The following is a 113690-nucleotide window of genomic DNA, read 5'->3' on the forward strand; positions in this document are numbered from 1 at the left end:
TCATGAAAAGTCGATCTTTCTGACATGAGGATGTGGATAAGTGGGAAACGACAGTAAAGTCATAGACATAAATCACCCTTTTTCCATCGTCAAAAAGGATTCAGAAACAGTTTATCTACTGGAGCCGAACAGCAATAAGACCGTTCAGCCGGTTGCGCTGCTGCGACTTAGTGTCTTCACGCCCGTTGCGCCGAAGGAAAAAGGTAAACGTGACTTTTTGATCGACGCTTCTGAAGAACTCTCCAGTCTCGAGGTTGCCCGGCGCGAGGGCTATACGGACATCAAGATCCAGGGCGCAAAACTGAGCATGTCCACTGATTTCAAGACATGGATTGGGATCATAATGGCATTTACAACATACGGTTACAGCAGTGAAACCATCCGTCTGCCATTTACCGAATTCGCCAAAATGTGTGGCATCAAATCCTCTGATCTTAATGCCCGATCCCGTAAACGCCTGCATGACTCCCTCTTCAGCATTTCCAGTGTGACGCTTGCCTTCAGCAGTAAAGACGGCAAAAAATCTATGTTTTCCCACCTGGTGCAGAGTGCAGTGCTCAACATGAATACGGATACCGTTGAGATCACGGCTGATAAGAACCTCTGGGAGTTGTACCGGTACGATCACAAAGTACTGCTGGGATTGAAGGCTCTCTCTGAACTCTCCCGTAAAGAGGCTGCGCAGTCACTCTATATTTACTTTGAAAGTATGCCTGCAGGTACCCTGTTTATCTCAATGAAGCGCCTCAGGGAGCGTCTGGCGATGGGATCTCCCGTTAAGCTGCAGAACTCCATCATACGGCGTGCAATGGCCGATCTTAAAAAGATAGGCTACATAGACTTCACAGAACTCAAGAAGGGACGTGAGATCCAGTTTGTTATCAACAGCCGTTCTCCCAAACTCCAGGCGTTACCCGGTCACTGATCTCTTCAAAGGTATTCACTTTCCTGTCCCCTCCCGAAAAGGTATTCACTTTCATGCAGACCCCGTCCGTGGGTCTCTGCTTTCATGCTTATCGAATCTGAGGTATCTACTTTCATGCAGGCCTGGTGGAAAAGGTATTCACTTTCATGCTGGACTACTTTCCGGAGTATGGCTTCCATGAAAGTAGAGACCTTTAATTTCTCACCGGGAGGGGTATTACATGCAAGTAGATACCTTTTCCTCCAGTGGCTCTTGTCGTGTCATGAAAGTGAATACCCTAAATTGGCTGAGGAACGTATTTGTCTGTCTGTGCATGAAAGTAAATACCCTTACATGAAAGTGAATACCTTTTGCAGGAAGTCTGATGGAGAATTTTGATAATAAGTGAGCACTCACTATCAATTAGGCATCTGTTATCATTGGCATCATAGCCACTTATTTATAACAGACGTCATTAGCGAATGACCCTGCTTCACCAGGGTATTCGGTGTTGGCAATGTTCCAGTTCGCTTCAATCCGGACTCATTTACGCTGCCATAAAATGCCGGAGAGCCCAACCGATGCACATCAGGACAGTCTTCAGTTACCTGCAGAATTCGGGGGCATTGCAGGTTTAAGCCTTCTGCATGAAACTGGATACCTTCTCAGGCGCTTCGCTACAACGTCACTTTTCGGCATAATTCCTGCATTCACAACGACGTATCTGGCAGGAACGCATATGGATGCAACCAGAATTCCCACATCAGTATTCTCTGCTATGGGTAAGCTGCTCGATTACTGTCTCAACAGAAAGCAGCTACAACGACACATAGCTGAGGCAGCCTCGAAGTTAGTCAGTGTGCTGGACAGGTATGTCAGGGACTGTGCTGCTGCATCAGATGACGGTTACTTGCCGGGGGCGAACCCCCAGTACAATGACTACCGTAACCGAAAAGAACAGTGTGCGGAACCGGTTCTGGCTCTCCCGGATATTCCGGGCTGGAATCTTTTACCACTTCGTTACACAGACGGCGTACGGGACATCGAACACAGGCAGAATGATATTTCAGACGTTCTCCAGGAGGCATTTGAGGGGGATTTCGGTGCCCTTGATGAATACTTTGCAGAGAGGCAGCGTGTCTTTGCGGAACTGGGATTTCGTGCGACGCTGCTATCCCGTGATCTGCGAGCAGAATATGGCCTGATGCCTCCTTCCGTGGGGCACAGGGAACGGGAAACGCTTTTAGAAAAAACACTGCAGTACCATGATGGTTTCAGCATCCGACTGCGAAGAAGTGAGAGGCGTATAGCCCGCCAGGCCAGGATGTCAGAGCAAAATGATAATCAGAGGGACGGATAATGGATTTAAAGGATGTGCTCACACCACTCGTTACGCTTGCAGGTGTCTGGCTCGCAGCACGCTTTACATTACGCAATGAGATAAGCAAAAAAGGCACTGGAAATCCGCACCGCCAGGCTGGAGTATTGCTGCCGAATGCAGCGATGTACTGACGGAGCTTCTGAATTACGCGGGAACCGTTGCGCATCAGGTTGAGATACAATTCAGGATGGCAGGCGAAGCGTACGGTATGGAGATGACACCGTCTGACCTTCGCATTCCGGTATCAGCTCTGGATCACTGGATTGACGAAAGTAACCGGACCGTGGATCCTGCAAGGCTGCGTCATTGCAGGCATCTGCTGGCTTTTCACCGACCAGATGAGGTACTCCGCTGGGATCAGGTCGTGCTTCCTCTTATTGGTACACTGAACGACTTCATGATGATATCCATGCCCGGCGAACCCATGCGTGATATGAAAGGAATGACCCGCAACGGAATCGAAGCGCTTGAATTCCGGAAAACCGTCAACGAGCAGATGCTGGACGTCGGGCAGTTCCGGAAAGCGCTGACCGCCCTTCTTTCTGCTGAATTCGTGTCGCTGACGCGCCCGTCACCCTCACTCGCTGGTCAGTTTATTGCGTGGTGCCGTATTCGCTGCAACTTCTGATAACCTCTGTGCCAGGTCCCTGCTTTTCGGAGGATGCTGGCACATCAGGTTGCCCGCAATAGAATTCCCTCAGTCTGGCCTCAAGTGTCTCCGTCATTGCAGGCGGTGGTACGGATGTAAACAGCAGCCACGGCAACCACCAGAAGGTGGTAAGCGCAACAAGCAGCGGTGCGGCAAATTCGAACCCAAAATGGAACGCGAATAACCCGGTCGCGAGGAAGAGCATCATCGTGTTCACGAGGGTGAAGCAGAAAAAAAACCGCCACGCACGACGCCAGGGTTTTCGCTCAAACACTATCTTCCCGTCTTTCTCGTCAAGCCAGCGACGCCACTGTGCCAGGTAACGCGCCCGAAGTTTATAACGGGTGATGAGGTGTACCGCAGGCTCCTGCAGCCGGTGGTAAAAGATACCGGTCAGCTGGTAAAGGCTTCGTTGCCTGAGTTCCAGCTCTGCAAGCGCCCTGGCCTCCTCTGAGAGAAAATCCTGCTTGCGCAGCGTTTCCAGACGCTCTTTCCTTATATTCAGCATCCCGCGCATGGCACGGACCGGATCGGCCTTAATCAGCCAGACGTAAATCACCGAACATATCATCACGATAACGATTGCCAGTATGGCGCGCGATCCGTACTGCAGGATCAGTTTTACGGCATCAGTCATTGCAGGCTGCATTTCTCTTCTTTCCCTGTAGTGTCAGGACTTTATTCAGACCGGCGGCAGCGAACGCAGCACAGCGGCCGCTTCTGCGCCCTCCCCGCTGAACGACACCTGAAGTGTCGCTGCCACGTCCAGCGCAAACACCCGCGTATACACTTCGATTGACCGGGCATCTTTGTGCCCCGCCATCGCCTGAATCACTTTGAGCGGCTGCCGGTGATACAGCAGGTGCATGACCCAGGAATGACGGAACGTGTGCGGCGTCACCGGCACTGAAAAATGCACGCCGTCATCCGCGGCGCGTTTAACCGCCGCCTTCAGCCAGTTACGCATGGTTTCATCCGTCTCTGACCAGAGCGGCTCACGGCGTTTCGGGCGCTCGCTCGCCATCCATACCTCAACCTGTCGCACGTACTGTGCATCGGTGAGCGGGACCAGGCGGACCGCATCCTTTGGCGGACGTCCGCGGCGGCTTCTGACCTTTTCAGACAGGATCCTGACAAACGGCCTGGGGCCGTCCGTCACAAACGATTCCGGCGTGAGGCTGCAGGCCTCCCCTATTCGCGCGCCGGTATTCCACAGCGTGCTGAACAGAAAGTGATGCCGCCGGTCGGGCATGTAGTGCAGCAGTGCGCTCACCTCCGGGGCCAGCAGATAAAAAGGTGTGACGCCATTTGCGGTGGCCATGCGCCGCAGCGCCACGGCAGTCGCAAAATCGGCCCCCGGCGCAAAGGTCAGCGCGCTGACGCGTTCTGGTGAATTCTGCAGGGGAATGATGCTGTTCATGCGGTAATTTTCGCCCAGCGTTGTCTGTGTGATTTTCCGTTTATTTTCCATGAGCTGCGAAAGCGGAGCCAGCGGAATAAATCGCAGAAAAAGGATCCGGGATTTGGTTTTACCCGCAGATTAGCGCCTTATCCAAAGCCGGTAAAGGATCCTTTTTGGCGTGAAAATGCCGCCAGGCCATGTGGCACAAGGCTTCACGGTACGATCCGCGCATTTGGGATAATTGGGGTAATCACAAACCAGAATGTTCCGTCTGACCGGGTACCGCCATTATGAGAGCAGGAAAGCGTCTGGAGCAGAAATTTCATTACAAAGCATCATGAGCCTGATGTAACCTCACTGTTTGTATGTAGTTTAAAGGGCCTTTTTTACAAAACACGTAACGGCCCCTTTTGCTTTCCTGTTCGCAACAGAATGCTTCAGATGATCTGTGTAACAGGTCGAAAATCGGGGATGAGGAAATGTCTGTTATTTAATAAGGCTAAAATACTTTGCTTATTTTACTGTTCTGAACGGCAGTGATGTGCCATAAGCGGACGTTGCACACGAACTCCTATGTTAAATACTGAATGCCGTCACATGTTGAAGGGTATGGTAGATTCAGAAGTTAAAACTGTGTCGAGGATAGTGAATGTTCAACATTTCAGAAGTAGATAAAAGTGATACTGATCTGATGTGCCTGATTAGCGAGCTCGATGCCTTTCAGAGCGAACTTTATCCTGTAGAAAGTAATCACTGCTTGGATTTTTCAACAGTTGCTGACGAGCAACTCCGGTGCGTTATCGTACATGATGAAGCTGGCTCAACTGAGATTAAGCGGGTTTACATTCGCCCAGAACACCGGGGCAGGAGGCTTGGAGAGAAGATAGTCAGTGAATTGCTTCAGAAAAGAATTTGAGCCTATTGCGGCTTGAAACAGGGGTTCACCAGCACCGGCCATAACACTTTATCGTAGGTGCGGTTACGAGATATGCGATGCATTCCCCCCTTATGCAGCAGATCCGTTAAGTGTTTTTATGTGCAAACAACTTCCTTAGGTGCTGGAGAGCGCGGTATAGCCTTTGCCCTTAGATGAAATCGGATTGCAACATAATTCTTCTGTTAAAATTGAGCGCCCCCCACGTCATAAAAAAGAGAAATAAAAGCATGACCGAGACAATGCGAATCGCAGCGATTAATGATGCAGAGGCCGTTACGGCACTAACCAGAATGGCTTACACCAAGTGGGTGCCTGTTATTGGGCGAGAACCTCTTCCGATGAAGGCTGATCATGCTGCATTCATCAAAGAACACAGAGTTGACCTTTTGTTCTGTGGCGAAGAGCTGGCTGCGCTCGTTGAAACAATTCAGCGCAAGGAAGATATCCTCATTGAAAACGTAGCTGTTGACCCGCGTTTTCAGAAACGCGGTTATGGGAGAAAAATGGTGGCTCATGCAGAACAATTGGCTGTTCAAGCCGGTTTAGATATCGTCAGGCTCTATACGAACTCGCTGTTTGAAGTGAATCTTCGCCTTTACGCATCATTAGGCTACGAATTTGAACGCAGTGAAGAACGAAACGGCGGAGTCGCTATACACATGCTCAAGCGTTTGGCCTAGACGGTTTGTGTGCTAGGAAATGACATCACCGGACTATGATGTGCAACAGGGATTAGCATGTTCCCAGTTGATTGAAACACGGCATTGTTAGCAAGATCCAACGTCTGCCGTTCGCTCACAGCTGCCCATGGGCGCAACTACACTGGCAGTTCCGTGCCAGGAGCGGACTAACAACAATCTGTCTTAATTAATAGGGAGCAGATCAGTCGTTGCTTACACTAGAACAGAACGTTACTGCATCAGGCTAATTTAATAAGGAAGAAATCACACACTTGTAAGCGGGTTCGCGAGCAATGCAAGGTCTGATGGAACAGCTGCATTAACGAATTACAGGCCTGTATCATTCTCCCTATCCGCTCACATATTGGTAATTTGAAATTGCTGGTGACAGCTTGCCCTGTGTTTCAGGAGGGACCTGAAAATCAGGAGCAAGTTAAAGCGTATATAAAAAACCTCTATGAAATTGGGCAGAGTGCATATATGGCTACTCCTGCTGATCTCTGGGTAGTACCTGATGGCAAAGCATGCGAACAATCGTCCATTACGATCACTTGATTGCCGAATAATCATTCGAATGAAATGAAAAGTAATTGGATACATCGAAATAGAGGGGAAAGTGATTTAACACTCCGCACCCTTCCGAGCTGATACATGAAAAAGGTTGGCTCGGCAGGGGAGCCAAAATTTATTAATGGCGAATTTGAGAAAGTTCTTCTTCGCTCAGACCTGTCATTTTCATGACGGTGTTCATGTCTAGGCCGTTTTGCAGCATGGTACGGGCTACTTCGAGCTTACCTTCATTACGTCCTTCCTGTCTGCCAAGCTGGATGCCTTTCTCGATGCCCTGCTCAATGCCCTGTTCGATACCTTTCTCAATGCCCTTCTGTTCCAGCTGTTGTGCGATGGTCATCAGTGCGTCTCCGTGTTGCGGCACTCGCTGTGCCAGTTCGCGTACAAAGGCTTCGGCGTCTGACGTTTCGCCTGCCTGTACTATGTAGTGTACCAGTGATACCACCTGGGATGAAGAGAGCCAGCCTGCCAGCAGCAGAGGGGCCAGTCTGTCTACCAGTTCCGCAAGGTCACGCTGGTGAATGTGTTTCTGCAGAAGAGTCAGCGCAGCCATGCTGCGATGACCGGCAATCTCATCATCCGGGATGACGGTAACATCAACCAGTGGGAAACTGCTGCTGTACAGTTTTTCCGCCACCTCTGGGCTTTCAAACTCATCCAGCCAACGAGTGGAGTACGGATATGGGCTTCGCTTTCCTGTATAGAACAGTACTGGGATGACCAGTGGTAGCTTTTTATGACCAGCCTCCAGATGACGCTGCATGGCGGCCACTGCATAACGCAGCAGCCTGAATGCCATATGTTTATCCGGGGAAGACTGATGTTCGATCAGCACATGTACATAACCGTTGTCACCGGTTGTTGTTTTTAGGCTGTAGAGCACGTCGCTGAAGTACTGGCGGAGATCGTCTTCAACGAACGAACCCGACTCCAGCTTCAGGGTGCTGAGGTCACAGATGGCACGCAGCTCCGCCGGAAGATGAATCTCCATGAAATCACGGGCAATTTCCGGTTGTGTCAGAAACTGCCTGAACGTTGCATCATGTGGCGTCGGTGTTGTTTTACTTTTCTTCATCTGTCAGTCCTTGGATGATAACAGATGCATGCTATCACGCACTTGTGCCTCCCTTGTACTACGAGATTTGGACATTCACATGGTACCGAAATGTGGCAGCCCTGCCCTACTCTGTCTTTATGCTGCCGACCAGAACAGTTCGTGTTCTGAAGAAATTTCAATCACACTTAATACCTCTTAAGTATGAAATATTAAGTGTGAAGTATTACTTAATACTGTTTAGATACATATCAAGAGCAATTCGCGTCAGAGCACTGAAGCTTTTTGGCTCAATCCCTGAACGCTTGTTTTTCAGAGCTAAATCCTCACATTCCCTGAGTAATTGTTCAGGTAGAGAGATTGTAGTTCTGGTCAGTTTCTCTGGTTTTTCTGTAACGGTAGTGTTTTCACTACGATGTTCATCACCATAAGGTTTATCCGCGAGCTGCCGGGCGAGAGCTTCTGCCTCATCCTCTGTCGCTATCTTACGTTCCGGCTTTGCCCTGTCACTGGGTTTCTTCAGCATCCGAATGCCTCTCTCAATAATGATTTCACCTCTTCCTGCGCCTTCTGATTTCCAGTTTCAAGAACTGACAATCCCTGAGACATTACGTCACGATAGACTTTGCGATAACAACCGACAGATTTGAGTGGAACCATTGTGTCGAATTCCTTTACATACTCAAGAAATTCAAAGCGCTCATTTCCCTGTAGTACGGGGTTAGTTGTTGCCATTGTCTGGTAGCTGTAAACCTTAAGGTCCGGGTTCAAATAGCGCATGGATTCGACTTGCTGACGGAGCTCTTCCATTGTGTCCAGGTCCAGTTGAGAGCACTGGTGGGGGGCAATTATCTGATGCGCAACAGTTCCACCGGTTATCAGCTCCTTGCTGTTTCTGCCTGCCACATCAACGATGACATGATCATATTTCTCATCAAGGCTGCGTAATGTTGATGAAATATTATCTCTTTTTTCAATCAGCGTGAGGCGTGGTGATATGTCGGCTTCCTCGCGTTCGGCATACCAGCGGGAAGCTGAGCGTTGTGCATCGGCATCAACCAGACATACATCAAACCCTTTTAAAGCGAGTCCAACAGCAAGATTTATTGCTGTAGTTGTTTTCGCTGCGCCACCCTTGTTACATCCTACTATTGTAATCATATCAATGTGTTACCTTAATGATAAGTGTGAGATGATAATTCATACTTCACACATGTTACATTGCAGAGAGGTGTGATGTGAAGTATCAAAGGTGAACTATGATGTAATAAGTAATAAGTAATAAGTAATAAGTATGATTTTTCTCGGTCTGGGGTCTTAAATTTTTCTCTAAAGGCTGTACGACAGTGGCTCCGGTATCAGAACAAGTTCTATAGCCTCCCTCCGTTCTGATTTTCCGGTTATCAAGTGCGGCTATTTAATACCGGCGTTTCTTTGCGGCAGACCACGACTCTTTCAGCGTAGGTGACTTATTGAGCTGTTGTACTAGCGCGGGGGCTGGAAATGACAGGCAATATTCTGCCTTTAATTAGATTAAGTATTAAGTATTAAGTATTAAGTGTGATCAAGGTTGTAGGGTTTTATAGCGCATGTGGTTCGAGCACGACTATGCGAACCATGAAACTCTGGTTTTATAGTGAGGGTGTACAATCTTTTCTTGTACTTCCTAGTTTTGTATCGAATAAAGTATGAGTTATGAGTTATGAGTTATGAGTTATGAGTTATGAGTTATGAGTTATGAGTTATGAGTTGTGAGTTGTGAGTTGGTGCCATATTTTATGTCATTTGTGAATCGCCACGGGTTTAACAGACTGGAGTGACCCCGCATTGGTAGACAGTTTCTGTCCTCACGACGAGACCTTTTCGAAGGCCTCCGGACTGACAATACCCAGACGGTTGTGCCTGCGGATCCGGTTGTAGAACATTTCAATGTAATCGAAGATATCCGTCCGGGCCATGTCCCGGGTTTTGTATATCTGCTTTCTTATACGCTTCTTTTAAGCGAGCTGAAGAGCGATTCTGCCAACGCATTATCCTAGCAGTTGCTACGACAGCTCATACTCGGTGAAAGGTTATGGGCCCGGCAAAAACGCTGCCAGTGATGCCCTTCTAAGAGTCAAGTCGTTATCGGGATGCTGCTGACCTGCCTGTTTTGATTACGCAGTAATGTATAAACTTCGCGTGAGATATATCACTTTCAGACTGCTTCCTGTCGCCCTCACTGCGTTCGGTTGTCCAACGGCGGCCCCGACGCCAGAACAAGTTCTGCCGTCTCCCGCCATTCTTCCCTCATTCAATTCAGTGAAGCACCATCCTGATGATGCTGGCCACGCATATATCGCCACTACCGTGATGTTCCCAGGCATCAAATCAAGCTCTCATCAAAATCATAAATTGAGTAATATTTGAGATTATACTGAGATAAATATGAGAAAAGATATTGATGAGAGACTTCTCGTTTTGCATATTTGTCTCAAATAGTTCTCAATTTGAGGTTAAGGAGAGGGTTGTGAAGATTTTTATCGATGACGGTTCAACCAATATCAAGCTGGCCTGGAAAGAAGGGGAAAAAGTACGTACTTCTCTCAGCCCGAACAGCTTTAAACGTGAGTGGTCTGTATCTTTCGGCGAAAAGGCAGCTTACAACTACGCGATGAATGACGAGCATTACTCATTTGATCCCATTTCACCGGATGCGGTGATCACCACGAATATTGCAGGGCAGTACAGCGATGTGAATGTGGTGGCCGTGCATCATGCTTTGCTGATGGCAGGGATCCCGCCCTGTGAAGTTGATATCACGGTAACATTACCGCTGACCGAGTATTACGACCATAGTAACCAGCCCAATTCGGTAAATATTGAACGAAAGAGGCAAAGTTTGCTCCGGCTGGTTAAAGCAAATCATGGAGAAGTTTTCTCGGTCAGAAGTGTGACGGTTAGACCGGAATCCATTCCTGCCGGTTTTGAGGTACTGAGTAAACTGGACCCTCTGGACCCTCTGGACCCTCTGGACCCTCTGGACCCTCTGGACCCTCTGGACCCTCTGGACCCTCTGGACCCTCTGGACCCTCTGGACCCTCTGGACTCTCTGCTCATTATCGATCTGGGGGGAACTACGCTTGATATTTCACAGGTACGCGGCCGGATGAGCGGTATTTCCCGTATTTACGGAGACGCGACTATCGGAGTATCACTGATGACGGGGGCGGTGGCTGATGCTCTGCGGAACGCCGGAACACGCGGCAGCAGCTATCTGGCCGATGACATTATTATTCACCGCACAGATGCAGATTATCTGCAAAATCGTATTAATGATGTTTCCCGTGTCAGCCTGGTGAAAGATACACTGAATGAATCCTGTAACCGCCTGATTCATCGTGTGATCAGCGCTGTCAGTTCGTTTGAAGGCTTTACGCATGTTATGGTTATCGGCGGTGGCGCAGAAATAATTGCAGATGCAGTGCGTATGCATTGCAATGTGCGGCCGGAGCGCTTTTATAAAACAGAGTCATCCCAGTTCGATTTAGTCCTCGGGATGCTTGCTATCGGATAAAGAGATGGACACCCGCAGGAAAATCCAGTTTTACATCAACCCGAAGTCCAGTCCGGGTGAAGAGTTTGCTGATGCCTTTACAGAAAGCACGCAGCAGGGGGAGCGTGGCCGCCTATGGAAAGCTGCGATGCTGAGCGGATTTGCGCTGCAACGTATAGATCCCCGATTGCCGTTCCTTCTGTCAGAGCTGCTGAGTGAGAAAACGACAGCGGAGGAAGTCCTGCAGGTGATCAGCGCCGTCAGTCCGAAAAATCTTTCGGCTGAACAGGCCTCTGCTTCTGCTCAGACACCGGAGGTCGAATGTCCTCCAGTGCAACCTGATGCGGCGGATGAGACCCGGAACAATGCAAAACAAATGTTTGGTTCGGACTGAGTACCCTGAGCCGTGGAGAGCCAATGAATAAAGCACTGTTTATGATCGCCGGTTTTCTGGGCTTTAAGACCCTGACCGGCAAGGACCGAAAGAGCACGGCAGAGTGGGGATTTCTTCTGAGTGCCCTGTTTATCGTGCCGCTGTTTTTTCTTCATGAAGCCAGCGAACTGGTGAAAATTACCTTACAGGTTTTCTGGGGTGCTTTTGTGGCACGGTCGATGTTCCTGTCTGATAAGATCTGGAAAAAAAATAAACAACGCTGAAAATGGCACGAAGAATGGAGTTCAGTGATGAGCATGCACAAATTTGTAAAAGCTGCGCGTTTAAGAACCGGTGAGATACGTCTTACAGAGATTACGCAGTCTTTGAGCCGATTTGGCCCGCTACCACGCCAGCGCCTAGCCTTCAAAGACTGGATGCGGCGGCTGAAACAGGGAGAGAAACTGCCGCGTGGCAGATTTTTCAGAGGTCAGAAACCGGGACGTCCTCCGTTATTTATAGATGAATTTTGGAATTTAATGAAATAGCGGGTGAGGGGATGTAGTGGGATTTGCATTCACTTTACGACCCATTTCCGTTTTACTTGAATGCCTGTTTTCATTTCAATTGGATATCTCCAACAAAAATGAAGGCAGGTACCTGCTGAGTTGACAGGCAGCTTTGAGCGAGTAGCAGACCTACCTCTGAAGTCTGCTGATAGCGTAAAAATAGAATATTGTTAAAATCGCCAATTAGGCTTTAATTTTCACTTGATATGTCCTTTGAAGAATTGCGCCCAGCACAAGGTAAATTTCAATCATCTCTTCTGTTTTGTCTTCGCTAAAACTTTCTTTTTCTCTGTTGATAATAAGATGAATCAGAGACGATAGTTGATCTATAACGGCTGAGTGAGTTTCCAAAATTTTCCCCGGAAGCTGAAAATAGACCGCCACATGTCTATGGAGGGTGATTAAAAGTCTGTTAAGGGTAGACATAAACGAAGCGAAAGAAAATTAAATGCGTTAAAAAATATTTTAATTCCGCCTTTAGGTTCCGTTAAGCACTTAAATTATAGACTTAATAGGATATAAGTCATTAACATTCAAGTGATTGTTCGTAACCTTATGATTGTGCTTAACTTTAAGTTAAGGAGCCCTGTCAGCATTTTGCAATTTCCATAAAAATTACTCCATCGGAATTATTTTCAAGCTAAGTGCATGTAGGCGTGATAAGGTCGGTGTTCACTGGCTCATAGGATGCATATGAAACGAGTTATCGTTTTCTTTAATTTAGGTCCCGCAGTAGTGATGAGCTTGATGGATGGAGTCACTTCTATCCGCCGGGAATATCCTAACGGACAAGAAATTCAGCTTCAAATAATGTCTGCTGGTTTTCCCTCTCTGACTGGCGACTCAATGATGGTTCACGTTGCCTCTGACCGAACACTTTCAAGCGATGAAATACTTGAAGCCGCAAACAAACTGCTTTGAAACGGGATCCTCAATCACCTCCGGATTGTGGATGTACTTACAGCGGCCTGAGCTTCGAACTCTCTTTACACAGGCTGTGATCTTATAGGAGGATATCACTATTAAAGAAGGCTATTACTGGATAAAACGAGGCAATGAAGAGCCAGAGGTATGGTTTTATTCAGAAAGTCAGCCTGAGGGATGGATACAGCCTCAGCATGATAAACCTGTCAGTCTCAGACAACTCACCCATGATGGTTACCGCATCATCAGTCAGAGGCTAAAAGAGGCTTAGTAAGAAGAGGTGCTTTCACGAGCGCCTTTACTACTGGTCAGCCCAAAGCTCGTTTTTCTATCACCCTGAATTAAATTATGCCACGTAAAAATTTTTACTGGCGCTCATTCAGGATTCAGATTTAACTATCAGGTTACTGCTGCTACCCATTCTGGTTAGTCCAGATTAGAGACGAAAAAAAGCCTGCAATAAATGCAGGCTTTTCCCCACTCGCGCGGTAGTAGGAGTACCGCGCTTGTTCACGTTCTGAATGCTCAATGCATGATTCGCGGCTGATTGCGGCGGTCAGCGGGTGAACATGTGGGTGGTTAAGCGTTTGCCACTCAGGCGAGGGAGTAACTTTGGACCTAAAATGAGCATTAAGACAGGATAATTTTGTAAAGGTCTAATAAATACCCTGCATGGAGTTATCTGAAGAGGGTAAACATGGCATTAACAAACACCATCGTTTTTTTGCCAGGTCAAAATATCGGACCCACATTTCAGACTTTAATGCGACTCAACCGTTCAGAAGCGAATTGCAAGAAAATGTCTAAGTTAATTAAATAGTGACTGACCAAAATACTAAAAGTCTGGCGCGTTTAGAGTCTGTTCGAAAAAATGTTGTTAGGGTTCTTTGTCATCATTATTGTTAGAAATCTGAACCGAAAGCCTTGATAGTGCTACAATTCCTGCACCCACCAATGTAATGATTATGACGCATCCTATCCATCCAGCAATTCCCATTTTGTGAAGCCTTTGTTTGTATCCCTGACACAGGGAGCACCCACCATAACACCTTTAGTGTTGGATAACTGGTTTTCATGCTTACCAGTATCAATCTACATGACGTCATTGACCTGTCCCCCCGTTGCTTCACACAGACAGTTGTTAACTACTTCCGCTTTTGGCACAAAAGAGCCTTAATGAGACTCACACGCACAATACCTGATCTCGCAGAATCATCAGCATCCGGATGGGCCTGAATTGAAGGCGCAGCAGATTTGTTGAAAATTCGTGCAGACTGGTCCCACTCTGTTACACTCAGGGCAGATATGATTTCACAGTTTCAGCCAAGTCAGTGCTGCTCCTGAAAATAAGACAAAGGCTATAACCGCTCAAAAGCAATAATGCTTGTCCGCCGCGGCGGGCTTTTACCGACAGACAACAGGAAGTTTGATATGTTCAGGAGTGAAGAAGATAAGGTCAATATCGTTATTGGCGAAGCCATATTAATGCTGCTTGAGGACGACGATGACGTCAGCGCGCGCACCCTGACCCGACAGCTGAAACAGATGCTTGAGGTGGAGATAGAGGCTGCACGTCGTGAAGCAATTAAAGAAGCAATACGGCAGACCAGCCGACTTCTCACCAAACCCCTCTGTTCCGGTAATTGCGGTGCTGTAAAAAAGCGGTTATCGCGCGAATTTCCTTGCCAGCAAAGTATCGGGCAATGGTAGTTATCCGGCATCTTTACTTCACCGGTTACGTTCTGCCTCCTTCAGTGTACCCGGTTCCTCAGCATCTGAATTGCCCTTATGCTGTTTTCCCGCACACGCCGGTCGGCGGTGCTTTTGCTGAGAAGCTCCAGTGCATTTATCAGGTCATCTTTCCGTGCTTTGTCTTTCTGGCTGAGCAGCCTGCGGGCAATGCTACCAATGAGCTCCAGTGCTTCTTCATTGTCATTCTCGCCCGAATCCATAAATCCTCCGCTGAACGAACCAGCTATAAAATATAGCATTGTTTCAGGTGGGGGAAGGTAACTGTTTCCGTACCGGTGAGCTGATAACTTATTAAGCTCCGAGGGCCAAAGGGAGCAAGTTTCTGTCAGAGGCTCAAGCCTATTATCTGCTCCCAGAGGATTATTACATTCAAATGTAAGCAACGTCCGCTATTGGCACTTAGCGGCCGGTTAGCCCCAGCTCCCAATTGTAGTTGCAACCATCTCTTTACAATTTCAATTTTTAACAAGGGAAATATTCCTAACGTAGTTCGGGAGCACTGAGTTCTGCTTTTTCTCACCATCCCGGATTATCGCATTTATTATGGTTATCAGCTTCCGGATACATGCAGTCATAGCAATTTTGAAAACTTTGCCTCTGGCGGTCAGATTTTCATAATAAGCTTCAATTTCCGGGTTATAGCGCACAGCCGAAAGCACAGCCATATACAACATTGAACGGATATCTGAACGGCCACCCCATATCATCCAGCGCCCACTGAAATTCCCACTATCTCTGGAGTAAGGGCATAGTCCGATAAGAGCACTTTTCTTAAGCCGATCAAGAGTTCCCAGTTCAGGCACCTGGGTAAGTAATGCCGCCATCACAACCAGCCCTATCCCTTTAATCTCTTTGAGCAGTTCCACTTTCTCTGTCAGTACGGGAATCTGCCCGATTCTTTCAGCAAGGACTTCGTCGATTCGCTTTACGCTCGTTCTTTATGGCGCTTCAGGTTCAATGACCCGACTGTTTGATATACCGGGAGTTTGGGCTGAACACTGTCATAATCTCAGGTCAGCTTCTGTAACGGGCGGGCATTTTTTCCCAGACTCTTCACCCCGGTGAGGTGGTTGATCATGTGAGTGCATTCCTGAGTCACTTTTCTTTCAGAACTGATGAAAACAGATAAATCCTCATATTACGCAATGCGCAGAAGGCTTGTGACTCAGGCAACCGAACCGGCAAAGTCGAAACCGTATTATTGACCCTGCCAGCAATGCAGACAGAGACGTAAGGGAAGACTGTTACCCATCATGTTAACGTCATTGAAGCACTTACAGACTACCCCGGCCAGAAAACGACTGGATTTCCCACCATTTGCAGAATTCCAGTCGTCCCATCAATATTTCAGATTTGAATTCACCACCGTCAGGTATTCACCTGCTCAGTCATCTGAGGAGGCAGTCCAGTGATTTCCTCCAGCTGAAACTCTGCTATCAGTAACGAGCGGTCTTCAGACCCGTTTTCAAAAAAGCAATGGCCAGAGCGAACTCAATGAACACCGCGGCCAGAATGCCCGACTGTGCCCGTCCGGTGTAGAAATCCAGAAGTCCATCGATGGCAATAATCAGGCAGGCGATGATGAGCCCCGCAGACAGGGCCCGACGAGTCGGCGAAGGTGGGGCATTTCTGGCCCGCCAGAACATGACACAGAGTCCGGCGTACATGGCGGCCGCCCGTCTGCTGACGAGGCCGGCAGCATCGGTATAGTCCACCCCCCAGCCGGTCAGCGCCTTTTCAGGCATAAACATCCAGACAAGCGTCAGGATGAAAAAAAGTACGGATGTAATAACGGACAGGCGGCGGAATGAAGCGTCGGATTGATGCATGGGACCTCTATTTTATTGACTTGAATTTCGCACTCATTTTGTTGATCTGATAAAATATTCAGACTGAGTGTTTTTTCATCACTTTCACAGATTTACAGGCTTACAGTTAATTCAACAACGACTTTGCCTCTGGCATGCCCCCCCTTGAGGTACGACAGCGCCCTGAGCGTTTCATCGAAGGTAAATACCTTGTCAATGACTGGACTCAGCTGTCCGGCATCCACCAGTGTGGCGATGTCTGCCAGCCGGCCACCATCCGGACGGACAAAGTGAAAGGCGTAGCTGGCGTCGCGCCGGGCGGCAAGTTTTTTGATTTTGCGGCTCATCAGCCAAAAGATGGCCCTCATCATCGGGTTCATATTTCTCTCATGTGCGAATGCGACGTCCAGCGGACCGACAAGCGAGACAATCAGCCCCCCGGGCCGGAGTATTTCAACCGCTTTTTCAACGCCGTCACCCCGCACGGTCCCCAGCACCATGTCATAGTCTTTCAGGATGGTTTCAAAGTGTTGCGTCTTATAGTCAATCACGTGCTGTGCCCCCAGAGACCGGACAAGCTCCGCATTGCCTGCACTGGTAGTGGTGGCAACGCTTGCACCCAGATATCGCGCCAGCTGAATGGCAATGGTGCCAATCCCACCCGACCCCGCCGGGATAAAGACGTTCTGGCCTGCACGAACGCCCGCGCGCTCAAATGCCTGCCAGGCGGTCAGGGCCACCATTGGCAGTGACGCCGCCTCGGTAAAGCTCAGCGTCTCAGGCTTCAGTGCCGCAGCGTTTTCCGGCACGGTAACATATTCCGCCAGCGAGCCTTTATCCATGTCAAACACGCTGGCATACACGGCATCGCCGGTGCGAAAGCGCGTCACCTGACTGCCGGTTTCCACCACGGTTCCCGCCAGGTCGCTGCCCATCACGGCAGGAAGCGTAAAACGCAGGACTGGTTTAAACGTCCCCTCGGGGATCATATAGTCAATCGGATTGAGGCCCACGGCGTGAACCTTCACCAGAATTTCATTTTCTTTAATCGCCGGACGGGGGAGGGTTTCAAAATCCACGTGAGCGTGTTTGCCATAGTTTTTCAGTACAAGTGCTTTCATTTTTTTTATTCCGTAAGTTTGCCGGAGTTTCAGATATAAAAAGCCGGGCAGACAGGGGATGTTTCAGCTTTAAGTGCCTGATGCACAGGGGGTCGTCATAGCCCCAGACTTTTGCGTATGCCTGCATCCAGCAGCGATGCGGGCATGAAGCGGCGCATGAACGCCAGCTTTGCCGCCGTCTTTCCTGCCGTATAGCGAAGCCGCGGGCTGCTGTCCTGCGCGGCATTTACCACCACCTGCGCCACCACCTCAGGCTCGTCGGCGGTTTTCATCGCCTCGCTCACGACCTGTCTGAGTTTTTTGCGCAGCCCCTGATTTTCAGCCAGGGGGGTGTCCGGTGCCACGTTGTTTGCTTCAAACTGCGTGCGGGTATAGGCGGGCTCAATCACGGACGCGTGTATGCCGGCCGTACGTACCTCATGGTCCAGCGCCTCCGTATAGCCTTCCACCGCGTGCTTGCTCGCCGCGTAAAGCGCCACGTAAGGCATCGGCACCAGGCCCAGCACCGAGCCGATGTTGATGATGCGCCCCTTACCCTGCACGCGCATCTGCGGTAGCACGGCGCGGGTCATGCGCACCACACCCATGAAGTTGGTGTCAAACAGGGACTGCGCCTGCGCCATCGAGCTCTCCTCGGCGGCGGCGGGCTCCAGGCCAAAGCCGGCGTTGCTGACCAGCAGGTCGATACGCCCTTCGCGGGCAATAAGCTCGCTGACCGCCGCGTCAGCCGACGCGTCGCTGGTGACGTCAAGCGTCAGCATGCTGAAGCGGAACCGGCCCGCCTCTGCCGGACGGCGGCTGGTGCCGTAGACGCGATATCCGGCGTCGGTCAGCTTTTCTGCGACCGCCAGTCCGATGCCGGACGAGGCGCCGGTCACCAGCGCGACAGGGTTATTAGTTTTCATGTTATCTCCGGAGTGTGCACAAAAATGCCGGCCACAGCCGGCATGGTTTATATGATGTCTCAGACTAGTTCAGGGCGGCCAGGTCTTCAGCGCGGAAGCCGTGCAGCTCGTCTGTGCGGCCCGCGCGGACTTTTTCAACCCAGTGCGGGTCGGAGAGCAGCGCGCGGCCGACAGCAATCAGGTCAAACTCTCCGCGCTCCATCCGGGCGTGAAGGTTATCCAGCTCCGCCGTGCCGGAGCCCTGGCCGCCGAACGCGCCGAAGAAATCACCCGACAGTCCTACTGAACCCACGCTGATGGTGGCCGCACCGGTGAGCTTTTTCGCCCAGCCCGCAAAGTTGAGCCCCTCACTGCCGTCAACGTCCGGGAACTCCGGCTCCCAGAAGCGGCGCTGGGAGCAGTGCAGGATATCCACGCCGGCCTCAACCAGCGGTGCCAGCCATTCGGTCATTTCCTGCGGCGTTGTTGCCAGGCGGGCAGCATAGTTCTGCTGTTTCCACTGGCTGACGCGGAGGATTAGCGGGAAGTCGGGGCCCACTGACGCGCGCACGGCACGCACGACATCAGCTGCAAAGCGGGAGCGCTCCGCAATGGTTTTCCCGCCAAACGCGTCCGTGCGCTGGTTGGTGCCTGGCCAGAAGAACTGGTCAATCAGGTAGCCGTGCGCGCCGTGCAGCTCAACAACGTCAAAGCCCAGACGCTTCGCGTCCGCTGCAGCGCGGGCAAAAGCGGCGACCGTATCGGCAATGTCTTCCTCAGTCATGGCCACGCCCCGCGCATCACCCGGGCCGACCAGGCCGGACGGGCTTTCAACCGGCGCGTCAGGCTCCCACTCGCCGCTGCGCGTTGAGCCGGTGTGCCAGATTTGCGGACCGATGCGGCCGCCGGCCGCATGCACGGCGTCGGCTACCTGCTTCCAGCCCGCCAGGGCCTGCTCACCGTGGAAGAAAGGGATGCCCGGCATGTTACGGGATGCCGGGCGGTTGATGACGGTTCCTTCAGTGAGGATGAGGCCGGCCTCACCCTCCGCGCGACGGCGGTAGTAATCGGCGTTTGGCTGGCCCGGAATGCCTTCGGGCGCCATGCCGCGGGTCATCGGTGCCATCACGATGCGGTTGGGCAGCGTCAGGCCCTTCAGGGTAAATCGGGAAAACAGTGCGTTACCGGACATGGGTCGGTTCCTTTTTAAGGTCAGTTTTATAGTGAGCGTGCTGGGGCGTTAAAGCCCGCAGCGCAAAGATGTCATTCGTCAGCGTTCAGGTAGCGCGGTGCCGGATGTTCCTGCCGGAACTCCGGCAGCATCGCCTGGCGGGCCTGCTCGTGTAGGGTCCACTGCTCTTCTTTGTGCAGTGGCGGAATGGTAACGGGTTCACGGCGGTCATAGCCGACAAGTGCGGCATCCACCATGTCGCCCGCGTCCATCACGCCGCTCAGCGTATTCACGTCAACCCCCGAGCGCTCCCGGATTTCGGTGCGCGTGGCGGCCGGCAGGACGGCCTGGACGTAGACGCCCTGCGGACCCAGCTCAAGACTCAGGCCCTGCGAGAGGTAGAGCACAAAGGCCTTGGTGGCCCCGTATACCGTCATGTCGAACTCCGGCGCCAGCCCGACCACGGACGCCAGGTTAATGATGCTGCCGCGCCCCTCAGCGGCAAAGCGCCCGGCGGCGGCGTGGGCCAGCGTTAGCAGCGCGTGCAGGTTAACGGCCGTCAGCCGGTTGATATCTTTAGCGCTCTGCGTGACAAACGAGCCTCCAAGGCTCATGCCGGCGTTGTTCACCAGCACGCCGATGCTTTCGTCCTGACGCAGGCGCTGTGAGACTGCTTCCACGGCAGACGCGTCCGTCAGGTCCGCAGGTAGCACTTCAGTCCGGACGCCATACTGCGCCTGTAGCCTGTCAGCCAGCGCGTTCAGCCGGCCGGCGTCGCGGGCGACCAGTATCAGGTGATGTCCGCGACGGGCAAAGCGGTCCGCATAAACGGCACCAATGCCCGTTGAGGCGCCGGTTATCAGTACTGTCGTGTTGTCAGCCATCTCTTTTCTTCGGTTTTCTGAATGAAATTTACGCTCAGGAGTTTTTTAAATGATGCATGGCATGTATAATAGATGTCAACTGTCATTTAATGATATGGGGTGACGATATATGCGCTACACCACGTTCGGCAGAAACACCGGCCTGCGCGTCTCAGAGCTTGCGCTGGGTACGGGTAATTTTGGCACCGGCTGGGGCTACGGTTCGGAAAAAGAGGAGGCCCGCGCAGTGTTTGACGGCTACGTCAGCGCGGGCGGAAACTTTATTGATACGGCAGACACCTACCAGGCGGGGCAGTCCGAGGAGCTGGTCGGGGAGTTTATAGCCTCAGCGCGCGACAGCCTCGTGGTTGCCACCAAATACACTCTGAGCGCCCGACCGGATGCAGGCGTGGCGCAGACCGGCAACAGCCGGCGCAACATGATTGCCTCGGTTGAAAACAGCCTTAGAAGGCTGAAAACGGACCGCATAGACCTGCTCTGGACCCACTTTGATGACCAGCTGACACCGCTCGAGGAGGTGGTGCGCGCCTTTGACGACCTCATCCGGTCAGGGAAAGTGCTGTATGCAGGACTGTCAAACTTCCCGGCGTGGAAGGTGTCGCGGGCGGACACCCTGGCCGAGCTGAGGGGCTGGTCCCGCATTGCCGGCATCCAGGTGGAGTACAGTCTGGCCGAGCGCAGCGCGGAGCGGGGGCTGCTGCCGATGGCGGAAGCGCTTGGCCTGGCGGCGACGATATGGTCGCCGCTCGGCGGAGGGCTGCTCACAGGCAAATACCGCAACAGCCAGGAGGGACGCCTGCAGGGGTTCGCAGGCAGGCTGGTTCACACGGAAAAAGACCCGGCACTGCTGGATGAGGTCCTCAGTATCGCCTGCGCGCTGAACGCGCTGCCGCTTCAGGTGGCAATCGCGTGGCTGCGTCATCGCGCTGCACAGGCTGCCACCCCGCTTATTCCGATAATTGGCTCGCGCACCCCGGCACAGCTCGCCGACACGCTCGCGGCTCTGAACGTCAGCCTGACGGACGAGCAGGTTGCGCGGCTTGAGAATGTCAGCGCAATTGATTACGGTACGCCTCACCGTCAGATTGTAGGCACGCTCCCCAGAGCGCAGGGCGCGGAGTCTGATAACTATCTCCCCGTCACACCGCCTCGCGCATAATTGAGCAATTGCGGTTTTTACCCGGGCACGGACCGCCGCGCCCGGCAAGATTCAGTCAGAATGGAGGATTAATGGGGCGCGTATCAAAAGAACAGATGGAGCGTAACCGGGACAGTATCATCAAAGCGTCAGCGGAGCTTTTCCGGGAGCGGGGGCTGGACGGCGTCAGCGTCAGCGACATCATGGCGGCCGTGGGCCTGACGCACGGTGGCTTTTACGGCCATTTCAACTCAAAAGATGAGCTTGAAGCGCTGGCCTGCCAGCGTGCGTTTGATGATACTCGGGCATTTTTCTCGGCAGCCAACATCGCGACCTTTGACGAGTTAGTTGATTATTATCTCTCCACCGGGCACAGAGACAGCGTCGGCAACGGATGTACGGTCACCGCGCTGGCATCAGACGTGCTGCGCAAGTCGGCGGAAAAACCGGTACGCGGGGCTTACACGCGCGGTGTTAAAACGATGGCAGAAAATCTGGCAGCTCTGCAGGGGAATTTACCGGACAGCTCACCATCTGACAGCCATCTGGCGCAACTGGCGATGATGACAGGTGCGCTTATGCTCGCACGGGCAACTGAGGGTGACGAGCTTTCCGACCGCTTTCTTAGTGCGGCAAAACATTATCTGCACGAAACAGGCAGTCATCGTGAAAAGTGAGCATCCGGGGCCAGAGTGTGATGAATAAACCGTACTGAGGATATCTGCGGGCAGCTCATCCCCGAAAAAATCATAAAATACGCAACCGGATGTCTGATCATTGCCATCAACGGATTGCAGAATAAAACCGGACTGAACTGCAGGTGATGCTGATGACCTTCGAAGTAATCAGTGCCTTTCTGACCTACACGTTGATTACAGCTTTTACACCAGGGCCCAACAACATTCTGATACTGAATTCAGTAAACAGAAAGGGCATAAAACGCAGCCTGCCCGCGTTAACAGGAATGGGGGCAGGTTTTCTGATGGTTATGATGCTATGTGGTACCTTCTCACTGACGCTGGTTAACGTGCTGCCCGCGCTGAAAAATGGCTGGCAGTGGCGGGGGCGGTGTACATTCTCTGGCTGGCCTGGCGTATTGCGACAAGCCCCCCAGATAATGCAACCAGGAGCCCGGATATTATGGGATTCTGGAGCAGTTTCTGGCTCCAGTTTGCGAACGTAAAAATCATACTTTACGCCATCACAGCCCTTTCTGCATTTGTGCTGCCTTACACGCATGAATCTTCAGTAATATTTGGGATCAGTCTTATTCTGGCCGTCATTGGCAATTTAGGTCACCTGTCCTGGGCTGTGGCAGGTCATCTTTTTCAGCACATTTTTAATAAACACACCCGGCTAATGAATTCGCTGCTTGCTCTACTCCTCCTCTACAGCGCATTCCGCATGTTGATGTAGCAAGTGAACAGGAACTGTAAATATAAGCAGCCAAAATGAAGTGACCTGCTCCCCGCTGTACAACACAGTTTGTTGTTAGCTACTTCCCCTTTTGGCACACAGCAGCCGTTAAGATGAAAGGTCTTTCACCTTAGAATATGTACGGTCAGATAATGCTTGCGATGGTCATGTAATTTGCAAACGGTCACCAGGTAAAATGCAAAAGGGTAGTCAAGTCAAATGCAAGTACGCAGCTAGAGCACTGATTGTATTATTCAGCCCCTGCACGGATGCCCCTCTTCAGCGCACATGAGCTACCGGGATTTCATTCCAGCGTGTCGTATAGCCGGGGCTCAGCATCTCCCGTTTCATTTTCCATTCTGTATCCATTCCCTGTCCGGCAGACCTTCCCGAGTCCCGATTGATTAATGCCATCCAGCACTTTCATCAATTGCGGGCTTTTCGGCCGCGGCTGATTATCATCAAACAGATTCAGCTGGGTGACGCCAAGAGGCGTAAAGTCATCGAGCATGACACCGGCTTCATGTAGCGGTGGCCATCGACCCAGATGCGATCGAGCGCGCGCAATACCACGGCAGTTATGTCCCGGGTGTCCTGTGTCGGCAGCGTCAGTTTCTCACCGGCGCTGTTCCCGTAAAATATTTCGCCGGTGGCGTGCGGTGAGGTCCGGATAAATACGCTGATATGCCGACAGTACTGGCGCTCCCCCCGCAACTTCTCGGCTGCCCGGGCTGCGTACTGACAGAGCGCCTGTGTCATGGCGAGCTTTGTAGTTACCCGGCTGCCAAAACTGCGGCTGCATACTATCTGCTGTTTTGATGGCGGGAGTTCTTCCAGAGGTATACAGGATTCACCGTTGAGTTCACGCACGGTTCGCTCCAGGACGACGGAAAAGTTTTTCCGGATAAAGGCCGGATGAGTTCGCGCCAGTTCCAGTGCGGTCTGGATACCGAGCAGATTCAGCTTTTTGCCGATACGGCGACCGACTCCCCAGATTTCTTCCACCGGTTGGCGGGAGAGAAGGGTAGCAGTGCGTTTCGGATTATCCGGTGTCAGAGCGAGGACACCGCGGAATTGCTTCCACTCCTTACTTGCCCATTGTGCCGATTTTGCCAGCGTTTTCGTCGGGCCCATACCTACGCCGATAGTCAGTCCGGTCGTGGCCAGCACATTTTCGCGCAACCGACGGCCGAAGTGCTCAAAATCCTCGCAGCCATTGATACCGGTCAGATCGAGGAACATTTCATCGATCGAATACTGCTCTACGCGTGGCGTCATTTCCTCAAGAGCTGTCATCACGCGCTGGCTGAGGCTGTGGTAGAGCGCGCAATTATAACTAAATACATGAAATTTATCAGGAAAATCCAGATTTTTTATCTGGAACCAGGGGGCACCCATAGGAATGCCTATTTTTTTCGCGGATGCGTTGCGTGCGATCACACAGCCGTCGTTATATCTGAATGTCGCTAACAGTTAGTTATATGTAACAATCTAATTTTAATTACTATTTAATTACTATTTAATTGCTATCTTTTTCTGTGTGTTTGGTCTCGGTGTGTAGACCCTGAGCCCACAATCCTGTCCGATTCGTGCCAAAACCGGAAATTGCCATAGTGGTTTGTGTGAGTCAACGCGGAGCAGGTCATAGGAAAAAACGATTCTTGTGCAAGAGAATATATAAATATAAAATTAAATCTTACCATTCCTGACCATCAAGGAAGCATCTCTGTATATATCTGATAAATATGGTTCTTTCTCATTTTGGCGGAGTTTTTCTAATGTAGAGATGGTTGCTTTTCTTGTCACTTCATGACCAGAATTAATAAGTTGGTGTACTGCTTTATGAATAGCGTCAGAAACCAGCATGTGTCTGTCATTATCTTTATGCATAATTGCCCATTAAAGTGAGATAACTCTGACGAACAGATCTTCCGGAAATTAAATTTATCGGATTCCTGTAATTATCGAAAATGACTTTAACCAGTGAAAGTAACAATACTTACTACCCATCCGTTTCCTTTCGCAACATTAACTAGAAATCTATTCATAGAGATAACCATATAAAGTTATCAACAACCCTTTACTTAGGGGGGCAATCTAACATATAAATAAAACCCTCAAAATATTTGTGCTTTCACACATCAGCACGATTTATAATTAATTCGGCATTCTGATGACCGGGGGGAAGCGACATCCAGAAAGTCACATCCATGGATATCTCATACTCCGCATGTGATTCGACAAAAAAGTGAGTGCCCCCTTGGGATTGACCACCATAGAGCCAACCGCCTTGAACTTCACCCGACTTAAATTGAACAACACATTCCTGCTTAAGCCCCGGAATTTGCTCATTAATATCAACCCATTCAAGTATATGACGCATGTTTTCATCCTATTGGATATTTTCTTACTGATAAAAAGAGCTGGCTCATCAACTGATGAAGACTGAGTTAACTGTCTTTTCTATTCAGCTTCCAGTACGAACAGCACTTTACAATGCGGGCAGATCATAGCCTGTCCACGCCGTTGTTTTTCCAGAGATTGCACTGCATTTCTTTTGCAAACGGGGCATTTTATATTCGCCTCAGTCCGCACGAAAAATTTTACAAACGGGTTTGACCATTGCATAAATCACTTCCTGGTGTTGAGATATCATTCTAGCATGAATATTTACTATTCATTAACCTTATCACTCCAAACTGTCCTTTTTTTCTCAATGTACTATTTTTGTTGTATATATATTTTTAGTATAAAAACACGGAAATTAAAGAAAATTAAATCGTGATTCACACTATACTTTAATAAGGCATAGGTTTATTTCCACGTGTCTGGGATCTGGTTTTAATCTTGCCACGTAGTTTTCAAAGCGAGTTATTTATGTTACATATGATGCCATTATGAAAAAAAAGCACACCTCTTAACCTGTTTACATAACACAATCACAACGGGAAATACCTCATGAAAAAGACGCATTTCCTGAGAAAATGTTGCCTTATCAGGACAACCAGCAAGATATTTTTTCTGATGCAGAAATGGAGCGTTATGAAGATCGCATGTTACGGAGTCATAAATTCGGAACAATCAGTCCATGCTTTGCCACGGATGTAAGGCTCTGTTTATCTCCCGGGCTCGGCCTAAAACCGCAGACCAGAGCCCATATCCTATACTTATGTTAAATTCCGGCAGCTGTTAAATCCCTGATGCCTGACGCCCATCCTGAGAGAACGTTTCTGAACTGATTTCGCAACTGCTCATGCGCGCTAACGTTGCATCAGAGCTATGCTATGAAAATGAACCCCAGAGCGTGGTTTAACCACTCCCGTATTCCGATGAATGCCTCCGAAAACGTTACGTTTTCGGCGAACGATCCTGCCGGTGAAAGCACTCCGCGGTCAGAACTCTTTTCGACCGTCCAGATGGAACGCTACGGTCAGAAGCTGGCGCGGACTCATAAAGTATCGCCGGATAAACATCCTTATTATCTTCTGAAACGGCTTGGCGACAATGAGGCCGTTATCACCCAAAACTGCTATGAGCTTAACGCGGGGAAAAAGACCAGTATCATGCCCGCCGGGGAGTGGTTACTGGACAATTATTATCTGATTGAAGAACAAATCCGCACCGTCCGCCAGCACTTGCCGAAAAGCTTTGGTAAAGGTCTCCCGTCGCTGATGTCGCCGCTGAATTGCCCACGAATTTATCATATTGTATCAGAGGCCATTGTTCACGGCGATGGCCGCTGGGATGCCGCCACCCTGACCAGCTATCTCACAGCCTATCAACAGGTGACACCGCTGACACTGGGTGAAGTCTGGGCGTTACCGGGAATGCTGCGCCTGGCGCTGATTGAAAATCTTCGTCGTATCAGCATGGAAGTGATAAAAGCTCAGCAGGACAGAAACCTGGCAGATTCGTGGATAACAAGGATTTTCGAATGTGCAGAGAATGCACCTGGTGATTTAATTATGGTGGTTGCCGATATGGCGCGCTCCCGACCTCCGTTAACCAGTGCGTTTGTCGCAGAGCTGGTGCGGCGCCTGCAGGGGCATGGCAACGCGCTGTCGCTACCTCTGACCTGGGTTGATCAGTGCCTTCGGGAACAGGGGATCACCACCGACGTTCTCATACATAGCTTCAATCAACAGCTTGCCGCCACCCAGCTGTCTGTCAGTAACAGCATCACGGGTCTGCGATTACTGAGTGAAACTGACTGGGCTGATTTCGCCGAAACGATAAGCGTCGTCGAGCAGGCATTACGCAATGATCCTGCCGGTATCTATCCCCGGATGCACTTCAATACCCGGGATCACTACCGGCACGTTGTTGAGGTCCTGGCCAGAGACAGTGGTCTCAGCGAGCCTGAGGTTGCTGACAGGGTGCTGGCGCTTTCAGAGGAAAAAGCTCCCGATACACCGGAACATCACGTTGGTTATTATCTTGCGGGTGAAGGTCGACAGGCGCTGGACATTCATCTCCTGGCAGACACCTCAAGGCTCATACGCTTGCGGCACAGTTTCAACAGAATAACCCTGCTGTCATGGTTTGGAAGCCTGGCGTTGCTGACAACCGCAACGACCGCGGCAATATTGCACGAAACTGCCATGCAGGGCGCAGACTGGCTGTTGATCGCAATGATATTGCCTCTGATTATCGCTTTGACTCAGTTAATGAGCGATTTACTCAGTGACGCAACCACCCGTTTTCGCGTTCCTCGCCCCTTGCCGGGGATGGATTTTTCAACGGGTATTCCCGCTGACAGTGCCACCATGTTAGTCATCCCCTGCATGCTGACCAGCCACGAAAGTTTCAGCCAGCTCCTCACCAGTCTTGAAGTCTGCTGGCAGGGGAATGAAAACGAAAATCTCAGGTTCGCGCTGCTCACTGATTTTGCTGATTCTGAAAATGAACCCTCGCCGGAAAGTCACATGCTGCTCAGACAGGCGATCGCCGATACGCAGGAGCTGAATCGCCGCTACCCCTCCAGCCGCCCACGTTTTTATCTGCTACACCGCCAGCCTGAATGGAATCCCGTGGAAGGAACGTGGATGGGCTATGAACGCAAGCGGGGAAAACTGGCGTTACTGAACAGCTGGTTGCGCCATCCGGGGACCCAATTCGTCAGCATTGCTGACATGCCTGCCCACCTTTTACCTGGTCACATTAAATATGTCATTACTCTGGACAGTGATACGGTGCTGCCGCGCGATACGGCACACAAACTGGTTGCGACGATGGCGCATCCGCTGAATACGCCAGAGTATGATCCGGTACGCCAGAGGGTTGTCAAAGGATTTGGCATTTTACAACCCGGTCTTGCGGAGAAGATACCACGCAACGGTCAGGGGAGTTACGCAGCCCTGCGCAGCAGCATACCGGGCAATAACCCTTATTCGATGATGTCTTCGGATATTTATCAGGATCTCTTTGGGGAAGGATCGTTCGTGGGCAAAGGGATTTACGATGTTGACATTTTTATGCAGGCTACTGCCAATACCTGCCCGGAAAATCTGATTCTCAGCCATGATCTACTCGAAGGATGCTATGCACGTTCGGGTCTGCTGAGTGAGGTACTACTCTACGAGCAGTACCCTAATAATTATCTGTCGGATGTTGCACGCCGTTCACGCTGGATCCGGGGTGACTGGCAACTGCTTAACTGGCTGAAACCACGTGTCAGAAAAGCCGATGGAACCCGGGCCAGGAATCCCCTGAACGCGCTTTCTTACTGGAAATTACTCGATAATCTGCGTCGCAGTCTGGTAGCCCCCTCTTTACTGGTATTGCTGTTCTTCACCCTGCTTTGGGTACCCAATCCGGTTTACTGGCTTGGCGTACTGTCACTGATATGGCTGTTGCCAGCCATCCTCTGCATCACCCATGACCTTCTGCATAAACCGCTGCGTCGCCGCCTGAAGCCGCATCTGTTACTGGTGGGGGCGGGCGGGCTGAAGCGTCTGTCAGGTATCGGCCTTAATTTTGCGATACTGCCGCACGAAGCCGGATATTCGCTGAAAGCGATCGCCGTGACGCTATGGCGACTGGGGATCAGCAGGCGTCACCTCAGCCAGTGGGTCAGCCACAGCCAGGACAGCAATCAGGCCAGCCCCACTGTTGCACGTTTTTATCAGGCGATGTGGCTGAATGTTGCAGGTGGCGTGGCGCTGACAATACTGACCGGAAAATTTGGCCCACAACTGCTGGGGATTGCGTTACCGATCGGTTTGTTATGGTGTGTGGCGCCGCTGCTGCTGAGCTGGCTGAGTCGCCAGCCCATGCGTAAGGTGTTTTCGCCAAATCAGGAACAAAACCAGCTGTTACGCCAGACAAGCCGTGAAATCTGGGCATTTTTTGAAACCTTTGCCACAGAAAAAGAGAACTGGCTTCCGCCTGATAACTATCAGGAAATACCACAACCGACGGTGGCACATCGAACTTCCCCTACCAATATTGGTCTGTCCCTTATGGCTAACCTGACGGCATGGGACTTTGGCTACCTGCCAGGCGGAGAAGTGCTCCGGCGCGTGTCGCTCATGCTCGATACGCTGGACAAAATGGAGCACTACCGGGGCCATCTCTACAACTGGTATGACACCCGCACGCTGGCCCCCCTCAGCCCACGCTATATCTCAAGTGTCGACAGCGGCAACATGGCCGGGCATTTGTTGACACTGCGTGCAGGGCTGTCCGCCATGCGTCATCAGCCTGTTTTAAACAGCCAACAGATACTGGCAGGACTGAACGATACGCTGGATATTCTGGAAAAACAGTGGGGTCAGAACCCACCTGACAGCCTGCTGCAGCTGCGCAAACACTGCCTGAGCGCGGTGTCGCTCTCTCCGCAGGCGTTTTTCCGCGAACTGAAAAACATGCGCACCCAATGCAACCATCTGACCACGCCATGTCATCAGGGATCTCCCCTTCAGATACGCTGGGCAGGGCATCTGGAGCATCAACTGGTTCAGATTTGCCATGAGTGGTCGCTGTTGCTTGGCTGGTTACCTGCATCCTGGAACGAACAGACGCTGCCGACGCTGAGCGAGCTTGCCCGTACGAAAACCGCTACAGGAACACCTCCGGCGTCAGCGACGGAGCAGGCCCGAATGCGACTCAATATTATCACCGAGCTTGAACAGCGGCTGGATGAGCATGCCCGGATGGATTTCGCCTTTCTGTACAGCGAAGCAACCAGTCTGCTCAGCGTCGGTTATAACTGTGACACGAATACGCCTGACAAGAGCCATTATGATCTCCTGCCGTCTGAAATCCGCCTCACCAGTTTTCTTGCCATTGCGACTAATCAGCTGCCTCTTAAAAGCTGGTACGCGCTGGGTCGACTGTTTACCACGATTGATAATGAAACTGCCCTGATGTCATGGAGCGGGTCCATGTTTGAATACCTGATGCCGAATCTGGTGATGCCCACCTTGCCCGGCAGCCTGCTCGATGAAATGAGTAAGTCGGCGGTTATGCGACAGATTCACTGGGGGAAAGAACGCGGGGTACCATGGGGTGTTTCAGAGTCTGGCTATCATGCTTTTGATGTTCAGCATAATTATCAGTATCAGGCATTTGGTGTCCCGGGTCTCGGGCTGCGCAGGGGGCTTGCCGATGACATGGTTGTCGCCCCTTACGCCACACTACTGGCGCTGATGGTCTCCCCACAGAGAGCCTGTGAGAACCTGTTCCGGCTGCAAAAAAATGGTGCACATGGAGAATACGGTTTTTATGAAGCGCTGGACTATACCCCCTCACGCCTCGCAACCGGTCAGCTCTATGCGGTGGTACAGTCCTGGATGGCGCATCACCAGGGCATGGCATTTCAGGCGCTGGCTCATGTGCTGCTTGACGCCCCGATGACTGAAAGATTCATGTCCAGTACGGTCTTCCGGTCAGCGAGCCTTCTGTTACAGGAGCGCGTGCCGGATGCGGTCGATCTGTACAGTCCGCGCCGTCATTTTGAATCTCATGAGGGCAGGATCAAACCCGTCCGCTATGAACCCCGTATTTTCTATAGCGTGGATACACCAGCTCCGGATATTCAGCTCCTGTCCAACGGCCATTATCATCTGATGTTGACCGCGGGTGGCGGTGGTTACAGTCGCTGGAATGAAATTGCACTTACACGCTGGCGCAGTGATACCACCCGCGATAACTGGGGAGCATTCTGCTATATCCGCGATACACAGACGGGAAATGTGTGGAGCAATACCTGGCAACCGACAGGTTACACCAGCGCACACGACGAGGAAGTATTATTCACCGATGCGGGGGCTGAATTCAGACGCACCTTCGGGGAACTCAGCGTCAAAACTCAGGTGGTGATCTCCCCGGAGGATGATGTTGAGTTGCGACGGCTCACACTGATTCATCGTGGTCGCCATCCCCGCTCTCTGGAACTGACAACCTATGCTGAAGTAGTACTGGCACCTGATGCCAGCGATCTGGCACATCCGGCATTCAGCAATCTGTTTATTCAGACTGAGCTGGATCCTGAGCGTGACGCTATTCTTTGCCACCGGCGCCCGCGCTCCCCGGATGAAACCGGTCCTTGCCTGTTTCACATGATGGTGGTGCGTGGCGATAACCGACATGATGTCTCGTTTGAAACGGACAGGGAAAAATTTATTGGGCGTGGCAGAACCCCTGCGGATGCCCTGGCAATAGAGGCTGGAGGGACGCTCAGCAACACGTCGGGGTCAGTGCTGGATCCGATACTGACAATTCGCCACGCCATCATTCTGCAACCGGCGCAGCCGGTCACGATTGATATCATTTATGGTATCAGTGAGACCCGTCAGCAGAGCCTGGCGCTGCTGGAAAAATATCGCGATTACCCTATTGCCGATCGCGTCTTTGAACTGGCCTGGTCTCACAGTCTGGTGGTATTACGCCAAATGAACGCCAGTGAAGATGATGCCACTTTGTTCAATCGTCTCGCCAGTGCTGTGCTTTACCCTGTCCAGGAGCTGCGCGCCGAAGGCCAGGCGATCAGCCGCAACCGGCGTGGCCAGTCCGGTCTGTGGGGCTGGGCAATTTCGGGCGATCTGCCGATAGTGCTGCTTAGTCTAACCAGCGAGGAAAGTATCACCTCAGTGACCACGCTGATTCAGGCACACCGTTACTGGAGACAGAAAGGGCTGGATGTTGATTTGGTTATCCTGAATAACAGCCCCGGCGGCTACCAGCAGGGATTACAAAATCAGATTATGGATTTAATTTATGCCGGGTCTGAAGCCAGTCTGCTGGACAAAACGGGCGGGCTTTTTGTCCGTAATGGCGAGCATCTCTCCGCTGAGGATAAGTTGCTTTTGATGAGCGTGGCCTGTCTTTATCTTGATGACCGCGCAGGGGGTATTAATGAGCAGCTTAACCAGCGTATTCATACCCTGAAATCGCCGGCCAGAGCATTCATTCCGCGTGCTGTGCGCGAGCGTAATCAACATACGGACTGGAGCCCCGATATCAGTCAGTTATGCCATTTCAATGGGTACGGTGGATTTTCTCAGGATGGTCGGGAGTATCAGATTGTCCTGCGGGAAAATGCGCTTACACCGGCTCCCTGGTCAAACGTACTGGCAAATTCCCGTTTTGGCTGTGTGATTTCAGAGTCAGGACAGGCCTACTCCTGGTATGAGAATGCACATGAATACCGGTTGACACCGTGGGAGAACGATCCGGTGAGCGATCGCAGCGGCGAGGCGTTTTATCTGCGCGATGAAGAGAGCGGTGAGTGCTGGTCACCGACGGCTTTGCCTGTTCGCGGACACGGTGATTACCTGACCCGCCATGGTTTTGGTTACAGCGTTTTTGCCCATCGTGAAAGTGGTATAGACAGCGAGCTGACGGTCCTGGTTGCCGAAGAGGAGCCAGTTAAACTGGTGCTCCTGACGCTCAGTAACTCTTCGGGACGGACACGTAAACTCTCCGTCACAGGCTATGTTGAGTGGACGCTCGGAGGATCACGAACTCGCTCAGCCCCTCACATTGTGACACATGCAGCCAGAACGCCTGGTGGCTATGGGGTGCTGGCGAACAACTTTTATGGCGATAACGGTGGCGGCCGAACTGCATTTTTTGCCGTCAGCGGTAATGACTGTTCGCTGACGGGGGACCGCCGGGAGTTTATCGGCCGTAATGGTTCCCTGCACGCCCCGTCGGCCATGAAACTGAGCAGGCTTTCAGGTAAGACGGGCGCCGGTCTGGATCCCTGCGGGGCGGTACAATCTACGGTTACATTAATTGATGGGGATCAGAGGACGTTTATTTTTATCCTCGGCGCAGAGGAGAATGATGTTTGTGCTCAGGAAACGCTGGCCCGTTACATGAACGAGGATACGGTCCGTCAGGAACTGAACCGGGTTCATAACCACTGGCATAATGTGCTCGATAAAATCGTGGTTAACACCCCCGACACGTCCGTAAATTTACTGGTTAATGGCTGGCTGTTGTATCAGACAGTAGCCTGCCGCCTTTTGGCCCGCAGTGGTTACTATCAGTCTGGCGGTGCATTTGGTTTTCGCGATCAGCTACAGGATACACTGGCACTGAGCCATGCTGACCCGGACCGGATGCGTGAACAGATAATACTGTGTGCATCACGCCAGTTTATCGAGGGTGATGTGCAGCACTGGTGGCACCCGCCACTCGGCAACGGTGTGCGCACCCGCTGTTCTGATGACTACCTGTGGCTGCCGCTTGCCGTTTGCCACTATGTTGAAACGACGGGGGATATGGATGTACTGGAAATACGCATTCCTTATCTGGAGGGACGCCCGCTTCAGCCTGGTGAAGAGTCTGTCTATGACACGCCGGCCATCAGCGGCACCGAAGAGACACTCTGGTTACACTGCGTCAAAGCGATTCGCCATGGACAGCGGTTCGGGGTGCATGGTCTGCCTCTGATGGGGGCAGGTGACTGGAATGACGGGATGAACCGCGTGGGTATCGAAGGCAAAGGTGAAAGCGTCTGGCTGGGCTTCTTCCTGTACAACATTTTGCAGCGGTTTGCAGGGCTGGCGGAGCGCAGGCTGGATGAAAGTGTCGCCTCGATGTGCCGTTCACAGGCGCTGCACCTGCAAAGCAATCTCGAAGCCCACGCCTGGGATGGTGAATGGTACCGGCGCGGATATTTTGACGATGGTTCTCCCCTGGGGTCGAAAGCCTCACAGGAGTGCCGGATTGATGCGATTGCGCAGAGCTGGTCTGTATTGTCCGGGGCCGCAAGCCCGGGACGGTGCGCAAAGGCCATGCAGGCGCTGGATAAGCACCTTGTGGATAACGAGGGGGGACTGATCAAACTGTTAACGCCCCCTTTCGATGGACACGGTCCAAATCCGGGTTACATACAGGGGTACCTGCCCGGTGTGCGGGAAAACGGAGGGCAGTATACACATGGCGCCATCTGGGCAGTGATGGCATTTGCCCGAATGGGGAATGCCGAACGTGCCTGGCAACTCTGGTCAATGCTCAACCCTATAAATCATACTCTGAATGCGGGCTCGGTCGGGATTTATAAAGCTGAGCCTTATGTCATGAGTGCTGATGTCTACAGCGTCGCTCCCCATACCGGACGTGCAGGATGGAGCTGGTATACCGGTTCCGCAGGCTGGGCCTGGCGTTTACTTACCGAGGAATTACTGGGGATAAAACGTTCCGGTACTGACTTTACGGTTCATGCCCGGTTACCGGATGAGTGGCCGTCTTTTTCTGTGGCCTATCAATATGGTGAAAGCCATTATCAGATTAGCGTTGCACGCGGCGACGGAGAGTATCGGGTTACGCTGGATGGCATCCTCCTGCCTGACGACAGAATTCCGCTGCTGGATGACAGACAACACCATACGGTTGAGATAATTCAAAACTGAGACTGATTTAAAATGCGCATTAAAGCCTGCCGTTAATGCGCTGATTATCTCTGAGAACATCCATCGCCGTCTGCATGGCGACTTTGTCATCCCGCCTTTTTTGCCTGCCCTGCATTACCTGTAAGTACTCAAGCAAGGTTCGGGTATTTATCGGCCGGCCCTGTTTACCCACAGCCAGCACGGCTTCGCCAAGAATAATTTTCACTGGCGGTAGCTGTGCCGGGTACCAGTCAAGGGTGTCTTCTGATTTCATCATAAATTTCTCATGGAAGGGTATTGTATCATAAATCAGACGTTCATTTTTCAATGTCTCATGTTCTGATTAAGTTGTAAATCATCATAACTTAAGCCAGTTATTTTTATATTAAAGCGTATAATAATTAATGTATTCATCAGAGAATATTATTTATATCTTATACAAAAGGACTCAGGCACTTTAAAGAAAGACCGGTTGATGTTGCCTGCCCGGTATGCGAGTACAGAGCCGATCAGAAAGCAGGTAAACTAAGACAAGATGCGGTTCTGGAGTCCCCTGCCTGCAGGCTGTTGTTCAGGCCATCAGAATGCTGGTGTATCGGCGGCTGATCAGCTTCTGCAACTTAACCTGAGCGATGTCAGGTAATGACACTATTTCTCTTGTACTGCAGTTGTCGAGGGAATGATGATGAAATCTATAAAATCTGCTTCTGTTGAAGGGTATATCCTTTCGAACAGCTGTCATGGGCTGGCCGGTCAACCTTTCTGTATCCACAGGGTCAGATTTAGTAATGGTAAATATGCGATTATCCGGGAAGCATCAGGCATATGTTTAAACCTGGTGAAATTATTCAACGAAACGATTGCGAGTGGTTTTATAAACTTACCAAAATACGCCTTCTTTCTTTCGAGTACCTTGATGATGATGAATAAAGAAAACAACTCATTGAATACCAATGATAAAGTCATGGGTTTATAACGGCATAACTTTGCTGATTTACAATTCATTCCTGACTCTCCAACTCGTTTGTCAGTAATTGAAAAAATTATTTTTTTCTGAATTTAGATAGATTTAAACTGTCTAAAAGAAGAGTATCGCTAAAGACAAGTTTTCCTTTTGCGTTATAACCTTCATTAGCATTTAGGAAATTTATGTCACAGCCTTTTACTCACAATTTACTCCATCCCCGCTACTGGCTTACATGGTCTGGTTTGGGCCTGCTGTGGCTTATCGTTCAACTTCCTTACCCGATTTTACATATTCTGGGTTCTGGTCTTGGAAAAATATCCAGACCCTTTCTGAAACGTCGGGAAGGAATTGCGATTAGAAATATCGAACTCTGTTTTCCCGAGATGACCCCGCTTGCCCGAAGCCAGATGATCAATAAAAACTTTATTTCTCTCGGACTTGGATTGATGGAGACTGGTATGGCCTGGTTCTGGAGCGATGTGAGAGTCAAAAAATGGTTTGATGTCGAAGGGATTGAAAACCTGACCAGTGCAACCAGAGGGGTAATGGTTGTCGGGATCCATTTCATGTCCCTTGAATTGTGCGGAAGAGTTATGGGGTTATGTCACCCTATGATGGCAACGTATCGCCCGCACAATAATCCATTGATGGAATGGGTTCAGACAAAAGGGCGTATGCGTTCAAATAAGGCGATGATTAATCGACGTAATTTATCTGGCTTTGTTCATGCGCTCAAGGCCGGTGAAGCAGTGTGGTTTGCACCAGATCAGGATTATGGGTCAAAGGGGAGCGTTTTCGTACCTTTTTTCTCGGTAAAGAAAGCAGCCACGACGAACGGAACGTATACACTTTCAAAACTCGCTGGTGCACATTTGATCACACTTAGCATGATTCGACGGAGCGATAAAAAAGGTTATCACATGTATATCAGTAATCCGTTGTCGGGCTTTCCTGAGGGAGACAAGGTCGCCGCAGCTGCCTATATGAACAAGATTATTGAGCGTGAAATTCTCCGTGCTCCTGAGCAATACCTGTGGATGCACCGCAGGTTTAAAACGCGTCCTGAGGGCGAAGTCTCTTTATACAAATGAATCATTCTACTGGTCATGAGCCAGAATCTATCTTGCCTGCCACTGTGTATTTGTTAAGAATGGGATGTGTAATTACACGGTCTACTTCATGTTAATGACGGCAGAACTGAGAGCCGTGGTTAATCAATTGAACCTGTTCGGTAGATTAGTCCCTTAGATCACCAGACACTTCGTTCTGTTACCGGTGCTATACCTGCGTAGTTTTGAACTTCTTCTGCATTATTAAAACGGTCTCGGTTATCGCCAGTGCAGCAAGCATACACGGCACCATACACGGAAGTGATTTAAACAACCCTTCATCTGGCAATGTATCAAACAGCGTTTCGATTCGTTCATCATAGGTTTTGATGATTTCACTCCCGACTTTAATTTGTGTAGCCAGTGCTGTTGCCATCAAAGCATTAGCCTCTATAACACCCGGGTCTGTTGTCAACGGGATCGCATTATCGATACTCGCAATACGCTTCCCGGTAAGGGCCGTTGCACGGCTACCTTTGGCATTAAGAAAGTTGCGAATAGTATCGCGCCTGGCACGTTTCACTTGTTGCAGACTGGGCCATCTTATAATCAGTTCACAAAGTAGTAAGCTACCCCGATGTGAGAACCATTACGGAAGTTGAGGATAATATTGTTTGAGAGTATTGATTAACCTGTTCACAAAACGACGTTTTTCTTCAACGAGTTGCCGCCGCTGTTCAACCAGTTGTTGAAGCAATCGAATATCCGCATTGTCGGGCTCAATGGCTTTGATCTTTTTGGGATAAAGTAGCATCAGTTCCAGCGCAAGCTCTGCATCCTGCGGGTCGTCTTTTGCCCCACTGGGCCAGAAGGTTTGCCTGTAGCGAGCAGGCGATAACGCATGAACAGGAAAAACAGTGATAAACGGGTATTGTTGTAACGCAAAATCCACCGGGCCTTTTTTAAGTTCAATGGCGACTGCGATCCTACCTTTCACTTTTTTGTGCAACGCTTTCAGCCAGGTATCAAGTGCTTTTGGCGTATGTTCAATGACATGGAAGACTCGCTCAGCACTGTTAAACTTAACGCAGACATCGCGCTTTTTATCCGCCCAGTCGAGGCCAATATAAGCAGCAAACTGATTTATCGCAGTCATCACCAACTCCTTTTTATCGGGGATTGGTATGTATTCCACGTTCTTCGAAAGAAATATAGTCAGCAGTTTGTCTGCATGCCCTGAGTATTCATTAACGAACGTGGAGCACTTACTGGTTCGAAAGAAAAATGGTGACCATCGCATGATTCTCGCTCAATATTCGTAACCAGCAAGTGCATACCCTGGATCACCTAATAGCGTAATTCTTCAGGGTATGAAAGTCTACATTTCGCTCATAGCAGACCAATCAATCCTTCAGAGCTGCTGACATGAACAGCATGAAACTAACTAACGTTTCTCACCACTCAGATCGTGGTTACTGAGCACCACCACGGCCTGACCGCGCAGGTCGGGCCGGAATAGTGCCTCGCAGCTGGCATAAAAGCTGCTCACATCGGCCAGTCCGAACATCGGCATGATTACCTCCGGCGCGCGCGTGCTGTGGAAGAACCAGGTCACCACGCCCATCAGCTGCAGCGACTCCGGATAAATAACGGGATAAGCCGGATTCATCGGCAGCAGCGCCAGTCGCGGATGCAGCTGCAGGCGCTTGACGGTGAATTCCCCGTTCACCTCGGCGATCACCACTTCGCCGTGACAGGCTTCTTCCGCCCGGTCAAAGACCATGACGTCACCATCGAACAACCCCAGGTCTTCCATGCTGCTGCCGCTCGCTCGGACAAAGTAGCTGGCTGCCGGGCGCCGGATGCAGAGTTCATTGAGGTCGAGCTCGGCTTCAATGTAATCCGCGGCCGGGCTGGGGAACCCGGCCGGGCACAGGTCGGCATAGAAGGGAATGCCCAGCTGAATTCTGTGCTCTGAGGGACGAAGCAGGGTCATCCCCGTCGGCAAAGACGAAATTTGACTCTCGGCAGCCAGCGCCTGTGCGTCACAGGGCGGAGAAATGGTGTGAGTCTGCGGCATGCTTTTTACCTTCCGCTATCTGTATATATGTACAGTGTCAGATCGAATTACCACGATCGCAAGAGGGCAGGGGAGAGTCTTCTGCGTGAACCATGTGGCTGACGCGGCAGGCAATTTTATTTCTCCGCTGCTTATGCCGGAAACAACACTATAATCACGGTGAGCAACGTAGCGGCAGGGAAGCCTCAGCACAGGACTTTCTGCCTGCCCGGGTTCGCCCGTGCCTTTTTCCATGACTTCCGCAGTTTCAGCCCGTTCCGGGCGTAAGCAGACACTCTCCGGCCCCGATGATATGACGCGTCCTCGCCACGGCTGTTCGTTCCTCGCTGGCGTTGCGGTACGCCTCAGCCGTGACTGCGGCGAGCGTTGCCGGCAGACGGAAAGAGCGGGTAATTATTTCCGGTCAGTTATTGTGCAGAGAAGAGACGGCGTTTTATGCTGCCGGTAACAATAATGAAAAAACTCTGGGGTCTGTATGGACGGGCGCACTTCTCCCGGGCAGTTTCTTGCCTATCTTATGGCAGAGCACGACATTTCCACGGAGATGTTCTGTCGCCGGAGTGGGCTGGATAACGCCGATGTATGGGCGCTGCTGAGCGGACGTCTGATGATAACCCCGGCGGTGGCTGAACAGCTGGGTGAGGTTTTCCATACGCCCGGATTCTGGCTTATCCGGCAGGCCATGTGGGAGCTGAAGCAGCCTGCTGCTGATTCACAACCGGACTGAACGGCGTGGTCATTCCGCCCGGTGCGTGATAATTTCTGACAGGCCTGCGCGGGCTTTTTAATCCATCCAGTACCGGGGTTAAATAAACTGTGCGCCCGTGCAGGCTCCCTGCTTAAACCGCATTTTGTTACAGGGTTGCATTGTTCCGCCACTGAATTACTATTCTTCTGCTACTCACTGGTGCATGGCAGTCTTCATGCACTCACGTTACCCCTGTGGTTTCTCTGACAGCCGCAGGGGTCTTTTTTTAAGCGAGCCGGCCTGAAGACCGGACACCTGAGTCGATATGGCCTCATCGCCCGGTTTAACCTCCCGGGCTTTTTTTGTCCGTTTTCTGAAGGCCGTCGCTGCGCTCCGCTTTTGTGCGGCGCGGCGTCCCGCCTGCTGTTACCCCCTCACTTTTCCTGCCGATTCCACGGGCCACCCGGGGCACGCCGTGCCTTCACGTTAGCCGGGCCGCTTCTCAGTCAAGCGTTCACTCCGTCACCTTGTATGTTTAAAGCAGAACCGGGATGAGTCTAAACTAATCCTGTGTTTTTACTGATGCTGCAGCACGACCGCCATCCAGGGATTAATAAGCCCGCGGGTGAGCACTATGCGCAGCATCACTTTCAGCTATAGCCCGAACAATTGCCTGGCGCACCTAAAGCCCGTATCTGCAAGGCAGGGAGAACTGAAATGAGCGATAAAACAAACGTTGGTATTGACGTTTCAAAGTTCGCTTTAGATGTCTTTATTGATTCCAGTGAGCGACTGATACATCTGGAGAACTCCGCCTCCGGCATCCTGCAACTGCTGAAGGAACTCGAAAGATTCCACATCTCAGGCGTTATCATGGAGGCCACAAGCCGGTATCACTCTCTGGCTGAATCAATGCTGATTTCAGCGGGTCTGCCTGTTGCTGTCATTAATCCTCGACAGATAAAGAATTTTGCACGGGCAATGGGAAAGGTGGCAAAAAGCGATTCAATCGATGCAAGGATAATCTGCGAATATGGTCGTCGTATGAAACCGGAATTCAGACCTGCCAGGAATAAAGAACTTCAGGATCTGGCACTGCTCCTTACGCGGCGGCGTCAGCTGGTACAGAATCGTGTCATGGAAACTATCAGGCTGCAGGAAAAAAGCGGGGTCTGGATTGAGATGGGCATTGCGGAGCACATTGGCTGGCTGAATGTGCAGATTGATGCCCTTGATAAGGAAATAAAATACCAGCTGAATCAGAATGCTGCGTTAACTTCAAATCGAAAAATGCTTGAAAAGGTTAAGGGTATCGGGCCGGTAACTCAGGCTGCTATTCTCAGCCAGTTACCGGAGCTGGGACATCTGAATCGCCGGCAGATTTCAGCACTGGTTGGCGTATGCCCCTATGACAGGGACAGCGGGCAGCTTCGTGGTAAAAGGGCTATCTGGGGCGGCAGGTCTGGTCTCCGCGCAATACTCTGTATGGCAATGCTTTCAGCGGTACGATATAACCCCCGGATTAAAGATTTCTACACGTCGCTTGTTGCACGTGAAAAACCCAAAAAAGTGGCTATGACAGCATGTATCAGAAAATTTATTACGATACTGAATGCTATGTTCCGTGATCAAAAGGACTGGGTGTATAGCTGAAGGATTAGTTTTCGGCCCAGGGTGAAGTAAACAATACGCCTCCGGACTAAATCTGAACGAGGTAATGGTCCATTTTGTGCCAAAAGCAGAAGTTGCATGAGAACATGTATGTTAAATCCGACCGTTTATGCTCCTGAAGTTAGGACTTCAAAAACCTCAAAGCGGCGTGTCAGACCATTGTCACGTTACTGTCGGGTTATGATCGTGGTCGTTCAGGATTGTCTGGGCAACACTGTGCGCTGATCACCTTCCATTCGGAGACATAAGATGAGTAATACCAACAAATTTAGGTCGCTGCGTCTTGCGGGGGCCTGGTCCCAGGAGCAGCTTGCCGAATTGTCCGGGCTGAGTGTGCGCACGGTGCAGCGCATCGAGAATGGCGATCAGCCCAGCCTGGAAACACTGAGCGCCCTGGCAGCTGTATTTGAGGTGAGTGTGGCGGATCTTTCCGGCCCGGACGCGCCTGGCGATGACGCGCTCGACCAGAGAATTGCCGAGGCAAAGAGCAACCTCGCTGAGGAAAGCCGTTTTTACCGGTCAGTTATTACGGCCATCGTTGTCTGTGCGCTGCTGCTTGTTCTTAACCACTTTACGGCCCCGACGAGCGTATGGTCATTTTGGGTAGGGGGGATCTGGTTTGCACTGCTGGTTATTCGTGGAATGAGGACGTTTGTTTTTCGCGGGCTAATCAGCCGCTGGCAACAGAAGCGGCTGCGGCAGATGCTGCGCCGGTAACCGCGATTCGTAACAGAACTCTGATGTTAAAAGCGAGGCAGCTGGCAGAGTTATAACACTGCCAGCTGGTCATTACTTGAGAATCGCCGTGAGTAGGCTGCTGAATACGGAACCCGTTATGAAAGCGCGCTCCGTCGTGACTTCTTCTTTCCGTATGTCGGCCAGCCTGGCGAGGGCACTTTCAGCATCGGCAGCGCGAACCTCTTCAAACTGCTTTTCCCAGCCGTCATCGGGCAGTTGAGCGGATTTTTCCGCGTCAGATCTTTCCAGGGCGGCAATGTGCTGACCTTTTTTAAAAAAGCAGAACTCAGACATTGTGTACTCCGTGAACAAGATGGCAGTAAGGAATAACATATCTGAACCGGCCTAATTTTGTACAGTGAAGTACATCTGACGCGTTTCGGAATCAGGATGTTGTGTTTAAAATGATGAAAATATTTAGTAGTCATCAGTAAATGTCTGCTGTTAGCTCACAGCGGACATTCATCATCTGTAATCACTCTACTTCTTCAAACCCCCTTTCTAATTGACATCTAAAACAACTGCCGCGATGGTCATAGCCGCGTAAAGTTCTCGGCCGTTACATCATCAGATCAGCTGCCCCTTTTTTACTGAATGAGCCACATCCCTGACAGCTTTCTCCACGCCTTCTGAATTACTCTTAATACTGGCAATGACCTCACCCGCCTCGCGCATGAGCGCCACGCCGTCCTTTGTGTTTGCCATACTGCCCTCAATACCACTGAGTACTTTTTTGGCCAGCAGATTGTTATCCGCCACGACCCGTTCGATTTGTTCGGTAGCACCACTGACGCTTGCTGCGAGGTTACGCACTTCTGCGGCGACAACGGCAAAACTCCTGCCTGATGTCCCCGCTCTGGCGGCTTCGATGGCGGCATTCAGGGCAATCAGCCTTGTCTGCATGGCAAAGCTTCGGATAGTTTCGACCATATCGTCAATGCTGTCGGACTGGCTGTTCAACCGGGATATATCCGCTGAAACCGAGCTCATCCCTGAGGCAATCCTGTCTATCATTCGGATGCTGTTCTCGATTACGTCCGCACCTGTCTGCGCGCTTCCCCGTGACTGGACTGCCATATCCCATGCGTGTACGGCGGCATCCTGCTCTCTCTGATTCCTGAGAACCTGTTCTGTAACGTCTGAAGCAAACTTCACAATTTTTTCCAGTTTGCCATCGGCGCTGAAAACCGGGTTATAGGTGGCACGTAACCACAGCGGGGCATTACGACGGTTAAGCCGCAGGAACTGGCCGGAGAAAAATTCACCCTGATTCAGTTTTTCCCAGAACTGCCGGTACTCTTCACTTTTATAAAGTGATTCACTGCAAAACATCCGGTGATGCCGACCGATGACTTCATCCCGCTGATACCCGGTGGCTTCAAGAAAGTTTTCGTTAACATCAAGCACAAGTCCGGCTGGATCAAAAGAAATAACGGCCATAGAGCGGCTGATGGCATTGACGAGGGATTCCAGTTCCAGTGCTGACTGCACTCGCCCGGAAACGTCTGCGGCTATTTTAATGATTTTAAAGACCCGGCCGCGCCTGTCAGCGACGGGAATGTAGCTTGCCTCAAGCCAGACGGGCCGGTTCCCCTTTGCCAGCCTCATATACTTGCCACTGAAGCTCTCACCGTCAGCAAGGCGCTGCCAGAAATGGCAGTATTCAGGTGTACTGATTAGCGAAGAGGGACAGAACATACTGTGATGGCGCCCGATTATTTCATCGGCACGGTACCCCATGGTAGTGAGAAAAAGCGGGCTGGCCTTCTGGATTATACCTGCAGGGGAGAACTCAATAACTGGCATAGCCTGTTCAAGCGCGCCTACAGAAGCGGATAAACGTGAGCGGCTCAGGGAAAACAGATTTTTTAACGTATGCAGGCGCATGATATATACCGGATTATCCAATGACTGCTTAGGTTATCGGCATACGGTACGTGTACATTATGTATTGCTGTGATAGTCCCGGGTAATAATTGTTTCAGGTGTTAACAAGGTTGCAGAATATGCCTTATCGCTAAGTGTTGTGTGTTAACCAGATTGTCGGACGTCATGATTCTGATGGCGTGCAACATGTCAGTCGGGTCAGCATACCTTCCGCGGAACAGGCTTACAGCTGTCTGCGGAACGTATGCGCTTTTCGCCGGAAAGGCTCTGCCTGGCGGGCCTTCACCTTTTACAGCCCCCTCAGCATAAATTAAATCCCTTCCTGATTGACATTAAACACAACTGCTCACCCGTTCCCCGCCGTGCGCGGGACATTCAGTCCGCTCCGGCGGCGCGTGCGGCTTCCGCGGGTGCGCCTGCCTGCGCCGCTTTTCGCCCGGCTTCTGTGGCGGCACGGCGTGAGAGTGCGCCGTGCAACCATCAACGGAGGAGAGGAACATGCCGGACTGGTGCTGTAACCGGCTGCGCGTGAGCGGCCGCAGTGAAGATATCGGGCACAGGTGAGGGCGCTGTTTGCGGGCGGTGGTTATCTGTCGTATGCGCGGGCGGCAGCGGAGGGTGCCCAGCTGTTTCTGGCCGGGTGTGCCGGGGTTCTTCGCCCGGACGGCGGGGCGCATTATGCGCCGTATCCGGCGCTGACGGGCGCAGAAGGTTATCCGTCATGTGCAGGAGAGGGGCGCGACGGGCACGACGATGATTCAGGTAATCAGGCGTTTACGCTGTGGCTGAGCTGTGGCTGGCCAGTGGTCTGACTGAAAGGACGTGGGAAACCCTGTCTGCCGAACAGCAGGCGGTTATCGTCACGCTCTGGCAGGAAAAGTATGTAAGCGTATCGTTCAGACCGTCTTTCATTTTTATCCGTGTTTCCTACTATGGACACTTTCGCGAACATGGACACTACCGTGGACAGATATACGCCTTACTCCAGAAGGCTCTGGATTACCACTGCACTCAGCCTGCGGTTTAACGCCCTGACTTACCGTGAAATTGCTGATCAACTGAATATCAGCACTTCCGCCACGCATAAAATGTTTAAGCGTTTTCGCCGCACGGGTATTAACTGGCCATTGCCGGAGGAATACACGCCTGAGCGCCTGAAGGAGGATCTTTACGCCTTCAATCTTGAAACAAACCTGCCTGTTAAAAAACGCCGTCCGGACTGGCCACTGGAATTCAAAATCCGCATTGCTATGCCGCACCCATCAGCGCGGCTTTTTTTATGCTAATAATCATCTTCCTGACTGCTAAGACGCGTATCGTCAGGAGAGAAACAAATCATCAACTGTTTTTTTCATCTGTGTTACCGTCTTGCCGCGATTATCCTTGTCGCGAATTTCTTTGCTTTTTTCCGCCCGGCATACCTGGTCAGGTTGCGGGACTTTTTTATCCTCTCCCTGATTCTGTGCCCCCGTTTTTGTTTTTTTGCCTGCATACTACGTCACAAGCTCAACCGACACTTCAGTAGCCCGGAGAATCTGACACAGGCGCCCTCCAGTCTCTCACAGACTGTTCTGATGACGCGTTTGCGTCACCGATAGCCATCGACACGGTTGCACATATTCGCGCTTACCGGCTTAGTACCGGCAACCGCTTCATTGCCGGGTCTGAGGCGCTGGGACAGGCATTCCGCAGCATGCACAGCCAGGGCATATTGATGCGGTCATTGCGCATTCGCAGGCAGCCTTCCCTCAGCAGGGTAGCTCTTTCCTGAGCGGCCGGTGTCAGCACTGCCCGCGCAGCTTCCAGCCCAGCCACTCGTCGAGCTCCCCTTCTGGTAGCGGCCGGGAGTAGAAGAAGCCCTGCGCCTGGTCGCAGCCGTACTGTGTGAGTGCGGTAACCGTTTCTGCATCCTCGACCCCCTCGGCGAGCACCGTGTAGTCCAGGTCCTTCAGCATGGCGATGATGCTGCGCGCGATGATGCGCGAGGCGGTGTCGGACGAGATTTCACTGATGAGCGTGCGGTCCAGCTTGATGACGTCCAGCGGCATGCGCCGCAGGTAACTGATGTTGCTGTAGCCGGTGCCGAAGTCGTCCAGCGAAATGCCAAAGCCCCTGAGCTTCAGCATCTCCAGCCCCTGCATCGCCGCCGGGTTTTCAATAATGCGCTCGGTCTCCAGGCACTCAATGCCCAGCAGGGAAGTGGGCAGCTTTGCCCTGATCATTTTCGCCTCCAGCGTGTCGGCAAAGCCCTCGCGGGAGAAGTCTCTGCAACTGATATTGATGGTTACCGGGAGCTGGATGCAGCTGTTACGCAGGCGCGTCAGCCGCTCAATGGCGCGGTTAGTGACCCAGGCCGTGAGCGCGCTGAGCAGCTCGGTCTGCTCAGCCAGCGGCACGAACAGGGCGGGCGAGAGTTCGCCCCGTACCGGATGGCGCCAGCGCACCAGCGCCTCCAGCCCCACCGGCAGGCCACTCTGCAGGCAGATTTTGGGCTGGTAGGCGAGCCACAGCCCCCTGTCTTCCCGCAGCGCGGCGGCCAGGTCGTTCATCAGGGTAAAGTCCTGCGTATGGCGCGCATCGGTCGCTTCGCTGTAGCGCATGGCGGGCACGTCCCGGCCGATGGCCTCGTGCAGCGCGCTGACCGCGCGGCGCAGCGCTTCCTGCGCGGGAAGGTCGCCCGGGGTGAAGGTGGCCTCCCCGGTGTGTGTACTGAGCGCCACGGCTATGCCGTCGCCCAGGTCGGCGCTGATCCCCTCCAGTCGTCCTGCCACCCAGTCCGCGCTGAGCCGGCTGTCGTCACCCGTCAGCACGGCGAATCGCCCGGTGGCAACGGTGTAGAGCAGCTCGCCGGTCGCCGGGCGCAGGCGAAGCGGCAGGAGCGTGGCCACGTCCTTCAACAGGCTTTCCACCGGGCCCATGCCCATCGAGCGGGCGAGCTCGTAGGCGCGCGGCATGTCGATGCAGTCTATCAGCACCAGCCGGCGGGCTGTGCGGTCACCGGAGGCGGCCAGATACTGCAGGTCGCGGATGAGGCGCTGGCGGTTAGGCAGGCCGGTGACCGGGTCGGCAAAGCCGGCGGAGTGCCAGGCCTCAAGAAACGACATCACCAGCGCGGCGAGCAGCTTCAGGGTGGTGACTTGCTCGGCGCCAAACGTGTGCGCCGCGGTGTCCGTGACGCACAGCGTGCCGAGCACTATGCCTTCGCGGTTCTTCAGCGGCGCGCCGGCATAGAAGCGGATGTAGGGCGCGCCCGTGATGAGCGGATGCGTCACAAAGCGGGCGTCCAGCCAGGTGTCGGGCACCACCACCGCGCTGTCGCTGTCCACCGCGTGGCGGCACAGCGAGTCCTGCCGCGAGGACTGCGTGAGGGCAAAGTTGTGAGCGGCCTGTACGTGCTGGTACTCGTCGTCCAGAACGGAGATAAAGCTGCCGGGGATGCCGAGCGCCTGGCTTGCCAGCCGCACAAATTTTCGCAGCACGTCGTCACGGCTTTCGTCGGGACTGCGCAGCGCTTTCAGCGCCCGCGCGCGGCGATCGCCGTCGCCGTTAAGATTCATCAGCATGGGTTCCTCCGCCCCGGCCTGGTTCCGGTGCGAAATTATAAAGAGTAAATGGACGGTAACGAACCGTTATAAAAGGCAATAACTGCGAAAGGGAAAAACGATTAAAGCTTTTTTATGGCGACTATTATAGGTGCTGTCTGGTCTGATGTCATTCCTATTTTGTTTGGCAAATAATTTAGCGTAGCGCGATTCTTTTATTTTATCGTCGGGGAGTGTCCTTTTTTAATTATTCCTGCCAGACTTCTGTTAAATAAATGTAGTGCGCGACTTAATCACGCGCGCAATTAAAAATAAAAGATAATGCTTCTTATTTTTTAATAGCAACACCGGGGAAAACCTTATGCAACTACTCAGACACTTTACCATCCGCCGCGTCGTGCTGTGGATGATGATCCTCTCCCTGACCGTGGTGGCGCTGGCCGGCAGCTACGGCGCGCTGACGCTGCGCGAGATGTACCGCCACGCCGACCGCGCCGACGCGCTGACGCAGCAGCTGACCTTTCTGACCCGCGCGGGCCTCGTCATGCAGGGCGGGACCGCAGCCGAGAAGACGGCCCTGCTGGCCGCCGTCCCGGCGGAGGCGGCGTGGGACGGGTACCGCGCGGCGCTGAGTGCACCGGAAAGCTATCCGGCCGCGGCTCGTGAGCGGCTCGGGAGCCTGACGCAGCAGCTCGCGGCCGACGACGCGCCGGTGATGGCCGAGCGTCACCGGCTGGAGGTTATTCTCATCAGCGCGCTGCTGGCCGCCGCCGCGCTGCTGGCGTTCTGTGACCGCTATCTGGTGGTGCACCTCGTGCGTCCGGTGGCGAAAATCCGCGCGCACCTGAAGACCATCGCAGGGGGCGACCTCACTCGCGAGCCGGAAGACCTTGGACGCAACTGCATCGGGCAGCTGGTGCCGCTGGTCCGTGAGATGCAGCACAGCCTGCTGGACGCGGTGGCGGCCATCCGCGACAATGCGGTGATCCTGCACCGCGAGGCCGGCGGGATTGCGGCCGGCAACGCCGACCTGTCCGACCGGACCGCCACCCAGGCCGCCGCGCTGGAGCAGACTGCGGCGAGCATGGAGGAAATTACCGCGACCGTTGCACACAATGCGGAAAACGCCCGCGAGGCGCGAGAGCTGGCAGAACGCACCGCCGGCACCACGCAGCGGGGCGCGGAGCAGGTGCAGACCGTGGTTGACGCCATGGGCGGCATCGCGGAGGGCTCAGAAAAAATCCGCCAGTTCACCGCGACCATTAACGGCATTGCCTTCCAGACCAACATCCTGGCGCTCAACGCCGCCGTTGAGGCCGCCCGCGCCGGGGAGCAGGGGCGGGGCTTTGCCGTCGTGGCGGCCGAAGTGCGGTCGCTGGCGCAGCGCAGCGCGGCCGCCTCGAAAGAGATTGAGGGCCTGATTGCCGACACCGTGGCACGCGTCAGCGACGGGCTACGGGCCGCCGACAGCGCCGGTGCCACCATGAACGAGGTGCTGCACGGCGTCGGCGGGGTCAACGCGCTGATTGGCCAGATAGCGCTGGCCTCGGAAGAGCAGAGCAAAGGCATAGCGCAGGTCACGCTGGCGGTCGCGGAGCTTGACCGCGTCACGCAGCAGAACGCCACCCTGGTGCAGGAAGTTTCTGCCACCGCAGGCAATCTGAGCGGGCAGATGACCGCGCTGGGCGGCGCCATTACCCGGTTTACGCTGCCGGAAGAGAGCGGCAACCCGGCGGCTGTCCCGCCGGTTCGCCCGCATCTGGTGAAGGTGAATATCCCGGTGACCCCGTCACAAAAAGGGGACTGGGGGGCCTTCGGACATCACTGACATTCAGGGATAAGCGGTTACGCTTATGCCCTGACGGCTCACCTGCCCCCTGACGGGTTGCAGCTCGGCCGCCCCGTATCAGTTACGCGAGGCGAGAGGCGGCCGGTTTTTTTCCAGCCACGCGCGCACGCGGTCGGCTTCGGGGCCCGCCTCGCACAGGGCACGGGTCAGACGCTCCTGGGTCGTGCGCAGCTCCAGCGTCCAGAACGTAATCTGCCACTGCTCCCGGATGTCTATGCGGCTGAGGTCGGCGGGCACCCGCCGCTGAATATAATCACGGTTTTTCATCAGGTTATCCTTTTTATTGGTACAGGGTATGGCGGCGCGATAAATGCGGCCAACGGTAAGCCCTGTCTATCCTGGCGAATAATCACCCGGAAAATACCGGAATAATCCCTTTGTCAGGATTTCGTAAAAAAAGAAGAGGATTCCTGGTCGGATGGATAATATGCCCGTTGCGCTGTTCGGCTGATTTGACTTAGCAGAATAAAAATAAATGAAGTAACTGCAGATAATTATTCCACGGCCGGTTAAGAACGTATTGCGCCATGGAATAAACATTAAGATAATGTAATGAATCAGGGGTGTGCCCCGTATTTTTTATCCTCACGGCCCGTCGTGGTCCGCCTGCCTGAAAGGAGTATCCTCTGGGAAATCAGCTTTTATACCGGCCCGTCGCGGTCGGTTCCGACGTCCGTGAACTCCGCCTTGCCGCCGGCCTGTCGCAGGAGGCCGCCGCCGAGCGGTTTGAGCTCAGCCTGCGCGTCTGGCAGATGAAGGAGGCGGCAAAAAATCCCGCCCCCCTGAGCCAGGGGGAGTACGAGCTCCTGCTGCTGCTCGCCGGGCGTCACCCGCACTATGCCCTTGTGCCGAAAAAGAAAAAGTAGCAGGCTCTGTCCCCTGCAGCCCCCTGAAGTTCAGGTGGGTCCGGCCGATAAGAGGATAGGGACATGAGCGGAAAGTACTACTATGCGGTGCGGCGCGGACGCCCTGCTCTCGAAGAGGTGCACTGCGCGGGCTGCGGCGAGCTGACGGAGGCCGGTGGGGGCCGCTTTCTCGGCACGTTTTACTCCCTCAGGCACGCGCTTCAGTCCGCGCGCTTGCGGCATCCCGGACTGCGTTCTGCCAGCGCTGCGCCTCCCTGCAGCGCTGAAAAGCGGCCAGGAATGGTCCTGAAATGACGCTTTTGTGATGCCCGGACAGCCGGCGTCACTGTTATCCCTGACCCCGCCCGCGGCGGGGTCAGCTGACGGGCCTTTCTTCCGGCGGCGGGGCGGCAGGCATTTCTGCGGCCCCGTCTGATTGAACGTGTCCCCTTTTTGCTGTGTCATGCCGGCCACAGCTCATTCGACCTGGGGGGACAGACCCTGAAACGCCCGACATCAGACCACGAGGCGGCCCGCCTCGCGGCGCTGGCACCCTATCAGCAGCCGGATGCGCTGCCGGAAAACGCGCTGGACCGGCTCACCACGCTCGCCGCGCGCCTATTCCGCGTGCCCACCGCCTTCGTCTCGCTGATTGACGACCAGCGCCAGTTGTTCTCGTCCCGCTACGGGCTGAACATCACCGGCACCGCCCGCAGCGTTGCCTTCTGCGACCATACGCTGGCGCAGGGGGAGATCCTCTGCGTGCCGGATACCCTCGACGATCCGCGCTTTCGCGACAGCCCGCTGGTGCACGGTTACCCGCACATCCGCTTCTACGCGGGGATCCCGCTGGCCACCCCGGACGGCCACCACATCGGCACCGTGTGCCTGACCGACACGCAGCCGCGCCCGCCGCTGACGGACGCGGACCGGCAGCACCTGGCCGACATCGCCGCGCTGGTGATGGACCGGATGGAGGTGCACCGGCTCGAACTGCTGCGCCACGCCAGCCAGCAGCGGCTGGAGTCCATCTCGGCTACCTCCCCGGACGCCATCATCTGCACCGACCTGCGCCGCGGCATCACCTTCTGGAATCCGGCCGCCACTGGGATGTTCGGCTACGGTCCGGAGGAGATGGCAGGCCAGTACGTGGCCGGGCTTATTCCCGAGCGCTGCCAGATCGACTACCGCAACGAGCTGGATCGCCTGACGGCCGACGAGGCGGCCATTTCGCAGCCGCGCACGCTGCAGATATGGGGGCTCAGGCGTGACGGCCGTGAGTTTCCGGCCGACGTATCGTTCTCCGGCTGGCGGGAGGGCGGCGAACGCCTGGTGGGGATGATTGTGCGCGACGTCACCGCCAGGCACGAGAGCGAGGCCCGCCTCTGCGAGCTCGCCTCGCTGGACATGCTGACGCGTCTGGCCAGCCGCGGTGCCTTTATGCAGCAGTTAGGGCAGCTGACCGAGGCTGGCGTGCCTTACACCCTGCTGATGACCGACCTTGACGGCTTCAAGGAGGTCAATGACACGCTCGGGCACGCCGCCGGCGACGCGCTGCTGTGTCACGTGGCGGAGCAGATCCGGCAGGTGTGCGCCGGGGCGGTCACCGCTGCCCGGCTCGGCGGCGACGAGTTTATCATCCTGCTGCCGGGTGAAAGTACCGGTGCCGGCCTGACGGCGGAGCGCCTGATTGCCGCCGTGGAGGCGCCTTTCAGCTACCACGGCTCCGCCGTGGTGGTCGGCGCCAGCACCGGCATTGCTGCTTATCCCGAACACGGAGAGGACGCCTCGTCGGTGATGTCGGCGGCGGACCTGGCGCTCTATCGGGCCAAGGCCACGGGCAAGGGCTGCAGCGTCCTGTTCCGGCCCGAATTCCTGGCGGCGGAGCAGCGGCGCCGGCGCTTTGCGCGCGAGCTGGAAACCGCGGTGCGCCAGCAGCAGTTCACCCTGCACTACCAGCCGCGCTATGACGCCGGCAGCGGCCGCCTGCTCGGCTGCGAGGCGCTGGTGCGCTGGCAGCATCCGGCCCGCGGCCTGCTGCTGCCCGCTGATTTTATTGAGATGCTGGTGAAAAGCCCGCTGTCCGTTACGCTCGGTGAATGGATTATCCGCACCGCACTGGCACAGGTCCGCCAGTGGCAGGTCCGCTGCCCGGAGCTTCGGGTCAGCGTTAACCTGTTCCCGCGCCAGTTGGCCGGCCCCGGGCTGGAAAGCGTGCTACGCGAGTCGGCGGGCGGCGACGCCGCCTTTGTGGACCTGGAGGTGGACGAGCCGCTGCTGACGGGGATCGTTGAGGAAATGCCGGCACAGTTTGCGGCCATCCGGCGCACGGGGGCCGAATTTGTTATCGATCACTACGGCCGCACGCTGGGCGCCATCAGCCTGCTGCGGCGCGGCTTCGTCAGCGGCTTCAAGATTGACAAGTCGCTGACCCTTGAGCTCAGCACCAGCATGCGCGTGCGGATGATGTTCCGGGCCATCGCGGCGCTGGGAAAAAGCCTCGGGCTCAGCGTGGCGGCGGAGGGGGTGGAGGATGCGGGGCTGCGGGCGTTCGTGGCAGGCGCCCAGTGCGACATCATGCAGGGCAACGGGCTCTGCAGGCCCCTGACGGCGGCAGCGTTTGAGGCGCTGCTCAGCGCGGAAGACAACAGCATGACGCTGACGGATAACTGATGAAACGGTGCCCTCAGCGGCCCATCAGCCGGTGCGCCAGCTTATCGAGTAGAAGGAAGGGCAGCGCGCCCAGAAACAGCAGGCCCCGCCTGATCCTGCGCAGGGCGCTGCTTTCAGAACAACAGGCCCCACCGTTCCTGCTGAGCAGGACCTTAAGGGCTGCATCCGGGCTTTCGGCCGTCAGGCTGCTGCCCCACCGGCGGTGCAGCCGCAGACTGGCTACCGTGAGCGGCGGAGCATCCATTTGTCCTACAGCGTAGAGCCCCTCGCGCAGCCGGCGCTGCCGAGTCTCCTCCACGGGTGATTAGGGTTCAGACGGATAAAGGCCCTGAAGCTCTACCCGGGTAGCGGATGATTTTGAAGATATTGCCCCGGAGCTGACCCCGGAGGAGGTTATGGCCAGGCTGGCGCTGGCCGACGCCAGCCTGGATGCGGATATCAGTCTCAGCTGGTACTTCCTGCGGGACTGCGCTGACAACGTTCTGGCACTGCGGGAGGAAAAGGGATGAACACATGGCTGGTTTCCTTTCAGGCTGAGTGGCAGGGCGCATGTTCAGAGGAACACCTTCTTGTCCGGTCTGAGGACGCGTTGCTGACCGAAGCGGGGTGTACGCATATGGGCCGGATGTGGTGGAAGGAGGATGCCTGTGAGAGTGAGGGATGCTACTGGCGTTTCGGTGGCAACGACGTCTGGCTGAAGTCCATCATCGTGTTCAGTGACGCAGAGTGGGAGACGCTCTCCGGGCTGCGGTTCCTGGATGAGTGGACGGTGACCGGCACGCCGGATGCGCCGGTGGTGCGCGACCGGAACGGCAACAACTGGCAGGACTTCCGGGACTGAAAACGGCAATAAGGCGGCCGCCCGGCGGGCGGCGCTTTCCACTGAAAGAAAGATGATGTCGCTGCGCTCCGCTGTTCTGCCGCGTCCCGGCCTGACGTCCGGCCCGCGTCGTCACGGCATCACCGCATATAAGCTACAGGGAGATAAGCTGTGGTGAGCTGTCGTTTTGCCGACATGCTTCCGGCGGGTACGGGGAGAACACCCGGCCTGGCACGCTGTGCGGCCGGTGCCGTGCCCTCACGGTAGCCGGGCGGCTTCTCAGACAAGGGACGCTGGCGCTCGTCCCGCTTGTATGTTCATAAAGCCTGTTTAGACTGGCTACACGATGCTGCAGCACGACCGTCCTGCTGGGTTAACAAGCCCGAGGGTGAGCCGGACCGCGCAGCATTCTTTTCATAAGCAGCCCGAACAACTGCCTGGGTGGTTAATACCAGCCCGAATTTTGCAAGACCGGGAGAACTGAAATGAATATGAAAACAGTCATAGGTATTGATATAGCCAAGAAGAGCTTTGATGTGTGTATCAGTGACAACTCTGACACCTTTCATTTTGAAAACTCGGCTAAAGGTTTTGATGAACTGTTGAATCTGGATTCAGTGAGAAAACAACAGGTCAGTCTTTTTGTTATTGAAGCAACGGGTAACTACCACAGAGCACTTGTAGATGTACTGGAACTCAATGGTTTTGCCATTGCTGTGGTTAACCCCCGCCTGATAAAGAACTTCAGCCGTGCTATGGGACTTAGATCAAAAACTGATGTTCAGGATGCCAGGGTTATTCGCGAGTACGGCGTGCGCATGGAGCCGCCGGTCAGACAAAAGTGTGACAGTGAGCTCTTGAGGCTTAAAGCAATGGCCAGCCGCCGTCGTCAGCTTGTTGCCAGTCGCACGATGGAAACGAATCGTCTCGAAGCGCAGACAGATCAGGAAATCAAGTCCGATATACGACGTCATATTCAATGGCTGACATCAGAAATCAAGCGCATCGACGCAGTCCTCGCTGAAAGAATCGGTAAAATGCCCATGCTGAAAGAGAAAGTGAAATTGCTAAGGGAGGTTAAAGGGGTAGGGCCGGTTGTGATGGCAGGATTACTTACTTAGGTGCCTGAACTGGGAACGCTTGATCGCCGCAAAATCAGTGCCCTCATAGGGCTTTGCCCTTATTCGCGGGATAGTGGTAATTTCAGGGGGAAGAGGACGATATGGGGTGGCCGATCTGATATCCGTTCAATGCTGTATATGGCTGTACTTTCGGCTATACGCTATAACCCGGAAATTAAAGCTTTTTATGAAAACCTGACCGCAAGAGGCAAAGTTTTCAAAGTTGCTATGACCGCATGTATGCGGAAGCTGATAACCATCATAAATGCGATAATCCGGGATGGTGAGAAAAAGCAGAGCTTAGTGGTCCCGAACTGCGACAGGAATATTTCCCTTATTAAAAATTGAAATTGCAAATAGATGGTTGCAACTACAATTGGGCGTTGGGGTTAACGACCGCTCAGTGCCAAAAGCGAAAGTAGCATATGAACTTGTATGTTTAAACCGACCGTATATGCTCCTGAAGTTTGGGATTCAAGACTCTCAAACCGGCATGTCAGACCGTTGTCAGGTTACTGTCGGGTTATGATCGTGGTCGTGCAGGATTGTCTGGGCAACACTGTGCACTGATCACTTTCCATTTGGAGACATAATATGAGTAATACAAACAAAATTAGATCGCGGCGTCTTGCGCGAGCATGGTCCCAGGAACAGCTTGCCGAACTGTCCGGACTGAGTGTGCGCACGGTGCAGCGTATTGAGAATGGCGATCAACCCAGCCTGGAAACACTGAGCGCCCTTGCAGCTGTATTTGAGGTGAGCGTTGCGGATCTTTCTGGCTCTGATGCGCATGGCGATAACGCGCTCGACCAGAGAATTGCCGAAGCGAAGAGCAATCTCGCAGAGGAAGGCCGTTTTTACCGGTCGGTTATTACCGCTGTCGTTGTTTGTGCGCTACTGCTTGTTCTTAACCACTTTACGGCCCCGGCCAGCGTATGGTCATTGTGGGTATCGGGGATCTGGTTTGCACTGCTGGTTATTCGTGGCATGAGGACGTTTGTTTTTCGCGGGCTGATTAGCCGCTGGCAACAGAAGCGGTTGCGGCAGATGCTGCGGCGATAACCGCGATTCGCAACAGTAGTCATATGTTAAATTTTCAGGGACAAATCAGTATGAACCTGACCACCTGCCACAGCAGCCAGACGCCCAGCAGGATCTGTATCGTCCGGACAGCCCATCTTGGATAGCGCCATGAGTGCCGTTCGCGTTCATCAGCCTTCGCTATAGCCGGATCTGCATTCTGTTTTCTTTTATTCGGCCTAAAATCCAGCCAGATGGACGCCATCGCCGCTAATCCGGCGAAAATTTTAAGCGCCAAGTGTCCGTCCATCTCAGATCTCCATTCTATGTGGTTAACGGGGGAAGTAAGACACAACATATCTGAACTGGCCTGATCCCGTAAAGCCGGTATAAAGCTTTTATTAGTATATCTGTCTGAGTTGTACTGACAGCCGTAGAGTCTGATTTTTCGAATGAGGAGATCCAGATGAGTAAATATTTCCTGGCCTGTTTTTTCGCACTGTGCGCTTTTTCTGTGAGTGCCGGTCATGGAGGCACTGGCGGTAATGGTGGGGCCGGCGGTTATATGGGAAAGAAGGGGGCAGACGGCGCTGACGGTGGGAACGGTTCGGATGGCGGCAGCTCGAATAACACCCCCGGCAGGCCTGGTTGTCCGGGCGGCACAGACTCTGATACGGATGGTAAATTTTATCTTCCAGGCACAAAACAGGAATGTAATCCGGGCAAACAGGACCTGATTAAAACACATCAGCCTGTTGTTGTCGGAGTTTGATTTGCACAAGAGATGTTATGTTCAAAATGATGAAAATATTTAGCAGTCATCAATAAACGTCTGATGTTGGCTGTGAGTTAAAACGGAGGATGTAATGCACTGGATGAATCGCTTTGCAGGTAACTCAGCCAGTTACTGCTTTACCGAACAGACTATTGTGGCATGGTCCCACCATTTATTTTTATTAACTCTGATCGCCTCCACATTAAAATGCGCTTTTTGTACTTCATTAGTTAAATTTGAAAGCGGCATCAGGGTTCGCCAGGGGCGACCTCCTTTTAGCAAATGATGTCTGACTGGATCATAGGCACTCATGTCTTCGAAATAACGAGGAGTTCCGCACATAGAGCTGATCACAAATAGCCCCCCGGGGGCGAGCAGTCTCCTTACCTCTGCAAAAAAGAGTTTACGTGTGTCATCTATCAGACAATGCAAACAACTGCCATCGATAATCAGTTCAAACTTTGAGTCCTCACATTGACTGAGATTGCAGACATCGCCGACAAGAAATTTAGCGGTGAGTCCGGCCTGCTGAAAACGATTTTCTGCCCACCAGATAGCCGTTTCTGACCAATCAATCCCCCAGACAGAATACCCCAGCTCAGCAAGGGACTGCGCTGCCATTGCTCCATTCCCACATCCCAACTCAAGTACCGGCGTACCCGGTTGGGGCAAATACTGGCGCGTGTCAAGCCACTTGAATATTTTCTCCTGCTGCTTTTTGGCTCTGAGATAACCATCTCCAGCCCAAGCTTCAGCGCCATTTGCAAGAAGTTGCCTGTAATGTTCCTCATAGGGGTTCATGCCAGAGATACCTTTCCAAAAATATTCACTCCACTTTATACGTCATCGCCGCCTTTCAGGAATAGCATCCCCATCGCTCACAGTGAACATTTGTCTGTTAATACAACGGTGCTTCTATACCGCGTTCTGATTGACATTAAACACAACTGCTCACCCGTTCCCCGCCGTGCGCGGGACATTCAGTCCGCTCCGGCGGCGCGTGCGGCTTGCGCGTCCGCCCCTGTCTGCTCAGCTGGTCGCCCGGCTGTGTGGAGGTCACGGCACCAGAGGGGTGCCCCTTCACACAGAGGAGCAGAACATGTCCCGATTCATGCAGGGCGACAGCGTACAGATTATGTCCGGATTCCCCGATAACAGCATCGATTTTATATTGACCGACCCGCCTTACCTCGTCGGTTTTAAGGACCGTTCCGGGCGCTCAATTGCCAACGACGTGAATGATGAGTGGGTGCTGCCGGCGAGCCGTCAGATGTACCGCGTGCTGAAAAACAACAGCCTGGCGGTGAGCTTCTACGGCTGGAACCGGGTGGATACCTTTATGCAGGCCTGGAAGACCGCGGGGTTCCGCGTCGTCGGCCACCTCGTTTTCACCAAGCCCTATGCTTCAAAGTCCGCCTTTGTCGGTTACCAGCACGAAAGTGCATATGTGCTGGCCAAAGGGCGCCCGGCGCTGCCGTGTAATCCGCTGCCGGACGTGATGCCCTGGCAGTACACCGGCAACCGCCGCCACCCGACGGAAAAACCGGTCAGCATCCTGCGGCCGCTGATTGAGAGCTTCACGCAGCCCGGTGACCTGGTTCTGGACCCTTTCGGTGGAAGTGGCTCAACGTGCGTCGCGGCGGACCAGTGCGGGCGCCGCTGGATTGGCATCGAGCTGATGGAGCAGTACCACGCGGCGGCCCTGCGTCGCCTCGGTGAACAGCGTGCCGCGCGCGCGGCCTGACGGAGAAGAATCATTATGATGAGCACAGATAATCAGCAGCAGCGCGCCCGTGACCGCCTGGCGGAAGACGTGGCCGACATTGACGATACCCTGACAGAGCTGTTTCTGCGCATCCATGCGATGCGCCAGTATTGCCCGCGCGACAGTGACAGCGCGGACCTGCGCCTGACTATGCTGGCGGTGGAGAATATTCACCGGGTGCTGACGGACGCCTCCCGCCCGGCGGCCCGGCTGCGGTCCTGCCTGCGGGGATGACTGAGTATACCGGTGTGTGGTTAAAAAGTGACCGCACACCGGGAGGGCTGATGCTCAGAGGCAGGGCCGTTTTTATCCACAGGATTCCGGGGCGGATATGCACCCCGGATGTGGACAAGGCATTAAGGATGTTGCTGCGCGCCTCATTGATGCCGCCTGCGGCGGGGAAATAAAACCGTGCTGTCTGCGGCCGGTGCCGTGACTTCACTTTAGCCCGGCCGCTGCGTGTTCAAGAGACCGCTTCGCTCGTCTCCTCGCCCGTTCGCACTCGCGCCGTGGCGCTTACTCCCGTCGTGCTGTCGCTCAGTTTTCGCGTCAGCACCGTGCGTAATCCCCTCTCTGCTCGCTTGCGCTGCGGCCTCGTCGCCGCTTCTGAACACTCCGTTTTTCGCCGGGCTGTCATTCAGTCACGGCACAGGCCGGAATGGCAATCCACCCTGACAGCGGAGATTTTCTGATGAACACAGCCACCCCTGCTTTTGAACCTGCCCGCATCCCTGACGGTTACGTGCGGATGCGTTTTCTGCCCGCCCTTTTCGGCGACGATTTTTTCCGGGCTGAACATAATGTTTACCTCTATGCCGACCGGTATCTGGCTGACTACGGCGGGGCCGTGTGGGACTTCGCTCTGCTGACGTCCGGCGGCGGCTTTATGAAGCCTGCGGACGACGAACGCCGGCGTTTTGTGAATCCGGGCAACTACAGCGATACGACGGTGAGCAGCGAGGCTGCGGGTATCATCATCACCGCCCTGGTGCTGAACCACCGGAGCTGGATGTATGACCGGCACGATGAGGAAGAACTGTGCCGTCATTACTGCCAGCGCCACCGCCAGCTGATGGCGTATGCAGAAACCCACCCGGAAGCGGCCGCGATTTTCCGCGCACTGGACTGAACTTCACCGGGGCGGCGTTGCCGCCCCGCAATGATACTCAGGGAGTAAATAACGATGTACGGAATCGTAAGTGAAGTCTGCGAAAACCTGAAAAGCAGTTTTCCGCAAAACGAGGAAATCATGCTGATTATCTGGACAACCTCAGACGTGCAGGGCGTTCTCAGGGATGAAAGCATAACGGAAGCGATGGCCGCCCGGATACCTGCCATGACAAACGGAACTGAAGGGCAGCATGAATACGGTATCGGGTCTGAAACGTTGCAGTGCATCCGGCAAACACTGGAAGAAGAAGAGGCCTTGCGCCCGATTACCGTTCCCGCCGCTGTGCTGGAAAAGGTGATGGCGCTGGCGGAGGAATTTCTTCTGTATACCAATCTCAGGTCAGGCGAGGGCACAGCCCGGCGGCTGTACCGCGAGGAGCCGGAGGCCCTGCAACGGGTGCGCGAGGCCGTTAACGGGTAAGAGGCCGGGCAGGGACGTCCGTTTCTGCGGTGAGGCCGCCGCAAAACCCTGCCGCTGCGCGGCTGTGCGGAAAGCCCGCGCCTGCGGCGCGCCTTCCGCACGTCTCATCAGCATGCTGATGCCGGAAATAACTGAAATCCGGGGTGGCTGCCGGGACCGGATGCAGGTTTTTGTCCTGATGATGCGTTTTTGCCGTTTTTTATGCAGAAACAGCCTGAATAACAGGAACTGAAGCCGGCGCCACCTTTCGGCTCCCCGGCAGGCCGGGTCGTCGAGCCCTATGTCGCTAAGCGGCAAGCCGCCAAGCGCCACCGAACCCCTGCGGGTTTCGTCCGCGAGCGGTTTCGGGCTGATGTCCAGGTTCAACGTTTGCTGCCGGCTTCGCCGTCGCGTTCACCGGGCGCGCTGCGCCCTTTAATGCCGCCACGCCGTTCCGTCGTGTCGGGTGTGTTCCTGCCCGTCTGCCCGTCCGGAGAGCATGTCCCGGTCGCTACTCGCGGAGGGCTTTCCGTAGCACAGTCGATTCACTTCCGAAAGGGCACCGCTTCGCTGCCTCCTCACCCGTTCGCACTCGCTCTGCTCGCTTGCGCTGCGGCTTGCGGGGGCTCCCTTTCTCCGTTCACTGCCGGTGCTACTTTGCCCTTCGCCGCGACGGGATCGACCGAAACATGACTACACACCGGAACAGGAGAAGTGCCATGAACACACAGAACTTCAACGTCAACACCGCCACGCCAGAATCTCCCAAAACATGGGTGAACAACCCTTCCATCACCTTTATTTCCCGAAAAACCCGTGCGCTCATCCGTCTCGCAAAAACGGAAGGCGATCTGATGATGTACCGCGCCTTTGAACGCCTCGGCATTGATTCACGGGATTATAACGATGAAATTTGCGCACCCCTGGAAGCCGCTCACCTGGTGACAGAGCTGGCAGACATGGGCGGGATCACCACGCCTGCGGTGTATGACATGGTCCGCTCCGTGGAGGCTCTGGCACAGGGTATGAAGCTGTCATGTCTGTGGGATGAGGAATACCCGGAAAACCTGCCGGAGCTGGCGGTGTTTCAGGCCGCATCGGCAGAAAAGAAGGCGCGGACTCTCCGGAGTATGAAAACAGTCGCTCCGGTGTCTGCTGACGTGCCGGAAATACCGGGCCTCAGTCAGGCACTGGTTAAGGAGCTGGATTATCTGGCCGCACTCAGCACCAGATCGATTGACGAAACGGTATGTGAGGAGCTGCTCTCCGACACGATTCTGTATATGGCGGAGCGGATCTGCGGCACGGTAACGGACTGGACCCGTCCGCGTCCGGTGGTGCCGTTTTCCTCCCTGACAGCCTGGAACTGTGCCGGTCAGCTTGCCATGAAGTTTTTCGGAGAAACCGGTGAAGCCGCGTGGAGTGCGGGGCGTTCTCACCTGGCGCTGTTACTGATGGCTGGGTATTCCATGTATATGGCTGATATTGCGTGATTATTTATCCGGCAGTCAGGCTGCCGGATCGGGATATAACCATGAAGACACATCACGCAGACAGTACAGACACGTCCCTGCCGGGAAAATTCACGCCACCTGCCGGTCTGTCGCCGGAGCTGGCCGACAGTCTTGCCGAACTGACCGCACTGCGCACGCAGCACCTGAGCGTCAGCGAACAGCATGCACTGCTCTGGTCCGTGCTGCGCAACTTTGCGCAGGTGGTTGCTGGCACCGCGACCGGCGATGTGCTGCCGCTGGCCTCATTCCGGGCCTGGATACTGGCGAGTCATATCGTGCATGAGCGGTTCGGACTGGCGGGAGAGGTGGCGTGGGGGCGGGCCAGCGGCTGGCTGGCGGGGCATCTCAGTGAAATCAGTGCCGGAGCATCCGGAGGATCACAGGCGTAAAAGAAGCAGGCATCCTGCCTGCTTCTTTTACGGCGGGAACTCCCCCCCGGGAAAACCCGCCACGTCAAAAAACTGTACTGGAGAGTTATATGAATTCTGACCCGCAAATCCTGTCACAGGCAGAGGCGTTTGTAAATGGCCTCAGAAATGGCCGCAGGGCCACTATGCGTCCCATGCCATTCCGGCAGTGGCCGCAGTTTATGCAGGCTGTACACACAATGATGGAGGCAAAAGCATGAGTACGGAAACCCTTCTGAATGCGGCATCCGCGCTGACGCCGGTCACACAGGCCGATATCGCCCGCGTGATGGGTGCATACTGTTTTATCCGTCTTGATAACGGGGATGAGGCCTTTTTCCACAACGGACACTGGCTGGACGGTGCAGACGCCGCCAGCGGTGAACCTTCAGTGCTCGGTCTGGCACAGCGGGCGGCACGGGCAGGGGAGAAATTCCTGCGCTGCATGGAGCTGCCGGTGCCGGATTCGGCAGAGTGGTGCTGGAGCGACGTCGCGGAGCAGCTGGCGCGCAGCGCCGTCACGGTGGGGGTGCGCATGGTGCTTATCGTCACGGGATGTGAAACGCGGCAGGGGCGGGGCGTGCACTTCTGTAACGATCCGCTGCTGAGCGGCATCAACAGCAACCTGTGGTTTCCGGTGCGCCCGGATGAGGACTGGTTTGCGGGCATTGAGCGCATTCTGGTAATGAACGGCGTGGCGGAGAACGTGGTCAGTCTGACGCCGTTGCGGGACAACCCGTCCTGTACCGACTGGAAAGTTATCTGTAACCGAAAAGTTATCATCTGACAGAAAAAAGGCAGGGGGGTGTGCCCCTGCCCGTTTCCGTTGCCGGTCCGGTAAAACCAACAACCTCACCTTAACCTCGGAGAAGCATCCATGTCTTCACTTATTACTGTAGCAGCTGCCTGCCATCCTGTTTCTCAGGACCTCTGTTTTGCCGACCTGGTCACACTGGCCGGGGACGGGGTTCTGCCTTTCGACACCGGTAACTCTGAGCGCATCAGCGCCGCGGCGGCTGCACTCGTGACCTTCGCGGAAAGGACCGGCCCCGATGCTGACGGGGAACCGGCAGAGACCGCCGTCACGGACCTGCTGGCTGACCTGAGGCACCTGTGTAACAGCGGCGGAATGGCGTTTGATGGCCTGCTGGCGACTGCCCGGCCGGAGACGGAAAACGAAGAAGAAGGGCGGTAAAAGCAGGAGCGGCCCGGTGCTGACGCACCGGACTGCTTCCTCCTCCTGCGTCCGCCCCCGTGCAGTGTTCGCGTTTTCCTCCTGCTGCTTTTCCTCACGTTGTGCTTTTTCGCCGGTTGTTTTCAGGCATTTTCCGCGCCAGAACCACAGAAGAAAAGGGCATGGCCCCCTGACGGCTTCCCGGCAGTGCCGGGTCGTCAGCCCCGCTCCGCTAACCGGCAGAGCCGGTAAGCTCCACCGGACCACGCGGGGGCGTGTTCCGGGCCTCCCGGCCAGGGTCTGATGGCGAAGGTCAGGCGCTGCAACCGGCTGTCGCCGGTGCGTTCACCGGGCGCGCTGCGCCCTTTAATGCCGCCACGCCGTTCCGTCGTGTCGGGTGTGTTCCTGCTCATCTCCCCGGTCGTGCAGCCTGTTCCGGTGTGCTCCCCGCGGAGGGCTGTTCGTAGCACCGTTCTCCGTCTGCCCTGAAGGGTACGCTTCGCCGTTCCTCGCCCGTTCGCACTCGCTCTGCTCGCTTGCGCTGCGGCCTCCGGTGACGCCCTTCGTGCATCCCTCGCCCGTCGCTACTCTGCCCTTCGCCGCGAGGAACTCACCGAAACAGGGTTAAAGCAACCGATAAGAGGAAACCAGCATGAACACACAGAACGTCAACACCGCCGCTTCAGAATCTACCAAAACACGGGGGAAGGGACAGGAAAACCGCGACCTGAGTCCGGCTCAGTTTGCGGACCTGTACCTCTGGATCCGTGCAAACGGTGAGTTTACCGGCGTGGCGGGCGTGCACTGGGCCGTACTGGCCGGGATGACGCTCATTGAGGAGCCCACCCCGGAGCCGGAAGCCATGAAAATTTACGTCCACAAAGGGTATCCCGTGGCCGTCCAGGAATATGACACCGGATTTGTGGTCGTCCGGGAGTATTACGCCGCTGCCGCCGGGGAATGATCCCGGCCAGAAAACACGTTGATTTGACCGTCTTTCTCAATATAAGGAATTTTATTATGGTCCGTTTTGCCACCCGCTACGCCGCCCCCACGTCTGTCCGTAAAAATAATCCACTGACCAATGATGAGCTGATGCGCGTCGTGCCGAGCGCCTTTTCCGCTGAAAAACACGACTCCCGATCTGACCGGTATACGTATATTCCAACCATCACCCTGCTGGATAAACTGCGCGACGAAGGTTTCCAGCCTTATTACGCCAGTCAGTCACGCGTGCGCGACCCGGAGCGCCGCGACTTTACCAAACACATGATCCGCCTGCGCCGGGGAAATAATCTGTCCGGTGACGAAGTCCCTGAAATTGTTTTACTGAACAGTCACGACGGCTCAGGCAGTTATAAAATGATCCCCGGTATTTTCCGCCAGGTATGCAGTAACGGCCTGGTGTGCTGGAAATCATTCGGCGAAATCAGCGTGCCGCATAAAGGGGATATTGTCACACAGGTGATTGAAGGTGCTTATGAGGTGATCGGGGTGTTCGATGAGGTCGAAAATAATATCGACACAATGAAATCCATTCAGGTGAACAGTGAAGAACGCCGCCTGCTGGGGCAGCTGGCTCTGGAGTATAAATATGACGGTAAAGAGCCACCCGTCACGGCAGAGCGTATTATTCAGCCGCGCGCATGGTATGACAAAGGCACCGATTTGTGGACCGCATTTAATATCGTGCAGGAGAATCTGATCAAAGGTGGCGTCTCCGGCAGAACGGCGAAAGGAAAAAGAACCACTACCCGACCGGTGACGGGAATTGATGGCGATATAAAACTTAATCAGGCGCTGTGGAAAATGGCGGAGGAGTTCGCAAAACTCAAAGCATAGCGATTAACCCCGGTGCGATGGGTTATTTTATGGGGGTGTCAACGTCTGCGCTGATAAAGGTTTCCGGCGCAGGCGTTTTTTTATTCTGCTGTGTCATGGCAGCATAAACCTCATCGCGGGCGATAAGCACGCGATATATACTTTTAATTATTGCCGCATACTCACGGCGCTGTTTTATGAGCTTCGGGCTGGGGCCGGCATTATACATCCCGACGCTGTCCCAGTTTCTGCCGTACTGCCTGAAATTGCGCGCCTCGATCCACGCGCCGGTATAAATGCAGATGCACGGATCTTTCAGAAGCCTTTCCCGCGTAATATCAAACTTTTTCAGCTGATCAAAATGAGAACTGTTGATCTGCATGTTGCAGACGTCATGCGTTCCCCCGCTGCTTTTGGTATTCAGCGCATTATTACGCATGCGCGATTCCTGAATGGAGTGTGCCATCAGCAGACGCGGATCAATACCGAAATCTTCCCCGGCCTTTGTGAAACACATTTCCGGCGCAGCCTGTACGCTGAATATTACGGCAAAGCCTGCAAAGGCTAACCATTTCATAAAAATAATCTCATCATAATGCGAAGAATGCGTCTGCGTGAAAAATACCCTCTCAGGTAATCCGGCGCAAGATAATTCGTTACAGACGCGCACGGGGCGCTCTGCGTGACCTTCTTACGGCCATGTCGGATTATTTAAAACAGCAGGAAGGGGGGTATTTCACAAGCCGCTTTTACAGGGTTACTTTCATCACACCCCACGCAAGATTTCATCTTGCAGTTTTTTGTTTTAAAAACATGATGTTACTTGTGATTATTTGCAGCATTTGGCTTGTATCAGAAGAAAGGTGTGTTAATTAACACACTTTACAGTGCCGTATTGTGTGTTAATACAGTGCCGGATTGTGTGCTGATACAGTGCCTGATTGTGTGTTAATCCGGCACTGCAAACGGCACTGTATGGTGTGTTAATTGTGGCTATGTATTTAAATCAGTGTGTTATGCATGATTTTTGCGTCAGTAGTGCCGGATCAACACACATAAAAACGGGTTACAGTGCCGGATTAACACACATAAAAACGGGTTACAGTGCCGGATTAACACACATATAAACCGTGTGCAGTGCCGGATTAACACACCCCGAAAAATTAATGCACAGTGCCGGATTGACACACAGTGACTTCCGACAGAATAATAAAAAAAGCAACATGGTGATTTTACGTATTCCGCAAGCTGTCCCGGAAGTGAAAAAACAGAAATATTCATCAGTCACTGTGCAGGTAATACCCAGCTCAGGCAGTAAGGATAATGGCATGGCCAGAAGAAATATTTACTTTAAAGAGAAAACCGAAAGGGAAGTTCAGGACCTGGTGCAAATTGAGATACAGAATGGCGCGACGCACGGCGATGTGAACTTCTCTTCCGTGGTCAATGAACTGGTCGGTATCGGACTGATGGTTAAAAAACATCAGGGTGAAGGGAATAAATTTGACCTTGATGGTTTTAACCGGGATTTAATTCGTAAGGTGTCAGGGAGTCGTGAGGGTATCAGCATCATGATGGCGATGCTTTCTGAAATGTATCTGCGCATGCGGGGTGAGGATGTGGAAAGCGGGCTGGAGGGAATTATTGACAGTAACCTGTCAGGAATGCATGCCGCAGAGGATAAGGCAGAAAGTAAACATTTCCTCTCTGAGGAAAAGTAATCTGCTCACGGAAATTTACCTTCGTGGCTGTTTCCGTGGCAGTATTTTTGTTATTCCTGTTCCGGCGTATAAATCCTGTCATCACTCTTCTCCCGTAATCTCTGATGGTTCTGCTGCTGCCAGAGGAAAGAGACGCCCAAAAAATCATAAGCCTCTTAATAAGAGGCTGCCCCCTGTCAGTCTGTTATGGCAGCGCTCACGCTGTCCACCGGGGTCTTAAGGCACTCCCGGGGATTTCGTTGTATTTCATACAGGTGTTATTCCACCGTGATTTTTCACACTCACTGGGAACACGGAATGAAAGTATTTTACCTCCTGCATGAGGGGTGAATTAATCACTGACGTGAGGTGGATGATTTTACCTGTGTAAGGGGCGCGGTCTGGCGAATGATAATCCTGAATTCAGGAAGGGGTGCAAAGGGATGGTCAGACTCATTATGCGATGATACCAGTGATTTTTTACGGCCCGGTAAAATATGATAACCGGGCATCCTGCCCGGTCTGAATTCTGTCTGTCAGGACTGTTTTTTCTCATCCTCCGGCTTTTGCGTCAGCGGATTTTCGGCTGCAGCGACTTTCTCCGAAATAAATTCATCAAAAAGAATGGCCAGCTCACGCAGGCGGTGAACTTCCTCACTTTCAGGCAACTGCTGCTCCGTGAAGTAATTCAGCGAACCCAGCAGACGCTCCATAATCTCCTGATTGACGCTGCGCTGATTAAACCGTGCGCTGATATCCATGTCGCGGCGTAAATTAACCGGAAAGCTGCTGCTGAATGCCCGGTTTTTTCCGGGGACAAATGTTTTTTTGTTCGCATCATCATTATTTTCCTGCCCGGCGTACTCCTGCCGGATGATTTCGAGTTTTTCCTGCAGGAACTCATCAAATAATCGAGCCAGAGCGACCAGACGCTGCCCCTGTCCGGTTTTAATCACCGGCCTGCGCGGCGTAAAACGCATTGAGGCCACGAGGCGGCTGATGATTTCGTCATTGGTGGTGTACCGGCGGACGCGCGCTGCCACGCGCAGTTCCATCAGTAGATTTTCCGGCAGCCACAGCTTGCGGTACTGCATCTCCCCCTGTGCATATTTACGCGGACGTCCACGCCCGTCGCCCAGCTTCTCTTTGACTTTCATTGTTTTTGTACCTCCCTGCGAGGCATGCCCTGAGTTAGCACAAAGCCTACAGCCCTCTCTTCCGGGAATAATCCTAAAAATTATCAATTGTCTCTTAAAAATGTGATATGCATCACAGATTTTTTTTTTTTGAGAAAATGTAGACTTACGGTGCGTTACGTCTGTTTACGCGCAATGACGTTCCCTTAACTCAATCCGAGGTTTTTTATGAAAGTTGTCTCAGGCAAACCTGCTCTGGCGGGGGCGGGGGCTGCGGAAGCCTGCCCGGTCTCCCGGGGCCGGTCAGTGTCCGGCTTCATCGGTATGCTTAAACGCGGTGCCGGTTCCCTGTACCGGCACCGCGTTAACCTGACGCTGATTGGTCTGGCGCTCCTCTGCTTCGCGCTGCCGCACCTGGTGCGCGCCGAGGACCTGCTGTCCAGCCAGAAACAGGACGCACAGGATACGTTCGGTCACGGCAGTACGCTGGAGTGGGGGTTTTATATCGGTGAAGTCCTGCTGTCTATCTACCTCTACATTAAATCCCGTAACCCGATGGTGTTTGTCGGTGGTCTTGTGTTCCTTGTCCTTGTAACCCGCACCCTCTTCGCCATCGCCGGTTAACCCTGTCATGGACAGGGAAACCCTTCAGTACCAGTTCCCGGAAACCCTCAATCTGCAGAAACGCGTGCTCGGACTCCCGCCTGAGGAGGCCTTTGTCATCGTTGCGTGCGCCGGTATCGGCCTGCTCTGCGACATCTTCATCGTGATGCTGATTGTGGCGGGCGCGCTCTGGCTGTTAATCCGCTACCTCAAGAAGGGGCAGGGCACCTGGTGGCTCATGAACCTTCTTTACTGGTATCTGCCAACCGCGCTGCTCCGGCTGCAGTTCCGGCGGGTGCCCGACTCAGGCAACCGGCACTGGATGCAGTAACCCGCGCGCCACCTCCGGGTGGCGCTTATTTCCGACAGGAGGAAGCAACATATGAAGTATCAGGTCAGGGAGGGGCGTAACCGTGTAACGGTCATGGCACTGACGGGGCTGGGGTCTCTTCTGGCCCTCAGCGTCGCCGCGAACTGCATCACTGGTGCGATCGCGTGGCACTTTGCCCGAACGCAGAAAACCGTCACCACCCCGATGATGTTTGACAGGCCGTTCACCTCCGATTCCGCCTCCGGAGATGCCGCCCTCAACGCCATGCTGGTGCGCGCGTTTATCAATCTCCGCCTTTCCGTCACACCCGAGACCGTAGACAGCCAGTACGCCGCCCTGCTGCGCTTTGTTCCGCCGGAGAACCGTGACGTCATGAAAAAACAGCTTGCCGCCGAAGCTGAATATATCAAAAAGAACGGCGTTTCTTCCGTGTTCCAGATTGACGATGAAATCACCGACACCACCACCGGTGACATCATCGCCCAGGGGACACTGAGCGCCAGCACCTCCAACGGCAAACTGAAGCTCACGCTTCCGGACGCCAACAAAGCCTACCGGCTCAGCCTGCACTACGTGGACGGACTTATCCGCCTTACAGCCTTCCCCGAGGTGCCCTGGACAAACCTGCATGCCGCCCGCAACAGGACTCAATAATGAAGAAAACCGTTTCCACGCTGGCCGTCACTGCGGCACTCGCACTGATACCCGCCGCTGCATCGGCTGCGGTGCCCGGCCCGGCCGGTACCGTGTTTGAAAACAACGCGCACCTGAAGGCGCAGATGAGCAACACCAGCCCGAATAAAATCGTGATTGACGGTGAGCTCATTACCGGTGTCACCGGTCCGGAGGGAGCCTATACCAAAGACAACACTGCAGACGGTGCACTGTTTATCACCCCGCTGACCGGACAGGACTTCACCGTCTTTCTGGAAACCGCAGGCGGGGTGAGCGTATCACTCGATGTGTCCCCGAAACCCGGGAGTGGCCGCACACTTGAGCTTATCCCGGCGGATGCGCCACGGAAGCCGAATCCGGATGCGAAAGCCTGGGAAGAAAGCCAGCCGTTCCAGAAGACGCTGGTCAGCGTCGCCCGCACCGTGATTAACGGCGGCGTACCGGACAGTTATACCGACATGAAGGCCACCCGCGGGCCGCTCTATAACCCGCCTGCCGGCGTGCAGCTGACGCCGGAGCGCCAGCTTGCTGGCTCGCACCTGCGGGTGATGCGCTACCGCATGAAAAACACCGGTTATGTCACCCGCACCCTAAGCGAAAAGCAGTTCTGGCAGAAAGGCGTGCGGGCGGTGATGCTCTCCACGCGCACCCTGTATGCGAACGGCGAAGGGTACGTGTGGGTGATTTTCTCCACGGATGACGAGGGGGACGCATGAGCAACATCAACACCCTGACGCGTCGTCGTCAGTGGATAATCGCGGGTGCAGCTGCCGCGGTCATGCTGGCCACGGGAGGCGGTATCTGGGCGTATGTGCACCATCAGAACGAAATCAGCCATCCGGTAAAAAAAGCCGCGCCGGACCTGACCGGCGGGCTGGTGAACAAGTCATTCACCGATGAGCTGGCCACCTCTGCGCTTCAGCAGCAGCAGAACAAAACGGCCGGTCTGGAAAAAGACTTCGCCACCCTTACGGGCACCCTGAAAACGCAGAACGACGAGCTGAAGAAGCAGCTGGGCACGATGGCGGATGCCATTTCCCGGCTGCAGCAACAGCAGACGCAGGAAAATAAGGCACCGGCGGGTCCCGCGCAGAGTGCCCCGCCCGCTACCGCGCCGGTTAACGGCCCCGTGGCGACCGGTCCGGCTGGTCCGGCACAGTGGCGCGTTTCCGGAGGTCCGTCAGCAGAGCAGGGCAGCCGGTTCTATCCCGGCACCGGGTCGGTACGGCAGGGAGGGCTGCAGCGTGACACCTTCACCTATGCCTCACTTGCCGCACAAAAAACGACGCTGCCCTGGATACCGTCAGGCTCGTTCTCTGAAGCCGTCATGATTGAGGGCGCGGATGCCAACGCCAGCGTGACCGGCCAGCAGAATACCTCCCCGGTGGTCATCACCCTGATGGGTGACGTCTCGATGCCCAACGGCAGAACTTACAACCTCGACCAGTGCCGCGTGACCGGGGAAATCTACGGGGATATTTCCAGCGAGCGCGGTGATGTCCGCACGAAGAATATCAGCTGCATCCTGAAGAACGGCAAGCATATCGACATGCCTTTTGAGGGCCATGTGTCCTATCAGGGCAAGCAGGGTATCCGCGGCAAGCCGGTGATGCGTAACGGCGACATCATTTTCAACGCCGGGGCAGCGGGTCTGCTGTCCGGATTTGGCGAGGGCATTAAGTCGGCCGCAACGCCGTCCGTGGGTCTGGGTGCCACGGCCTCTGTCAGTGGCGCAGACATCTTCAAGCAGGGCATTGGTGGCGGGGCCAGTAAAGCCGCTGACACGCTGAGTCAGTACTGGATTAAGCGTGCCGAGCAGTATCACCCGGTGATTGATATCGGTGCCGGTAACGCCGTGACGGTGGTGTTCCAGCAGGGCTTCCAGCTGAAAACCATCGAAGACGATGCCGCCGAGAAAGCCCTGAAGGAAGCCCCGCAGGCTGCCGTGCAGAAAGTGGCTGCCGTCACCCGTTCAGACAGCGGCGGTTCAGGCTCTCCCGTCCTGAATCCGGACGAAGTTCTGCGTCAGGCAAGCCAGCTCCGCCTCGGCGACACCATCAACTGACAGGAGACCTGAATGGAAAACTGGTATGTGGCACAGACGAAGTACGCGCAGGAAAAACGCGCACAGCAGCAGTTGCAGAGTCAGGGAGTGGCCTGTCTGCTTCCGGTCTTCTCTGAGGTCAGGTTGCAGAATGGTCGCGTCCGCCGCATCGCTGAGCAGCCACTGTTTCCGAACTACATTTTTGTCCGTTTCGACCCGGAGGTGGTACACACCACGGCCATCAAAGCCACGCGTGGTATCTCATCGCTTATCAGCTTCGGCGGTCTGCCCTCCGTGGTACCGGACAGTGTGATAACCCGTCTGACTCAGGGCTGGGAGAGTGCGCCGCTGGAAACGGCTGCGCCGCAGCACGGTGACAGGGTGGTTATCCGGGATGGTGTTTTCGAAGGACTCGAAGCTATCTGGTATGAGCCGGACGGGATGAAGCGGGCGATGCTGCTACTGACCCTGATGAACCGACAGGTTCGCGTCCCGGTGAACAGCCTCATGCGCTTTCATATCACCGCGCGGGAGGCTGCGGCATGAACAGGAAGTGGGTCAGAAATTTCATCGGGAAAGACAAATTTTTTGTTCTGGTCACGGCGCTGCTGATGGTGACTAACGAAGCCATACTGGGGCTGCTGGTACACACCGGAAATATGCCGTGGGGGTTGGGTGAGTGGCCACTCTGGCGGATGTCTCTGCTGGCAGCAGTGGGAGTCGTAGTAGCCAGCTGGGCGACGACTGAATGGTGCTCCTGGGTGGTTCCGGCCTTGCTGATTTTCGCCTGGCTGGTACTTCTGGTCTGGTACGGGTGTTTTGCATTCTGGTACTGGCAGATCCCCGTCCTGGACATGAGAGACCTGAGCCTGCCGCCTTTATTAGGGATGGCCATGACGGGATTTGCCGTTGTTATGTACGGGGTGAATAAGGTATGAGAGGGAGAACAGAAGAAAGTCTCGCGGTGAAATTGTTACCGGTGATAGTGATGGCGTTACTTTCAGCCCTGAATGCAGCGACTGTAGCCTGCCTTAAGCTCAGAGGATTTAATCCTGAGGGCATCAGCTGGCCGGTATGGCGTTTTTCGCTGCCTGTTTCGGCGGTACTGATTTTTTATGCCTGGGCACAGTCGAGTGACCGAAAAAATGCGCTTTATACCGATCAGCACTGGATTATGCCCGCGTTGCTTGTGCTGGGATGGCTGCTGACTCCACTGGTTTATATCGGTCAGGCGTTGTGGTTCTGGGAGTTGCCGGAACTGGCGTCCGGGTATCTGTTCACAGGTCCGCTGGCTGGCTTCGGGATGGCGCTCCTCTGGGCAGCCTTTAACCGGTAATGAAACACACAGAGCTGTACACCGGCCCGATGGGGATATAACCGGGCCGGTACTGAATATTTCCGGCTTAATACGATGAATGAAGGGGCTGAAGCCATGAACAGAAATCAGAATCCGGCTGCCCGTCAGCGGTGGGCGCAGCACAGCCGGCTGCAACGCAGGGCGGCCGAATGGTCAGCAGGCTATCCGCCGTATATGGGGAGTCTGACGGTATGGTTCGTAACGGCATGTTTAGCGGCGGGCGCGGCGACCGGGCTCTTTACCGGCAGACCGGTGCTTTACGTTGCGACAGCCGGTTTTGTCCTGCTGTCACTCATCCTGCTGATACGGCGGGTGGGCAGACCGCATTCCTGGCCGGATATTACCGCTCAGGAACTGACAACATACTGCCCCGCTGACGCAGTGGCATTCCGGGAACTGCAGTGCTGTGTGGCGGAAACCGGGCATATCACGGCCCGTGTGCTGTCATTCTGGCTGGAAAAAGAGCGGAGTGCGCTCACCCGGCGTGAATACGCGTTTGCATCACGTCAGGTCAGAAATGATGAGAGGGAGGATATCCCGAATGAATAACCACACCCGTCGTGAGCAGCTTATCCGGTTATGTGCCCTGCGCGTCCGTTACCGGCAAGCCTGGCAGTCGAAAGCAGGTGCCTGTCAGCTGGCGGCACTGCTGACGGAGACGGAGCATCAGCAGAAGAGGCTCGCGGAAGCGGGCAAAGCACAGGAGAAACCCGGTGAATGTAAATCCGTCTGATCTCCGGGGCGTTATTCACGTTATTCCGTGGGTAATGATCTGTATTGCCGCGTGATTTTGCCTGTGAAGATAAAGCGGCCACGCCGAAAAGGATGCAGGCCGATGCCACGAAGGATCTTGAGCTCCAGCTTTATGTCTCGATGCTCTGAAACGTCATGACCGGTCTTAGCTTTCTTTATTAAGTGCCCCGAACTCACCTTCAGTTACTGACGTTGTAGCGCACCGATGCGCTCCCCCGGCCCAGTGTTTGCCTTCAGCCGGAACCCGCGATTTTCACTGTTTTTCAACCATCAATACACCCATGAGCGGTACTACCGCCAATGAGGACACCACTATGCAGAAACTTTTTGCGTGTGCACTGCTGTGCGCAGCGCTTACCGGCTGCGCCGGTATGAACTCCGACTTCGACTGTAATAAAACCGCCACCGACCAGTGCCTGTCGATGTCTGATGCCAGCCACCTGGCGTCAAAACATCAGAGTCTGGATGACCTGAACGCAAAAAAGGAATCAGGCCCAAAGCCTGCGGCTGAGGCACTGGCAACGCCCGGCAACGTGAAGCCTGCCGTTAACCCGTACCGGCCCGTCAGTGTGGCCACGCTGGCACCCCGTCCGGTATCCGGTCAGCCGGTCAGCCCCGGTAGTGTGAACTCTGCCATCGTTCCTGTGCGCACCACGGCAGTATCCGCCGGCAGTATTACCCCGGCGAATTACAGCGGACCCGGGCAGGTTGATGCACGACGTATTCCTGACGCCACACAGCGTTTATGGATTGCGCCATGGGTGGACGAACAGGACAGCTTCCATCAGCCCGCGGTCGTGGAGTTCGTGAAGCAGAAATCCCGCTGGGACGAAGACTTTCGGGTCATAAGCGAGGGCGAATAATGGTGCCGATCATCCTTAACGGATACCAGGCGACACGATTACGCCTGTCACAGCCGGGTACCGGACGACTGGCACTGATGATGCAGCGTATGCCGCCGTCATGTGCTTCAGCCGCAGCGCTGCATTTTCACAGGAGCAGGTCTCCTTCTGGCGTTACCGGACATGCATACATTTATGGCGATAATCCCGGAGCAGGGAAATCGCGGTTGATGATCGATGTGATGCGGACGTTCATGGACAAACGGAGAGATAAATATGATTGGTAACGTCATCGATCATCTGGCCGGTATCCTCAGCAGCAGCCGTGATGAAGGGGGCGCAAAAACGGCCTCAAAGATGCTGCGGGAAAGTTTCAGTCAGCCCTCAATTACCAGCCTGCTCCCCTACCGCGAGTACGATGAAAAGTCGGATCTGTTTATCAACGGCCGGTCGGTCGGTTTCATTATGGAGGTGGCACCGCTCGCCGGGGCGAATCAGCAGGTGGTGCAGGCGCTGGACGACCTGCTGCGCAAGAAGCTTCCGCGCAAAACACCGGTCACCGTACTGATGGTAGCCAGCAAGTGCGTGGGCGATATGCTGGAGAACGGGCTGAGCCGCGACATGTGGAAAGGCGACATGGCACCGCGCCTTAACGCCATCACCAAAGCCTACTGGGAGCGTTCGGCGCTGAAGGGGCTCGTCAATAACCGCGAGTATCCGCTCTATCTGCGTAATTACCGGGTGTTTCTGGTGTATGCCCATCCGGGAACCGGTGGCCTGCGCGTCATGGATGAAGTGGTGCAGGTGCGTGAAACCCTGCGCGTCTCCATGATGGCTGCGCACATGGATACCCGCCGCGTGGGGGCTGCTGAGTTCCTGACGGTGATCCGCGAGCAGCTCAACTACCGTCCCGGCCAGGTTAGTGCCGGTTCTGAGCACTGGAATCCTGAGCAGGAGCTGCATCGACAGTGCGTGGATCACAGTACGGAGATGGAGGTGCACCCGGGGTTCCTTCGTCTGACCACGGCACGCCAGACAGGTGACCGGCTGACGGGTGATGAAAGCGATAACGCCGTTGCGAGCACGCGCGTGGTGAATATGCAGCTGACAAAGGTGCCGAAACAGTTTGCCCTCTGGCAGGCGGCTGATAACCTCCAGAACATGCGCTTTCCGGACCTCGGCATTCCCTGTCCGTTCCTGCTGAGCTGGACCATCTGCGTGGAGGATCAGGTCAGCAGCCAGAACGAGGCGTTCCGTAAGGAACAGGATATGGGCAAAAAGGCCAATTCCTCCTACGGCAAACTCTTCCCCAACACGCAGCGCACCTACGAGGAGTGGCGTGACCTGCGCATGGGGTTGTCCAGTAACGAAATCGCCATGTGCAGCTTCAGCATGAACCTGACCCTGTTCTGCCCGGATGATGACAGCCAACAGCAGGCCTGCGAACTCGCCGCCATCAACGTGTTCCGCAAAAATGACCTGGAGATGTCCGCGCCGCGTTATCAGCAGCTGCGTAACTGGCTCACCACGTTCCCGTTCCTGATGCAGGAGGGGCTGTGGGACGACATGAAGCACATGAATGCGACCCTGCGCTGTAAGAGCTTCAATGCCGTGAACCTGATGCCGGTGGTTGCCGAACGCCAGATGGCACCTTCAGGCAGTCCGCTGCCGACTTACCGCAACGCGCTGGCCTTTTTTGACATGTTCAGCGAGAGCAACGGGGCAACCAACTTCAACATTGCGGTGACCGGCACGACGGGGGCCGGAAAGAGCTTCTTTATCCAGGAAATCCTGCGTCAGGTGCTGAATTCCGGCGGCTTCGGCTGGGTTATCGACATGGGGGGCAGTTACCGCAACTTCTGTAAGCAGGCGGGCGGGGCCTACCTTGACGGTGCCACACTGCGCTTTAACCCCTTTGCGAACGTGCGTGACATAAAGGAATCTGCCGAGGGCATTCAGGGGCTGCTGACCGTGCTGGCGAGTCCCAACGAACCGCTGGATAAGGTCAGTGAAACCATACTGCTCAAGGGCGTTGTCGCCGCGTGGGAGGCGAAACAGAACCGGGCGCGTATCGACGATGTCGTTCTGTACATGAAGTCGGGTGAGGTCCGACAGGAATATGGCAACCAGCCGACCATCATGAACCGTATCAACGAGCTGGTGCTGCTGCTGGACCGCTGGTGCACCTGGGGGGCGAACGGCGATTACTTCAACTCGGACAAACCCACACTGGACGGCGACACCCGCTTTGCCGTGCTGGAGTTGCTGAGTCTGGAAAACCAGCCGCATCTGCTGTCCGCCATCCTTTATTCGCTCATTCTGGCGATACAGGAAAAGATGTACCACTCGCCGCGCAGCCTGAAGAAGGTGGCCATCATTGACGAAGCCTGGCGGCTTTTCAGCGGCTCAAACCCGCATGCGGCGCGCTTTATCGAAACCGGCTACCGCACGGTGCGCCGCCATCGCGGGGCGTTCATCACCATCACTCAGGGCATCAAGGACTTCACCGGTACCAAAGACCAGGCAGCACCGCCTGCGGCTGCGGCTGCATGGGACTGTTCCGGGACCAAAGTCACGCTGCTGCAGGATGCGAAGGCCTTTAAAACGTATCTCAATGCCAACCCGGATCAGTTCAGCGAAATGGAAACGCAGGTTATCCGCGGTTTCCAGCCCGCACGCGATACGGGGTTCAGTTCGGTGATGATTTCCAGCGGGGAATACAGCTCGTTTCACCGTGTGTTCGTGGACCCGGTCACGCGCGCGATGTTCAGCACCCGCGGGGAGGACTATCAGTACATGAGTGATGCGCAGGAGGCTGGGGCGACCAGCGAGGAGGCCGCTTATCTGCTGGCCTGCGAACCGTATATGTATCAGGCCGAAATGCGCGAACTTGAACAGTGGGCCGGACTCGCGAGCGCCTAATCAGAGGAAACAGCGATGCAGGAAGAATACAGTCAGCCCGCTGAGGCGGGCAGTGCAACACAGGATCCAGCTGATATCAGCGTTCCCGGAGGAATACACACGAAGCCGTCTTTTCTGCACAGCCGGTGGTTATGCGCCGGTGTGGCGGGGCTGCTGATGGCGGTAATCAGCGCCGGAGTCAGTGTGCTGGTTGTGCAGTCATTTCAGCGGGACACCGTGGTCTTTGACATGAAGGGGACCATTGACGCGTTTAAGCAACAGACCGCACAGACGGCCCTGTCCAGGGAGGCGGCGGACACCCTGACGCAGCGGTTCAGCAGGGCGCTGAACAGCAGCCTCAGCGGGTGGCAGGAGAAACATGACAGCGTCATTCTGGTGAAGGGGGCCGTGGTCTCCGGGGGAGCGGACATCACGCCGGTGATCCAGGCGGACATTGCCCGCCAGATGCAGGGGGCACCGTGAAGATCCGGCTGGCAGCGTTGCTGCTTATGGTCGTGATCAGCCTGCCTGCTGGCGCAAAAGAACTTGGCACCATCGGCCACCTTTTCCCCATTGCGGAACCTGACCTGCTGACTTTTATTGGTCAGCGTCTGCAGGGCATGAAAGAGAGCGGGGAAATGGACCGGATACAGCGTGAAGCCGAAGCCCGGGTGAAAGCGCATGCTGTGCGTCCGGAACCGGTGGCAGGACTGACGCCGGCAGTGAAGGACAGAACATTCCGCTATGACCCGACGTTTACCGTGCAGGAAACCATCCGGAACATGCAGGGGAACGTGATTGCCCGCGCGGGCGACAGGGTGAACCCGCTGGATAAGGTGCCGTACAGCGAGACGCTGTACTTCATCGACGGAGATAACCCTGTACAGATGCGCTGGGTTAAGCAGCAGCTGGCCGGGCAGCAGAACTTTAAGGTCATTCTGGTGAAAGGCAACATCCGTGACAGCAGTCTGGCACTGGATGAGCCGGTGTACTTCGACCAGTACGGCACGTTAACAACAAAATTCGGCTTTGAGCACACGCCGGTACGCATCACGCGCGATGACCGCTGGCTTAAGGTGGAGGAGGTGGCACTGAAATGAGTCACAACACACGGGAACAGAGCGCACCCGAAAAAGTAAAACGCCATGCTGCGACCGTGCGTATGGATGACAGTGACAAAAGTGGTCTGCGTACCATGACGGAAGAGCATCCGCTGTACACCGAGTCGGTCATCATTCGTGCGGCGCTGCAGGCCTTTCTGGTCTATGACGGTGCGGTCAGAACGGCCATCGTACTGGCATCACTGAATGATAAAGATGTGGGTGATGTCATGCGGCGTCATGGCATGGGGGGATTGATGAAGCCGGGAGGAACGTATGCAGACTGACCTTGTGCCCCGTCTCATACAGGACTGGCAGACATCTGATGAACTGCCTGTGCAACAAAAGGATGTACCGGTGCAGACCTCGCCGGTTGTGTGCCGTGCGGAAATCGGTCTGTCACCCGACAGCATCAGGGCATTGGGTAACCTGGCGGATCATCTGCCTGCCGCCGGGATGTTTCTGCTGTTGCTGACGATGTCCATTGTTCTCATCCGTGTGGGGCGCAGCTGTGTGGCCATGCTTGCAAATAAACCGGGTGCGATGAGCGTAAGGTATGGCACTCCGGTTTCCGCGCCAGCCACTTTCGGCAGCCGGGAAATGGCTGAACGGGTGGCGGAGCACGAAACCACCGCATACTGGCAGCATCTGCTGGACGTGTTCAGTACAGCGCTGGAAGATGAAGGCTACACATTGCACACAGATGAACGTGCAGAGGTGTCACTGCCCCTGTCTGTACGAGTGCGCGTGGGCCGGGAACTGGCAGGAGCACGTCAGTACTATCTTGCCCCTCTGACGGAGCAGTATGAACTGATGGACGAAAGGTTGCGCGAGGATGCTGATAAGCATTTTCTTCTCAGGGCGGATACCTGCCAGCGCGGTGTGAGGGCCGCTGGCTGGTATGTCGTCAGGAGGGATGATCTCTCTGTTCCACACTGAGCTGCATTCTGTCCGCGTTGCGCAGGCTGTTCGTTCCTCGCGCAGCTGCGGTACGCCTCAGCCTGCACCCCGCAGGCAGATCTGATTACTCCTTTCTGATACGGCAGCACAGCTGCCACCATGACGGAATTCCTTTCATGACACATCAAGCTGACATAACGGCTCAGCCGGTCGTGCGCGATCGCTGGGGTGGCTGGACACATCCTGATTTTTTTATCCCTGCAGACGATCGCGAATACCCGTTACCGGGTGAGTTTGAGACCTGGCTGAAGGCACATAACCTCAAGGCCGCAACCACGTGGATGGATAACGAGGTACCGGAAGAACAGATGGCGCGGTTCTGGGAAACCGGTAACTGCAGCGACTGGCTCCCTTCCGGGCCCGCAGGCGAGGCCTGGTTTACAGGCAGTATTCACGATACGGACGACGGCCCGGTATGCATCTGGTTGTGCCCGCTCAGGGTGGGGGCAGCGACATGAAACGTTATGTCCTGATGCTCTGTCTGCTTCTGGGTGTGCTGATGGTAAAACCGGAGAGTGCTTTCGCGGATAACGCCGGCGACGGCCGCTGGGTGAATCCCATTACTGACGTCTGCTGGAAGTGCCTGTTTCCTATGACGCTGGGGAGTATTCAGCTGGCATCCGGTAAAAATCCGGACACGTCAAACCCGTCTTCACCGCTTCAGTTATGCCCTGTCGGCATACTGTACCGGCTGGGCCTGGCTATCGGATTCTGGGAACCGATGGCGATGACGGACGTCACCCGAGAACCCGGCGTCATGGTGAATATGGGAGGCTTCAAAATCGACCTCGGGCGGACCGGGACCGGACGGGGTGGACAGAGTGACTCCCCTTCGCCCGGCAGTTTCTATCATGTGCACTGGTACAAGTACCCGCTGATCTTCTGGCTGAACATCATCACCAGTGTGGGCTGTATGCAGACCGGGGATATGGATATCGCTTACCTGTCTGAGGTTGATCCACTGTGGAATGACAGCACGCTGTCCATGATTATCAACCCGGAGGTATCCCTGTTCAGCAGCCCGCTGGCGCAGGGATCGTGTGCAGCAGATTCGCTGGCAGCAGCAGCGGGCATGCCGCTGGACCCACTGTTCTGGTGTGCCGGTGCGCAGGGCTCGATGTATCCCTTTACGGGCTATACCAGCAACGAGTTTTCACCCCTTGAAGCGTCGGTCCTGGTCAGTGAGCGCATGGCGTTCAAGCTGCATCGTGAGGGACTGGTCATGGAGTCAGTCGGTGCCGATAACGCCGTCTGTTTTGAATACCCGTCACCGATTATTCCTAAATCCAGATGGCGCTACCAGATGGTGAACATGTATCCGGAGCCGGGTGACTGTCATCCCTTCGGTTCCACGACACAGCTCTGGGGCTCCACTCATAACTCGCCCACAACCAAAAAGAATTTCGGCTACCTCATGTGGCGAAAACGTAACTGCGTTTTCCTGTAAAGAAGGACTCACCATGAATACCCCACTGATCACGGCGCTGACGTTCAGCGCCGCACTGCTGTGCACGCTTAGTGTCCGTGCCGCTGAGCAGCCCACTGTGTCCGGCGATGACATGGCGTACATGAAACAGCAGCAACGCGATCTCGAACTGTTTAAAAGCCAGCTTAAGGGCATGAATATTATGCTGCCGGATGCCCAGCAGGGCCGGGTGGCGCGGATGCAGAATGAAATTGCTGCGTCACAGGCCCAGGATAACAGTGCCTCCCGGTCCACGCCGAAGGCCGTCTACTTTGTGAGCCTGAGTATTCCGGAGGAAGGCTTGCTGCCGATGCTCCAGGATGCCCGGCATTTTGGTATTCCTGCCACGCTGCGTGGGCTGCTGGATAACGATTTCCGGAAAACGGCGTCGGCCATTTTTGAACTGTCGAAAAAGGACCGGCAGGCAGGCGTGCAGATAGACCCGACGCTTTATGAACAGTACGGCATTAAGGCGGTTCCGGCACTGGTTGTGACCTGCGGGAGCCGGTTCGATGTTCTCTACGGCAGCCTGCCGGTGAAACAGGCTCTGGAAGAAGTGAAGCAGCGCGGTGACTGCGCGGCGACGGCTGTGCAGCTTCTGAAGGATGCGGAGGGAGCCCGATGAAACGGTATTTCCCTCTAATTCTGATGTTGATGGCCGGGTGGGGGCAGTCTGCTTTTGCAGATGCCGTCAGCGACGCGTTTAATGCAGGGTCAGGTTATGCCAGCAGTAATAAAAACCAGGGAACATCAGCCGCGACCGGAACAGACCCTTCCGCACTGATCCCCGGGTACACCTCAAGCCCTTCTCAAAGTGGGTATTACGGGGGCGTGCAGGGCAGTGATGGGGGGCTGGCGAGTCAGGGCCAGACCGCACTGAGCCAGAGCGAAGCCGGGCAGGCTATTAATGATTCCAGTACAAAAAACCCGGCCGTCACCATCGATCCCACGGCGGATTTTATTCAGAACGGCAAAAACGCCGAGGCAAACAGCGGCAGTATAACAAGCGGTACGAATACCCAGTGCAGTTCAACAACGGTCTCAAAATCGGTGTTTGAGAACTACAGCTGTGACAGGGATGTGAATCAGGTACAGACCTGTGCCCGGACCGCAACGCCGACGCTGAGCTACTCAGCAGAGACGCATGACTCAACCATTACCTTCACACTGAATAACGGGACCAGTAACGGTACGGTGGTGACCTATCAGGTTGTGGCCACCTCATCAGGGGTGATTTCGGCCGGTACGGTGAGCTATACCCAGCCAGCAAGCCCCACCAACCATTCCGGCTGGGCGGCTATTATTTCCGGATTCGGGCAGACGGCAACGCTTTACCGTAACAACTCGGCCCCCTTTAACGTCATGCCGCAGACAATAAATAAAGGTGACACGCTGACCTTCACCGTCGGTTCAAATGCCACCGGCCACGTCGGGGACTTTGTCGCGGGGATCGCAACGGCAACCCAGGCAGGAACAGAGGTGATCACGCTGACGTTTCCCATCCAGGAGACGGTGACAACGGCAACGCCCGGCATCAGCTGGAGCACATCCTGCGGGTTCGATCGGAGTACGGCTATTGCCTCAGACGGCAGTGTCTGCACGGAGGAAGGCGGTACCCGGACCGTGACGGGAACTGACGGCCAGTCTTATCAGGTCAGCAGCGACTGCTGGCAGTATTCGGATGCCTACATCGTCCCGGTCAGTTCCACAGGCAACTGCAGCACCCTGATGGCCGACAGAAACTGTACCCTCTCCGCACGAAGCTGCTCAGAAGCCGAGGGCAGTACCTGCCTGCACGAAGCAGATACATATCAGTGCCAGACATCCTACAGTTCCGAAGGCCTGTTATGCGGCGGCCAGTATTTCTGTCAGGGGGGAGACTGCAGCGAAACAGACGGTGCGGGAGACAGCGGCTTTGATACCGCCGTAGCGAAACTCGCCGGCCTCGCGTCAGCGGGCGAAGACGTCAAAAACGATCAGATTAACGTCAAAGCCTTTACCGGCCAGGCCATCTACTGCCGCAAAGCGATGGCGGGTTTCAATAACTGCTGTGTGGACAGTGGCTGGGGTAACAGCGTGGGGCTTGCTAACTGCAGCAGCGATGAGAAAGCACTCGGTGTTGCCCGTGAGAAGAAAGTGACCGTCTACGTCGGTGAAGCCTGCAATATTTCGGTGATGGGTGTCTGCGTGCAGAAAAAGCAGGCCTATTGCGTCTTTCAGGGCAAGCTCGCGCGCATCATTCAGGAGCAGGGACGCCGTGACCAGCTGCACGTGAGTTTCGGCAGCGGCGACACGCCTGACTGTCGGGGCATCACGGTGCCGGAACTTCAGGCGATCAACTTTGACCTGATTAACTTTCAGGATTTTTACAGCGACCTGATAGCCAACCAGAAAATTCCGGATTCATCCACGATGGTCCAGCAGGTGAGAGACCGGATTGCCGCTCAGGTTGCTGCCCAGACGGGAGGTAAATGATGAAAAGACTGCTTACCGCCTGCGTGCTCATGACCTGTATTAGCCCGGCATTTGCCGATGAGACCCCGGCTGCTGATGCCGTGATCACACCAGCTGACCCCTTTACCGGCTGGCACTGGTACAACGAGCCGAAGAAAAAGCCGGAACCGCCGGCACCTAAGCCCGCCGCGCCGGTGGTACCGGACTTCAGTCAGCTTTCCCCTGAGAAGCAGGCAGAGGTGCTGAAAGGCTATACAAAGCAGGCGCTGGATCGGGCGATTTTGTATCCCTCTGCGGAAAATACGGCAACCTTCCTGCACTGGCAGAAGTTCTGGACTGACCGCGCCTCGATGTTCAGCCAGTCATTTGCCGTGGCACAACTCGACCATCCGGATCTCGATTACAACCTGGAGCATCCGCATTACAACAGCACGGCACCGCTGCAGCAGGCGCGCGATCAGGATAAGGAAACACAGGCTATCAGCGAGCTGGCCAGCCAGTACGGTCTTTTCTACTTCTATCGTGGCAGCGACCCGATTGATGCACAAATGGCCGGTGTGGTCGCTGATTTTGCGCGGCTGAAGCACATCTCACTGATACCGGTCAGCGTGGACGGCACGGTTTCCCCGCAGGTACCGGACAGCCGCCGTGATGAGGGGCAGAGTGCACGAATGGGGATCAGCCACTTCCCGGCGCTTTTCCTGGTCGATCCCGCATCGCGAAATTACCGTCCTCTGGCCTATGGCTTCATGACCCAGGATGACCTGGCAAAGCGTTTCCTTAACGTGGCTACCGGCTTTAAACCTAACTTCTGAGGTAATACAGATGTATTCAATTTCTCCTGCCTGGCGGGTGAGGTTACGCACCGCTTTTCAGGTGCGGGATCTCCTGTTGCAGACCTTTGTTATCCATCCTGCGTTGTTATTCTTTGTGCTGTTTCTGCTGCTGTCGCATCACGCTGGCAGCAGTGGAGAGATGCTGCTCAGACAGGCAGAGAACCTGGTACGTGATGCGCCGGACGGTCAGGTGTGGGACTGCCGGACACCCACAGCAGAGGGCGGTACCACCCGTAAGGAGCTGTCCCTGCCGCCGCATGCGATGACACCCGATAACATCCGGGCGACATCTGCACCTGCGGTTGCACCCTGTGTGAACGTCGTCGTAAGGCGTGAGGACTGGGTCTCGGGCATGAACAGCGTGCTGTTGTCACTTTACCTATGCGGCGTGATCTTTTCAGTGATAGCGAGCCTGGCGATACGGGGTATCCGCCGCCGGGCTCAAAGAGGTAATTCATGACCAGACTTCCCTTTATCGCCATACTGTTTATGGCGGGCATTCTGCTTAACTGTCTGCGACAGCTGATAAATTACTCGCCGGTGCTGACCCATGAGGTGCTGGTAACCAGCGCGGTGGCCTGTTTTGCGGGAGCCGCGCTGACGCTGGTTGCGGACATTATTTCTTACCGGCGCGCGCGCCGCCGTGGGGAGGTGAAGTCGTGAAGATAAATCATCTTCTTTCGCTTCTGATGCTCCTCACCCCTCTGGTTGCGCAGGCAACGGTGGCTGATGAGATTGCCGTTATCGAGCAGGTTAAGGCAGCAAAAGGGGTCAAGCTGCCCCAGCTCGGTTTGCCGGGTACGACACCGGCCCGCCTCTCAGCGCCGAAAGCGCCACGTTTCATGACACTGACGGACGGGCGCACGGTAAGCCTGAATGATTATGCCATTGTGGTATTTATGCAGCGCAGCTGTCCCCACAGCGCGAAATTCGATCCGCTGCTCAGGGAATGGACAGATAAGGAGGGAATCAAAGTGTATCCCTATACCCTCGACGGTTATGGCGATGTCTCTTTCCCGGTGGCACTCATCCCCCGTAAGTCTGGCCCGAATGAACCCATCGCCGGCGAAATTCTGACGTTCTTTGGAAACGGCCTGCCCATTGCCACGCCGACCACTTTCCTGGTGAACGTGAACAGCAACATGGCTTATCCGCTCTATCAGGGTGAAACAGATATGAACACGCTGAGCCAGCGGGTAGGCCAGATGATTGAGGCCGATATTGATCACCTCGCCCCGGATACGCTGGGGCCTGTCCCGACCAGCGGCGAGGCAACGCCGCAGTAACCCACCGGCGACGGCTGTCGCCTTTCGGAAAAAAACATGTACGAGACCCCTTTAACCTTCTCCCGGTTCGAGTCGGCGCTGCTGCTCATCTGTGTGTCACTCCTGGCTGCAGCAGGGCTTTACGCCTGGCTGGTCTGTGACCTGCTTAACCGCACGATAGAACTGGCGATAGGTGGCCCGGATGGGCAGCTGATGAACGGCATGCGGGCCTTTCCGTTGCTGTTTCTTCTCTCTCTGGCCGGAGGTTTTGCCTGCGGCGCTCTGGTCAGCATCACGCTGCGCCGGCATGGATTTATGGAAACCCCTGAACCGATGAAACGACATAAAACATTCCCGGAGGCGATGAAATGAGATTCCGGCAGCTATTACTTTCAGCCATTACAGCCCTGGTTATCAGCAGCCCGGCGCTGGCTGATGTCCAGGGAGACCTGAACGGATTTTTTGGCAGCCTCGGCTTTGACGGTAACGTCTCAAAGGCACAGGCCTGGCAGGGGCAGGCAGCCGGTTACTTTACCGGCGGTTCGGTCTACCTGCGCACACCGGTCAAGCAGGTGCAGCTGATCTCGATGCAGGTGCCCTCGCTTAATGCCGGTTGTGGGGGGATCGATGCGTATCTGGGGGCGTTTTCGTTCATCAACGGTGATGAACTTCAGCGCTTTGTGAAGCAGATCATGAGCAACGCAGCGGGTTACGCTTTTGACCTTGCCCTGCAGACGATGGTGCCGGAACTCAAGCAGGCAAAAGACTTCCTGCAAAAGCTGGCGTCTGACGTTAACTCCGCCAACATGAGTTCGTGCCAGGCGGCGCAGGGGATCATCGGCGGCCTGTGGCCGGTCTCTCAGGTATCGAACCAGAAAATCTGTCAGGACATTGCCGGTGAAGACAATATCTTTTCGGACTGGGCGGCTTCACGACAGGGCTGTACGGTGGGTGGACAGGGTGACAGCGTGACCGGCCGGGCCTCTGATAATGAAAAAGATCAGGTGCTGAAAAACAAAAACCTTATCTGGGATGCGCTGGGACGTAACCACCTTTTCGACGGTAACCGGCAACTGAAAGAGCTGGTCATGAGTGTGGTCGGCTCCATCATTTTTAACAAAGAAGGGCAGGTTACCATCCTTTCACCGCTGGTAGATAACCGTGACATCATCACCGTGCTGATGCGTGGTGGCAGCGCCAAAATCTATGGCTGCGACGAACCGGATCTCTGTCTCGGCCCGACCGTCGAAGACGTCACCGTCAGCAGCGACGTGGCACTGGTCACGCAGGTACGCAACCTGATGATCTCGATTGATAACAAACTCAGTTCGGATACCGGCCTGTCAGACCAGGAGAAGGGCTTTATAAATACCACGTCGGTGCCGGTCATGAAGTACCTGACCAACTCGCGCAGCATGGGGATGAGCCCTACTTATCTTATCCAGGTGGCAGACTTTATCGCGCAGGACATGATGATGCAGTACCTGCAGGAGCTGGTTAAACAGGCCAGTCAGTCGCTGGCGGGCAAGAACTTCCCGGAACAGGCAGCCGGTGAGCTGCGCAATAACGTCGCCAGTGCACAGTCGCTGCTGGCGCAGATGAAACTGCAATCCACCGCAGACCAGAATGCACTGGATGGGATTGACCGCAACATGCAGTACCTGCAGCAGCAGGTATCCACCATTATCTCAACGTCCTATCAGGGCAATTATCAGTGGGGAACAGGCAATGACTGAAGTCTGGACCATTTATGGCGGAGACATGTGGAGGCAGACGTTTAACGGCGTGGTCACCATTATTGGCTCGGATACGTTCAGCACGCTGAGGCGGATTGTTGGGCTGTTTGGCGTGCTCGGCGTGATGGCTAGTTTCATCAAATCGCGCAATCCGATGGTGTTTGTGCACTGGTTAGCGATCTTTTTTGTCATCACATCGGTGCTGCTGGTTCCGAAACGCAGCGTGCAGATTATTGATATCACGGACCCGGCAGGGATTTACGAGGTCGATAACGTCCCGGCGGGGCTGGCAGCGATTGCCGGGCTGACGACAGGCGGCGGTTTCGGGGTGGCACAGCTATATGACTATGCGCTGGCGCGCCCGGATTCGCTGACCTACACGAAATCGGGGATGCTTTTTGGTTCACAGGTTGTCGCGCAGTCATCGGATTTCCGGACACAGAACCCGCAGCTGGCGCAGATGATGACCGACTACGTGGAAAACTGCGTGGTGGGCGATATCCTGCTGAATAACAAGTATACCGTGTCGCAGCTGCTGAACAGCACAGACCCGCTGTCGCTTATTACCATTAATCCGAGTCCGCTGCGCGGTCTGTATCAGGATGCCGGTGGCGGTCGTCAGTTCATCACCTGCCAGCAGGCGGCGGCGGTCATCCAGAATCTTATCGGTGCTGATATCAGTATCGGTGGTACCACCTGGCACGCGCTGGCGACGCGCCTGTTTGGCAGCCGTATTGATGCTGATTCCCTGCTCAGCAGTGCAATGGATGACAGCTACAACTTTTTTTACACCGGAGGCTTAAACGCCTCGCAGATTATGCGTAATAACGTCACGAATGCGGCTATCCGGGATGGCTGGAAAGGCTTTGCCGCCCGATCGTCGGACACGGCCAACCTGCTCAATCTGGCGACGGAGTCCAGCCTGACCAAACAGCGTATCAGCTGGAGTGCCGGCGGAGTGATTGCGGCACGCACGCTGCCGATGTTCCAGTCGCTGATGATGCTGGTTCTCATCGGGCTGTTCCCACTGGTGATTGCACTTGCGCTGGTTAACCACAGCATTTTCGGACTAAACACCCTGAAGCTCTATGCCGGAGGTTTTCTCTACTTTCAGATGTGGCCGGTGATGTTCGCTATTCTCAACTCACTGGCTAACTTCTACCTGCAATCGAAAACCGGCGGCACGGCGCTGGTGCTGGCAAATCAGGACCAGGTGGCGCTGCAGCATTCGGATGCGGCAAATATTGCCGGCTATCTCAGCATGTCGATACCGGTGCTGGCGTTTTTCCTGACCAAAGGTGCTGCTTCAATAGCCTCTCAGGCTGTGGGCGGCATGATGAGTTCGGCGGCGTTTGCAACCGGCGGACAGGCATCCACGGCGGCTGATGGCAACTGGTCGTTTAACAACATGTCGATGGATAACGTTAATGCGAACAAGTTCGACACCAACATGATGCACAGGTCAGGGCAGCAGGCGTTCCAGACCGGTAACGGCTCGATGCACACCCAGACGGCGGACGGACACAGCGTGTATGACACAAGCGGGGCGATATCGAATCTGCCGGTGAATATGCGACTCAGTGCGCTTGCCAGCAGCGGTTTCTCTGAGCAGGCGCGACAGGCACAGCAGCAGGCACAGAGCTCGCTTGATGGCTATAACCACAGCGTGACCAGCGGCTTCCAGCAGATGAACCAGCTGACGCACCAGAGCGGCAACAGTGACAGCCTGACGCAGGGCAGCGACAGCAGCGTGGCCACGAACATCAGCCGCGGGGCGAGCAAAATGCAGTCGGCCGTGGAAAGCTACGCGAAGTCGCATAACATCTCTGAGCAGCAGGCATACAACCAGCTGATGGATATCAGCAATCAGGGCAGCGCCGGTGCAGGCGCGAGGGCTTATGTGAAGTTTGATTCGGGTGACCAGTTGGCCGGTAAACTCGGCAAGTGGGCTACAGGACTTAGCGTTGGCGGAGAAGGTAATATCAATACCGACTGGCGGCATACGTCAGGCAGCTCGCACGGTACGCAGGACAGCCACGCCGAGGGCCATGATAACCGTCATGACGAGAGCAGTCAGGAAGCCCGTGACTTCCGGGAGGGAATGGATATGGTCACTTCAACCCGCCTGAGCGAATCGGGAAGCCATACGGACAATCAGTCAAATTCGCAGGCACAACAGTTTGCGGCAAACCTGAACGATGCGAAAAGCCAGTACCATCAGTACACGGAAAGCAGCACGCGCAGCCAGGAGTTCAGCCGCATGGCCACCCTGTCACAGACGCAGAGCGCCAGCCTGGATGCGAACTACAATCAGGAGTTTGTGGACTGGAGTACCGCAAAGTTTGGCAGCGATGCACAGAACGTCCTGACCAACGTCAGAAGCGCGCAGGCTGCGGCCACGGAATTTATGCACGAGCGGCTTGAGCCTGAAATCATGCAGAATTACGGCGCCCGCAAGGATCAGGTAAACGGTGAGCCGCTGCAGGCGTCACGTTCGCTGGATGTGCCGGGTCAGCCTGCGCAATATGGCTACGGCGGAAGGGTAAGTGCGCCCGGTGACACTGATGGCCCGGCGTACAGGTCAGCTCAGAGCCCGCATGCACACTCTGCAGGGGAAATCCCGTCAGCAAAAGAGGGCGTTGTGCATGAATCCGCAGCGGTTACTCATCGTGCCGTTTCTGCAGAAGCGCAGAGTTCACGCTCGGGTATCAGCCAAACCGGAGAGGTCAGGACGGGTACACGGGAGCGTAATCTGAACGGCCCGGCAGGCGCACCATCAGAACTGATGACCCGTGATTTCCGGCAGAGTTCGGAGCGGGTCAGCGAACAGGCGTCCGGGACGGGCATTCGTCACGGTGTGGCTGATAGCGTGGCAGAACAAAGATCTGCCGACATGGAAACTGTCAGGCAGAATGACGGCAAAATCGCTGAAAATAAAACCACTGTTCAGACGTCCAGTGATATACTCAGGAATGAGCATCAGGGTGCGGTGAAGAGTCAGCAAATAGGCCGTACTGAAGAGGATTTAAGGCAAACCAAACCTGGTTTTGATCAACTGGAATCTGACGCTTTTAAGAAGAAACTCGAAGATCTTAGAGCGCAGCAGAAGAAAGCCTCGTAATTGATTTTAAGGAAGAACTGAGATGGGAAACTTTACTGCAGCACAAGTTGAAGCGGATGTTAGTCTTCTGATGAATTGCTTGGAATCTAATCAACGACAAATCCCTTCAGCAACAGCATTGATGAAAAGGAGCGCTGCTATTCCTTTCTTTTCGGCTGTGTTGAGTATCTTGAGCTCAGTAGTTTTCTACGTTTCTTTGTACAAAGAAGATTCTTCAATCGACGGATTCATGAGTTTCTTTTTTTCAGAAGGTTGGTATTTGTTGGCAATAACAGCAGGAGTGGGTTTGTTGGTTTTTTTGATGACATACAACAACCAGCTTGCTTATATGTCTCTGCCTTCAGAAGTGAGGACCAAATCACTTATTGTGAGCCACCTTGCGAAAATAGTCAGAAAATCAGTTGGTTTATTTTGCGGGCTGATGATTATAAGTAGCGTTCTCTCTGGTGTATCTGTTTGGTTTGCCATTGCGGTACCTGCGTTGCTGTTATCACAGTTTGTAGTAGCAAGCATTTTGGTTTCAGCTGAAATAAACCGTCTTGGCGCAGGTCTGGCCCTCGAAAAAATCAGCAACCTGATCAAAAAGATTTAAGATTTTAAGTCTCTACCGATATCCCCTTCCGGCTCCCTGACGGAAGGGTTCTCTCCGTAAATTCCATTAAATCAGCGTGCCCCAGGGCGCGACGGCCTGCTTTTCCCATTTAACAAGGATACGTATATGAAAAACCGCAAAGTATTTGTGGCGGCCATTGCTGCTACAACCCTGTTACTGTCCGGCTGTGGTGCATTGAGCACCGCCATCAAAAAACGCAACCTCGAAGTTAAAACCCAGATGAGCCAGACCATTTGGCTGGAGCCGTCAAGCCAGAAAACGGTCTATCTCCAGGTACGCAACACGTCTGACAAAGATATGAGTGATCTTCAGACGCTGCTGGCGCAGGACCTGCAGGCCAAAGGCTATACGGTGACGTCATCGCCTGATTCAGCCTATTACTGGATTCAGGCCAACGTACTGAAGGCCGATAAGATGGACCTGCGTGATGCGCAGGGGCTGCTCTCCAGCGGCTATGAAGGTGCGGCAATGGGCGCGGCGCTGGGCAGCGGTATTACCGCGTATAACAGTAATTCCGGTGGAGCTATCCTCGGTGTTGGACTTGCTGCCGGTCTGGCTGGTATGGCGGCAGATGCAATGATTGAGGATACGAACTACACGATGGTGACCGATCTGCAAATTTCTGAACGCAGCAAGGCATCAGTGACCACGGATAACGTGGCTGCCCTGCGCCAGGGGACCTCCGGTATTAAGCTGCAGACCAGCAGCGAGGAAGGGAACCGCATGAAATACCAGACCCGCATCGTATCAAACGCCAACAAGGTTAACCTTAAGTTTGAAGAAGCGAAGCCGGTCCTTGAAGCACAGCTGGCAAAATCAGTCGCCGGAATTATGTAAGACCTTTTTTGTGTTGATTCCTTTTCGCGATGTCTCTGTCATATTGCGTGACACTAAAAAAGGAATATTGATCGGCCTGCCGGTTGCTCTAACCCGGTGCGGGCATCTTCCAGGAGAGCACAACTGCTTCTCTCCGAACAACAGGATGCCCGCTTTTCCCGCGCGGTATAACACGCGCTTTTTTCTGTTACATCCCTGACGAGTCCGTCTGCGGACCGTCTCTCTCATTTCTCCCGTAATGTCTGCCTGCCCCTGTCCGGGGCGGGTTGTTCCTGCGCGTCATCCGGAGTCTTTATGAGTTTCACCCCGAAATACCTCACGCAGGGCGGTCAGATGACGGCCTACCGTCTGCGCATGTTTGGTCAGGTCAGCAACTGGATATTTCACTGGATACTGATGCTGTTCATTGTCTCCGTGGCGGTGCTGTTCTGGCTGACTACGCCCGATGATGTGCTGCATAACGGTTTCTGGTACTGGGCCGCGTGGCCGACCCATTCTCTGCTGGGGCTGGCTCCCGGCACCACCAGTGCCACCTGGAGTATTGTCTGGCACTGCGGAGATGGTTCGCAGTTGTGCACAACGAAAATGACGCCGTCACAGTTGCTGGCTGACCCCTGGATGCAGGAGATGGGCCATTCTTTTGTAGCCAACCTCAAGTTTCTGTCAGCAGCATGTGGCCTGACAGTTTTTGCTTTGTGGACCCTGATTGTCTGGTACGTCGGCCGTATTGGTAAAAAGGAGAGCGAGGACGAGTTTATCTCCGGTATGACGCTGACGGAGAACCTTAAAGAAGTGAACCGGCTTCTGAAGAAAGCCGGAGAGCGGTCTGACCTGCAGATTGGCGGGCTGCACATGGTAAAGAATGCTGAGGTGATGAATTACCTCATCCACGGCACAATCGGCGTGGGGAAATCCACGCTCATCCGCTGGCTACTGGATTACATCCGTCGTCGTGGTGACCGCGCCATTATCTACGACTCCGGCTGCACCTTTATCGAGACGCACTACAATCCGCATCGCGATAAAATCCTCAACCCGCACGATAAACGTTGTGAAAACTGGGTGATGTGGCGTGAGTGCCGTGACGTGGTCGATTACGAAAACATGACCGCAGCACTGATGCCGGTTGAAGGAGACTCTGACCCGTTCTGGGTTTCCTCCTCACGTACCATCTTCAGCGACGGTGCGATGCAGTTTGCACCCGACCCGGACCGAAGTATTGAGAAGTTCCTGAAGACTCTGCTTTCCATCGATCTGAAAAGCCTGCGTGAATTTCTGAAGAACACACCATCGGCCAACCTGGTCGAAGAAAAAATCGAGAAGACAGCCATCTCTATCCGTTCGGTGCTGACCAATTATGCCAAGTCACTGCGTTACCTGCAGGGACTGGATAAAGAGGGGAAGCCGGAGTTCAGTATCCGCGAGTGGATGACCAGCCCGGAGTTTGATAGCAGCTGGCTGTTTATTTCTACCACGGCCCGTCACCGCAAGGCGGTACGTCCGCTGATTTCCATGTGGCTGTCGCTGGCTACTCTGCTGCTACAGAGTATGGGGGAAAACAGTGAGCGACGTGTGTGGTTCGTCGGCGATGAGATAGCTGGTCTGCAGAAAATCCCCGAACTGAACGAAACGTTGGCCGAGGGGCGCAAGTTTGGCGGCTGCTTCGTACTGGGTATCCAGAATATCCCGCAGCTGGTGCACATCTACGGCCGGGAAATGGCCAAAGCCATTTTTGACCTGCTGAACACCCGCGTATATGGCCGCTCACCGAGCGCAGAAGTGGCGAAAATGGTTGAGGAGGAGCTCGGTCATCAGCGGCGACGCGAGCCGCGTGAGCAGAACAGTTATGGTCTTGACCAGGTCCGTGACGGTATTTCTATCGGCAAAGACAAGGTTAACGAACCCATCGTCGATTATGACGTGATCATGAAGATGCCGAACCTGCGCTTCTACGTGCGCCTGCCGGGTGAGTACCCCGTGGTGAAGCTCAGCCTGAAATACCGGAAACAGAAGAAAAATCATCCGGCACTCATCGACCGTGACTTCCGCGATCGCCTCAGCCCGGAACTTGAATCCATTATTGCCGGTAACGAGCGCGCGGCAGCGGCAGCACAGATCCGCTTCCCGACCGGTGAGGAGATGCTGGAAGGCAGCACTCACGAGACCTTTTCCGTGCCTGAATCAGCACCTGCACACTCAGTTATCCCCGGGTCCGCAAAACATTCCCAGCGGCCTGAGAGTCAGGTATCCGGCATTCCGGCGGCACCGGAACTGCAGCGGGTAAAAGTGCATATCGTGCCCGCAGAGCATCCCCAGGTGGTAGCGGAAGCACCCTCTTTGCCAGATATCCCTGACGCCCAAGCCGGACGACAGACTTCCGCACCGGTCGATGGTTCCGGTACCCCACAGTCAAATATCCGCCGGTTTCCGCAGCGAGTCGTCACCGCCACACCGTCAGCAGAGGAACAGGCACCCGCCCCTTCGGTGGTGAAGAACATTCCCTCCACGTCTGCACCTGAACGCTCCGTGCGTCCGGTCGCCCCGTCACTGGCAGCGAAACCCGTTGTGCCGGGTGTCAGTGCGCTGGACATGCTGGCGAAAAGAGCTAACAGGTCTGCCGCCGCTGAAAACGAAACGGAAACTGACACTGACTCGACCGGCGACGTGCAGGGAGAAGCCCCTGAGCTGAATATGCAGGCGGAAAAAGATGACGCCGGGAGGCTGACAGTGCGAAGCCGCGGACATAGCAAAGGTGAGCCGGAAAGCCGTGAGGAAGCCTATGCCGAGCAATACGTCGGGGCGAACGCCCGCATGGCCGACGAAGAGAAGAATATCCTGCGCCACCGTGATGACTATGCGGCGTATCAGGAGATGAGCGACAGCCTGGACCCGGGAGGGTATGAGCGATGATGACCGTTGCCCCGGTGGCTTCTGCTGCCGACGCTGCCAGCTACTACAGCAGCAAGGATAACTACTACTTTCTGGACGACATGCCGACGCAGTGGCTGGGCGAGGGAGCCCGTGAGCTCGGGCTGGAAGGTCCGGTGGATCTGGATACGTTTACCGGCATACTGCACGGCTCCCTTCCTAACGGCGTGGTACTGGGTAAAGACGTGCAAGGTAGTCACGTCCACCGGCCGGGCCATGACTTTACCTTTTCCGCCCCCAAAAGCGTCTCGATGCTTATCCTTGCCGGCGGCGATAAGCGCCTGCTGGAAGCACACCATGAGGCAGTAAAAGAAACGCTGTCCATCATGGAGCAGATGGTGAGCGCGCGCGACACCAGAGATGGCGTGACCCGAATTGTGACTACCGGAAAAATGGTGGCCGCACTGTTCACGCACGACACCTCGCGTAACCTCGACCCGCAGATACATACGCACGCGGTACTCGCCAACGTGACGGAACTCGACGGGAAATGGAAGGCGCTGGCGACGGACTACATTCACGGTGCCGGCTTTATCGAAACCCTTTACCGCTATCAGGTGTCATTCGGAAAGCTGTACCGCACCGCGCTGAAAAGTAAAACCGAGGCGCTGGGGTATGAAACCGAACTCACCGGCGGAAAGCATGAGCTGTGGGAAGTGAAAGGTTTCACCGGCGACGTCCTGGAGGAGTTCTCCTCCCGGCACCGTGAAATCAGCGCACGCGTGGGGGAGGAGGCCTCGCTGAAAAGCCGGGATGTGGCGGCGCTTGACACCCGCAGACCTAAACAGGATATCAGCCGCCTGGATGATGGCCAGCCGGTCCCGCAGAGTGAGCAGCCAGCGACTTCACCGGAGGGAGATAAGCGGTCCGCGGATGCCGTGACGCCCGGACAGGCTGTTTCGCCGCAGACGCCTGGCCTTCCCGGACCGCCGGTGAAAGGGGGGACAGACGCAGCTGACGATCGCGAGGCCGCCCGCCCGGGTCAGCCGGAGAACACGCTGTCAGAGGTAACCGGCCCGAAACCGGAAGCTCCTCAGCCCGGAGAACGTCCGCTCAGCCGCGACAGCATGAATGAACAGGCCGCACCCGACCAGGCCCCTCCCATTGAGAAACCGGAGACCCCGGACGGACGAACCCGCTTGAAGGAGCGTTGGCAGCGACAGATGAACAGTGTGGATTTTGACATTGAGGGGGTGATACGTGAGGCACGCGAGCGCGAGGAGGCACGGCCGGAACCGGGAGTAGAACGGCCTGTGCCGAGTGATGTGATGGACGCGGTGCGCACCGCCATTTCGGTGCTGAGCGATAACCGGACGCGCTTCACCTGGGGCGACCTGCTGCTGACGGCCCACCAGGCCGGTGAGCAGCAGCACAGCATCCCGGACTTGCGCCACGCGCTGGACAAGGCCATCAGCGACAACCTGCTGGTCCCGCTGGACGGTGATAAAGGCGTGTTCACTTCGCACATTCACCTGCTGGATGAACTGTCCGTGCAGTCACTGGCGGCCGATATCATAAAGGAAAACCGGGTGGTGAACTTCCGTGCCTCCCCCGGCATGACGCCGGCGCACCTGAAACAGGCGGCACGGGCACCGGTGGCCATCCTGAACGCACCGGCGTCGGTGCAGCGCTTGTGCGGGACAGTGGAGGAACTGGTGACAATGTCACGGGAGAACGGCCGTGAAGTCAGTGTCCTGGCCTCCGGCGCCGAACGCGCCCTGACCCTCGGCAAATCTGCGCTGCTGAAAGATACCCTTCTGCAGCGCAGCCGCGTGACGGAGCAGACCTTCAGTCTGGCGCCCCAGAGCACGCTGATTATTGAGAGTGCGGAGAAACTGGGGCTGAAGGAGATGCTTATCCTGACCGGCGAGGCGCGAGAGAAAAACGCCCAACTGCTGTTTCTGGATAGCGCCGGCCGTCAGTCGAACACGAATGCCCTGTCGGTACTGGCCTCTGCCGGCGTTGAACGTCTTAGCCTGACGGCACCTGAGCCGGAGCTGGAGACCCGCGTTATCAGCATTCAGGACAAACGTGACCGCTACCGAGCGCTGGCCGATCGCTTTGCCGAACTGAGCGGCCCGGACAGCCCGGTCACGGCGGCCGTGACCGGCGCGCGTGAACAGCAGCAGCTGACGGGGTACATCCGTGATGCGCTGCAGAATGCCGGGAAGCTCGGCCGGGACACCGTGCAGGTGGAAGCCCGCACGCCGGTCTTTATCACGGCGAAAGAACGGAAGCTGCCGGTGTCATACCGGCCCGGTATGGTGCTGGAAGATCGCAGCGACCGACAGGCCACCCGTCACTTTGTGATTGACCGGGTGCATGATGACACCCGCATGCTGTCGCTCATTGACAGCGACGGCGTGCTGAGCCGGGTAAAACTCAACACCCTCACCGCCGACTGGCGTCTGTTCACCCGGGAGCAGCTGAGTATCGCGCAGGGTGAGCAGCTGTTCGTGCTCGCCGCGGACCGGTCTGCCGGGCTGAAAGCGCGCGACCGCCTGACCGTCACGGCGCTGGAGGATGGTGCGCTGACGGTGATGCGGGAGGGACAGCAGAAGCCGCTGCGCATCGCCACGGACCGTCCCCTGTACGTCACCCACGGCTACGTCAGCGCACCGGGCGCGCGGGATAACGAGCGCGGCACGGTGCTGGCGAGCCTGAGCAGCCGGGAGCTGTCAGCCAACATGATGAACGCCCTGGCACAGTCCGGGTCTGAGGCTGAAATCTTTACCGGTGAGGCGCTGGAGCGGGCGGAGGAGAAGCTGATGCGGCTGCGCACCGGTCGCTCGCCGGTGGCGCTGGTCAGGCAGGTCAGCGGTCGGGAGGACGTCAGCGACGCGCTGGCGACGCTGAATGCGAGCCTGCTGACGGACGCGGAGAAGGCCGTGTCGCGCGCCGTGGCCCAGATGCGTCACGTGTCGTTTCCTGAGGTGAAGCTCCTCGGGGAAGCGGAGCGTTTTCTCGGAAACGTGCCGGTGCTCAGGGAGGAAATTGCCCGGCAGGTGAAAGCCGGCGGGCTGATGCCGGTGATGGTTGACGGTGAACCGCGCTTTGTCTCCCGCGCAACGTGGGAAATGGAAAAGGCGATTGTCGGGGAGATTGCGGCCGGCAAGAATGCGGTCGAGCCGCTGATGGCCACCCTTGCCCCGTCCCTTCTCACCGGCCTCACCGCCGGACAGCAGGCCGCCACCACGCTCATTCTGCAGAGTCCCGACCGCTTTACGGCAGTACAGGGGTATGCCGGTACCGGTAAAACCACGCAGTTTAAGGCCGTCAGGGCGGCCATTGAGACCCTGCCGGAGGGCGCGCGACCGCTGATTATCGGGCTGGCCCCCACACACCGCGCGGTTAAAGAGATGCGCGATACCGGCATTGAGGCGCAGACGCTGAAATCATTCGTGCTGGACTGGCAGCAGCGCACCGCCGCCGGTGAAGAGGTCCGCTACGGCAATACCCTGTTTCTCATCGATGAGTCCTCGATGCTGGGCAACCAGGACACCGCCGCGGCGTACCGTGCGATTGCGGCCGGTGACGGGCGCGCCGTGCCGGTCGGGGATGTGGCGCAGCTGGAGTCCCCGGAGAGCGGCGCCCCGTTCCGGCTGATGCAGGAGCGCAGCCCGATTGACGTCGCCGTGATGAAAGAGATTGTGCGCCAGCGCGACGCAAACCTGAAATCGGCGGTGTACAGCGTTATCGAAAACAAAGCGGCGGCAGCACTGGAGAAAATCAACCTTGTTTCGCCAGGGACGGTGCCACGCGAAACTGGTGTAGTGGCCCCGTCACGCTCGGTGACGGAAACGGGCTCACCGGTCAGAAACATCGTGGCGGATTACATCGGGCGCACGAAAGAAGCCCGGGAGCAGACGATGATTGTGGTGCAGCTTCATGAGGACCGTCGCGCTATCAATGAGGGTATCCACTTCAGCATGGTACAGCGAAAAGAGCTCGGTGATACGGCGGTCACGGTACCTGTACTGGACCGCATCACCGGCGGGAGACACGACTTTAACCGCATAGGGGACTGGAAGGCCGGTCAGGTGGTGCTGGCAAATGAACGCTACCTGACCGTGACCGGTGTGGACCGGGGAACGAAGCATGTGCTTCTGCGCGATGAAAACGGGCGTATGCAGTACTACTCACCGGCTGAGCTTAACGCCACCGAAATCGAGGTGTTTGAGCGGCGCGAAATCGAGCTGAGGGAAGGCGACAGCGTGCGCCTGAACAAGACGCAGAAACAGGCCGGACACGCGGCGCACGAGCAGTATCGCGTGGCGGCGCTGCGAGAGAACGGAGAGATTGTGCTGCAGAACCGGGACGGTGAAAAGGTTATCGATCCGAAGACCGTCACAGCGGACCGGCATGTGGACTATGCCTGGGCGGTGACCGGCTACGGCGCACAGGGGGCGAGTATGGACTACGTGATAGCACTGGAGGGTACCGAAGGCGCCCGTGAATACATGAGCGGAATGCGGGCCTTTTATATCAACGCCTCGCGCGCGAAGGAGCATGTGCAGATTTACACCGACGGCCTGAAAAACTGGCTGGAGACTCTGCAGGGAAGGAAAAACGACCCGGCGACCGCACACGATGCCCTGTCACCGGAGCCGGAACGGGAGCAGATCCGGTCCATCTGGGGGATGGGGCAGCCGCTGTCTAAAACGGCCATCGGCCGCGCCTTTCTGCGCGGGCAGGGGCTGAAGGGGGCACCGATCACCGCCCGGATTATCCCGCCAACAAAAAAATATCCGGACGCACATCTGGCGCTGCCGGTATATGACGGCAACGGCAAAACGGCAGGGTTGACGCTGGTTCCGCTGGCGGCGGAAGCTGGTCAGCCACAGCCGGGAGAGGTGCGTCAGCTTATCACCGGTGGTGCACAGGCTGCCATTGTGCAAAAAAGCCGGAACGGTGAAACCGTGATTGTCAGTGACCTTGCTCAGGGACTGGCTGCAGCGCGTGACAGACCGGAGGCGGGCATACTGCTGCTGACCGGCAGGCAGTCTCCTTCTTCTCCGTTGCTGAAGGTGGCGGGCGGGCATCCCGGACAGGCCACGCGTCCGGATGAGACGCTTCTGCGGCTGGTGCAGTCAGAATTGCAGGGCATACTTCGTGCCCTTCCGGAGGATGCTTCTGTCCCTGATGAAAAAGCGGTGCTTCGTTCAGCGCTTGAGGCCGTGGAAAAATCACAGAGATTGCCGGACTTTCAGATGTCGGATGAAAGAACCCCACAGAAGGAAGCAGCCGATATCAGGAGCATCGTGGAGGTGCGTGATTCGCTGACTACTCGCATTGCAGACGTTATAAAGCAGCAGCTGCAGTCACTCCCGGGCGAAAAAGAACCCGATTATGCGGCGCTGGTCCGCCAGGCTTCCGCTGCGCTTGCAGGCGAAAACAATCTGCCGGACAGCGCTGCTGTGCAGGCGGTCCTGAGTGCGCTTTCAGGTGCTCAGATCCCAACAGATTTTCGCCGGTCTTCTGACATCACCCCGGGTGAAACGATTCCAGCAGGCGTGCTGAAACAGGTACAGGAAGAACAGGACCGGAACCGGGCACCGTTAAAGAATATGCAGAATGACCTGTCAGAGAAAGTGCTGGCCAGTGCAGCATGTGAAATGGAAAGACAGCGTCAGCCTGAGATCCCGCCGGAAACAAGAGGACGGCAGCCTGAACGGGAAGAACTCTCCCATGACAGGGTCCGAAATATCCAGAAAGAACGTTAATCACTACTGCCGGTCCCATTCCGGCAGTCAACATGCCCCCTCCGGCTGATTGCCGGATTACGAGATATTTCCATGAAAAAAATGTTTAAAGTGGCCGCGCTTGCGCTGGTGCTGAGTACGTCTTTTGCCACCGTCAATGCATTTGCGACAGAGGAGGCAGATTTCACGCCGGCACAGCAGGCGAGAATCGGTGAGATTGCGGCAGAATACCTCGTCGGACACCCCGATGTGCTGATAGAAGTGAGCAGAAAATTACAGGCCCGCCAGGCTGAACTTCAGCGACAGGCCCTGATATCCGCCGTATTACACAGCCATCGTCTGCTGATGCAGCTCGATGGCGTACCTGTGAAAGGTCCTGCGGGGTCGGCAGTGATTGTGACGCAGTTTTTTGACTATGAATGCAGCGTATGCAGCGCGATGGCCCCGATTATGGAGAAAGTAATGGCCACTAACCCCAATGTACGTTTTGCCTTCCGTGACTGGACTATCTTTGCCGGACGTTATCAGGAATCTACGATGGCTTCCCATCGCGGCCTGGATATCTGGCGGCAGAAGGGGGCTGACGCCTATATGGCCTATCACAATGGGATTTACCGTACAGGACATAATGAGGGGCACCTGACAGCTCAGGACATTGAAAGCGTGGCCACTGCCGCCGGCGCGGGTGCGGAAAATGTCAGTAGTCGCATTCAGTCACATGCCCTGATTAAAGGCAATGATGAGTTGGCTGAAATGCTGGGTCTTACAGGGACGCCGGGGATTATTGTGATGCCGGCAGAGAATGCTACAGCTGCGAATATCACAGTGTTTCCAGGGATGGCAGGTGAAAAGGCGATGCAAGAGGCAATAGCCCGTGCAGCAAAAGGTTGAAAAAAAGCCCGGACTACCTGTCCGGGCTAAACAGCCTTGTCGATTATCTATGCAATGCCTTATGCGTAGCAGAGTGTGATGTATTTGTATCTGTGTTTAATAATGCTTAACTTATTGTTTTTTAATATAAATATAATGGGATTTTTTATGGCGAGAAGATAAGTGATATTAAAGTTTATATTTAGTGTTGTTGGTTTTTTGTTGTGATAGTTAAAACCCTCATATATTCATGCTTACACATATGAAAAGGTGGTTTTTATATCAAATCATAATATTTCTTTGTGAAACTATTTTTTACGAATGCACTTTCGATTCCCAATGTTTATGTCAAAATATATTGTTGGTGAATAGTTTCGGTTTTTGATTATTTTTTTAATTGTATTTTGCATTTAGGCTGTCTCTCGTTTTTATAATTAACTTGAATAACCCAATTCTTTTCTTGGGTTATTTTAAAGGAATAAATTAAGATGCAGTTAATTTCATCTTCGTTCTGTGGAGTAATTTTATGTGCAAAATACAAGCGTATCAATTATTCCTTTTGTTCCTGTTCTCCCCAATGATTGCATATTCCTGCGGAAGTAATGAATATGAACAATGCTGGAGTGTAGATTTAGGTCCGATCGGGACAGCAAAAGATTGTAAGTGCCTCCCAAAAATAGGGGGGGGGGGCAAACCGGTGAAACCGTTAAAAAGACGGTTAACCCTGTATTTGAAGAGGTACGTAAGTCACCTCAGGCAGTTCAGGAGTGTTTAGGTCAAGTAGATAAATGTATGATGCAAGTAATTTCACAACCACTTGCTACAACTATACAAATATACATTGACGGTTTGTATAAACAATCAGAAGGTGGAGTTAGATCTTTTTCCCCTGAGTTTATTGCATTGGCACAACCATATTACAATGTTGATCTTAGAAGCATTACGTATGCTGACGATATTAATACTGGGGTGGGAATGAATGTTTCTTATTGTGATCGCATTTTTTTACTGGGCACGGAAGTGTATGGAAAGATCAGTCAGAATTGCATCTTGTTCTTCATGAACTTGAACATATAGTTCAATGTCAAGGAAGAGGGAAATCAACCTATCTTGCTGAATTTGTTCTAAAGGCTGGCATGGATGTTATTAAAACAGGTCGTTTTAATGTTCACGATGTTCATGATTACGAAGTTGCTGCAGATGCAAAAGCTAATCAGTTGACTGGATTACTTTGGGGAAAAATACAAAATAGAACGATAGCAATTCCTGATGGTAATGCACAATCGGGTGCAACACCAGCCCCGGCTATGCTTGATGAGCCAATGTTATCAACTCCTTCCCAAGTCATTTCTAATTGTCAGACATTTTTGGGGTCTTGTCCGATGCCACCAATAATTGCACCAGTTGGAACGAGATGTTATTGCAATACCTCTAATGGTCCGATCACAGGTACCGCGTACTAGATGCGAATATTTCGCATCAGCAGATTGAAATTTTAATCCGCTGATGTACATATATAACGTCCAGCAACGTAAATTATACGAAACGGACGAATGCGCATTAAAGCAGCACACTTTCAACGTGCCTGATGATCCGTACCAAAAATGGCAAAAACAAAGGCAACAATTCAGAAGCTAGAGACCTTCCAGTGATAGTCAGAAGCGACTTCACTGGCAATTTTTATTCTCTCTTCTGGCGACTGTTGTAGTGATAACGCAATTTTTTCTATGAAGGCTCCCATCGTTTCTTTAGATCGCTCAGCGAAATCAGGATTTACGGCTTGGTCGTCATATCTGAGTACGTATGACCTCGCCGCTACCCCGATTAAAAAATAGATAACTGCATTTTCCTTGTCTTTCATCATCAGATTGAAAGTATATGTATATAACTCCCTGAAAGCATCGGTACCCGTTCCCGCACTATCAAAGCGGTCTTTTATTTCATCAAACGTCATAACTCCTCCAATTCCACAATTTCAATCTTACCTGCATACCTATTTACTGCTGCCTGAAAAAGATACATTGAGCGTTTTTCATCAGGTGTCCTTTAACAATCTCTTGAGTAAATCAGCGCCTTCCCGTCCCTTATACGCTTTTCTCCACAATCTGATCATGAGGTCTTCATGCTTCTTTACCGCTTCTGGCGCGTATGTCACTGTTCCAATGCCGTTTGATACATTCGGCATTTCTCCCAGCCTGAACGGGCTAGTTACGAGTACGCTGTGGGAAGGGCCAGACAATACCTGAAACGTTGAGGACGGCATTGCCTCATCAATAATGCCAATCTGAATATCAAGCGGCTCACTATACATAAGTTCTGCCAGCTTTATCACTTCGTGGCGTGCCGCTTTAACTCGCTGTAAAGAGACACTTTGAGGTAAATCTAGTCGCCCTACCATACCTGTGTGGATGAAACGTTCCAATTCTCTCAGTCCGACCAGGCTAATGATATGCGGCTTACGTTGTTCAAAATAGGCACGGCGCTCAATGAGGATATTGATGATGGAATCAATATTCCTCTGCTCGATTTCTTCACTACCTTCCGTGGTCTTACTCTCTCTTAGCATGTCCCTTAGCACTTCAAGGTAACTGTCCGAAGTAAGCAGCAACGATACGGGCTCAAAGTGAGCCAAAATCCGGTCACTCACACTTTCGAGTTGACGCATTCTTTCAAACAACCCAAGCGCGGTTGGGTAGTATTCCGACTCCACGCCAAGAAGTGAGGCCAGTGATGTTCCAAGAACGTGAGCCAGGCGATCCAGCGTCTCAATTTTAACAATATCACCCCGCTCTATACGGTAGATTACCGCCCGAGATACCCCCAGTTGTTCCGCAATATCCTCTGCCTGTAGAGAAGCACCAATCCGGTACGCTTTGAGGCGATCACCTATTGCGGCATAATCAATCGATGAATTCCAGTTATCAGTCATTTTGTCTTAATTCAGGTCAGTAGTATCAAAAAAGAGAATACAGACCCTTTCAGGAATAACAACTACCTGCCCCATAAACAATCATCAGACACGCCAGAATCATCAAAAAAATAACCCTCAGCGGCCAACGCCATAGGATGTGACATTGGTTTCCCAAACTTGTATATCTTACCTATTGACCATCAGGCGCCAGTTTAAGGTGATGTCTCCGGGAAATGGATCTATCCGAACATTCTTTGCTACGACTATTGGTTCGGGCAAAATAAAGGCTGCTCGCTCTAATGTTACAGTACCCGCGTTAAAAGGCAGCGCGTAAAAAATCGCACCATTTTCACTTACGAACGCTTCCAGATGCTCCAAGGCACCTGCTGTTTCAAAAACTGTGGCGTAACATTCGAGTGCGGATGGTGCATTGAATATTCCGGCACAACCGCACTCTGCCAGTTTGGCGGCGCGGGGATGGGGAGCGGAATCCGTTCCCGCAAAGAATCGACGGTCGCCAGACGTAGCGGCCGCAATCAAAGCCTGACGGTGACGTTCCCTCTTCAGTACAGGCAGACAGTAATAATTGGGTCTGATTCCTCCGTTGAAGATCGCGTTGCGATTGAAAAGCAGGTGCTGAGGGGTGATGGTTGCACCTGTCAAACCATCTTCCTGCTCCTGTATGTATCTGACTGCATCCTGAGTGGTGATGTGTTCAAGCACAATTTTCAATTGTGGATAATCGTGCCTCAGTTCAGTCACTGTCTCTTCAATAAAAACCATTTCCCGGTCAAAAATGTCAACGTCCGGTCGGGTACTCTCGCCGTGAATGAGAAGGGGGACCCCCAACTCCTGAAGCACTTCAAGGCAGCATCGGATCTTGCCGACTGACGTGACGCCATATTCTGAATGTGTAGTTGCTCCTGCGGGATACCATTTCACGGCGGTTAGGATACCGTTTTTATGCCCTATGCGTAGTTCTTCTGGCGATGTGTCATCACAGAGATAAAGTGTCATCAGAGCAGTGAAATCATGGGCAACCGGTACCGCGGCGTTAATTCTCTCGCGGTAGGCTTCCATTGCAGCCACCGTTGTCACAGGCAGGCGGAGGTTAGGCATAATGATCGCTCGCGCAAACTGCCTTGTAGTAAAAGGCAGTACGGCCCTGAGCATTTCACCATCCCTTAAATGGAGATGAAAATCGTCAGGTCGGCGCAGAACCAATGTTTTTTTTTCCCATTCTAATTCGATAGTTTCTTTCATTTCCATTCCTCAAGCGTCTGCTTAATGACCCTGACTCCTTGCAAAAAATCGTTTATCTCCATAGCTTCATGGGGATTGTGAGAACCGTTCTGATTACGGACAAACAGCATGCCACTCGGGATCCCTTGGCTGGCAAAATTAGCTGAGTCATGACCCGCACCGCTTGCTAATTCCAGGTGCTCAACAGAAAGAGCCTTACAGCCTCGTTTGATGGCAGCAAACACCGGACCTTGCAATGTTGCTGGATCCGTGAAAACTGGACTGTCAAACATGAATTTCACGCCTCGCGTCTGACTCACCGCTTTAGCCTCAGTCAAGATGTCCTCGGAGAATGCTTTCAAGATGTCGGCATTAAGACTGCGCGCTTCAAGGCTGAAGCTGACATGCCCCGAAATTCTGGACACGGCATGCTCTTCTGCGTCTGTCTGAAATATCCCGGTGGTGACCACAAGGTCTTCACCATCTGACAAGCGTGACTGCCAGCGAGCATCCAGGCGCATGATTAAGTCGGACACGCCGCAAACTGCGTCATGACGGAGATCTCGTGGAACTGCCCCTGAATGCTGGGCATCACCAATGCAATGGATGTGGTTATAGCGAACATTCCCCCGAATACCACTGACAACGGCAAGAGGCAGCGCTTTTTCAACCAGCACCGGGCCCTGCTCAATATGCAATTCCAGCCAAGCGAGAATATTCTTTTTTTCGACCAGCGCCTGCTGGCTGCGGATAGCACGGATATCAGCCCCCAGCTTTTCAAGGCACCGGCCAAGCGTTTCGCCGGTAACGCGATGCTTACGTTGTTCCAGATCTTCAGCCGTCAGGAGGCCAAACATCGCACTGGATCCCATATAAGCCCTGCCAAACCAGGCACTTTCTTCCCCCCGGAAGGCTACGACTTTTACCGGTACGGGGAGCTGGCGATTCTCCCGCTGGCTGGAGATAAGAATAATCAGTCCGGCGATAACTCCCGCGAGGCCGTCGAAATTCCCCCCCTGAGGAACAGAATCAATGTGAGAACCGATCCAGACTGCCGGAGTATCCTCATCGACTCCCTCCTGACTAAAAATAAGGTTTGCCGCACGGTCGGAGTGGACTATCAGCCCTTCATTTTTGGCGAACCTGCTCAGGTATTCACCGGTGGCTGTCTCACCCGGCCCGAAACTATCCCGACTGACGCCAACACCATCGAAGCTCAGTTGGTAAATATCAGAAAATAAATTCTCTGCTAACTGCCGGTAATCAGAAATAGACATTTTAGCTAATTAACCTTTCATTGGCGCGTTGTAGGCTCGCTGAGCGAACTTATACCAGCGGGAAGCTAGCTGCTCATCAATATCGACTTGGCCAATTATGTCCCGTACTTGGCTGATGCTGTATTTCGTACAATAATCATCAATACCATTTATGATTTTCTGCATGACACCAGGATCCATAAAAGATGCGGTGCCTACCTGAACAGCCGTAGCGCCAGCCAGCATGAACTCAATAGCATCATCTGCGCTAGAGATACCACCACAGCCAATGACCGGAACTTTCAGCGCGCGGTAACACTGATGAACCATGCGTAGTGCGATAGGCTTGATAGCCGGTCCCGATAACCCCCCCATGACATTCCCAAGTCGGGGTTTGCGCGTATGGATGTCAATTGACATGGCAAGAACGGTATTCCCCATGACAATCGCGTCGGCACCCGCCGCTTCCGCGGCCAATGCAATTTCCACCACATTACCCGCGTTAGGAGTCAGCTTCGCCCAAAGCGGAAAATCGCTTTTCCGCCGGATCGCGCTAATGACGTCAAACGTCGTGTCGGGAGACATTGCAAAGGCCATCCCGTCCGCTTCGAGGTTCGGACAAGAAATGTTCACTTCAATTGCAGAAACTGGCGGTAACGCCATCTCAGCGACTGCGCTGGAAAATGATTCAGATGTATCAGCGGAAATCGATACGATCAGCGGTGTGGAAAACGCAGAATAGGCCGGAATGACTTTTGTCCGGTAATATTCAAGTCCCTGACTCGGAATGCCGATGGCATTCATCATTCCGCCACGTGTCTCACACACCCGAGGAACAGGATTGCCCGGCCGCTTTACCGGGGAAACGCTCTTCAGTACCAGTGCGCCGAGCTGATTAAAATCAAGAGATTCACTGTACTCGATAGCAAAACAACCAGAAGCCGGCATCACCGGATTTTTAAGTTTGAGTGCCCCGAGGCTCACATTAAGTTCAGGCAAATTCCACCTCCCCAACGACTGAACGAATGGGAAACACCGGCCCTTCACGACAGACACGCAAAAATTCAACCTGACCGTTCTGCTGGATAGGCCTCACACAAGAGAGGCAGACCCCCATTCCACAGGCCATACGCTGTTCAAGCGCCACTTCACCTTCGGTATAAGGAAAGTCGGAAAGGATGGACTGAAGCAACTGGAGTATGCGATGTGAGCCGCATGTATAAATCATATCGTGGTGATTCTTTGCAAGAATTTCACGCAGCAGCTTATCCAGCGAACTCACCTCTGAGGTGCCATCGCTGTCATAGAGGCAGTGAACGTCAGCGTCTATGCCGCGCAAAAATGCATCCCGCATAAGGTCTTCGGGGGTTCTGGCAGACATAATAACCGTGAGCGCTATACCGGCACGGGCAACTTTCTGCACCAGTGGGGCCATCGTGGCAAGACCCACACCACGGGCAACCACCATGACCCGGCGAAATTTAGGCATGAGCGTAAAGGTATTACCAAGCGGCCCGACAATTTCCATCTCATTTCCTGTTGGCAGCTCGGCAAGCGCCTGCGTGCCAGCTCCCGAGACATTGTACAGAAACTCGATTGTCCCTGGCTCAGGCCCGGTGCCGTATACGCTCATTGGTCTGAGTAAGAAAGGATGTAATACATTCACGTCCGGACATTTTAGCATGTAAAACTGCCCTGGACGGGTGGTTCCGTTGAGATCTACCCCCGCCGTCAGGCGCAGATATTTATAGCGTTTGTTAACCCAACTATGCTCAGTAACCAAGCAGCGGTGTGACGCTACCTGACCAGCATTACGTTTAAAACAGCCTGTGTCACCCATGTTGGAATACCCATCAGCGTGGTGAAGTAAGAAACTACATTGATTATCATATATGACACTAATCTCAAAAAAGATACAGTGATTTTTTTAAAATAATTATAGATTGGCATGTTTTTTATCATTAAATGGTCACTCGCCATAAACATTAAATATCTGATTTTAAAGTATTTTAATAATATTTAATCTAAATCCTTTATTACAAACCTCACCGATTTAATATCTCACACCTAAGTTCTGGCACTTAAATTGCTACGTATCAGTATCAAAAATGATATTAGTGTCATAATTCAATACTTGTGCACCATAATAAAGCAATTCATTATTTTGTTTGCACCAAAAAAGATCGTTAGGAGAAAGATTATGGATTCAATGAACAATGTCCGTTCCACAGAATGTGGTGGAAGTAACCCCGCAGAAAAAATAGACAGCTACAGCTGGAAAGTCCTGATCGGGTCAGCTGTAGGTTATGCAATGGATGGTTTTGACCTTCTTATACTGGGGTTCATGCTGCACGCAATATCAGCTGACCTTAACCTAACCACCACACAGTCAGGGTCGCTAGTCACATGGACGCTAATTGGAGCCGTTGCGGGAGGCATTATTTTCGGTGCCCTAAGCGATCGCTTTGGGCGTGTACGTGTACTGACCTGGACGATAGTGTTGTTTGCTGTCTTTACCGGTCTGTGCGCTTTCGCCACTGGTTACTGGGACCTACTTATTTACCGAACCATTGCCGGAGTCGGTCTTGGTGGTGAGTTCGGCATCGGTATGGCACTGGCTGCAGAAGCATGGCCGGCGCGTCACCGCTCGCGCGTTTCGTCATATGTGGCATTAGGCTGGCAGGCCGGTGTACTCCTTGCTGCCGTTCTTACGCCAATGCTGCTTCCGGTAATCGGTTGGCGTGGAATGTTCATTGTGGGTGTTATTCCGGCATTCATTGCCTGGTTTATCCGTCACCGCCTGCATGAGCCAGATGTATTTGTGAACCAGAACGCCGTTCACAAACCTTCAATTCTTGAGTCGTTCCGTTTACTAGTAAAAGACAAGGCAACGGCCAAAATCAGCGCAGGCATCGCGGTACTAACCTCAGTACAGAATTTAGGTTATTACGGGATCATGATTTGGATGCCAAGCTATCTTGCAAAACAGCTGGGATTCGGCCTGACAAAATCGGCAATGTGGACTACTGTCACTATTCTCGGAATGATGGCAGGGATTTGGGTATTCGGCCAGCTTGCCGACCGTATTGGAAGAAAACCTGCATTTATTTTTTTCCAGACAGGTGCAGCTGTATCTATCGTTTTTTATTCACAGCTCACCGATCCCGTCACAATGTTATGGGCAGGCGCCCTGCTGGGTATGTTTGTCAACGGCATGCTTGGCGGATATGGTGCACTGATTTCTGAAGCATATCCCACCGCAGCCCGTGCGACCGCACAAAACGTATTATTTAATATTGGTCGTGGAGTTGGTGGATTTGGTCCCATTCTGATCGGAACAATAGCCACAATGTATTCTTTCCATCTGGCTATTGCTCTACTGGCATCTATTTACATTATCGATATTATTGCGACGATATTTCTTATACCCGAACTCAAAGATAAGGAGTTAGATTAGACTATAAAATGAATGATTTATCTTAGTTGCTAAGAGGATAATTACCACCCCGCAGAACTAAATTCTATCTTACGGGGTGGAAATAAAGAGCAGTATTTTAAATTTAGTTCTGATAACAATTGGAGCTGAGGGTTTTTACTGTTTTTATTCAGTCCGTGATGGTTATTTCTCCACAAGAGAAATGAAAACATTATCTTTTTCATGAAAAAATATTTTCTTCAGGAATCAGGTGGCATTAATGCGCAATAAAATTTTATCCGCTGCAGTACTACTTCCTTTATATGGTCAGGGAGCTCTTGCAGCTTCTGTCTATAGTGATACCAATAATATGTGCTCATCACCAGACAGCACCAGCCTGTATAAGGCGATTGGTTGTGGCAGCGTACACGGAAGCGTGCGCTTGTTCTCCTATTCAACCCACAATGCATATTTCACTCGCGGGCTCAATCAGGACACAACTGCATTAGGTGGTTATGTCACTTATAAAACGGCACCTTTCTATGGTTTTCAGGCCGCCGTGGGGCTAGAAGGTCAGACCAACCTTTTAAAAGGCACTGACACTGTGCCTGAATTGGCTCATGACAGTGGAGGATTTAGCGAGGGTTATCTAGCATGGAACAAAGGAATTTTTTCAGTCACTGCCGGAAATCAACACCTCAATCTACCTTTTCTTGGAGACTATTCAAAAGCCCGTGTACTGCCTTATCTTTATCGTGCGGTTGATGTCAAATACGGAAATGAAACTGATTTCATACGTGCAACACGTGTCTTCAGCTATAAAAGTTATGCCGACTCTACATTTACCAAACAATCACGTCTGGCGCAGGACAAGACCTTCAACGGGGAAACTAAAGGTCTCATTGCTTTAGGAGCCGGTAAAAAATTTGATATTGGCCAGCGATATATAACCACTCAACTATGGGACGAGAAATACTACGGCATCCTCAACCTTGCCTGGGTTGAAGCACATTACATTGCCCCCGACTTATTCTGGAAACCAGATGTAGGTATCCAAGGCTTTTACGGGAGAAATACCGGTGATAGCGTGCTAGGAAAAATTGAGAACCGAACGCTGGGTATACAACTGGTTTTTCACCCAACTAGCGCTCTCAGCTGGCAGATTGGATATGACAAAATATTTTCTGATGCCGATTCATATAAGAATGGCGCTTTGGTGACTCCTTATGCTTATAAAACCTCCTCCGATCCCTATTTTGCAAAACCCTATTTCACCAGCACTCCTATGATCGGTGCCGGGAATGCCTTTTCTACGCAGCTTACCTGGAATTACTCCCAGAACTGGACAGCCGGAACCCGTTATTCGTTTTTGGATCTGAAACCAAGTGCAACTTCGAAAAGTATCAATCAGTCAGAATATCTGATATTTGCAAGTTACAAATTTGATAACTCGCTTAAAGGGCTGAGTATTTCAGATTATTTCGGTTTTCAGACCTCACCGCTGTATAACCGGGAGTTTATTCAGAACCGTTTACAGCTGGCTTATGATTTTTGATCTCTTGCTTCTGAGCCTTCTGTAAGCATAAGAAGTCTGCTTAACAAAATCTGCCATTTATAAAAAATGTGTTTAGAGTGCCTCTACATTCTTAGATAAGTCGCTCCCGAATAGCGGGGTTTAAACGCCGCCTAGGAACGCAGCCGAAATTCCCAGGCGGTGAGCATCAATGTAAAATGAAAAAACTAGTGGCTCAATTCGACATCTCTTGGTTAGTAACCTGGCGGTTATGCACGTCCTTCGTGAGTGGAATCATCCTCAATTGGATTGGTCACAAGATGACTCGAAAGAAATGTGAATGCCTAGGCTATCTGGTCCCGGGACCGGTAAGGGCTGAACAACTCAGATGCGCTTTGCAGTGTATTCTGGCCCGTTATGCAGTAATGACATCGGTCAAATATATCACTAGGATGCCTTAAGTACGACGCTAGGTGGTGCTGACCGCATTTGTTAAAGCGCAGGAAATATCTGCGCTGGACTAAGCAGTAGATGTGCTCGATATGATGATACTGGACATTACACGTGAGGCGAAGAAAACAGGGCAGAAAAAGCGCCTTAGGGCGCTGAAAGACCCTGACCGTGCAGCACTACTACTGGCGCGATCCTGTGCGCTTAACGTTTGGTATGTATGCCACGAAAGAATTTGAAGCAACTGATCCTATATTCGAGGAACGCCAAGGGGATGCCTTTTACATTTTCACAGATTAGAAAAGGATTAAAAGTTAAACTTCGAAACCAAATATAACCTGTTTTCAATTCAAAACATAGCGAACTATAAAAATTATACTCTGACGATTTTTACATCTGAATGATTAAGTGTTTACCTCACACCACACCCAGCCGCAGCAGCGAAGCTGCACGCTTCTTCGAGCTCACAGTGGCTTCTCTGTAGCTGATCCATAGGGGAGTGGTGGTAAGTTTTCACGTAGCAACGGGGGATGAAAAGTGATAAATCATGCAACCAAGGATTTGGGGGATATTTCAGGGGTAAATGGATACTGTATTAAACATAATAATGATTTTGCGATCTTTTTTAATTGCCTGATATATATGATATTTAGATATATTGGCAGAACTGAAATGACCGATTTGGGCTATCTGCTGATACTACCTATGTCCGCTGCTCGGGGTGATATCTTTTCACACATCTGCACAGAGTGATGACTTGATGGCCTAACGGATCGCTGTCAACACCCAGTAGATCCAGGAATCAATGGGACATCATTCACCATAATAAAAAAATACCACTGAGAGTGGTTGTGTTGATTAAGGAATTATTATGAAACAGCAGCCTCAAAGCGACAGAGGTCACAAATCTGACGCCACATACAGATAATGGAAGCAAAGATCACGATATTGACCATACTTACTCTAACTGATGACTCCCTGTTATAAAATAGTGCGTTGCACTGCCTCTGAAGCTAAAGAACCCCATTATTCAGAGGTTTTTCTTTTCTTTATTCTTGTGTTAGGTGACTTAGCATAACGCTCTATCATCTTTTAACATCCATCATTCCTCTGAGGTAGCTAAATGGCAATTACACACCCAACCGAGGCGCAAATCGATACTTATATCAAAAGTATCGATCCACTTTATGTTAAAGCTAAAGCTGTGATTATCAAAGTTGAGAATGATTTATGGTTATCCAACAATATGATTAACAATAAAAAAATTATCGAGGAATTAGTGACAATGCTGGAGTCAGAAAAAGAGCCGTACTTACTTGATACTTATCGAATGGCACTACAAATGATTCTTGATCAAACACCCGACGATGTCTACCAATGAGTGCTATGCTTTAAATGGTGTTCCAAAAGATACTCTTTCCTTTCATTGGACTGTTAGCCCCTGCTTCAGGGGCTTTTTTTATTTGGGCAGTTAGTTAATGTACCAGAGGTTAAAAAACTTGAGATTATTAACTGAAACCGCCCCGAAAGGCGGTTATTAGTTTATCGCTTAGGCGATTCATCATTAGGAAACTCGGTATCCGGATCATCATCTTCATCCGGGAACTGGCTGTCAGGGACCTCACCTTCATCAGGCAGCGGTTCAACACCATCTGGACGTTCTGACATACTGATCTCCATTATGCGTAACTGGTAATCTAAAT

General features: G+C 53.9%; 111 protein-coding genes and 6 pseudogenes. 81 read left to right on the forward strand and 36 right to left on the reverse strand.

Annotation, left to right across the window (positions count from 1 at the left end):
* Positions 1-40: 40 nt before the first annotated feature.
* The 4 genes from AC6I8X_RS28365 (at position 41) to AC6I8X_RS28380 (ending at position 2913) form a co-directional block, all read left to right on the forward strand.
* A complete protein-coding gene (locus tag AC6I8X_RS28365; RefSeq protein ID WP_313690464.1) occupies positions 41-925 on the forward strand; it encodes a RepB family plasmid replication initiator protein in 885 nt (294 codons plus the stop codon).
* A 718-nt stretch (positions 926-1643) separates the two neighbouring features.
* Positions 1644-2264: a hypothetical protein gene (locus tag AC6I8X_RS28370; protein WP_497842086.1), complete on the forward strand. Its 621-nt coding sequence runs from the start codon at positions 1644-1646 to the stop codon at positions 2262-2264.
* Positions 2264-2416, forward strand: coding sequence for a hypothetical protein (locus tag AC6I8X_RS28375; protein ID WP_332663670.1), 153 nt, complete (start codon positions 2264-2266; stop codon positions 2414-2416). Before AC6I8X_RS28370 ends, AC6I8X_RS28375 begins: the two co-directional genes overlap by 1 nt.
* Before the next feature lie 77 nt (positions 2417-2493).
* Positions 2494-2913, forward strand: a complete 420-nt coding sequence (locus tag AC6I8X_RS28380; RefSeq protein WP_497842087.1) for a hypothetical protein — start codon at positions 2494-2496, stop codon at positions 2911-2913.
* Here the strand turns inward: AC6I8X_RS28380 and AC6I8X_RS28385 are convergent.
* Together AC6I8X_RS28385 and AC6I8X_RS28390 are read right to left on the reverse strand one after the other, a co-directional pair.
* Complete coding sequence (locus AC6I8X_RS28385; protein ID WP_497842088.1) at positions 2879-3571, reverse strand: hypothetical protein; 693 nt, start codon at positions 3569-3571, stop codon at positions 2879-2881. The two genes, AC6I8X_RS28380 and AC6I8X_RS28385, sit on opposite strands and share 35 nt — an antisense overlap.
* 45 nt (positions 3572-3616) lie before the next feature.
* Complete coding sequence (locus AC6I8X_RS28390) at positions 3617-4354, reverse strand: tyrosine-type recombinase/integrase (protein ID WP_313690456.1); 738 nt, start codon at positions 4352-4354, stop codon at positions 3617-3619.
* A 631-nt stretch (positions 4355-4985) separates the two neighbouring features.
* Between AC6I8X_RS28390 and AC6I8X_RS28395 the strand changes: the two genes are divergently transcribed.
* Together AC6I8X_RS28395 and AC6I8X_RS28400 are read left to right on the forward strand one after the other, a co-directional pair.
* Positions 4986-5252 carry a GNAT family N-acetyltransferase gene (locus AC6I8X_RS28395; protein WP_497842089.1) on the forward strand — a complete coding sequence of 89 codons (267 nt, stop codon included), beginning with the start codon at positions 4986-4988 and terminating at the stop codon, positions 5250-5252.
* A 248-nt stretch (positions 5253-5500) separates the two neighbouring features.
* Positions 5501-5953, forward strand: coding sequence for a GNAT family N-acetyltransferase (locus AC6I8X_RS28400; protein WP_313685747.1), 453 nt, complete (start codon positions 5501-5503; stop codon positions 5951-5953).
* A gap of 688 nt (positions 5954-6641) precedes the next feature.
* Here the strand turns inward: AC6I8X_RS28400 and AC6I8X_RS28405 are convergent.
* The 4 genes and pseudogenes from AC6I8X_RS28405 to AC6I8X_RS28420 all read right to left on the reverse strand — a co-directional run.
* Positions 6642-7598, reverse strand: a complete 957-nt coding sequence (locus AC6I8X_RS28405; RefSeq protein ID WP_299456204.1) for an Rpn family recombination-promoting nuclease/putative transposase — start codon at positions 7596-7598, stop codon at positions 6642-6644.
* Positions 7599-7803: 205 nt separating this feature from the next.
* Positions 7804-8103: a hypothetical protein gene (locus tag AC6I8X_RS28410; protein WP_497842090.1), complete on the reverse strand. Its 300-nt coding sequence runs from the start codon at positions 8101-8103 to the stop codon at positions 7804-7806.
* Complete coding sequence (locus AC6I8X_RS28415; RefSeq protein WP_299456200.1) at positions 8097-8738, reverse strand: AAA family ATPase; 642 nt, start codon at positions 8736-8738, stop codon at positions 8097-8099. The genes AC6I8X_RS28410 and AC6I8X_RS28415 overlap by 7 nt, the downstream gene beginning before the upstream one ends.
* Positions 8739-9424: 686 nt before the next feature.
* A pseudogene (locus tag AC6I8X_RS28420) lies at positions 9425-9675 on the reverse strand (IS3 family transposase); the annotation flags it as partial.
* Positions 9676-10086: 411 nt separating this feature from the next.
* Between AC6I8X_RS28420 and parM the strand changes: the two are divergent.
* The 5 genes from parM to AC6I8X_RS28445 all read left to right on the forward strand — a co-directional run bounded on the left by parM (position 10087) and on the right by AC6I8X_RS28445 (position 14688).
* The gene (parM, locus tag AC6I8X_RS28425) at positions 10087-11133 is read left to right on the forward strand and encodes a plasmid segregation protein ParM domain-containing protein (RefSeq protein ID WP_497842091.1); all 1047 of its coding nucleotides are present in this window, start codon (positions 10087-10089) and stop codon (positions 11131-11133) included.
* A 4-nt stretch (positions 11134-11137) separates the two neighbouring features.
* Complete coding sequence (locus AC6I8X_RS28430) at positions 11138-11506, forward strand: plasmid partitioning/stability family protein (RefSeq protein ID WP_497842092.1); 369 nt, start codon at positions 11138-11140, stop codon at positions 11504-11506.
* Between the two features lie 23 nt (positions 11507-11529).
* Positions 11530-11769 (forward strand): hypothetical protein, encoded by a 240-nt coding sequence (locus AC6I8X_RS28435; protein ID WP_497842093.1) that lies wholly within the window; start codon positions 11530-11532, stop codon positions 11767-11769.
* Positions 11770-12747: 978 nt separating this feature from the next.
* Complete coding sequence (locus AC6I8X_RS28440; RefSeq protein WP_313685175.1) at positions 12748-12975, forward strand: hypothetical protein; 228 nt, start codon at positions 12748-12750, stop codon at positions 12973-12975.
* Between the two features lie 1434 nt (positions 12976-14409).
* Entirely contained in the window at positions 14410-14688 is a 279-nt protein-coding gene (locus AC6I8X_RS28445; RefSeq protein ID WP_497842094.1) for a hypothetical protein, read from the forward strand.
* Positions 14689-14729: 41 nt separating this feature from the next.
* On the opposite strand, the gene AC6I8X_RS28450 is transcribed toward AC6I8X_RS28445, so the two are convergent.
* The 7 genes from AC6I8X_RS28450 to AC6I8X_RS28480 form a co-directional block, all read right to left on the reverse strand.
* Positions 14730-14930 (reverse strand): hypothetical protein, encoded by a 201-nt coding sequence (locus AC6I8X_RS28450; RefSeq protein WP_497842095.1) that lies wholly within the window; start codon positions 14928-14930, stop codon positions 14730-14732.
* Between the two features lie 255 nt (positions 14931-15185).
* Positions 15186-15596, reverse strand: coding sequence for a transposase (locus AC6I8X_RS28455; protein ID WP_497842096.1), 411 nt, complete (start codon positions 15594-15596; stop codon positions 15186-15188).
* Positions 15597-16166: 570 nt separating this feature from the next.
* Positions 16167-16559 carry a hypothetical protein gene (locus AC6I8X_RS28460; protein ID WP_497842097.1) on the reverse strand — a complete coding sequence of 131 codons (393 nt, stop codon included), beginning with the start codon at positions 16557-16559 and terminating at the stop codon, positions 16167-16169.
* Positions 16560-16651: 92 nt separating this feature from the next.
* Positions 16652-17659 (reverse strand): NADP-dependent oxidoreductase, encoded by a 1008-nt coding sequence (locus tag AC6I8X_RS28465; RefSeq protein ID WP_497842098.1) that lies wholly within the window; start codon positions 17657-17659, stop codon positions 16652-16654.
* A gap of 95 nt (positions 17660-17754) precedes the next feature.
* Positions 17755-18564: an oxidoreductase gene (locus AC6I8X_RS28470; RefSeq protein WP_497842099.1), complete on the reverse strand. Its 810-nt coding sequence runs from the start codon at positions 18562-18564 to the stop codon at positions 17755-17757.
* A gap of 64 nt (positions 18565-18628) precedes the next feature.
* Positions 18629-19735, reverse strand: coding sequence for an NADH:flavin oxidoreductase (locus AC6I8X_RS28475; protein WP_497842100.1), 1107 nt, complete (start codon positions 19733-19735; stop codon positions 18629-18631).
* 71 nt (positions 19736-19806) lie between these two features.
* Positions 19807-20598, reverse strand: a complete 792-nt coding sequence (locus AC6I8X_RS28480) for an SDR family NAD(P)-dependent oxidoreductase (RefSeq protein ID WP_497842101.1) — start codon at positions 20596-20598, stop codon at positions 19807-19809.
* Between the two features lie 109 nt (positions 20599-20707).
* Between AC6I8X_RS28480 and AC6I8X_RS28485 the strand changes: the two genes are divergently transcribed.
* From AC6I8X_RS28485 to eamB, 3 genes and pseudogenes are all read left to right on the forward strand, one after another.
* Entirely contained in the window at positions 20708-21757 is a 1050-nt protein-coding gene (locus tag AC6I8X_RS28485) for an aldo/keto reductase (protein ID WP_497842102.1), read from the forward strand.
* 71 nt (positions 21758-21828) lie between these two features.
* Positions 21829-22413 carry a TetR/AcrR family transcriptional regulator gene (locus AC6I8X_RS28490; RefSeq protein WP_497842103.1) on the forward strand — a complete coding sequence of 195 codons (585 nt, stop codon included), beginning with the start codon at positions 21829-21831 and terminating at the stop codon, positions 22411-22413.
* 152 nt (positions 22414-22565) lie between these two features.
* Positions 22566-23152: pseudogene (eamB, locus tag AC6I8X_RS28495) on the forward strand (cysteine/O-acetylserine transporter).
* A 279-nt stretch (positions 23153-23431) separates the two neighbouring features.
* Here eamB and AC6I8X_RS28500 read toward each other — a convergent pair.
* From AC6I8X_RS28500 to AC6I8X_RS28520, 5 genes are all read right to left on the reverse strand, one after another.
* The gene (locus AC6I8X_RS28500) at positions 23432-23566 is read right to left on the reverse strand and encodes a DUF4113 domain-containing protein (protein ID WP_497842104.1); all 135 of its coding nucleotides are present in this window, start codon (positions 23564-23566) and stop codon (positions 23432-23434) included.
* A 57-nt stretch (positions 23567-23623) separates the two neighbouring features.
* On the reverse strand, positions 23624-24625 hold the full coding sequence (gene umuC, locus AC6I8X_RS28505) for a translesion error-prone DNA polymerase V subunit UmuC (RefSeq protein ID WP_497842142.1): 1002 nt from the start codon (positions 24623-24625) through the stop codon (positions 23624-23626).
* A gap of 216 nt (positions 24626-24841) precedes the next feature.
* Positions 24842-25042 (reverse strand): hypothetical protein, encoded by a 201-nt coding sequence (locus tag AC6I8X_RS28510; RefSeq protein ID WP_497842105.1) that lies wholly within the window; start codon positions 25040-25042, stop codon positions 24842-24844.
* A gap of 244 nt (positions 25043-25286) precedes the next feature.
* On the reverse strand, positions 25287-25535 hold the full coding sequence (locus AC6I8X_RS28515) for a hypothetical protein (RefSeq protein ID WP_313684633.1): 249 nt from the start codon (positions 25533-25535) through the stop codon (positions 25287-25289).
* 80 nt (positions 25536-25615) lie between these two features.
* Complete coding sequence (locus tag AC6I8X_RS28520) at positions 25616-25780, reverse strand: YnfU family zinc-binding protein (protein WP_313684631.1); 165 nt, start codon at positions 25778-25780, stop codon at positions 25616-25618.
* 656 nt (positions 25781-26436) lie between these two features.
* On the opposite strand from AC6I8X_RS28520, the gene AC6I8X_RS28525 reads away from it, so the two are divergent.
* Complete coding sequence (locus AC6I8X_RS28525; RefSeq protein WP_497842106.1) at positions 26437-35016, forward strand: GH36-type glycosyl hydrolase domain-containing protein; 8580 nt, start codon at positions 26437-26439, stop codon at positions 35014-35016.
* A 19-nt stretch (positions 35017-35035) separates the two neighbouring features.
* Here the strand turns inward: AC6I8X_RS28525 and AC6I8X_RS28530 are convergent, their stop codons facing one another.
* Positions 35036-35269 (reverse strand): YnaE/YdfK family cold shock protein, encoded by a 234-nt coding sequence (locus tag AC6I8X_RS28530; RefSeq protein ID WP_497842143.1) that lies wholly within the window; start codon positions 35267-35269, stop codon positions 35036-35038.
* A gap of 155 nt (positions 35270-35424) precedes the next feature.
* Between AC6I8X_RS28530 and AC6I8X_RS28535 the strand changes: the two genes are divergently transcribed.
* The 3 genes from AC6I8X_RS28535 to lpxP all read left to right on the forward strand — a co-directional run bounded on the left by AC6I8X_RS28535 (position 35425) and on the right by lpxP (position 37053).
* Positions 35425-35601, forward strand: a complete 177-nt coding sequence (locus AC6I8X_RS28535; protein WP_497842144.1) for a YnfU family zinc-binding protein — start codon at positions 35425-35427, stop codon at positions 35599-35601.
* Positions 35602-35674: 73 nt separating this feature from the next.
* Positions 35675-35971: a hypothetical protein gene (locus AC6I8X_RS28540; protein ID WP_497842107.1), complete on the forward strand. Its 297-nt coding sequence runs from the start codon at positions 35675-35677 to the stop codon at positions 35969-35971.
* A 173-nt stretch (positions 35972-36144) separates the two neighbouring features.
* Positions 36145-37053 (forward strand): kdo(2)-lipid IV(A) palmitoleoyltransferase, encoded by a 909-nt coding sequence (gene lpxP, locus AC6I8X_RS28545; protein ID WP_497842108.1) that lies wholly within the window; start codon positions 36145-36147, stop codon positions 37051-37053.
* A 167-nt stretch (positions 37054-37220) separates the two neighbouring features.
* Here the strand turns inward: lpxP and AC6I8X_RS28550 are convergent.
* Positions 37221-38167, reverse strand: a pseudogene (locus tag AC6I8X_RS28550) (IS110 family transposase); the annotation flags it as partial.
* A 429-nt stretch (positions 38168-38596) separates the two neighbouring features.
* A pseudogene (gene umuD / locus AC6I8X_RS28555) lies at positions 38597-39007 on the reverse strand (translesion error-prone DNA polymerase V autoproteolytic subunit); the annotation flags it as partial.
* Between the two features lie 559 nt (positions 39008-39566).
* Here umuD and AC6I8X_RS28560 point away from each other — a divergent pair.
* The 3 genes from AC6I8X_RS28560 to AC6I8X_RS28570 all read left to right on the forward strand — a co-directional run bounded on the left by AC6I8X_RS28560 (position 39567) and on the right by AC6I8X_RS28570 (position 42167).
* On the forward strand, positions 39567-39818 hold the full coding sequence (locus tag AC6I8X_RS28560) for a helix-turn-helix transcriptional regulator (RefSeq protein WP_497842109.1): 252 nt from the start codon (positions 39567-39569) through the stop codon (positions 39816-39818).
* A 678-nt stretch (positions 39819-40496) separates the two neighbouring features.
* Entirely contained in the window at positions 40497-41432 is a 936-nt protein-coding gene (locus AC6I8X_RS28565; protein ID WP_497842110.1) for an IS110 family transposase, read from the forward strand.
* A 267-nt stretch (positions 41433-41699) separates the two neighbouring features.
* Positions 41700-42167: a helix-turn-helix domain-containing protein gene (locus AC6I8X_RS28570; RefSeq protein WP_497842111.1), complete on the forward strand. Its 468-nt coding sequence runs from the start codon at positions 41700-41702 to the stop codon at positions 42165-42167.
* Positions 42168-42239: 72 nt separating this feature from the next.
* On the opposite strand, the gene AC6I8X_RS28575 is transcribed toward AC6I8X_RS28570, so the two are convergent.
* Both AC6I8X_RS28575 and AC6I8X_RS28580 read right to left on the reverse strand, forming a co-directional pair.
* A complete protein-coding gene (locus tag AC6I8X_RS28575; protein ID WP_497842112.1) occupies positions 42240-42482 on the reverse strand; it encodes a hypothetical protein in 243 nt (80 codons plus the stop codon).
* Positions 42483-42755: 273 nt separating this feature from the next.
* Positions 42756-44069: a methyl-accepting chemotaxis protein gene (locus AC6I8X_RS28580; protein ID WP_497842145.1), complete on the reverse strand. Its 1314-nt coding sequence runs from the start codon at positions 44067-44069 to the stop codon at positions 42756-42758.
* 566 nt (positions 44070-44635) lie between these two features.
* Here AC6I8X_RS28580 and AC6I8X_RS28585 point away from each other — a divergent pair.
* Positions 44636-44887, forward strand: a complete 252-nt coding sequence (locus AC6I8X_RS28585) for a DUF1281 domain-containing protein (RefSeq protein ID WP_497842113.1) — start codon at positions 44636-44638, stop codon at positions 44885-44887.
* Between the two features lie 276 nt (positions 44888-45163).
* Positions 45164-45361, forward strand: a complete 198-nt coding sequence (locus tag AC6I8X_RS28590; RefSeq protein ID WP_497842114.1) for a hypothetical protein — start codon at positions 45164-45166, stop codon at positions 45359-45361.
* 495 nt (positions 45362-45856) lie between these two features.
* Here AC6I8X_RS28590 and AC6I8X_RS28595 read toward each other — a convergent pair whose 3' ends face one another.
* On the reverse strand, positions 45857-47638 hold the full coding sequence (locus tag AC6I8X_RS28595; RefSeq protein ID WP_497842115.1) for an EAL domain-containing protein: 1782 nt from the start codon (positions 47636-47638) through the stop codon (positions 45857-45859).
* Between the two features lie 340 nt (positions 47639-47978).
* Here AC6I8X_RS28595 and AC6I8X_RS28600 point away from each other — a divergent pair, with 340 nt between their 5' ends.
* On the forward strand, positions 47979-49445 hold the full coding sequence (locus AC6I8X_RS28600; protein ID WP_497842116.1) for a methyl-accepting chemotaxis protein: 1467 nt from the start codon (positions 47979-47981) through the stop codon (positions 49443-49445).
* Positions 49446-49523: 78 nt separating this feature from the next.
* On the opposite strand, the gene AC6I8X_RS28605 is transcribed toward AC6I8X_RS28600, so the two are convergent.
* Positions 49524-49733 carry a DUF3606 domain-containing protein gene (locus AC6I8X_RS28605; RefSeq protein ID WP_497842117.1) on the reverse strand — a complete coding sequence of 70 codons (210 nt, stop codon included), beginning with the start codon at positions 49731-49733 and terminating at the stop codon, positions 49524-49526.
* Positions 49734-50092: 359 nt separating this feature from the next.
* On the opposite strand from AC6I8X_RS28605, the gene AC6I8X_RS28610 reads away from it, so the two are divergent.
* The 6 genes from AC6I8X_RS28610 (at position 50093) to AC6I8X_RS28635 (ending at position 55987) form a co-directional block, all read left to right on the forward strand.
* Positions 50093-50332, forward strand: coding sequence for a transcriptional regulator (locus AC6I8X_RS28610; protein WP_497842146.1), 240 nt, complete (start codon positions 50093-50095; stop codon positions 50330-50332).
* 525 nt (positions 50333-50857) lie between these two features.
* Complete coding sequence (locus tag AC6I8X_RS28615) at positions 50858-52984, forward strand: putative bifunctional diguanylate cyclase/phosphodiesterase (RefSeq protein WP_497842147.1); 2127 nt, start codon at positions 50858-50860, stop codon at positions 52982-52984.
* Positions 52985-53489: 505 nt separating this feature from the next.
* Positions 53490-53825 carry a hypothetical protein gene (locus AC6I8X_RS28620; protein ID WP_497842118.1) on the forward strand — a complete coding sequence of 112 codons (336 nt, stop codon included), beginning with the start codon at positions 53490-53492 and terminating at the stop codon, positions 53823-53825.
* A gap of 464 nt (positions 53826-54289) precedes the next feature.
* Complete coding sequence (locus tag AC6I8X_RS28625; RefSeq protein ID WP_497842119.1) at positions 54290-54925, forward strand: IS110 family transposase; 636 nt, start codon at positions 54290-54292, stop codon at positions 54923-54925.
* A complete protein-coding gene (locus tag AC6I8X_RS28630) occupies positions 54926-55273 on the forward strand; it encodes a transposase (protein WP_497842120.1) in 348 nt (115 codons plus the stop codon).
* 246 nt (positions 55274-55519) lie between these two features.
* Positions 55520-55987: a helix-turn-helix domain-containing protein gene (locus tag AC6I8X_RS28635; protein ID WP_497842121.1), complete on the forward strand. Its 468-nt coding sequence runs from the start codon at positions 55520-55522 to the stop codon at positions 55985-55987.
* A 34-nt stretch (positions 55988-56021) separates the two neighbouring features.
* Here AC6I8X_RS28635 and AC6I8X_RS28640 read toward each other — a convergent pair whose 3' ends face one another.
* A complete protein-coding gene (locus AC6I8X_RS28640) occupies positions 56022-56255 on the reverse strand; it encodes a hypothetical protein (RefSeq protein ID WP_497842122.1) in 234 nt (77 codons plus the stop codon).
* Positions 56256-56411: 156 nt separating this feature from the next.
* On the opposite strand from AC6I8X_RS28640, the gene AC6I8X_RS28645 reads away from it, so the two are divergent.
* The gene (locus AC6I8X_RS28645) at positions 56412-56717 is read left to right on the forward strand and encodes a hypothetical protein (RefSeq protein ID WP_497842123.1); all 306 of its coding nucleotides are present in this window, start codon (positions 56412-56414) and stop codon (positions 56715-56717) included.
* A 132-nt stretch (positions 56718-56849) separates the two neighbouring features.
* Here the strand turns inward: AC6I8X_RS28645 and AC6I8X_RS28650 are convergent, their stop codons facing one another.
* A complete protein-coding gene (locus AC6I8X_RS28650; RefSeq protein WP_497842124.1) occupies positions 56850-57521 on the reverse strand; it encodes a class I SAM-dependent methyltransferase in 672 nt (223 codons plus the stop codon).
* Between the two features lie 298 nt (positions 57522-57819).
* On the opposite strand from AC6I8X_RS28650, the gene AC6I8X_RS28655 reads away from it, so the two are divergent.
* From AC6I8X_RS28655 to AC6I8X_RS28700, 10 genes are all read left to right on the forward strand, one after another.
* A complete protein-coding gene (locus AC6I8X_RS28655) occupies positions 57820-58464 on the forward strand; it encodes a DNA methyltransferase (protein ID WP_497842125.1) in 645 nt (214 codons plus the stop codon).
* A 15-nt stretch (positions 58465-58479) separates the two neighbouring features.
* On the forward strand, positions 58480-58719 hold the full coding sequence (locus AC6I8X_RS28660) for a hypothetical protein (protein WP_497842126.1): 240 nt from the start codon (positions 58480-58482) through the stop codon (positions 58717-58719).
* Between the two features lie 457 nt (positions 58720-59176).
* On the forward strand, positions 59177-59614 hold the full coding sequence (locus AC6I8X_RS28665) for an antirestriction protein (RefSeq protein WP_497842127.1): 438 nt from the start codon (positions 59177-59179) through the stop codon (positions 59612-59614).
* A gap of 54 nt (positions 59615-59668) precedes the next feature.
* A complete protein-coding gene (locus AC6I8X_RS28670; RefSeq protein WP_497842128.1) occupies positions 59669-60076 on the forward strand; it encodes a DUF1380 family protein in 408 nt (135 codons plus the stop codon).
* Between the two features lie 698 nt (positions 60077-60774).
* Positions 60775-61548: a hypothetical protein gene (locus AC6I8X_RS28675; protein WP_497842129.1), complete on the forward strand. Its 774-nt coding sequence runs from the start codon at positions 60775-60777 to the stop codon at positions 61546-61548.
* Positions 61549-61589: 41 nt separating this feature from the next.
* Positions 61590-61958, forward strand: a complete 369-nt coding sequence (locus AC6I8X_RS28680; RefSeq protein WP_497842130.1) for a hypothetical protein — start codon at positions 61590-61592, stop codon at positions 61956-61958.
* Positions 61959-62193: 235 nt separating this feature from the next.
* A complete protein-coding gene (locus AC6I8X_RS28685; RefSeq protein ID WP_497842131.1) occupies positions 62194-62763 on the forward strand; it encodes a hypothetical protein in 570 nt (189 codons plus the stop codon).
* A 90-nt stretch (positions 62764-62853) separates the two neighbouring features.
* On the forward strand, positions 62854-63171 hold the full coding sequence (locus AC6I8X_RS28690; RefSeq protein WP_497842132.1) for a hypothetical protein: 318 nt from the start codon (positions 62854-62856) through the stop codon (positions 63169-63171).
* 631 nt (positions 63172-63802) lie between these two features.
* The gene (locus tag AC6I8X_RS28695; protein ID WP_497842133.1) at positions 63803-64114 is read left to right on the forward strand and encodes a hypothetical protein; all 312 of its coding nucleotides are present in this window, start codon (positions 63803-63805) and stop codon (positions 64112-64114) included.
* A gap of 56 nt (positions 64115-64170) precedes the next feature.
* Positions 64171-64992 (forward strand): DUF932 domain-containing protein, encoded by an 822-nt coding sequence (locus tag AC6I8X_RS28700; protein ID WP_497842134.1) that lies wholly within the window; start codon positions 64171-64173, stop codon positions 64990-64992.
* Positions 64993-65014: 22 nt separating this feature from the next.
* Here AC6I8X_RS28700 and AC6I8X_RS28705 read toward each other — a convergent pair whose 3' ends face one another.
* Complete coding sequence (locus AC6I8X_RS28705; RefSeq protein ID WP_497842135.1) at positions 65015-65548, reverse strand: lytic transglycosylase domain-containing protein; 534 nt, start codon at positions 65546-65548, stop codon at positions 65015-65017.
* Positions 65549-66299: 751 nt separating this feature from the next.
* Between AC6I8X_RS28705 and AC6I8X_RS28710 the strand changes: the two genes are divergently transcribed.
* Entirely contained in the window at positions 66300-66692 is a 393-nt protein-coding gene (locus AC6I8X_RS28710; protein ID WP_497842148.1) for a relaxosome protein TraM, read from the forward strand.
* Between the two features lie 515 nt (positions 66693-67207).
* Here AC6I8X_RS28710 and AC6I8X_RS28715 read toward each other — a convergent pair.
* Positions 67208-67828 (reverse strand): hypothetical protein, encoded by a 621-nt coding sequence (locus tag AC6I8X_RS28715; RefSeq protein ID WP_299455876.1) that lies wholly within the window; start codon positions 67826-67828, stop codon positions 67208-67210.
* A gap of 207 nt (positions 67829-68035) precedes the next feature.
* Here AC6I8X_RS28715 and AC6I8X_RS28720 point away from each other — a divergent pair, with 207 nt between their 5' ends.
* The 34 genes from AC6I8X_RS28720 to AC6I8X_RS28885 all read left to right on the forward strand — a co-directional run bounded on the left by AC6I8X_RS28720 (position 68036) and on the right by AC6I8X_RS28885 (position 102663).
* Entirely contained in the window at positions 68036-68431 is a 396-nt protein-coding gene (locus AC6I8X_RS28720; RefSeq protein WP_497842136.1) for a type IV conjugative transfer system pilin TraA, read from the forward strand.
* Between the two features lie 7 nt (positions 68432-68438).
* Entirely contained in the window at positions 68439-68741 is a 303-nt protein-coding gene (gene traL / locus AC6I8X_RS28725; RefSeq protein ID WP_299455872.1) for a type IV conjugative transfer system protein TraL, read from the forward strand.
* Positions 68742-68792: 51 nt separating this feature from the next.
* Positions 68793-69395, forward strand: a complete 603-nt coding sequence (locus AC6I8X_RS28730; RefSeq protein ID WP_497842137.1) for a TraE/TraK family type IV conjugative transfer system protein — start codon at positions 68793-68795, stop codon at positions 69393-69395.
* Entirely contained in the window at positions 69395-70132 is a 738-nt protein-coding gene (gene traK / locus AC6I8X_RS28735) for an F-type conjugal transfer protein TraK (protein WP_497842138.1), read from the forward strand. The genes AC6I8X_RS28730 and traK overlap by 1 nt, the downstream gene beginning before the upstream one ends.
* Positions 70129-71481, forward strand: a complete 1353-nt coding sequence (gene traB / locus AC6I8X_RS28740) for an F-type conjugal transfer pilus assembly protein TraB (RefSeq protein ID WP_497842139.1) — start codon at positions 70129-70131, stop codon at positions 71479-71481. The genes traK and traB overlap by 4 nt, the downstream gene beginning before the upstream one ends.
* Positions 71482-71493: 12 nt before the next feature.
* Positions 71494-72006: a transcription/translation regulatory transformer protein RfaH gene (rfaH, locus tag AC6I8X_RS28745; protein ID WP_497842140.1), complete on the forward strand. Its 513-nt coding sequence runs from the start codon at positions 71494-71496 to the stop codon at positions 72004-72006.
* Entirely contained in the window at positions 72003-72398 is a 396-nt protein-coding gene (locus tag AC6I8X_RS28750) for a hypothetical protein (protein ID WP_497842141.1), read from the forward strand. Before rfaH ends, AC6I8X_RS28750 begins: the two co-directional genes overlap by 4 nt.
* The gene (locus AC6I8X_RS28755; RefSeq protein WP_416414456.1) at positions 72395-72796 is read left to right on the forward strand and encodes a hypothetical protein; all 402 of its coding nucleotides are present in this window, start codon (positions 72395-72397) and stop codon (positions 72794-72796) included. The genes AC6I8X_RS28750 and AC6I8X_RS28755 overlap by 4 nt, the downstream gene beginning before the upstream one ends.
* 96 nt (positions 72797-72892) lie before the next feature.
* On the forward strand, positions 72893-73366 hold the full coding sequence (locus AC6I8X_RS28760) for a hypothetical protein (RefSeq protein ID WP_497842028.1): 474 nt from the start codon (positions 72893-72895) through the stop codon (positions 73364-73366).
* Entirely contained in the window at positions 73359-73550 is a 192-nt protein-coding gene (locus AC6I8X_RS28765; RefSeq protein WP_497842029.1) for a hypothetical protein, read from the forward strand. The genes AC6I8X_RS28760 and AC6I8X_RS28765 overlap by 8 nt, the downstream gene beginning before the upstream one ends.
* 334 nt (positions 73551-73884) lie before the next feature.
* Positions 73885-74433, forward strand: a complete 549-nt coding sequence (gene traV, locus AC6I8X_RS28770) for a type IV conjugative transfer system lipoprotein TraV (protein ID WP_497842030.1) — start codon at positions 73885-73887, stop codon at positions 74431-74433.
* A 255-nt stretch (positions 74434-74688) separates the two neighbouring features.
* Positions 74689-77334 (forward strand): type IV secretion system protein TraC, encoded by a 2646-nt coding sequence (gene traC / locus AC6I8X_RS28775; RefSeq protein WP_497842031.1) that lies wholly within the window; start codon positions 74689-74691, stop codon positions 77332-77334.
* Positions 77335-77349: 15 nt separating this feature from the next.
* The gene (gene trbI, locus AC6I8X_RS28780; protein WP_497842032.1) at positions 77350-77796 is read left to right on the forward strand and encodes a type-F conjugative transfer system protein TrbI; all 447 of its coding nucleotides are present in this window, start codon (positions 77350-77352) and stop codon (positions 77794-77796) included.
* Positions 77793-78413 (forward strand): type-F conjugative transfer system protein TraW, encoded by a 621-nt coding sequence (gene traW, locus AC6I8X_RS28785; protein WP_497842033.1) that lies wholly within the window; start codon positions 77793-77795, stop codon positions 78411-78413. The genes trbI and traW overlap by 4 nt, the downstream gene beginning before the upstream one ends.
* Positions 78410-78700 (forward strand): hypothetical protein, encoded by a 291-nt coding sequence (locus AC6I8X_RS28790; protein ID WP_299455847.1) that lies wholly within the window; start codon positions 78410-78412, stop codon positions 78698-78700. Before traW ends, AC6I8X_RS28790 begins: the two co-directional genes overlap by 4 nt.
* Complete coding sequence (locus AC6I8X_RS28795; protein WP_497842034.1) at positions 78690-79352, forward strand: hypothetical protein; 663 nt, start codon at positions 78690-78692, stop codon at positions 79350-79352. Before AC6I8X_RS28790 ends, AC6I8X_RS28795 begins: the two co-directional genes overlap by 11 nt.
* Positions 79353-79489: 137 nt before the next feature.
* A complete protein-coding gene (locus tag AC6I8X_RS28800) occupies positions 79490-79831 on the forward strand; it encodes a hypothetical protein (protein WP_416414463.1) in 342 nt (113 codons plus the stop codon).
* On the forward strand, positions 79828-80820 hold the full coding sequence (gene traU, locus AC6I8X_RS28805) for a conjugal transfer pilus assembly protein TraU (RefSeq protein WP_416414464.1): 993 nt from the start codon (positions 79828-79830) through the stop codon (positions 80818-80820). The genes AC6I8X_RS28800 and traU overlap by 4 nt, the downstream gene beginning before the upstream one ends.
* A 13-nt stretch (positions 80821-80833) precedes the next feature.
* Positions 80834-81463 carry a type-F conjugative transfer system pilin assembly protein TrbC gene (gene trbC / locus AC6I8X_RS28810; RefSeq protein ID WP_497842035.1) on the forward strand — a complete coding sequence of 210 codons (630 nt, stop codon included), beginning with the start codon at positions 80834-80836 and terminating at the stop codon, positions 81461-81463.
* Entirely contained in the window at positions 81460-83313 is a 1854-nt protein-coding gene (gene traN, locus AC6I8X_RS28815) for a type-F conjugative transfer system mating-pair stabilization protein TraN (RefSeq protein WP_497842036.1), read from the forward strand. Before trbC ends, traN begins: the two co-directional genes overlap by 4 nt.
* Positions 83313-84107: a type-F conjugative transfer system pilin assembly protein TraF gene (traF, locus tag AC6I8X_RS28820; RefSeq protein ID WP_497842149.1), complete on the forward strand. Its 795-nt coding sequence runs from the start codon at positions 83313-83315 to the stop codon at positions 84105-84107. Before traN ends, traF begins: the two co-directional genes overlap by 1 nt.
* A 10-nt stretch (positions 84108-84117) precedes the next feature.
* Positions 84118-84588 carry a hypothetical protein gene (locus tag AC6I8X_RS28825; protein ID WP_497842037.1) on the forward strand — a complete coding sequence of 157 codons (471 nt, stop codon included), beginning with the start codon at positions 84118-84120 and terminating at the stop codon, positions 84586-84588.
* The gene (locus tag AC6I8X_RS28830; protein ID WP_299455836.1) at positions 84585-84791 is read left to right on the forward strand and encodes a hypothetical protein; all 207 of its coding nucleotides are present in this window, start codon (positions 84585-84587) and stop codon (positions 84789-84791) included. The genes AC6I8X_RS28825 and AC6I8X_RS28830 overlap by 4 nt, the downstream gene beginning before the upstream one ends.
* Positions 84788-85414, forward strand: coding sequence for an F-type conjugal transfer protein TrbB (trbB, locus tag AC6I8X_RS28835; RefSeq protein ID WP_497842038.1), 627 nt, complete (start codon positions 84788-84790; stop codon positions 85412-85414). Before AC6I8X_RS28830 ends, trbB begins: the two co-directional genes overlap by 4 nt.
* A 36-nt stretch (positions 85415-85450) precedes the next feature.
* Positions 85451-85765 carry a hypothetical protein gene (locus AC6I8X_RS28840; RefSeq protein ID WP_497842039.1) on the forward strand — a complete coding sequence of 105 codons (315 nt, stop codon included), beginning with the start codon at positions 85451-85453 and terminating at the stop codon, positions 85763-85765.
* Positions 85762-87129 carry a conjugal transfer pilus assembly protein TraH gene (traH, locus tag AC6I8X_RS28845; protein WP_497842040.1) on the forward strand — a complete coding sequence of 456 codons (1368 nt, stop codon included), beginning with the start codon at positions 85762-85764 and terminating at the stop codon, positions 87127-87129. Before AC6I8X_RS28840 ends, traH begins: the two co-directional genes overlap by 4 nt.
* The gene (gene traG / locus AC6I8X_RS28850) at positions 87122-90250 is read left to right on the forward strand and encodes a conjugal transfer mating-pair stabilization protein TraG (RefSeq protein ID WP_497842041.1); all 3129 of its coding nucleotides are present in this window, start codon (positions 87122-87124) and stop codon (positions 90248-90250) included. The genes traH and traG overlap by 8 nt, the downstream gene beginning before the upstream one ends.
* A 22-nt stretch (positions 90251-90272) precedes the next feature.
* Positions 90273-90842 (forward strand): hypothetical protein, encoded by a 570-nt coding sequence (locus tag AC6I8X_RS28855; RefSeq protein WP_497842042.1) that lies wholly within the window; start codon positions 90273-90275, stop codon positions 90840-90842.
* A 126-nt stretch (positions 90843-90968) separates the two neighbouring features.
* Positions 90969-91700, forward strand: a complete 732-nt coding sequence (gene traT, locus AC6I8X_RS28860) for a complement resistance protein TraT (protein ID WP_497842043.1) — start codon at positions 90969-90971, stop codon at positions 91698-91700.
* Between the two features lie 294 nt (positions 91701-91994).
* The gene (gene traD, locus AC6I8X_RS28865) at positions 91995-94610 is read left to right on the forward strand and encodes a type IV conjugative transfer system coupling protein TraD (protein ID WP_497842044.1); all 2616 of its coding nucleotides are present in this window, start codon (positions 91995-91997) and stop codon (positions 94608-94610) included.
* Positions 94607-100351, forward strand: coding sequence for a conjugative transfer relaxase/helicase TraI (traI, locus tag AC6I8X_RS28870; protein ID WP_497842045.1), 5745 nt, complete (start codon positions 94607-94609; stop codon positions 100349-100351). Before traD ends, traI begins: the two co-directional genes overlap by 4 nt.
* A 72-nt stretch (positions 100352-100423) precedes the next feature.
* On the forward strand, positions 100424-101221 hold the full coding sequence (locus AC6I8X_RS28875; protein WP_497842046.1) for a DsbA family protein: 798 nt from the start codon (positions 100424-100426) through the stop codon (positions 101219-101221).
* A gap of 642 nt (positions 101222-101863) precedes the next feature.
* Positions 101864-102277: a hypothetical protein gene (locus tag AC6I8X_RS28880; protein WP_497842047.1), complete on the forward strand. Its 414-nt coding sequence runs from the start codon at positions 101864-101866 to the stop codon at positions 102275-102277.
* Positions 102278-102336: 59 nt separating this feature from the next.
* Positions 102337-102663, forward strand: coding sequence for a hypothetical protein (locus AC6I8X_RS28885; protein WP_497842049.1), 327 nt, complete (start codon positions 102337-102339; stop codon positions 102661-102663).
* A 164-nt stretch (positions 102664-102827) separates the two neighbouring features.
* Here the strand turns inward: AC6I8X_RS28885 and AC6I8X_RS28890 are convergent, their stop codons facing one another.
* The 6 genes from AC6I8X_RS28890 to AC6I8X_RS28915 form a co-directional block, all read right to left on the reverse strand.
* Positions 102828-103154, reverse strand: coding sequence for a hypothetical protein (locus AC6I8X_RS28890; protein ID WP_497842051.1), 327 nt, complete (start codon positions 103152-103154; stop codon positions 102828-102830).
* 81 nt (positions 103155-103235) lie between these two features.
* Positions 103236-104129: a helix-turn-helix domain-containing protein gene (locus AC6I8X_RS28895; RefSeq protein ID WP_497842052.1), complete on the reverse strand. Its 894-nt coding sequence runs from the start codon at positions 104127-104129 to the stop codon at positions 103236-103238.
* Positions 104130-104297: 168 nt separating this feature from the next.
* Positions 104298-105374 (reverse strand): dihydroorotase, encoded by a 1077-nt coding sequence (gene pyrC / locus AC6I8X_RS28900; RefSeq protein ID WP_497842053.1) that lies wholly within the window; start codon positions 105372-105374, stop codon positions 104298-104300.
* The gene (locus AC6I8X_RS28905) at positions 105371-106630 is read right to left on the reverse strand and encodes a Zn-dependent hydrolase (protein ID WP_497842054.1); all 1260 of its coding nucleotides are present in this window, start codon (positions 106628-106630) and stop codon (positions 105371-105373) included. The genes pyrC and AC6I8X_RS28905 overlap by 4 nt, the downstream gene beginning before the upstream one ends.
* A gap of 9 nt (positions 106631-106639) precedes the next feature.
* Entirely contained in the window at positions 106640-107608 is a 969-nt protein-coding gene (locus AC6I8X_RS28910) for a dihydroorotate dehydrogenase (protein ID WP_497842055.1), read from the reverse strand.
* Positions 107601-108449, reverse strand: coding sequence for a dihydroorotate dehydrogenase electron transfer subunit (locus tag AC6I8X_RS28915; RefSeq protein ID WP_497842057.1), 849 nt, complete (start codon positions 108447-108449; stop codon positions 107601-107603). Before AC6I8X_RS28915 ends, AC6I8X_RS28910 begins: the two co-directional genes overlap by 8 nt.
* Before the next feature lie 369 nt (positions 108450-108818).
* Between AC6I8X_RS28915 and AC6I8X_RS28920 the strand changes: the two genes are divergently transcribed.
* The 5 genes and pseudogenes from AC6I8X_RS28920 to AC6I8X_RS28940 all read left to right on the forward strand — a co-directional run bounded on the left by AC6I8X_RS28920 (position 108819) and on the right by AC6I8X_RS28940 (position 113368).
* Positions 108819-110066, forward strand: coding sequence for an MFS transporter (locus AC6I8X_RS28920; protein ID WP_497842150.1), 1248 nt, complete (start codon positions 108819-108821; stop codon positions 110064-110066).
* 238 nt (positions 110067-110304) lie between these two features.
* On the forward strand, positions 110305-111579 hold the full coding sequence (locus AC6I8X_RS28925; RefSeq protein WP_497842059.1) for a hypothetical protein: 1275 nt from the start codon (positions 110305-110307) through the stop codon (positions 111577-111579).
* A gap of 365 nt (positions 111580-111944) precedes the next feature.
* A pseudogene (locus AC6I8X_RS28930) lies at positions 111945-112193 on the forward strand (hypothetical protein); the annotation flags it as partial.
* A pseudogene (locus tag AC6I8X_RS28935) lies at positions 112189-112321 on the forward strand (immunity protein Tsi6 family protein); the annotation flags it as partial. The pseudogenes AC6I8X_RS28930 and AC6I8X_RS28935, both read left to right, overlap by 5 nt.
* A 789-nt stretch (positions 112322-113110) precedes the next feature.
* Complete coding sequence (locus AC6I8X_RS28940; RefSeq protein WP_313690520.1) at positions 113111-113368, forward strand: biofilm development regulator YmgB/AriR family protein; 258 nt, start codon at positions 113111-113113, stop codon at positions 113366-113368.
* 161 nt (positions 113369-113529) lie between these two features.
* On the opposite strand, the gene AC6I8X_RS28945 is transcribed toward AC6I8X_RS28940, so the two are convergent.
* Complete coding sequence (locus AC6I8X_RS28945; RefSeq protein WP_313690518.1) at positions 113530-113655, reverse strand: hypothetical protein; 126 nt, start codon at positions 113653-113655, stop codon at positions 113530-113532.
* Between the last annotated feature and the right edge of the window lie 35 nt (positions 113656-113690).

This window comes from Pantoea sp. X-Soil-TKNS-1280 (genome assembly GCF_059730475.1).

What these genes read in the sequence shown, in the direction of transcription:
- AC6I8X_RS28370 (WP_497842086.1), top strand. Translation starts at nt 1,644, where the DNA reads ATGGATGCAACCAGAATTCCCACATCAGTATTCTCTGCTATGGGTAAG.
- AC6I8X_RS28375 (WP_332663670.1), top strand. Translation starts at nt 2,264, where the DNA reads ATGGATTTAAAGGATGTGCTCACACCACTCGTTACGCTTGCAGGTGTC.
- AC6I8X_RS28380 (WP_497842087.1), top strand. Translation starts at nt 2,494, where the DNA reads ATGGAGATGACACCGTCTGACCTTCGCATTCCGGTATCAGCTCTGGAT.
- AC6I8X_RS28385 (WP_497842088.1), bottom strand. Translation starts at nt 3,571, where the DNA reads ATGACTGATGCCGTAAAACTGATCCTGCAGTACGGATCGCGCGCCATA.
- AC6I8X_RS28390 (WP_313690456.1), bottom strand. Translation starts at nt 4,354, where the DNA reads ATGAACAGCATCATTCCCCTGCAGAATTCACCAGAACGCGTCAGCGCG.
- AC6I8X_RS28395 (WP_497842089.1), top strand. Translation starts at nt 4,986, where the DNA reads ATGTTCAACATTTCAGAAGTAGATAAAAGTGATACTGATCTGATGTGC.
- AC6I8X_RS28400 (WP_313685747.1), top strand. Translation starts at nt 5,501, where the DNA reads ATGACCGAGACAATGCGAATCGCAGCGATTAATGATGCAGAGGCCGTT.
- AC6I8X_RS28405 (WP_299456204.1), bottom strand. Translation starts at nt 7,598, where the DNA reads ATGAAGAAAAGTAAAACAACACCGACGCCACATGATGCAACGTTCAGG.
- AC6I8X_RS28410 (WP_497842090.1), bottom strand. Translation starts at nt 8,103, where the DNA reads ATGCTGAAGAAACCCAGTGACAGGGCAAAGCCGGAACGTAAGATAGCG.
- AC6I8X_RS28415 (WP_299456200.1), bottom strand. Translation starts at nt 8,738, where the DNA reads ATGATTACAATAGTAGGATGTAACAAGGGTGGCGCAGCGAAAACAACT.
- AC6I8X_RS28430 (WP_497842092.1), top strand. Translation starts at nt 11,138, where the DNA reads ATGGACACCCGCAGGAAAATCCAGTTTTACATCAACCCGAAGTCCAGT.
- AC6I8X_RS28435 (WP_497842093.1), top strand. Translation starts at nt 11,530, where the DNA reads ATGAATAAAGCACTGTTTATGATCGCCGGTTTTCTGGGCTTTAAGACC.
- AC6I8X_RS28440 (WP_313685175.1), top strand. Translation starts at nt 12,748, where the DNA reads ATGAAACGAGTTATCGTTTTCTTTAATTTAGGTCCCGCAGTAGTGATG.
- AC6I8X_RS28445 (WP_497842094.1), top strand. Translation starts at nt 14,410, where the DNA reads ATGTTCAGGAGTGAAGAAGATAAGGTCAATATCGTTATTGGCGAAGCC.
- AC6I8X_RS28450 (WP_497842095.1), bottom strand. Translation starts at nt 14,930, where the DNA reads ATGGATTCGGGCGAGAATGACAATGAAGAAGCACTGGAGCTCATTGGT.
- AC6I8X_RS28460 (WP_497842097.1), bottom strand. Translation starts at nt 16,559, where the DNA reads ATGCATCAATCCGACGCTTCATTCCGCCGCCTGTCCGTTATTACATCC.
- AC6I8X_RS28465 (WP_497842098.1), bottom strand. Translation starts at nt 17,659, where the DNA reads ATGAAAGCACTTGTACTGAAAAACTATGGCAAACACGCTCACGTGGAT.
- AC6I8X_RS28470 (WP_497842099.1), bottom strand. Translation starts at nt 18,564, where the DNA reads ATGAAAACTAATAACCCTGTCGCGCTGGTGACCGGCGCCTCGTCCGGC.
- AC6I8X_RS28475 (WP_497842100.1), bottom strand. Translation starts at nt 19,735, where the DNA reads ATGTCCGGTAACGCACTGTTTTCCCGATTTACCCTGAAGGGCCTGACG.
- AC6I8X_RS28480 (WP_497842101.1), bottom strand. Translation starts at nt 20,598, where the DNA reads ATGGCTGACAACACGACAGTACTGATAACCGGCGCCTCAACGGGCATT.
- AC6I8X_RS28485 (WP_497842102.1), top strand. Translation starts at nt 20,708, where the DNA reads ATGCGCTACACCACGTTCGGCAGAAACACCGGCCTGCGCGTCTCAGAG.
- AC6I8X_RS28490 (WP_497842103.1), top strand. Translation starts at nt 21,829, where the DNA reads ATGGGGCGCGTATCAAAAGAACAGATGGAGCGTAACCGGGACAGTATC.
- AC6I8X_RS28500 (WP_497842104.1), bottom strand. Translation starts at nt 23,566, where the DNA reads ATGGCATTAATCAATCGGGACTCGGGAAGGTCTGCCGGACAGGGAATG.
- AC6I8X_RS28510 (WP_497842105.1), bottom strand. Translation starts at nt 25,042, where the DNA reads ATGCATAAAGATAATGACAGACACATGCTGGTTTCTGACGCTATTCAT.
- AC6I8X_RS28515 (WP_313684633.1), bottom strand. Translation starts at nt 25,535, where the DNA reads ATGCGTCATATACTTGAATGGGTTGATATTAATGAGCAAATTCCGGGG.
- AC6I8X_RS28520 (WP_313684631.1), bottom strand. Translation starts at nt 25,780, where the DNA reads ATGCAATGGTCAAACCCGTTTGTAAAATTTTTCGTGCGGACTGAGGCG.
- AC6I8X_RS28525 (WP_497842106.1), top strand. Translation starts at nt 26,437, where the DNA reads ATGAAAATGAACCCCAGAGCGTGGTTTAACCACTCCCGTATTCCGATG.
- AC6I8X_RS28530 (WP_497842143.1), bottom strand. Translation starts at nt 35,269, where the DNA reads ATGAAATCAGAAGACACCCTTGACTGGTACCCGGCACAGCTACCGCCA.
- AC6I8X_RS28540 (WP_497842107.1), top strand. Translation starts at nt 35,675, where the DNA reads ATGATGATGAAATCTATAAAATCTGCTTCTGTTGAAGGGTATATCCTT.
- lpxP (WP_497842108.1), top strand. Translation starts at nt 36,145, where the DNA reads ATGTCACAGCCTTTTACTCACAATTTACTCCATCCCCGCTACTGGCTT.
- AC6I8X_RS28560 (WP_497842109.1), top strand. Translation starts at nt 39,567, where the DNA reads ATGGACGGGCGCACTTCTCCCGGGCAGTTTCTTGCCTATCTTATGGCA.
- AC6I8X_RS28565 (WP_497842110.1), top strand. Translation starts at nt 40,497, where the DNA reads ATGAGCGATAAAACAAACGTTGGTATTGACGTTTCAAAGTTCGCTTTA.
- AC6I8X_RS28570 (WP_497842111.1), top strand. Translation starts at nt 41,700, where the DNA reads ATGAGTAATACCAACAAATTTAGGTCGCTGCGTCTTGCGGGGGCCTGG.
- AC6I8X_RS28575 (WP_497842112.1), bottom strand. Translation starts at nt 42,482, where the DNA reads ATGTCTGAGTTCTGCTTTTTTAAAAAAGGTCAGCACATTGCCGCCCTG.
- AC6I8X_RS28590 (WP_497842114.1), top strand. Translation starts at nt 45,164, where the DNA reads ATGTTTAAGCGTTTTCGCCGCACGGGTATTAACTGGCCATTGCCGGAG.
- AC6I8X_RS28595 (WP_497842115.1), bottom strand. Translation starts at nt 47,638, where the DNA reads ATGCTGATGAATCTTAACGGCGACGGCGATCGCCGCGCGCGGGCGCTG.
- AC6I8X_RS28600 (WP_497842116.1), top strand. Translation starts at nt 47,979, where the DNA reads ATGCAACTACTCAGACACTTTACCATCCGCCGCGTCGTGCTGTGGATG.
- AC6I8X_RS28605 (WP_497842117.1), bottom strand. Translation starts at nt 49,733, where the DNA reads ATGAAAAACCGTGATTATATTCAGCGGCGGGTGCCCGCCGACCTCAGC.
- AC6I8X_RS28620 (WP_497842118.1), top strand. Translation starts at nt 53,490, where the DNA reads ATGAACACATGGCTGGTTTCCTTTCAGGCTGAGTGGCAGGGCGCATGT.
- AC6I8X_RS28625 (WP_497842119.1), top strand. Translation starts at nt 54,290, where the DNA reads ATGAATATGAAAACAGTCATAGGTATTGATATAGCCAAGAAGAGCTTT.
- AC6I8X_RS28635 (WP_497842121.1), top strand. Translation starts at nt 55,520, where the DNA reads ATGAGTAATACAAACAAAATTAGATCGCGGCGTCTTGCGCGAGCATGG.
- AC6I8X_RS28640 (WP_497842122.1), bottom strand. Translation starts at nt 56,255, where the DNA reads ATGGACGGACACTTGGCGCTTAAAATTTTCGCCGGATTAGCGGCGATG.
- AC6I8X_RS28645 (WP_497842123.1), top strand. Translation starts at nt 56,412, where the DNA reads ATGAGTAAATATTTCCTGGCCTGTTTTTTCGCACTGTGCGCTTTTTCT.
- AC6I8X_RS28650 (WP_497842124.1), bottom strand. Translation starts at nt 57,521, where the DNA reads ATGAACCCCTATGAGGAACATTACAGGCAACTTCTTGCAAATGGCGCT.
- AC6I8X_RS28655 (WP_497842125.1), top strand. Translation starts at nt 57,820, where the DNA reads ATGTCCCGATTCATGCAGGGCGACAGCGTACAGATTATGTCCGGATTC.
- AC6I8X_RS28660 (WP_497842126.1), top strand. Translation starts at nt 58,480, where the DNA reads ATGATGAGCACAGATAATCAGCAGCAGCGCGCCCGTGACCGCCTGGCG.
- AC6I8X_RS28665 (WP_497842127.1), top strand. Translation starts at nt 59,177, where the DNA reads ATGAACACAGCCACCCCTGCTTTTGAACCTGCCCGCATCCCTGACGGT.
- AC6I8X_RS28670 (WP_497842128.1), top strand. Translation starts at nt 59,669, where the DNA reads ATGTACGGAATCGTAAGTGAAGTCTGCGAAAACCTGAAAAGCAGTTTT.
- AC6I8X_RS28675 (WP_497842129.1), top strand. Translation starts at nt 60,775, where the DNA reads ATGAACACACAGAACTTCAACGTCAACACCGCCACGCCAGAATCTCCC.
- AC6I8X_RS28680 (WP_497842130.1), top strand. Translation starts at nt 61,590, where the DNA reads ATGAAGACACATCACGCAGACAGTACAGACACGTCCCTGCCGGGAAAA.
- AC6I8X_RS28685 (WP_497842131.1), top strand. Translation starts at nt 62,194, where the DNA reads ATGAGTACGGAAACCCTTCTGAATGCGGCATCCGCGCTGACGCCGGTC.
- AC6I8X_RS28690 (WP_497842132.1), top strand. Translation starts at nt 62,854, where the DNA reads ATGTCTTCACTTATTACTGTAGCAGCTGCCTGCCATCCTGTTTCTCAG.
- AC6I8X_RS28695 (WP_497842133.1), top strand. Translation starts at nt 63,803, where the DNA reads ATGAACACACAGAACGTCAACACCGCCGCTTCAGAATCTACCAAAACA.
- AC6I8X_RS28700 (WP_497842134.1), top strand. Translation starts at nt 64,171, where the DNA reads ATGGTCCGTTTTGCCACCCGCTACGCCGCCCCCACGTCTGTCCGTAAA.
- AC6I8X_RS28705 (WP_497842135.1), bottom strand. Translation starts at nt 65,548, where the DNA reads ATGAAATGGTTAGCCTTTGCAGGCTTTGCCGTAATATTCAGCGTACAG.
- AC6I8X_RS28710 (WP_497842148.1), top strand. Translation starts at nt 66,300, where the DNA reads ATGGCCAGAAGAAATATTTACTTTAAAGAGAAAACCGAAAGGGAAGTT.
- AC6I8X_RS28715 (WP_299455876.1), bottom strand. Translation starts at nt 67,828, where the DNA reads ATGAAAGTCAAAGAGAAGCTGGGCGACGGGCGTGGACGTCCGCGTAAA.
- AC6I8X_RS28720 (WP_497842136.1), top strand. Translation starts at nt 68,036, where the DNA reads ATGAAAGTTGTCTCAGGCAAACCTGCTCTGGCGGGGGCGGGGGCTGCG.
- traL (WP_299455872.1), top strand. Translation starts at nt 68,439, where the DNA reads ATGGACAGGGAAACCCTTCAGTACCAGTTCCCGGAAACCCTCAATCTG.
- AC6I8X_RS28730 (WP_497842137.1), top strand. Translation starts at nt 68,793, where the DNA reads ATGAAGTATCAGGTCAGGGAGGGGCGTAACCGTGTAACGGTCATGGCA.
- traK (WP_497842138.1), top strand. Translation starts at nt 69,395, where the DNA reads ATGAAGAAAACCGTTTCCACGCTGGCCGTCACTGCGGCACTCGCACTG.
- traB (WP_497842139.1), top strand. Translation starts at nt 70,129, where the DNA reads ATGAGCAACATCAACACCCTGACGCGTCGTCGTCAGTGGATAATCGCG.
- rfaH (WP_497842140.1), top strand. Translation starts at nt 71,494, where the DNA reads ATGGAAAACTGGTATGTGGCACAGACGAAGTACGCGCAGGAAAAACGC.
- AC6I8X_RS28750 (WP_497842141.1), top strand. Translation starts at nt 72,003, where the DNA reads ATGAACAGGAAGTGGGTCAGAAATTTCATCGGGAAAGACAAATTTTTT.
- AC6I8X_RS28755 (WP_416414456.1), top strand. Translation starts at nt 72,395, where the DNA reads ATGAGAGGGAGAACAGAAGAAAGTCTCGCGGTGAAATTGTTACCGGTG.
- AC6I8X_RS28760 (WP_497842028.1), top strand. Translation starts at nt 72,893, where the DNA reads ATGAACAGAAATCAGAATCCGGCTGCCCGTCAGCGGTGGGCGCAGCAC.
- AC6I8X_RS28765 (WP_497842029.1), top strand. Translation starts at nt 73,359, where the DNA reads ATGAATAACCACACCCGTCGTGAGCAGCTTATCCGGTTATGTGCCCTG.
- traV (WP_497842030.1), top strand. Translation starts at nt 73,885, where the DNA reads ATGCAGAAACTTTTTGCGTGTGCACTGCTGTGCGCAGCGCTTACCGGC.
- traC (WP_497842031.1), top strand. Translation starts at nt 74,689, where the DNA reads ATGATTGGTAACGTCATCGATCATCTGGCCGGTATCCTCAGCAGCAGC.
- trbI (WP_497842032.1), top strand. Translation starts at nt 77,350, where the DNA reads ATGCAGGAAGAATACAGTCAGCCCGCTGAGGCGGGCAGTGCAACACAG.
- AC6I8X_RS28790 (WP_299455847.1), top strand. Translation starts at nt 78,410, where the DNA reads ATGAGTCACAACACACGGGAACAGAGCGCACCCGAAAAAGTAAAACGC.
- AC6I8X_RS28795 (WP_497842034.1), top strand. Translation starts at nt 78,690, where the DNA reads ATGCAGACTGACCTTGTGCCCCGTCTCATACAGGACTGGCAGACATCT.
- AC6I8X_RS28800 (WP_416414463.1), top strand. Translation starts at nt 79,490, where the DNA reads ATGACACATCAAGCTGACATAACGGCTCAGCCGGTCGTGCGCGATCGC.
- traU (WP_416414464.1), top strand. Translation starts at nt 79,828, where the DNA reads ATGAAACGTTATGTCCTGATGCTCTGTCTGCTTCTGGGTGTGCTGATG.
- trbC (WP_497842035.1), top strand. Translation starts at nt 80,834, where the DNA reads ATGAATACCCCACTGATCACGGCGCTGACGTTCAGCGCCGCACTGCTG.
- traN (WP_497842036.1), top strand. Translation starts at nt 81,460, where the DNA reads ATGAAACGGTATTTCCCTCTAATTCTGATGTTGATGGCCGGGTGGGGG.
- traF (WP_497842149.1), top strand. Translation starts at nt 83,313, where the DNA reads ATGAAAAGACTGCTTACCGCCTGCGTGCTCATGACCTGTATTAGCCCG.
- AC6I8X_RS28825 (WP_497842037.1), top strand. Translation starts at nt 84,118, where the DNA reads ATGTATTCAATTTCTCCTGCCTGGCGGGTGAGGTTACGCACCGCTTTT.
- AC6I8X_RS28830 (WP_299455836.1), top strand. Translation starts at nt 84,585, where the DNA reads ATGACCAGACTTCCCTTTATCGCCATACTGTTTATGGCGGGCATTCTG.
- AC6I8X_RS28840 (WP_497842039.1), top strand. Translation starts at nt 85,451, where the DNA reads ATGTACGAGACCCCTTTAACCTTCTCCCGGTTCGAGTCGGCGCTGCTG.
- traH (WP_497842040.1), top strand. Translation starts at nt 85,762, where the DNA reads ATGAGATTCCGGCAGCTATTACTTTCAGCCATTACAGCCCTGGTTATC.
- traG (WP_497842041.1), top strand. Translation starts at nt 87,122, where the DNA reads ATGACTGAAGTCTGGACCATTTATGGCGGAGACATGTGGAGGCAGACG.
- AC6I8X_RS28855 (WP_497842042.1), top strand. Translation starts at nt 90,273, where the DNA reads ATGGGAAACTTTACTGCAGCACAAGTTGAAGCGGATGTTAGTCTTCTG.
- traT (WP_497842043.1), top strand. Translation starts at nt 90,969, where the DNA reads ATGAAAAACCGCAAAGTATTTGTGGCGGCCATTGCTGCTACAACCCTG.
- traD (WP_497842044.1), top strand. Translation starts at nt 91,995, where the DNA reads ATGAGTTTCACCCCGAAATACCTCACGCAGGGCGGTCAGATGACGGCC.
- traI (WP_497842045.1), top strand. Translation starts at nt 94,607, where the DNA reads ATGATGACCGTTGCCCCGGTGGCTTCTGCTGCCGACGCTGCCAGCTAC.
- AC6I8X_RS28875 (WP_497842046.1), top strand. Translation starts at nt 100,424, where the DNA reads ATGAAAAAAATGTTTAAAGTGGCCGCGCTTGCGCTGGTGCTGAGTACG.
- AC6I8X_RS28885 (WP_497842049.1), top strand. Translation starts at nt 102,337, where the DNA reads ATGGATGTTATTAAAACAGGTCGTTTTAATGTTCACGATGTTCATGAT.
- AC6I8X_RS28890 (WP_497842051.1), bottom strand. Translation starts at nt 103,154, where the DNA reads ATGACGTTTGATGAAATAAAAGACCGCTTTGATAGTGCGGGAACGGGT.
- AC6I8X_RS28895 (WP_497842052.1), bottom strand. Translation starts at nt 104,129, where the DNA reads ATGACTGATAACTGGAATTCATCGATTGATTATGCCGCAATAGGTGAT.
- pyrC (WP_497842053.1), bottom strand. Translation starts at nt 105,374, where the DNA reads ATGAAAGAAACTATCGAATTAGAATGGGAAAAAAAAACATTGGTTCTG.
- AC6I8X_RS28905 (WP_497842054.1), bottom strand. Translation starts at nt 106,630, where the DNA reads ATGTCTATTTCTGATTACCGGCAGTTAGCAGAGAATTTATTTTCTGAT.
- AC6I8X_RS28915 (WP_497842057.1), bottom strand. Translation starts at nt 108,449, where the DNA reads ATGGGTGACACAGGCTGTTTTAAACGTAATGCTGGTCAGGTAGCGTCA.
- AC6I8X_RS28920 (WP_497842150.1), top strand. Translation starts at nt 108,819, where the DNA reads ATGAACAATGTCCGTTCCACAGAATGTGGTGGAAGTAACCCCGCAGAA.
- AC6I8X_RS28925 (WP_497842059.1), top strand. Translation starts at nt 110,305, where the DNA reads ATGCGCAATAAAATTTTATCCGCTGCAGTACTACTTCCTTTATATGGT.
- AC6I8X_RS28940 (WP_313690520.1), top strand. Translation starts at nt 113,111, where the DNA reads ATGGCAATTACACACCCAACCGAGGCGCAAATCGATACTTATATCAAA.
- AC6I8X_RS28945 (WP_313690518.1), bottom strand. Translation starts at nt 113,655, where the DNA reads ATGTCAGAACGTCCAGATGGTGTTGAACCGCTGCCTGATGAAGGTGAG.